We start from the raw sequence: 112295 nt of genomic DNA, 5'->3' as shown, positions 1-112295 counted from the left end.
GTCGACCATGTCGCGGTCGCCGAAGGCCTCGGCTGCAAGGCCATCCGCGTCACCGACCCGAAGGACACGCAGGCAGCGTTTGCGACCGCCCGCGAATTGATGGCCAAGCACCGCGTGCCTGTGGTGGTCGAGTTCATCCTCGAACGGGTCACCAACATCGCGATGGGCACGGAGATCGACAACATCGTCGAGTTCGAGGAGGTGCTGGACCTTCCGCTCGACGAAGTCGAGACCACGCGCGTGCTGCAGCCGGCGGAATAGGGGACGAAGCACCATGCCGAAATTTGCCGCCAATCTCACCATGCTCTTCAACGAGATGCCGTTCCTCGACCGCTTTGCGGCGGCGAAGGCGGCGGGCTTTGCCGGGGTCGAATATCTCTTCCCCTATGATTTCGACAAGGCGCAGCTGCGCGAGCAGCTCGAGGCGCATGGCTTGACGCAGGTGCTGCACAATCTCCCCGCCGGCAACTGGGCGGGGGGCGAGCGCGGCATTGCGATCCTGCCCGACCGCATCGCCGAATTCCGCGACGGCGTGTTCCGCGCGATTGATTATGCCAGGGCGCTCGATTGCGAGCAGCTCAACTGCCTCGTCGGCATCGCCCCTGTCGACGCCGATCCGCACGAGCTTCGGGAGACGCTGGTCGGGAATCTGCGTTTTGCAGCTTCGTCGCTGGCGCGAGAGAACATCAAGCTATTGGTCGAGCCCATCAACACGCTCGACATTCCCGGCTTCTTCCTCAACGGCACCGAGCAGGCGGTGCAGCTGATCTCCGAGGTGAGGTCGAACAACCTCTTCATCCAGTACGACATCTACCACATGCAGATCATGGAGGGCGATCTCGCCCGCACCATGCAGGAATATCTGCCTCAGATCGCCCACGTCCAGCTTGCCGACAATCCCGGCCGTCACGAGCCCGGCACCGGCGAGATCAACTATCCCTTCCTGTTCCGCCACCTCGACGCGATCGGCTATCGCGGCTGGATCGGCTGCGAATACAAGCCGCGCACCACGACGCTGGAGGGCCTGTCGTGGCATGCGGCACAGACGTTTGAGACCTGAGAATATTGCCACGTCGGCGGTGCGCTCCCTCTCCCGCTAGCGGGAGAGGTGCACCGAGTGCGCGGATGAGTTTTGCTACTCCAACTGTGAGAAATCAGACATGACCAACATCGGCTTCATCGGACTTGGCACCATGGGACGGCCGATGGCCGGCCATCTGCTGGCTGCGGGCCATCGGGTGTTTCTGCGTGACGTTGCTCCGATCGCGCCGGAGCTGATGTCCGCGGGCGGCATCGCCTGCACATCGGCCAGGGAGGTCGCGGAGCAGGCGGACGCGGTCATCATCATGGTGCCGGATACGCCGCATGTGGAGGCCGTGCTGTTCGGCAAGGAGGGTGTCGCTAGCGGCATCTCCAAGGGCAAGATCGTCGTCGACATGAGCTCGATCTCGCCGCTGGCGACGAAGGAGTTTGCAAAAAAGATCGAGGCGCTCGGCGCTGATTATCTCGATGCGCCGGTGTCGGGCGGGGAGGTCGGCGCCAAGGCGGCGAGCCTCACCATCATGGTCGGCGGGCCGGAGCGGGCTTTTGGCACCATGAAGCCGATCTTCGACAAGATGGGCAAGAACGTCACGCATGTCGGCGCCAACGGCGACGGGCAGACGACAAAGGTTGCCAACCAGATCATCGTCGCGCTCACCATCGAAGCCGTGAGCGAGGCCCTGTTGTTCGCATCCAAGGCCGGTGCGAATCCCGCGCTGGTGCGCAAGGCGCTGATGGGCGGCTTCGCGTCCTCGCGAATTCTGGAGGTGCATGGCGAGCGCATGGTGAAGCGCAATTTCGATCCTGGCTTCCGCATCGAGCTGCACCAGAAGGATCTCAATCTCGCGCTCGAAGGTGCGCGTGCACTCGGCCTGTCGCTGCCGAGCACGGCGGTGGCGCAGCAATTGTTCTCGTCCTGCACTGCACATGGCGGCAAGGCCTGGGATCACTCCGCCATGGTGCGGGCGCTGGAACTGATGGCGGGGCATGAGATCGCCAGGGCCTGAACTGTTACGCGGTAACACTGTCCAGTGATGCATCTTTCGTCGCAGGGGAACCGGAACAATGCTCCGGCCCCGCGGGTTGAAGGCGCAGGACAATCACTGGAGACAAAACACCATGAAAACCCGTCTTGCGATTACGTTGGCTGCAGCGTCGCTGCTGGCGTCGAGCGCAGCCTTTGCTCAGTCGACGACCGAACAGGGCGCCAGGGACGGCGCGCGTGCAGGTGGCGACATCGGCGGCCCGATCGGTGCAATGGTTGGCGGCACCGTGGGTGCAGCCGTCGGCGCCGGTCTCGAAATTCCGAATGCGGTCCTCGGCGGAATTCCTCGCAGCGACTCCGTCGTGGTCCAGGAGCGCGTCGTGGTCGGCGAGCCGCTGCCTCCGACCGTGGTGCTGCGGCCCGTGCCGAACTACACCGAATATCGCTATGCGGTCGTGAACGATCGCCGGGTGATCGTCGAGCCGCGCACACGCCGCGTGGTCAAGATCATCGACTGATCGACGCAATTCTTGTGCTGAGCAGGGCCCTGCGGAGCATCACTCCGCGGGGCCTTCGCTTGTCATGGCGGAGCTGGTGCGAAAGCGCGAGAGTAGCCGGTCTGCGGCGGCGGCGAGTGCAAAGCCGAGGCACGCGGTGGCAGCATCGACCAAAAAATCCACCAGGCGCGCGTGACGGCCGGGTGCCCAAAATTGCATCAGCTCGAGAACGCCGATCAGGACGACCGCGGCCGCTGCGCTCAGTAGGCGCCGGCGTGGATAGGCGAGGCCGAAGGCCAATCCCACCATGACGAAGGCAAGCGCATGTTCGCCGTCCTGACCGAGGTCGGAATGGGGGCGAAGGCCGGGAGGACCGAGGGTGGCGAACGTAACGGCAGCGGCGAGCAGCCAGGCAAAGGTACGAATGAACATCCGGGTCGCTTAGCACGAATTTGGTCGGGTTGTCGCGAGGCTCGTATCAGATCGCCGTGTAGTTAATGACAAAAATGTTAAAGCGGATCGCGCACGCCGAGGCCATGCATGAAGCGTTCCCGGATCTGCACGGGGTCGCGCCGGGTGGTGCCCACGCCGGGCTTGTCGTCGATCCTGACCGCGATCAGGCTCGGCTCGGAAGCGGCCATGGCGTCGTCGACCAGCCGCTCGAAATCTTCCTCGTCCGCGGCCCAGGCGCTGCTCGCAAGACCAGAGCCAATGGCAATGGCGACGATGTCGGCAACGTTCGCTGCCGGCGTCGGCTGCGCCCCGGTGATTTGGTAGATGCCGTTGTCCATCACGATCATCGTGAGGTTCTTCGGCTTCAAGGCTGCAATCGTCGAGAGCGCACCGAGCTGCATCAGGAGCGAGCCGTCGCCTTCCAGCGCGAAGACGCGGCGGTCGGGCTGCGCCAGCGCGACGCCGAGCGCGATCGGAAAGGCGAGTCCCATGCTGCCTAGCATGTAGAAGTTCTGCGGGCGGTGGCCGGCGGCCCACAGATCGAAATTGGTGTTGCCGATGCCGCCGATCACGGCTTCCTCGTGCTTCAGCTTCGCGATCAGCCGCGAGGTGACGTCGAAGCGGTTCATCACCTTGGTGTTGCCAGTGTTCATCGCCGGCCTCACTTGTCGAAGACTTTGCCGCCCGTCAGCAGCGGGTTGAGGATCAACGCCACCGGCGCCTGCGTGGTGACGGCCTGCTTGATCGAGCGGTCGGCGATGAATTCGAGCTCGTCGAGCCGGGTGATGGTGTGATGCTCCAGCGCCAGCGAATTCAGCACCGGTCGCATGGTGCGGCAGACCAGGGACTGGCCGTAGTTGAATTCGCCGAGCGTGCCGCGCTCAGAGACGAGCATGATCAGCGGAATCTGGTAGGGCACTGCGAGCGAGGCCAGCACGTTTGCGAGCGTCGCAAAGCCGGAGGTCTGCATCAGCACCGCGCCGCGCCGACCGCCCATCCAGGCGCCGGCGACGATGCCGACGGCCTCTTCCTCACGGGCGGTCGCGAAAGTGGTGAAGAAGGGATCGGCGTGCAGGTTCTTGATCAGCGGCGTCAGCACGCGGTCCGGCACGTAAGGGACCAGGTTGATCTCGTTCCGCTTCAAGGTTTGCAGGACGATGCCGTGCCAGCTTCCGTCGCTGCTCCCCTGCGGCTGCTGTTCCGCAATCGCCATCGCGCTCTCCCTGGGGCCGCGCATGCTTCTTGGTTCTGGCCGTCGCGGCGGTCTGCCGAACTTGACGCGGGCAGCGGGATTGTCAACATGTCCGCGCCGTCACCGTGATCTGCGCCAGCAGGCCTGCCGTGGCCGGCACCGCCATGGCATAAGCGGCGACAACCAGAACACGGGAGGGGCATAGGAGGGCGCGCATCGCGCTGACCTTGCGGATCTCCCGCGAATGAGCCGGAAGGGTCCTGATGTCCGTCAACAACAAGCGCGTCGTCTACTCCAATTATTTGGCCAATCCGATCTATATCGATATTCTGAAGGCCCGGCCCGACGTCCGGCTCGATCGCATCGAAAATGGAAGCCCTGAGGATGTTTATGGCCCGCTCCTCGGCGCTGCCCACGTCTACCAGGTCGGCGCCGCCCGCGATGAGCTCGCCCCGCATTTCCATGTCGATGCCGCCTTCCTGAAGCGGACGCCGAATTTGCTGCTGGTCTCCAGCAACGGTGCCGGCTTCGATCCCGTCGACGTCGAGGCCTGCACGGAGGCAGGCGTCGTAGTCGTCAACCAGTCCGGCGGCAACGCCCATTCGGTCGCCGAGCACGCGCTGGCGATGATGCTGACGCTGTCCAAGCGCATCATCCAGTCGGATCGCCGGCTGCGCCGCGAGCGCGACGTCAACCGCAACGATCTCGTCGGCAACGAGGTCGAGGGCAAGACCGTCGGCGTCATCGGCCTCGGCAATGTCGGCCGGCGCATCGCCGCCTTGTGCAAGGGCCTGCTCGGCATGACAGTGCTTGCCTACGATCCGTATTTGTCGGCTGAGGTGATGGCCGAGCGGGGCGGGGAGAAGGTCGAGCTCGACGAGCTGTTGCGCCGCGCCGATTTCGTCTCGATCTCATGCCCGCTCAACAAGGGCAGCCGCAACTTGATCAGCACACGCGAATTCGCGCTGATGCAGCCGCATGCCTATTTCATCACCACCGCACGCGGCTTCATTCACGACGAGGACGCGCTGCTGCAGGCGCTGCGCGACAAGCGCATCGCCGGTGCCGGCCTCGACGTCTGGTCCAAGGAGCCGCCGCCGCCGGAGCATCCGCTGCTCCAGTTCGACAACGTGCTGGCGAGCCCGCACACGGCAGGCGTCACCATCGAGGCGCGCCAGAACATGGGCCGGATCGCCGCCGAGCAGGTGCTGGATGTGCTCGACGGGAAGCGCCCGCCGCGCATCATCAATCCCGAAGCCTGGCCGCGCTATGCCGAGCGCTTCAAGCAGGCTTTTGGCGTGACGCCGGGGTAGGGCGCGCGAAGCCCATTCGCGCGCCGATCCTTGGTTATCAGGATGAAAACGGAGCGCGGTGGATTTTACTGATGGCGTGAATGAACGCGTATGACCTCTCCTGTAGATCAGGGAGCATGAGCATACTTTCGATTGCGACATCCGGACTTTCTGCGGCGAGTTTGCGCGTGAACGTGGCGGCGAGCAATATCGCCAACATCAGCACGACCGGCCCACTACCCGCGTCAGGCGGGTCGAGCGCATCGGCCGGTGCGGGCATTGCTCCAACGTTTCCTGCAGCCTACGTGCCCTTGCGGGTCGATCAGGTCTCCCAGTCGAGCGGTTCGACGCCGGGCGGTACGGTTGCGACCGTATCGACGGTATCGCCGAGCTATACCGCGCAATCCGACCCGAGCGCTCCCTTCGCAAACCAGGACGGCCTGGTGGCAGCGCCGAATGTCGATCTTGCTAGCGAATTCGCTCAGCTGGTGACCGCAAAATACAGCTTCGTTGCCAATGCGAAGGTCATTCAGGCCTACGCCGAGACGCAAGACACGCTCCTCGACATCAAGGCGTGAGGGCTGACGTCGGCCGTGTCTCGCCAGCCTGGGCCACTACCCCAGCTTTTGCGCCGAGCTGCTGGAACACGGCCTCGCAGGTCATGAGGTCGAGATGGCCGCCGCCCGCGTTCTTGAAGAACGTGATGTCGGACGGTGACGTTCGCCCCTGCACAAGGCCGCCGACGAGGTCGTAGAGGTCGCCGAGGACGTCCGTCTCGCTGATCGCGCCGCTCGCGATCGGCTGCAGGATGTCGCCGACGCCGTGGAAGGCGGATTCCCGCCGGTCCACGAAGACGCGGGAGCGCTTGGCCGCCTCGTCATCAGCCTCCCGGGTTTGCGGTGTGTAGCCGCCGACGAGGTCCAGATGCGTGCCCGGCCGCAGATTGCGGCCCTTGATCAGCGGCTGATGCGCGCGGGTGCAGGTGGTAATGACATCGGCCTCGCGCGTCGCGGCGTCGAGATCCGTGATTGCTTCCGCCTTGATGCCGGCCTTCGCCAAGCGCTGAGCGAGATCCACGCCCCGGTCCGGGCTGCGATTCCAGATCAGCACGCGCTCCAGTGACGGCCGCACGGTGCGATGACCCCGGATCAGCCATTCGGACATCTCGCCGGCCCCGACGCAGAGCAGCGTCTCGGGATTGGGCGGGGCGAGCAGTTTCGTGGCCAACGCGGAGTCGGCTGCGGTGCGCCAATGCGTGATCTCGGTCCCGTCCATCGCCGCCAGCGGCCGGCCGTTGGTGCCGTCGAACAGCACGCACACGGCCTGCACCGCCGGCATCCTGCCTTCGGCCAGATTGGCCGGAAAGCTGGTGAACATCTTGCTGGCCATGTATCGGCCGGAATCGACGGCGCTGCGGATGACGTATTGCCCCCTCTCGTCTCCAAGGAAGGCGTCCAGCACCTCCATCTTCGGCCGGCGATGCGCTTCTTCGAGGGCCGCAATCAGGATCGGAAAGGTCAGAGCCTTCGTGACTTCGGTATCGGAGACAAAGTGCAAGGCAAGTTCCTCATTGGCGACCGGCATTTGCCCATAAACCCGCGCGGCAGGTTCCGCAACGAATCTTCCGCCGGGACTGGACAAGCCTTGATCCGCGTCAAAATCTCCTTTCCCCGTCCGGCCTAAATGGGACTAGAGTGCCGGCGGGCAGGCAGGGAGGTCCCATGTCAACTTATGTCGTCAGGTTCATGAAGGACGTGCTCGGCGAATACGGCCGGCAATGCGAGGTCTGCCAAGGCACGCTCGAGATCGACGCCGCCGACGAGGACGAGGCCAGGGAACGGGCGAAAGCGAGGTTCTGCAAGGACCAGGCGTTGCATCACTGGTCACTGCATGCCGACCGCATCCATGTCAGACCCGCCGACTTCCCGTCGTAGCGACTAGCGCCCGGGTGCCGTGACGGGCGGGGGCGTCGTCGTCCCCGCGCCGAGCGAGCGTTGCACCATGACGGTGTCGGACCAGCGGCCGTGGCGGTAGGCAACGCCGCTGAGCAGGCCGGCGCGTGCGAAACCGAACCGCTCGTGCAGCGCCAGCGAGGGCGCGTTATCTGCATCGATATAGCCGATCATCTGGCGGAAGCCGGCCGCCGCGCAGGCGTCGATCAATTCCTGCAGCAACAGCCGTCCGACCCCGCGGCCGAGATGGGCGTGGTGGACGTAGATCGAGTGCTTGGCGGTGTAGCGATAGGCCGGCCTTTTGCGGAACAGCACGGCATAGGCATAGCCGACGACCTCGCCGCGCCAGGTCGCAACCAGATGCGGCAGGCGGGTCTGCTTCAGGTTCTTGCGCCGGTCGCGCAGATCGTCCGGCTCCGGCGCACCGGTTCCTTCGACATCGCGCGGCACGCCGCTGCGGACGTGATGGCGGTAGATCGCCAGCATCGCCTCGATGTCGCTTTCGCGTGATGGCCGAACCAGGACGGGTTCATCGCTCGCGCGCGCAGCTGCTTCGTTCATCGGCACCTACTCGGTCACGACATAAGTGTAGAGCCCGATGCGCCCATTCGCATCGACCTCCTTGTAGACGCCCTGGATCTCGACGTCGAAGCCCGGAAATGTGTTGAAGCAGGTCTCGAACATCTTGAGATAATCGATCATGGGCTTGGCTCGTTCCGTCAGCCGCTCGCCGGGCACGATGGTGGCGATGCCGGGCGGGTAGACCACGAACGGCGTGGTCGCGATTCGGCCCGCGATCGCCTCGATCGGGAGGTAGTCGACGTCGTTCTTGAACAGATAGCGCGCGGCATCGCGGGGCGACATCGCGATCTCGGGCATATGCTCGGGCATGAACTGCCGCGCCTGGAGCGCGCTGACATCGGCGGTGCGGAAGAAACGGTGCATCTCGCCGCAGAGGTCACGCAGCCGTGCACCGGCGTAGCGCGCCTGCCGCCTCTGATAGAATTCGGGGATGACGTCGGCGAGCAGCGCATTGTCGTCGTGCAGTCGCTTGAACGCGACGAGGCCGGAGATCAGCGTGCCCGCCTTGCTCGCCTCGACGCCGGGCGTGAGCAGGAAGAGCAGGGAGTTGAGGTCGTTCTTCTCGGGGACGATGCGGTTCTCGCGCAGATATTGCGCGACGACCGGCGCGGGAATGCCGTGCTCGGCATAAGCTCCCGTCGCACGATCGAACCCGGGCGTGAGCAGCGTCAGCTTGTTCGGATCGGTCATGGCAAAGCCTTCCGCGAGATCGGGAAAGCCGTGCCAGTTGGTATCCGGGGAGAGCTGCCACAGCGCGGGGTTGGTGGCGAGCTCGTCGGTCGAGAGGGTCTCCCAGGCGACGTTATGCGCCGCGCCGGGACGGCTGACATCGGCAATGGCGACGCGATCGGGAACGAAGGGCTCGAAGAACCAGCGGCGATCCGGGTTCTGCTCCTTCTCCTCGAACTCCTGGCGCATCGCGCGGATCTTCTTGCGCAGCTCGATGCCGAGCCGGATCGTGTCGTCCCACAGCACTTCGCCGGAGCGGCCCTTCATCATCTGTGCGCCGACGTCGAGCGAGGCGAACAGCGGGTAGAACGGCGAGGTCGAGGCGTGCTGCATGAAGCTCTCGTTGAAGCGGCGGTGCTCGACGCGACGCTTCTGGCCGCGGATATGGCGGTCCTTGATGTGGATCTGCGAGGCCTGCGAGAAGCTTGCCAGCTGCTTGTGGGTCGACTGCGTCGCGATGATGCCGGGGGCGTCGGGCGAGAGATTTACCAGCCCCATGGCGAAGCGGCCGGCATAAAGGGGGTGGAATTTCATGAAGCCGGCCCAAGCCTCGTCGAACAGGATGTAGTCGCAGAGATGGCCGATACGCTTGATGATCATCTCGGCGCTGTGGATCGAGCCGTCATATGTGCACTGCTCGACCACGGCGACACGGAACGGCCGCTCCTTGCGCCAAGCGTCGCGATCGTTCACCAGGGGATGGTTGCGGATCGCCTCGCGCAAGCTCTTCTCTTCGAGCCGGTCCCAGCGCATCGGGCCGATCAGTCCCCAGGCGTTGCGAACGGTCGGCACATAGACCGGGATGCCGCCATTGATCATCAGCGCGCCGTGATGGGCGGCCTTGTGGTTGTTGCGGTCGAACAGCACGAGATCGCCGTCGGTGACGAGGGCGCCCAGCGCGACCTTGTTGGAGGTCGAGGTGCCGTTGAGCACGAAATAGGTCTTTTCCGCACCGAAGATCGCCGCCGCTTCCTTCTGCGCCCTCAGCGCCGGGCCCTCATGGGTGAGGAGGTCGCCGAGGTCGAGCACGGAATTGTCAAGGTCGTCGCGGAACACGGATTCGCCGAGATGCTCGACGAACACGCGCCCGATCGGGCTGCGGTTGTAGAACACGCCGCCATTGTGGCCCGGGCAGGTCCAGAGCTGGTTGCCTTCCTCGGCATAGTCGACCAGCGCGCCGAAGAACGGCGTCTTCAGCGTCTCGGCATATTGCTTCAGACGGCTGATCAGGTTCTTGGCGATGAAGGTTGGCGTCTCCTCGGACAGGAAGACATAGCCGTCGATGAAATCGAGCACCTCGACCGGCAAATCCTCGAACCGCTTGCGACGGATCAGCAGGATGATCGGGAAGTCGAGGCCTCGGCGGCGCATCAGATTGATCAGCGCCGAGGTCTTGCCTTCCAGGCCCTTCTTGCCCCAGTCCACCACCATGCAGCCGATCGCGGCATCGGTCTGCACCGCCATCTCGGCATCCTCCAGCTTGCGGGCCCGGACCACCTCGAAGCCGGAGCGCTGGATCTCCTCGATGATCTGGTTGAAGCGGACGCCTTCGAGATCGTCGGCATCGAACACAGGGGCGGCGAACAGGAAGTTGAAGCGCTTGAAATAGTCCATGGCAGGTCCCGAATGTGCAGGAAGATACAGCTCTCTGCACATTCGATGACATCTGGATGACATGCCCGAGTGCTGCGGCAAGGTTAGCCTGACGCTTCACTCCAGCAGCTTGTCCAGTGTGATCGGGAAGCGCCGGATGCGCTTGCCGGTGGCATGATAGACGGCGTTCGCAATTGCGGCCGGGACGCCGACGATGCCGATCTCGCCGAGCCCCTTGATTCCCAACCGGTTGATGCGGTCGTCGGGCTCGTCGACGAAAATGACGTCAATGTCGTGGACGTCGGCGTTCACGGGAATGTGGTATTCGGCAATGTTCGCGTTCATGATGCGGCCGAAGCGGTGATCCATCACCGTTTCCTCGTGCAGCGCCATTCCAATACCCCAGACCACCCCGCCCATGATCTGGCTGCGGCCGGTCTTGGTGTTCAGGATGCGCCCGGCCGCGACCGCATTCACGATCCGGGTGACGCGGATAATTCCCAGCTCCTCGTCGATCTTCACCTCCGCGAAGACCGCCGAATGTGTGTTGCGGGCATGCGATTTATCCTCCGCGAATTGGTTGAGCTTCTCCTTTTCGATCCGCTCGAGCTTGCTGTGGCGCATGACATCCGCAATCGAGACAGCGGCCCCGCGACCGTCGCTGCTGGCGATCATGCCGTCAGTCAGGGTGACGTCGGCGGCGTCGAGGTCAGCGAGCGGTGTGCCCGGCATGGCCTTGGCAAGACGTGCGAGTTCCCAGCGAATTTCTTCGGCCGCTCCCAAGACCGCATGCGCGCTTGATGCCGCCATCCAGGAGCCGCCCTCGACGGGGGCTTGCGGCAAGGTCGAATCGGCGAGCCGGACGCTGATATTCTCGATCGGCAGCCCGAGAGCATCGGCCGCGACCTGCGCCACGAAGGTGTAGGTGCCGGTGCCGATATCGGACGCGGCGCAGGAGACCTCGGCATGGCCGTTGGCCGTCAGCACGATGCGGACGGCGACCGGCATCTGCAGCGCTTCCCACACCCCAGTCGCCATGCCCCAGCCGACGAGCTCCTTGCCGTCTCGCATGGAACGCGGCGCCGGATTACGCCGGCTCCAGCCGAACGCTTCGGCGCCGCGGGCGTAGCACTCGCGCAGCTGCTTGCTGGTGTAAGGCAGGCCTTGGCTCTGGTCGCGATCCGAGTAGCACCTCAGGCGCAGCTCGACCGGATCGAGCTTCAGCGCGACGGCCAATTCGTCCATGGCGCATTCGAGCGCGCAGACGCCCGTTGCCGCACCCGGCGCGCGCATGTCGCAGGGCGTCGAAACGTCGAGTTCGACCAGCTTATGCGAAAAGTTGCTGTGGGGACTCTTGTAAAGCTGCTCGGCCCAGCCCGTATCGTTGCGCGAAAAACCCTCATAACGTGAGGTCACGGCAACGGCTTCGTGGGTGATCGCATCGAGCGTGCCGTCCGGCTTTGCACCGAGCGCAACGCGCTCGATGGTCATGGGACGATAGCCGAGGCCATACATCTGTTGCCGCGTCAGCACGACGCGGACGGACTGCTTCAGTGCGAGCGCGGCAAGGGTTGCCAGCACCACCTGGTGCTGCGGCCGCAGGCCCGAGCCGAAGGCGCCGCCGACATAGGGCGAGATCACGCGGATGTCGTCCGGTTTCCTGCCGAAAACACTGCAGAGAAACTTCTGGACGTTCTGGACGCCCTGCGTCTTGTCGTAGACCGTGAGCCCGCCACTGCCGTTCCAGACGGCTGTCGTCGCGAAGAGCTCCATGGGGTTGTGGTGCTCGGTCGGAATGACGTAATCCGCCTCGTGGCGCACGGCCGCGCGCGTCAGGGCTGCTGCGGCATCACCACGCGGCTTGTGCGGTTGATCCACTTTTTCGGCCTTGCCGCGTTCGGATTCAAGATCGGTCGAAAACGCCTCCTGCTCATATTCGACGCGAACGCGGGTTGCGGCGAACTTGGCGATCTCCCAGTCCTCCGCGACGACCAGTGCGATCGGCTGGCCGTTGAACTTGACCCTCTCATCATAGAGCGGCCGGAACGGCGAGCCCTTCTCCGGCGCCACCTCATCCTTCCAGGCTTCGTCCTTGTCGGCGAGGGGCGGCCGATGTTCATGCGTGAGCACGTCGACCACGCCCTTCACCTTCAGCGCCTCGCTGGTGTCGAGACGAGCGATGCGCCCACGCGCGATGCTGGCCTCGACGACGAAGCCGTGAAGGAGACCGTCTGCTGCGAATTCGCCGGCATATTTGGCGGCCCCGGTGACCTTGGCGCGGCCGTCGACGCGCGACGTTGGTGTTCCGACATAGGCGTTCATCGGGTCCTCATGCGATCTTCTTGTGAGCTTGTGATTGCGGCGTGGCGCTTGCGGCCTGCATCAGCGCACGCACGACGGCTCGGCGCGCCAGGTCGATCTTGAACCCGTTGTGGGAGCGTGCCGTCGCTCCCTGCAGCAGCAGGTCGGCGGCGCGCCCGAAATGATCCGGTGTTGCCGCCTGACCGCGCAAAGCGGCTTCGGCCTCGAGGCTTCGCCAGGGCTTGTGGGCCACGCCACCGAGCGCAAGGCGCGCTTCGCTGATCGCGTTGCCCTCCAGGTCGACCGCGGCCGCGACCGAGACCAGAGCAAAGGCGTAGGACAGCCGGTCGCGGATCTTCAAATAGCTGTAGTTCCGGGCAAAGCCGTTCGGCGGCAGCTCGACGGCGATAATGATCTCGCCGCTGCCGAGATTGGTATCGAGATGAGGCTTGTCCTCGGGAAGCCGATGGAAATCCGTCAGCGCGATGGTGCGCTGCCCCGAGGGGCGTGCGATATGCACGAGCGCGCCGAGCGCGGCCAGCGCCACGCTCATGTCGGATGGATTGGTCGCGATGCAGGAGTTGCTGGTGCCGAGGATGGCATGGTTGCGGTTGAGGCCATCGAGGGCCGAGCAGCCCGTGCCGGGGCTTCGCTTGTTGCAGGGTGTCGTGGTGTCATAGAAGTAGGGGCAGCGCGTACGTTGCATCAGATTGCCGCCGACCGAGGCCATGTTGCGCAGCTGCGCGGAGGCGCCGGCCAGGATGGCGCTGGCAAGGAGGGGATAGCGCTGCTCGATCAACGGGTGGTAGGCGAGGTCCGAATTCGGCACCAAGGCGCCGATGCGCAGACCGCCGTCCGCCGTCTCCTCGACGTCGCGGAGCGGCAGGCGGGAGATGTCGATCAGCCGGGAGGGCCGTTCGACGTTCTCCTTCATCAGATCGATCAGGTTGGTGCCGCCGGCGATCAACTTCGCACCGGGATCGGCGGCGAGCAGGCGGATGGCGTCGGCAACATCGCTTGCGCGGGAATATTGGAAGTTGTTCATGACCGGCTCATTGCCTGCTCGATCGCAGCCACGATGTTGGGGTAGGCACCGCAGCGACAGAGGTTTCCGCTCATCAGCTCCCGGATCTCATCCGCGTCGCGCGCACGGCCTTCGGCCAACAGGCCCGCGGCAGAGCAAATCTGCCCCGGCGTGCAATAACCGCACTGAAAGGCATCGTGGTCGATGAAGGCCTGTTGCAGGGGATGCAGCGTGCCGTCCCTGGCCAAGCCTTCGATGGTCGTGATCTCGGCGCCATCCTTCATGACGGCCAGGGTCAGGCAGGAATTGACCCGTCTTCCGTCGATCAGCACGGTACAGGCACCGCATTGGCCGTGATCGCAGCCTTTTTTGGTGCCGGTCAGTTGCAGACGGTCACGCAGCGCATCCAGAAGCGTGGTCCATGGCATGACCTCGAGCGCGCGGCTTTCGCCATTGACGACGAGGTTGATCGGAATGCGTTCGGGGATCGTAAGGTCGGCCATGGTGTATTTCCCTGCGGAAAGGCCGAGCCGGGCAAATTGTGCAAATGACGCGAGACTGCGTTGCCGCCGCTGGCCGATAGCGCCCAACGGATGACGAGTTGCTTGGTTCCCAATCGGTTCTCCCGATTGGATTTACGAGATCAGCGCTTGGTCTCGCCGAACACCACGGTCGGCACCGCGCGGTTGACGATCTCGCGCAGCGCGAAGCTCGATTGCACCCGCGCGACGCGGGGCAGGCGGGACAGCTCGGTGCGATGGATGCGCTCGAAATCCTGGATGTCGCGGGCGAGCACGATCAGGATGTAGTCGTCCGTCCCCGACATCAGGAAGCAGCGCACGACAGAGGGGCATTTCGTCACCTCTGCCTCGAACGCCTTCAGTGCCTCGTCGCTCTGGCTCTCCAGCGCGATGCGAACCAGCACCGTGGTGGTGAGGCCGAACTGGGCCAGGTCGAGCGCGGCCTGGTAGGCCTGGATGTAGCCGTCATCCTCCAGCGCCTTCTGCCGCCGCGCCAGCGCCGTGCTCGACAAGCCGATCTTGTTGGCAAGCTCGGTGTGGCTGGCTCGCGCATTGGTCGTGAGTTCCGCGAGGATGGCAAGGTCTTTCCGGTCGAGGGCCAAGGTTTCGTTTCCAGCGTCAAAGGACCATTTCGCGCCGGAAACCGGCGCGGGCGCTGCCAAGGTAGCGGATATTTGCACGAAACCAAACCGACCCTCTCGCTACGATCAACAATGGAATCAAAGCATTGGCGAGGGAGATCAAGATGCGCGTCGGAGTCCCGAAGGAGATCAAGGTGCAGGAATATCGGGTCGGGCTCACCCCAGGTGCGGTCCGCGAATACGTTGCCGCCGGGCACCAGGTGACGGTCGAGAGCGGCGCCGGCAGCGGCATCGGTGCGTCCGACGAGGTGTACCGGCGGGCAGGGGCGTCCATTGCCGAGACCGCTCGCGAGATCTTTGCAAAGTCCGACATGATCGTGAAGGTGAAGGAGCCGCAGAAGAGCGAATGGGCTCAGCTTCGCGAAGGCCAGATCCTTTTTACTTACCTTCATCTTGCGCCGGATCCCGACCAGGCCAAGGGCCTGCTTGCTTCCGGCTGCACCGCAATCGCCTATGAAACCGTCACGGACGCGAGCGGTCACCTCCCGCTGCTCGCCCCGATGAGCGAAGTCGCCGGCCGCCTCGCCATCGAGGCCGCTGGCGCCGCGCTCAAGCGTTCCAGCGGCGGCCGCGGCCTGCTGCTCGGCGGCGTGCCCGGCGTGCAGCCGGCACGCGTCGTCGTGCTCGGCGGCGGCGTGGTCGGAACGCAGGCGGCACGCATGGCCGCCGGCTTAGGTGCCGAAGTCACCGTGATCGACCGCTCGATCCCGCGCCTGCGCGAACTAGACGATCTGTTTGTTGGACGCGTACGCACCCGTTTCTCCACCATCGAGGCGGTCGAGGACGAGGTGTTCGCCGCCGACGTCGTGATCGGTGCAGTGCTGGTGCCTGGCGCCAGCGCGCCGAAGCTCGTCACCCGTGCGATGCTGAAATCGATGCGGCCGGGAGCCGTGCTGGTCGACGTCGCGATCGACCAGGGCGGCTGCTTCGAGACCTCGCACCCGACCACGCACGCGGAGCCGACCTACGAGGTCGACGGCGTCGTTCACTATTGCGTCGCCAACATGCCGGGAGCCGTGCCGGTGACCTCGAGCCAAGCCCTGAACAACGCCACGCTGCCGTTCGGCCTGATGCTCGCCAACAAGGGATTTGCGGCCATCTTGGAGAATCCGCATCTGCGCAACGGGCTCAACGTGCATCGCGGCCGGGTGACGAACAAGGCGGTGGCGGAGAGTCTGGGGCTGGAGTTTGCGCCAGTAGAGAGCGGACTGGCGGCGTAGCGAGATGGGCCATCGTCGGTGCGGCGCCATCAACCGACTGGAAGATGGCGCTGCCGCCGTGCTCCCGAGCCCTCGGGGAATCCCGACGCGGTGAAGGCGTTGTGACCGGAGCGGCGGTGTCCAAATAGGCGGAAAGAAGAAAACTATTGCCGCGGTCCTGTCAGGAGGAAGGAGTTTCCCCTTCCGAGCGCAAAAACGCCAATCGCTTCCATTGCTGTTTGCAGCCGAAACGACGACATTTCCGTCAGAAATTGGTGGATCGGCAGCCATGGAACGCACTGGATTTGAGCCCTTCGGCGAGCAACTGGTGTCCGCAACGGACACACAGCCGAAGTCGCGCGCCTCGAAGCTCCTGCTGCGGGCCGGCACCACCCTGTTCTGGTCGCTGGTCGCGGGCATCGTGCTGGCCCGTGCAGCCTTCTTCGAGCCCGGCATCTATGACGGTTTCAGCCGCGTCGCCTCGCTGGCCAAGAACCTGATCTTCTGAGGCCGTTTATTCCGGTCCGAGGACAGAACTTCTCTCGGCCCTGATATGTCGAAAACATATTTCCCAATCGGGTCGTGGTGCGTATAAATCTTTCTCCTTCGGGAGAGATTTGTGTCGCAGAATCAAGCATCCAGCCCGGCCGATTCCAAGCCGGTCACCGCCGCGGGCCGTATTGCGGCGCTGATTCCGGGCATCCTCCTCTGCGTTCTCGTGGCCGGTGTGTCGGCCCTGCTCGAGCGGGCCGAACTGGGCATGTTCGAGCACCCCTATGTCGAGGCGCTGGTCATGGCGATCCTGCTCGGCATGGCGGTGCGCAGCTTCTGGAAGCCGGCCCCGCGGTGGCAGGCCGGCATCGCCTTCAGCGCCAAGCAACTGCTGGAAGTCGCGGTGATGCTGCTCGGGGCCTCCATCAGCTTTGCCGCGATCGCGGCTTCCGGCATTGCGCTGCTCGCCTCCATCGCCGCGGTCGTCGTGGTCGCGCTCTGCGTCTCCTTCGGCCTCAGCCGGCTACTCGGCCTGTCGACGCGGCTGTCGATCCTGATCGCCTGCGGCAACTCGATCTGCGGCAATTCCGCCATCGCCGCAGTGGCGCCCATCATCGGCGCCAGCAACGACGAGATTGCATCCTCGATCTCCTTTACGGCGATCCTTGGCGTGATGATGGTGCTGGGCCTGCCGCTGCTGATCCCGCTGCTGCAATTGTCCGCAACGCAGTACGGCATTCTCGCCGGGCTCACCGTTTACGCAGTGCCGCAGGTGCTCGCCGCGACGGTGCCGGCAGGTCTCGTCTCAACCCAGATCGGCACGCTGGTGAAGCTGATGCGTGTCCTGATGCTCGGCCCGGTCGTCGTCGGCCTGTCGCTGGTCGCTTCGCGCTGGCAGAGCGATGCCAAGAAAACCAGCGTCGGCTTCTTCCGCCTGGTCCCCTGGTTCATCCTCGGCTTCCTTGCGCTTGCGACCCTGCGCTCGCTGGAGATCGTGCCGGCGACGGTGGTTGGCCCCGTGACGACGATCACGAGCTTTCTCACGGTGGTCTCGATGGCCGCCCTCGGCCTTGGCGTCGACGTGCGCGTGCTCGCCAATGTCGGCGGCCGGGTGACGGCCGCCGTGACGCTGTCGCTGATGCTGCTGCTGGGGATCAGCATCGCGCTGGTGCACTGGTTCAAGTGATGGATGCGAAGCTGCCGTAGGGTGGGCAAAGGCGCGCCCTTCGCGCCGTGCCCACCAGTTCTTCGAGATACGGAGAATGGTGGGCACGCTTTCGCTTTGCCCACCCTACGAGACCGTCATTGCTGCGAGCGGTAAGCTAGATCACGTCCGCGAGCGAGTGGCCGTGCAGCTCGATGTTCAGCCCCTGCATGCCCAAGTCGTTGATCTCGCCGCCCATCGCCTTCAGGCTCTCTTCGCGGATCAGCGACATCAGCCCGCGGCGGAGCGCCAAGAATTCCGACGACATCATCATCGATTGCTGCCGCGGCCGCTCCAGCGGGATCGGGATCTCCGCCTTGATCGAGCCCGGCCGCGCGGTCATGCAATAGACGCGGTCGGACAGGAAGATGGCTTCGTCAATGTCGTGGGTGACAAACAGCACCGAGATCTTCAGCCGCTGCCACATATTGGTGAGGATCTGCTGCATGATGACGCGCGTCTGCGCGTCGAGCGCGCCGAAGGGCTCGTCCAGCAACAGCACTTTCGGTCCCGTCGCGAGCGCGCGGACGATGCCGACGCGCTGCTTCATGCCGCCGGAGAGCTTTTCCGGATAATGCTTTTCGAACGCTTCGAGTCCCGCAAGCCCCAACAGCGTGCGCGCGGCGCGTTCGCGCTGCGAGCGCGGCATGCCGCGCATCTTCAGGCCGAACTCGACGTTCTCGCGCACGGTTTTCCACGGAAAAAGAGAATATTGCTGAAACACCATGCCGCGTTCGGCGCTCGGACCGTTTACCCGCTCGCCGTCGACGGTAACTACACCGGTCGTCGGCTTGAGGAAGCCTGCGACCGCATTGAGCAGCGTCGACTTTCCGCAGCCGGACGGGCCGACGATCGACACGAACTCGCCGGGCCGCACATGGATCTGCGTGTCGGTGACAGCCTGCACCGCGCCCTCGATGGTCTCGTAGGCGAGGGAGAAGTTCTTGACTTCGATGTGGCCTTTTGGGCTGTTCGCTAGCACCTCGCTCATGTCGATCTCCACGGCATCACCAATTGCCCCGCGCCCCGGATCAGCAGGCTCGATCCGAGGCCGAGCACCCCGATCGCGATCATGCCGAGCGCGATGTCGGCATATTGGACCAGCGAATAAGCTTCCCAGGTGAAGTAACCGATGCCGTACTGACCGGAGATCATCTCGGCCGCGATCAGCGACACCCAGGCGACGCCCATGCCGACGGTGAGGCCGGTGAAGATGTGCGGCAGCGAGGCTGGGAAATAGACCTCCCGAAAGATCGAGCGTTCGCGCGCGCCGAGACATTGTGCGGCGCGTACCAGCACGGGGTCGACCAGCGACATGCCGTGCAGGGTGTTGACGAGAATCGGGAAGAACGAACCGAGGAAGGTGATGTAGACGATGCTCTGCTCGTTGGTCGGCCACAGCATGATCGCCATCGGCACCCAGGCGATTGCCGGGATCGGCCGCAGCACTTCGGCGACCGGGAAAATCACCTCATGCACCAGCTTGAAGCGCCCCATGATCAGGCCGAGCGGCACGCCGACGATCGCCGCGAGCGAGAATCCGATGAAGATGCGCCGGCAACTGAGCAGGATGTGCATCAGGAATTTGGGATCGTGAATCGCCTTTATGAAGCTGTCATAGACCGCGAGCGGCGAGGGCACGTTGGTGAAGCGCACGAAGAACACGACCCGATAGGTCGTGAGCAGATGCCAGACCAGCAGAAAGGCGAGCAGCGAAATCACGCCGATTGCCGCCGCGCGCAGACCTGCCCGATTGAGCCGGTACCAGCGCAACCCCAGTGTGGCGAAGGAAGGCGGCGTCGAAGGCCGGATGATGGCGGCGGGCGCGGAGCCCGCCTCAGCAAGTGCTGTTGCCGGCATGCTGTCCTCGGGCTGTCTGACGAGGGCGGGGCTGCTCACGTCTTGCCTCCGCCGACGGCGGCCTTCATCGCTTCATCGAAGCCGAGCACCTTGCCGCTGATCTTGGCAGCGTAGGCTTCGGCGTCCTTCTTCAGCAGGAACGGGGCGACCTCGCTATTGCCGACGGCGAAGAAGGCCTGATCGGCGAACAGCTTGATGCCGCGCGTGGTGTCGAAGACGTAGGCGACGTTGATCTTCTTGCCCTTGGCCTTGTAGTCGGCATAGGCGCCGAGCGTGCAGCTGGCGGACGAGAAGGGCATGATGCCGGCACCGTCGACCCAAACTTCGCCCGCCTTGCGCGGATCGGTGATGGGCTTCTTGCAGAAGCTGTCCTCGCCCGAGATCTCATAGTTGTTGGTGCTCGCGAGCTGGGCGTCGTAGTCGAGCTTCATTTCGGCATAGGCCTTGCGGATGTATTTGTCGTCGACCCATTTCTTCGGATCGAACTCCTTCATGCGGCCGAGATTCTGTAGCACCTTGACGTCGGTCGTGGCCGCATCGATCAGCGCTGGCTTGATCGTCGGATCGGTCGTCATATTGCCGCTGGGCCCTAAGAAGATGTAGACGACCTCCTTGTTGATGCCGGTCCATTCCTGGATCTTCTCGGCGGCCAGCTTGGGATCCGCACGCAGCCACTGATTGGCGGCGATTAGCGCCTTGAAATAGGCGACGACGACCTCGGGATATTTTTCGGCGAAGTCGGTGCGAACCACGATGCCGTGGAAGGTCGGCAAGTTCGTTTCGACGCCGTCGAAGATCTTCCGCGCGAAGCCGCGGAACGGCAACAGCTCGGCGAAGGGGACGAAATCGGCGTGCCCGTCGATCTTCTTCTCCTGCAGATTGGTCGAGCCGACCTCCGGGCTCTGGCTGACGAGCTGGAAGAAATCGGACGCATAGCCGCGATCCTGCATCGCTTTCAGCACCATGCCGTGCGCGGCGGAGCCGAAAGGCACGCTGACGAGCTTACCCTTGAGATCGGCGAGGTCGTAATAGGGTGAGTCCTTGTGGACGACGAGGCCGTTGCCCGAGCCGGACAGGCTGTAGGCGGCGATGCCGACGAGGCGGCTCTTGCTCTCCGGATTGCTCTCGAAGGTGAATCCGTTCACGATGAGCGGATAGTCGCCCATCATCCCGATCTGCAGCTTGTTCGCCATCATCGCGTTGGTGACGGGCGGACCGGAGGTGAAGTTCTGCCATTCGAGCTCGAACTTGATGTTGGCGTATTTGCCGTCCTTCGGCAGGTACTTCTCGAGCAGTTGCAATTGGCGGATGACGACGCCTGCGGTGACCGTGTTGGTCGTGGTATCCTGCGTTCCGATGCCGAGCTTGACGGTTTCCGCAGAAGCCGGCTGCGCGACGAGCAGCGCCAGCGACGTCACCGACATCGCGATCGAGAGCGTGGGAAGATGGCGGACCATTCTCATCCTCATTCGGTTGGATGTGCTGTGGGTGCCATGATTGGGGGAGGGCGCAAGCAGGGCAAATCCGGAGTGGCCGCCGCAGTCGATTAGTTGCCGGGAAAAGCTGATTGCATACTCCTTGGGCAGTCCTGCACTATAAAGCCGCTTGCCTGTGCATCGGCCATGGTCGCGGGCCCCCCTCAATCCGTCGCCTGGCCGCGCATCTCCTCGAGAATGTCGGTCCGGCAGACCACGATCTGCGACCGTTTGGTCAGCACGATTCCCTTCTCCTGCATCCGCTTCAGGCTGATCGTGACCCATTGCCTGGTGGCGCCGACCATGTGGGCGATGTCGGCGTGGGTGAAGGCCGCGGCGATCACCGTGCCGTCGGCATCCTCGACGCCGTAGAGCTCGACGAGATGCAGCAAGAGATGGGCGAGACGCTGCGTGATCGAGCGCGTCCCCAGCATCTGGGCCAGCGCCGAATAGCATTTGCCCTTGAACGTCAGGCCTTCGATCAGGCCAATCGCGAGGTTCGGGATCTCTGTAGCAAGGGACCGCAGTTCCTTTCCGGGCAGGTGCACGACGCTGCAATTACTGGAGGCAACGCCGGACCATTGATGCACGGTGCCTTCGAACACTTCGGGACCGCCGACGAAATTGCCAACATGCCAATAGGCCAGCGTGATTTCGCGTCCAAGTGGCGAGGTGTAGAACACGCGGATGCGGCCGCTCTCGATCAGCCAGATGCCGTCATGCTTGCCGCCCTGGCTGAACAGCGTCTGGCCGCGGTTCAGCACCTTGCGGCGGCCCTGCTTCAGCACCAACTCCCGCTCGCGCGGTGAGAGCTTGTCCATCAACGGTGGTGGACCGCCGATCCATTGCTGGTTCTCGGTGAGCAGTAGCGAGGAGCTGCCGGCAGGCCGTATCGCTGCGGGAACAGCCCCGCGCACCGCATTCGCCGCCTGCAACATCGCCTGCCTCCCGAACGTTCAAATCGTTCTAAAGAGGAGCAATGTCCGTGCCAGATGGGGGCAGACGCCTCGCGCGGGGAAACGACACCGAAGACCGGGTCACCGCCCCGCCAAGTTCAGCAGATACGACTTCGGATATATTCCCCGGTTGTGCCCATCCGAGAACGAGATGTTCAGCCCATAGCCGAGATCGCCGATGTCGGTGATCGCAATTCCCGGAAACGCTTTGGGGAAGCGGCCGTCGAAGCGGGCGCGGGTGCAATGGGCGCATTTGCAGGAGAGGCGGAGTGTTTCGGCAGAAACGCTGAGCGCGTCGTCCTGCGCCGTGCGGACCAGGAGCGAAGCGAGATCGGCGCTGGCTTCGTAGCCGGCTACGGTCGGTGCCACCAATGTCATTATCATGACGAACCTCTGACTTCATTCTACGTCGAGACGGGAACGCACGAATAGCAACTAATTGCCGGTGCGGGCGGGATCGCGAGCCTGTTCTTCGAGCAACCCACGCGAAATGTGAAACTAATCCACCGGGAATTTCACTTCAGAATTGCCGGACTCTCCTCTCTCCGAAACCTTGCGCGTCATCGATGACCAAGGAGAGACGATGAGTGCATTTCAGAAGGAAACGGTTCTGTCGGTCAGGCACTGGACCGATTCCCTGTTCAGCTTCACCGCGACGCGCGATCCCGGCTTCCGCTTCCAGAACGGCCAGTTCGCAATGATTGGTCTGGAGGTCGGGGGCAAGCCGTTGATGCGGGCCTACAGCATGGCCAGCGCCAATCACGAGGAGGCGCTCGAATTCTTCTCGATCAAGGTGCAGGACGGCCCGCTCACCTCTCGCCTTCAGAAGATAAGGGAAGGCGACATCATCCTGGTCGGTCGCAAGGCGACGGGCACGCTGATCACCGGCAACCTCATTCCGGGAAGACGCCTGCTGCTGCTTTCAACCGGAACGGGCCTGGCGCCCTTCGCCAGCCTGATCAAGGACCCCGACGTCTATGAGAATTGCGAGACCATCGTGCTCGCCCATGGCTGCCGCCAGGTCTCGGAACTCGCCTATGGCGAGCACCTCGTCGAGGACCTGCGCAATCACGAATTCTTCGGCCCCTTGATCCGCGACAAGCTCGTCTACTACCCGACCGTCACCCGCGAGCCGTTCCGGAATCGCGGCCGCATCACCGACCTGATCGCCTCGAACCAGCTCTTCGAGGATATCGGACAAGCGAGCCTCGACATCGAAACTGACCGCATCATGCTGTGCGGCAGCCCGGCGATGCTCGAGGAACTCCACGCGATGTTCGCGGCGCGCGGCTTTGTCGAGGGCAACCATAGCCAGCCCGGCCATTTCGTCATCGAAAAAGCCTTCGTCGAGCGCTGAGCTACAAATCGCGTCCCAGCGACAACTAATTGCTATCGCGGCGACGCCCCCTGAACAAATCTGACGCAAAGGCGCCGGGATCGGCGAACCAGGAGCAAGCGATGGCACTAGATCAGATCGTCGACGGACTTTCGGAAGTTTCCTGCGATGTGCTGGTGATCGGCGGCGGCACAGCCGGCCCGATGGCGGCACTGAAGGCGAAGCTGAAGAACCCGAAGGCCAATGTCGTCCTGCTCGAGAAGGCGAACGTCAAGCGCTCCGGCGCGATCTCGATGGGTATGGATGGGCTCAACAACGCCGTCATCCCCGGTTACGCGACGCCCGAGCAGTACACCAAGGAAATCACCATCGCCAATGACGGCATCGTCGACCAGAAGGCGGTCTATAAATACGCGCAGAACTGCTACAGCATCATCGAGGAGCTCGACAGTTTCGGCATCCGCTTCCTGAAGAACGAGAACGGCGACTATGCCGTCAAGAAGGTGCACCACATCGGCACTTACGTTCTGCCCATGCCGAACGGCGAGACCGTGAAGAAGGCGCTGTATCGCCAGCTCCGCCGCGCCCGCATCCTCATTTCCAACCGCTACATGGCGACGCGCCTGGTCAAATCGGGCGACGGCCGCATTGCCGGCGCCATCAGCGTCAATACGCGTACCGCCGAGATGCTGGTGATCAAGGCCAAGGCCGTGATCCTCTGCATGGGCGCCGCCGGTCGCCTCGGTCTGCCGACGTCCGGCTACATGTTCGGCACCTACGAGAACGCCGCCAATTCCGGCGACGGCTACGCCATGGCCTATCACGCCGGCGCAGCGCTCGCGAACCTCGAATGCTTCCAGATCAACCCGCTGATCAAGGACTATAACGGCCCGGCCTGCGCCTATGTCGCCGGCCCGTTCGGCGCATATACGGCAAACAACGAAGGCTCGCGCTTCATCGAATGCGACTACTGGTCCGGCCAGATGATGCTGGAGTTCTACAACGAGCTCCTCTCCGGCAAGGGTCCGGTGTTCCTCCAGCTCAAGCATCTCCACCCCGACACCATTTCCGAGATCGAATCCACGCTGCACAAGGTCGAGCGTCCGACGCGCGGCCTGTTCCAGCAGGGGCGCGGGGTCGACTACCGCAGTGAGTCCATCGAGATGCATATCTCCGAGATCGGCTTCTGCTCCGGCCACAGCGCGTCAGGCGTGTTCGTCGACGACAATGCCCGCACCACCGTACCCGGCCTCTATGCCGCCGGCGACATGGCGAGCGTCCCGCACAATTACATGCTCGGCGCCTTCACCAACGGCTCGGTCGCAGGCATCGACGCGATGGAGTTCGCCGACAACCATGATTTCGCGGAATTCGACGCGGCCGACGTCGCCATGGAACGCGAGCGCGTGATGGCGCCGACCAAGCGCGAGGACGGCATTCCGCCGAACCAGATCGAGTACAAGACCCGCCGTCTGGTCAACGACTATCTCCAGCCGCCGAAGGTCACGCGCAAATATGAGCTCGGCATGCGGCGGCTCGCCGAGGCGCGTGAGGATATGCAGGAGCGCATGATCGCGCGCAACGCGCACGAATTGCTGCGCGCGCTCGAAGTGCAGTCGATCATGGACTGTGCCGACATGGCCGCACACGCTTCGCTCTACCGCGAAGAGAGCCGCTGGGGTCTCTATCACTGGCGGACGGACTTCCCGGAGAAGGACAACGAGAACTGGTTCTGCCACACGCTGCTGTCCAAGCAGGACGGCAGGATGACCAGCGAGAAGCGCGCGGTCGAGCCCTATGTCGTGCCGATCGCGGACGACGAGAAGGACCTCTACGACAAGCAGCGCATTCGCGCCTCGGCCTGATCCACCAGAACATAGCCAACAGGAGACATCACATGCCTCTCGCGTCCTATCAGACATCGGTTCCGGTGGTGGTCGACGACACCAAATGCATCGCGGACAAGGGCTGCACGGTGTGCGTCGATGTCTGCCCGCTCGACGTGCTGCGCATCAGCGACATGACCAACAAGGCCTACATGGCCTATGACGAGTGCTGGTATTGCATGCCCTGCGAAGCGGATTGTCCGACCGGCGCCGTCACCGTCAACATTCCCTATCTGTTGAGGTGATCATGTCGAGCCCGTTCGAATCCTATGACGATCTCGAAGACGCCGACGAGCGGCTGCAGGCGGCCGATCCCGCCGAACGCCGCGTCGCCATCATTGCACTCGGTCATTCCGGCGATCCCGCCGCGGTCGCACATCTCGCCAAAATGGTCACCGATCCCGATGCCGGTGTGCGCCAGCAGGTCGCGATGGCGCTCGGCGAGTTCGACGGACCGGAGGCAGCAAGCGCGCTGGTGAAGCTGCTCGTCGATCCCGAGAGGATCGTCGCGGCGGCTGCGGCCGACAGCATGGCTGAATTCAAGGATCCCGCCTGCGCCGACGCGATTCTGCCGCTGGTCAGGCATACCCACGCTTTCGTCCGCATGGGCGCTCTGCGCGCGCTGAAGGAACTGCGCCGCAGGGATGCACTCAAGCCCGCGCTGGAAGCGCTCCAGGACCCTGACGCCGCCGTGCGTGTGCAGGCGATCGGCGTGATCGGCTTCCTCAAGCTGGAGGAATCCATTCCGGCGCTAACCGCGCTGATCAACGATCCCGATGCCCATGTGCGCCGCGCCGCCGTGAGCGCATTGGCCTTTTCGCAGATGAAGCCGGCGGCGGAGACCATCACCCGCGCGCTGAAGGATGCCGACTGGATGGTCCGCGAGATGGCAGCGGAGACGCTGGGTCTCAACGTGAATGGTGCAATCGCGGCTGATCAGCTCGTCGGCTGCCTCGCGGACGAGTTCTGGCAGGTGCGGCTGAAGGCGATCCGCAGCCTTGGCAAGATGAAGATCGAACGCGCGGTGCGGCCGATCGGCAATTGCGTCAATCACGACCAGGCGAATTTGCGCAAAGAGGCCGCCGCCGCGCTAGGTGAGATCGGCCACCCTGACGGCGAGGCATTCCTGGCCGTGATCGCCGACGATCCTGATCCTGATGTCCGCAAGAATGCGCGCTGGGCACTGCACCAGATTGCAGCGCGAAAGGCGCGGGCAGGGGCTTAATTGCACGACGCGTCGCCGCTCTGGACTTCCGGCGCCAGACGTTTATTGGTCTTCGCTAACGGGAACGGCCGCTGCGAATGCGGCCATTCCTTAGAACAGCGAGGACGCGGCCATGACGACATTGACTGTAAAGGACCTTCTCCCCGAGGACGGCACGAAGGGAACGCTGGTCGGCCGCGTCTGGCTGCCGCAGGTCAACGGTCCGGCCATCGTCGCCGTGCGCGGTGACGGCGTGTATGACGTCACAGCAAAATTTCCGACCATCAGCGCGCTCTGCGAGACGGACGATCCCGCCAAGGCGCTTGCCGCCACCAAGGGCGAGCGCATCGGTGATCTCGAGGCGATCGTCGCCAACACCCCGCCGGACGGGCGCGATCCCCAAAAGGCCTGGCTGCTCGCGCCCGTCGATCTCCAGACGCTGAAAGCCGCCGGCGTCACGTTCGCGATCTCGATGCTGGAACGCGTTATCGAAGAGCGCGCCAAGGGCAATCCGGCCTCGGCCGAAGCGATCCGGAAAGAAGTGACGCGCCTGATCGGCGACGATCTGTCAAAGCTCAAGCCGGGCTCGGATCAGGCGATGCACCTGAAGCAAGTGCTGATCGATCAGAATGCCTGGAGCCAATATCTTGAGGTCGGCATCGGTCCGGATGCCGAGGTTTTCACCAAGGCGCCCACCTTGTCGTCGGTCGGCACCGGCATGGATGCCGGCCTGCACCCGAAATCGACCTGGAACAATCCCGAGCCCGAGCTCGTGCTGTTCGTGTCGAGCCGCGGCAAGATCGTCGGGGGCGCGCTCGGCAACGACGTGAACCTGCGCGACTTCGAGGGCCGCTCGGCGCTGCTGTTGTCGAAGGCCAAGGACAACAACGCGTCCTGCTCGATCGGCCCGCTGCTGCGCCTGTTCGACGACACCTTCACGCTCGACGACGCGCGCAGGCTGGACATCAGCCTGAATGTCACGGGCGCGGACGGCTTCGTTCTCGACGGCCATTCCTCGATCAGCAAGATCAGCCGCGATCCGACCGATCTCGTCGCGCAGACCATCGGCAAGGTGCATCAATATCCTGACGGCTTCGTGCTGTTCCTCGGCACCATGTTCGCACCCGTGAAGGATCGCGATGCGCCGGGGCAGGGATTCACCCACAAGCGCGACGACATTGTCACTATCGCAGCGCCTCAGCTCGGCAAGCTCGTCAACCGCATGCGCACCAGCGACGAGTGCGAGCCCTGGACGTTCGGCATCGGCGCACTGATGAAGAACTTGGCGCAGCGGAAGCTGATCTAGCGCTGCTGCCCTTCGCCTCCCGCAAGCGGGGGCGCACCTTCGCCCCGCTGACAGCTGAGGCTCCATCGCGCCGCCTAATTTTTTCATCCCTCCGTTGCATGAAGGGAGCAAAATCGCGCTGAACGTGTCATAACTCAGCTCGCTCCACCTCGGCTGCGTTTGCTCCAAATAGTCAAATAATATGACTAGTCGGAACTCAACTTCCGTGAAATAGTGCCCGCCGCTGGCGCGAAGGCCGGCCTGTGGGTGCCATGCTACCAATCGGCGCCCCCGGATAAAACATCTTGGGAGACGCGCCTGATGCCCCCTAAAGCTCTCTGTGCGGCCAGCGCCATGGCCGCCTTGTTGCTCGCGACGCCGGCCAGCGCCCAGCTCACGATCGGCTTCTCGCAGATTGGATCGGAATCCGGCTGGCGCGCGGCCGAAACGTCCGTCTCAGCATGAAGTCGACCTCCTGCACCGCGCCAAAGCTCTTGCTGATCCCCCGCACCTCGGGCGTGCTTCTATTCGCCTTCATCGCCCTGCTGCAGGGGCTGGTCGCGCTTGCGCGCCGGCCGGCGGCGAAGCATGCGGGAGCGGCGTCATGACCTCGCGGATCGTCGTCATCCCGACCCGGCGGGCCCATTCCAACCATGCGGAGGTGGCGCGTTCGATCGGCGTCGACATCATCGCCGGCCGCTATGCGGAAGGCACGCGCCTGCCGGGGGATGCCGAGATGATCGCAATGTTCGGCGTGTCGCGGCCGGTGCTGCGCGAGAGCGTCAAGACGCTGGTCGCCAAGGGCCTGCTCACCACCAAGGCGCGGGTCGGCACCGTCGTGCGCGAGCGAGGTGCCTGGAACATGTTCGACGCAGACGTGCTGGCCTGGCACCTCGATGCCGGCATCGACAAGCGCTTCCTTGACGACCTCGCCGAGATCCGTCTCGCCGTGGAGCCGCGCGCGGCGATGCTGGCGGCAACACAGCGATCCGAGCAAGACATCAGCGAGCTGCGCCGCAGCATGGATCGGATGCGGCATGAAGCGTCCGACTCGGTCGGTTTTGCAGATGCAGATCTCGCGCTTCATGTTGCCGTGGCGCGTGCCTCGGGCAATCTGTTCATGCGCTCGATTGGGCATGTCATTGAAGCAGCGCTGCGCGCCTCTTTCCTGCTCAGCGCTCCGGTCGAGCCGGAGGATCGCGATACCGTGCTGCTCTGGCATCAGAAGATCGTCGATGCCATCGTCGCGGGCGATGCCCATGCCGCATCCGAGGCCATGGTCTATGTCATTCACAACGGCATGCGCCGCCATGACAGTACGGCGATCGAAACCGCCCCGGCCGAGCCGCCACCGTCGGCCGACACTGGAGAACAAGCGTGACAGACCTTCGCATCGCCATCGTCGGCTTCGGCAAGATCGCGCGGGACCAGCATGTGGCGGCGATCGCCGCCACACCGGGCGCAACGCTTGCCGCCGTGGCGAGCCGCAACGCCTCGCTGCAGGGGGTGCCGCATTTTGCGACCATCGAGGAATTGCTTCAGAGGGGGCCGCCGATCGACGCGGTCTCGCTCTGCACGCCGCCGCAGGTGCGACGGGCCCAGGCCGCGGCGGCGCTCGCCGCCGGCAAGCACGTCATGCTGGAGAAGCCGCCGGGCAACGGCGTTGCCGAGCTTGATCCGTTGATCGCGATGGCGGCGGGTGCGAAGCGGACATTGTTTGCGACCTGGCATTCGCGCTATGCGCCGGCGGTGGAGCCGGCCCGGCAATGGCTCACTGATCGGCACATCAAATCCGTTCACATCAGCTGGAAGGAAGACGTGCGTGTCTGGCATCCCGGGCAGGGCTGGATCTGGGAGCCCGGCGGCCTCGGCGTGTTCGATCCGGGCATCAATGCGCTGTCGATCCTGACCAGGATTCTGCCGAAGCCCGTGTTCGTCACCGCGGCCGAGCTGGCCTTTCCAGCCAATTGCCAGGCGCCGATCGCGGCGAACGTGAACCTGACGGATATCAGCGGCCTGCCCGTGACCGCCGAGTTCGACTTCCGCCAGACCGGACCGCAGAGCTGGGATATCCTCGTCGAAACCGATCAGGGCCGGCTGACGCTGTCCAGCGGTGGCGCGCGCATGGCCGTCGACGGCAAGGTGCTTGCCGAAGGGCCCGATGAGGAATATCGCGGGCTCTACCGACGCTTCGTCGCGCTCGCAGCAACCGGCGCAAGTGACGTCGATCTGACGCCGCTCCGTCTCGTCGCCGACGCCTTCCTGCTCGGCAAGCGCACGATCGCCGAACCGTTTGTGGATTGAGCATGGCCGCATCAACAATCACAAGAGACGTGTTCGGGACGCTGCCCGACGGCCACGAGGTCGAGCGCGTCGTGCTGCGCGGGGAGGGCGGCTTCGAGGCGCGCATCATCAGCTACGGCGCGGTGCTGCAGGCGTTGATCGCGCCGGATGCCAACGGCGGATATGACGACGTCGTGCTTGGCCATGATGCCTTCGCCGGCTATCTCGCCGAACGGAAGTTTCTGGGCGCCACCGTCGGCCGCTATGCCAACCGCATCGCCAAGGGACAGTTTTCGCTTCAAGGCGAGACGGTGCAGCTAGCGGTCAACAACGGTCCGAATGCGTTGCACGGCGGGCTCGAGGGTTTTGATCGCAAGCTCTGGGAGATCGCGGAGATCGACGAAGGCGCCGAGCCCGCGGTGACGCTCACCTATGTCAGCCCGCATGGCGAGGAGAGTTATCCCGGTAGGCTCGACGTTCGCGTGACCTATCGCATCACCGGGCCGACCGAGCTGTCGCTGCTGATGGAAGCGCGGACCGACCGGCCGACCGTCGTCAATTTGACCAACCACAGCTTCTTCAATCTCGAGGGTGCGACGTCGGAGACGTCCATTCTCGACCACCGCCTGATGGTCGCCGCCGAGCAGTTCCTCGCCATCGATGCCACCGCCATTCCGCTGCCGGAGCCGCCGCGCAGCGTGGCCGGCACGCCGTTCGATTTCCGCAAACCGTGGCCGGTGGGTGAGCGCATCCGCGAAGGTGACCCGCAATTGCGCAACGGCAGGGGCTACGACCACACCTACTGCCTCGGGCGCGACGGCAAGCTTGCGCTCGCGGCGCGGCTGGAGGCGCCGCGCTCCGGGCGCATCATGGAGCTGTTCACCGATCAGCCCGGACTTCAGGTCTATTCGGGCAATTATCTCGACGGTACGATGTCGGGCAAGGGCGGCAAGCTGATCCGGCAATCGGACGCCATCTGCCTGGAGCCGCACATCTGGCCCGACGCTCCGAACCGGCCGGACTTTCCGAGCCCGCGCCTCGATTCCGGCGAGGTCTATCGCCATCACACGGTCTATCGCTTCTCAGTGAGGTCGCCATGATGGAGCAGGTGCCGACGGCTGTCCTCTCGAACCATCCTTGCCATCTCGGCGAAGGTCCGACCTATGACGTGACCACGAATACGGCCTGGTGGTTCGACATCCGCGAAGGCAAGCTGTTCGAGGCGCAACTCGGCAGCGGCTCTGTCCGCACCCACGCGCTCGGTCGGATGGCGAGCGCGCTGGGGCGCATCGACGCCGAGCGGCAGCTGATCGTCGCCGAGGACGGCCTCTATATCCGCAAGCTCGCTGATGGTGCGATGACGCTGTTCTGTCCCCTCGAAGCGGACAATCCGGCGACGCGCTCGAACGATTGCCGCGTGCATCAATCCGGTACGTTCTGGATCGGCACCATGGGCAAGAAAGCCGAGCCGAAGGCGGGCGCGATCTACGCCCTTCATCGCGGCAAGATCTCGACGCTGTTTCCCGGCATCAGCATTCCCAATTCGATCTGCTTCTCGCCCGACGGCGCCACCGGCTACTTCACCGACACGCCGCGTGCGGTGCTCTATGCCGTGCCGCTCAACCCCGCGACCGGCCTGCCGCGCGGCGAGCCGGAGGTGCTGTTGCGCCACAGCGGCATCGGCGGTCTCGACGGTTCGGTATGCGACGCCGACGGGCAGATCTGGAATGCGTGCTGGGGCGCGAGCCGGATCGACGTCTACTCGCCGCAAGGCGAGCGCCTGCGTTCGCTTAGCGTGCCGGCGAAGCAGGCGAGCTGCCCCGCCTTCGTCGGCCCCGACCTGTCGCGCCTGCTCGTCACGTCGGCCTGGCAGGATATGGACACGGCGGCACGCGCTGCCGATCCGCAAGCCGGCTGCACCTTTCTGCTCGAAGCAGCCGCGCGCGGACGCGCGGAACCCGACGTCAAGCTCGCATAGGAGGCCCAAGCCGTACACGACCGTCGTTCTCGACACCACGAAGAAAGTCTGACACCCAAAGGGAGTGAAACATGCTGAAACTGAAGACAACATTTCTCGCGCTGGCGTTGGCCAGTGCCGCCACGATGGCCACAGGCGTCGCTGCCTTCGCCCAGAAGGCGACGGTCGGCATCGCCATGCCGACGAAGTCCTCGGCGCGCTGGATCGACGACGGCAACAACATGGTCAAGGTGCTGAAGGAGCGCGGCTACAACACCGACCTGCAATATGCCGAGGACGACATCCCGAACCAGCTCTCCCAGGTCGAGAACATGGTGACCAAGGGCGCCAAGGCGCTGGTGATCGCCGCGATCGACGGTACCACCTTGTCCGACGTGCTCAAGCAGGCGAAAGCAAAAGGCATCACCGTGATCGCCTATGACCGCCTGATCCGCGGCACGCCGAACGTCGACTATTACGCGACCTTCGACAACTTCCAGGTCGGCGTGCTCCAGGCGGAGTCGATCGTGCAAGGTCTCGGCCTGAAGGACGGCAAGGGCCCCTTCAACATCGAGCTGTTCGGCGGCTCGCCCGACGACAACAATGCCTACTTCTTCTACAACGGCGCCATGAGCGTGCTGAAGCCATATATCGACAGCGGCAAGCTCGTCGTCGTGTCCGGCCAGATGGGCATGGATAAGGTCGCGACCCTGCGCTGGGACGGCGCCACTGCGCAGGCCCGCATGGACAACCTGCTCAGCGCCTACTACGGCAACAAGAAGGTCAACGCCGTGCTGTCGCCCTATGACGGCCTCTCGATCGGCATCATCTCCTCGCTGAAGGGCGTCGGCTACGGGAGTGCCGGCCAGCCGATGCCCATCATCTCGGGCCAGGATGCCGAAGTGCCCTCGATCAAGGCCATGCTGCGCGGCGACCAGTACTCGACCATCTTCAAGGACACCCGCGACCTCGCCAAGGTGACCGCTGACATGGTCGACGCCGCGCTCGCCGGCAAGCAGGTCACCGTCAACGACACCAAGACCTACGAGAACGGTGTCAAGACCGTGCCGTCCTATCTGCTGAAGCCGGTTGTGGTCTACAAGGACAATTGGGAGAAGACCCTGGTCGACAGCGGCTACTATAAGAAGTCGCAGTTCCAGTAAGACTCTCTCTTTTTCCCCTCTCCCCGCTTGCGGGGAGAGGGTTAGGGTGAGGGGCCTCTTTCCATGCGGGCAGTGGTTGGTATGCACTCCGTCATTGCGAGCGCAGCGAAGCAATCCAGTCTGCCACGGCGGAAATTGTCTGGATTGCTTCGCTGCGCTCGCAATGACGATGTGGATGCAGCGATATCAGTCAACCTCTCCCCGCACGCGGGGAGAGACGAAGTAACGCAAGGGACACCAAAGCCATGACCGCCATGCTGGAGATGCGCAACGTCAGCAAGAGCTTTGCCGGCGTGCAGGCATTGCGCGACGTCAACTTCTCGGTTCGCGCCGGGCAGATCCATGCGCTCGTCGGCGAGAACGGCGCCGGCAAGTCGACAACGCAAGGGACACCAAAGCCATGACCGCCATGCTGGAGATGCGCAACGTCAGCAAGAGCTTTGCCGGCGTACAGGCATTGCGCGACGTCAACTTCTCGGTTCGCGCCGGGCAGATCCATGCGCTCGTCGGCGAGAACGGCGCCGGCAAGTCGACGCTGATGAAGGTGCTGAGCGGGGTCTATCCGCACGGCAGCTACGAGGGCACCATCGTCTTCGAGGGCGAGGAGCGCCGCTTCCGCGACATCAATGATTCCGAGGCGCTGGGCATCATCATCATCCATCAGGAGCTGGCGCTGATCCCGCTGATGTCGATTGCGGAGAACATCTTCCTGTCGCATCCGCCGTCGAAGTTGGGGGTGATCGACCGCGACGAGGTCTACCGGCGCACGCGCGAGCTGCTGGCGCAGGTCGGCCTGAAGGAATCGCCGGATACGCTGATCACCGATCTCGGCGTCGGCAAGCAGCAGCTGGTCGAGATCGCGAAGGCGCTGTCCAAGCGGGTGCGGATGCTGATCCTGGACGAGCCGACCGCGAGTCTCAACGAGGCCGACAGCGCCGCGCTGCTCGAACGGCTGATGACGTTCCGCGAGCAGGGCATCGGCTCGATCCTGATCTCGCACAAGCTGAACGAGGTTGCCAAGGTCGCCGACCACATCACCGTGCTGCGCGACGGCCGCACGGTGGACAGCATCGACTGCCACGCCGAGCAGATCCAGGAAGATCGCATCATCCGCAGCATGGTCAACCGCGACATGGCGCACCGCTTCCCGGAGCGCAACGTGAAGATCGGCGAGCCGGTGCTCGACGTCGAGAACTGGTCGGTCTATCACCCCATTCATCCCGAGCGGCAGGTGATCAAGAACGTCAGTTTCGGTGTCAAGCGCGGCGAGGTCGTGGGCATTGCCGGGCTGATGGGGGCTGGGCGCACCGAGTTCGCCATGAGCCTGTTCGGCCGCTCCTGGGGCACCAATATCAGCGGCACTATCCGGCTCGAAGGCCGGGAGATCGCGCTGCCGAGCGTCGCCGCCGCGATCGACGCCGGCCTTGCCTACGTCACCGAGGACCGCAAGCAGCTCGGCCTGATCCTCGCCGACGACGTCCGCAAGAACATCACGCTGGCGAGCCTCGACCAGGTCGCACCGGGCAGGGTGATCGACGATATCGCCGAGCTCAAGGTCGCCAGCGACTACCGCAACCGGATGCGCATCCGCTGCTCCGACGTCTACCAGGAGACCAGCCAGCTCTCCGGCGGCAACCAGCAAAAGGTCGTGCTGTCGAAATGGCTGATGACCGACCCCAAGGTCCTGATCCTGGACGAGCCGACCAGGGGTATCGACGTCGGTGCCAAATATGAGATTTACTGTATCATCAACGAGCTTGCGGAAGCCGGCCGCGGCGTCGTGGTGATCTCCTCGGAGATGCCCGAGCTGCTCGGCATCTGCGATCGCATCTGCGTCATGAACGACGGCGCCTTCGTCGGCGAGTTCAAGGGCTCAGAGGCGACACAGGAAAAGATCATGCGCGCCATCATGCGCAACGAACGAAGCATTGGGAACGCCGCGCCCGCGGCCGCGGAGATGGGAGGATTGCAGCCATGACCGACAAGACGGTTTCGCTGCCCGAGGAGCGCCGGCACGGCAGCTTCATCAAGAACAATTTGCGCAATTACGGCATGTTGATGTCGCTGGTTGCGATCATGCTGTTCTTCCAGGTCGTGACCGGCGGCACGTTGCTGCAGCCGCTCAACCTCACCAACCTGGTGCTGCAGAACAGCTACATCGTCATCATGGCGCTGGGCATGCTGCTGGTCATCGTCACTGGCCATATCGACCTTTCGGTCGGCTCGGTCGCAGGCTTCATCGGCGCCGTGGCGGCCTTGCTGATGGTGACCTACAAGGTCGATTATACGCTCGCCTTCATCGCTTGCCTCGCGCTCGGTGGCGCGATCGGTGCGGCGCAGGGCTATTGGGTGGCCTATTTCAAGATCCCCTCCTTCATCGTGACATTGGCGGGCATGCTGGTGTTCAAGGGCCTGGCGCTCGCGGTGTTGCAGGGCCAGTCGCTCGGGCCGTTCCCGGCCACCTTCCAGAAACTGTCCTCGGGTTTCATTCCGGAGCTGCTGCCTGAGGCCGGCACGCTGCATCCGACCTCGATGCTGATCGGCGCCGTTCTCGCGCTCGGGCTCGTCTATGCCAGTGCCAAGGGAAGGTCGCGCGAGCAGTCGCACGGCATCGAGGTCGAGCCCTATGCGTTCTTCCTCGGCAAAAGCATCTTGCTCGCCTGCGCCGTGCTCTATTTCACCTATCTGATCGCCTCGCATCGCGGCTTGCCGAACGTGCTGGTGATCATGACCGCGCTGATCGCGCTCTACGGCTTCGTCACCCGCCGCACCGTGATCGGCCGGCAGATCTACGCGGTCGGCGGCAACGCCAAGGCGGCGAGCCTGTCGGGCATCAAGACCGAGCGGCTGACCTTCCTCACCTTCGTCAACATGGGCGTGCTGGCCGCGCTCGCCGGCCTCGTCTTCGCCGCGCGGCTCAACACGGCGACTCCGAAGGCCGGCCTCGGCTTCGAGCTCGACGTCATTGCCGCCTGCTTCATCGGCGGCGCCTCGGCCTATGGCGGTGTCGGGCGAGTCGGCGGTGCCGTGGTCGGCGCCATGATCATGGGCGTGATGAACAACGGCATGTCCATCCTCGGCATCGGCATCGACTATCAGCAGGTCATCAAGGGCCTGGTGCTGCTGGGCGCGGTGTGCATCGACGTGTACAATCAGCGGCGGTAGCGCTTCGTAGCCCGGATGCAGCGCAGCGTAATCCGGGTCTCTGCGCTTGGTGAGATTTCCCGGATTGCGCTGCGCTGCATCCGGGCTACGGTCCTAAGCACTACGGCAGCGGTGATTGCGTCGTGAACAGCACGGTCGCGATCCCGATCGAGAGCCCCACCGCCGATACGGTTCCCACCGTCGACAGCACGCCCATGCGCCTGAGCGCGATGGCGAAGGCAATGATGATGGGTGTTGCGGTCATCAGCCCGATCTGTGCATCGCTCATGGGATCGTCCGGCGCTCCGTGAAGCTCTGAGCCGGTTCGTACCGCGAAACGGCTGGCTGAACGTTGTGTCGGCGCAAACAGGAGCCCTGCAGTCCTCCAGTTTGTCCGGCAACAAATTCGGAACCGGGTGGCCGAGCTAAGTCTGACCGGTGTCCTGATCCGGAAAGACGATGTCGACGGCCGAGTGCGAACAGCAGGAAACAGGCTGGGGAATCCTGCAGGATCTCCCCGGCGATCCCATGATCTGGGTGCTGATCTTCAGCGAACTCGTCGCCTTCGGCCTGCTCCTCGGCGCCTTCTCTGTCGCCCGCGCGATTCACCCCGCGATGTTCGCGGCCGGGCAGGCCACGCTCGATTCGCATCTCGCCGGCCTCAATACCGTCGTGCTGGTGACCAGCGGCTGGGCGGCGGCCCGGGCGACCAAGGCCGTGCGGAATGGACAACGGGCAACGACACGATACTGGCTTCTCGGCGCCATGGCGCTCGGCTGCCTTTTCATCGCGATCAAGCTCGCAGAGTACGCCGAAGAAACCGGGCGCGGGGTCGGGCTTGAGACCAATCCCTTCTTCACGCTCTACTTCCTGCTGACCGGCTTTCATCTCCTGCACGTTGGTCTCGGCATCATCATTCTCGCCGTGGTCTGCCGCCGAGCCGGGATATCAGGCGTCGAGACGGGAACGGCCTTCTGGCACATGGTCGATCTGGTCTGGATCGTGATGTTCCCGATCCTGTATCTGGTGAAATGACGATGCCAGATCGTGTCGACGTCACCTGGATCGCCTTGATCGGCCTTGCGCTTGCGACCGTCCTGCTGCCGCCGCTGATACCACGGGCGCTGCTCGGCAACGCTCTGCTGCTTGCCTTCGCCGCGCTCAAGGGGCATCGCATCGCGCTCGACTTCATGGATCTTCGCGCCGTCCCCGCACTCTGGCGCGGTCTCGTCGCGAGCTGGATCCTCATCGTGCTGCTGCTTGCCTGGCTCGCCTCCGCGCTCGTCGCCCTGATCTGACGCGCTCATTGCGCCCTGACAAAGAACGGGCCGGGCAAAGCGGCAATAAATCACACCATCGCAATTTCGCAGGAATCAACCGGAAAGGATTGGCAATGGCTGAACGCCTGACCAAGTCGGCCGCTCGAAACGTCTTCTACGGCGGCTCGGCCTTTTTCTTCGCCATCTTCATAGGGCTAACGGCGCACAGCCATTACTACATGGCCACGACATCGACCGACGCAGCCACGCTGACGTCTTCGGTTGCCCGCGGCAAGCACGTCTGGGAGAAGAATTCTTGCATCAACTGTCATACCCTGCTGGGCGAGGGCGCCTACTTTGCGCCTGAAGTCGGCAATGTCTGGGATCGCTGGGGTGGCAACGAGGATCCGGCCGCCGCGCGCGAGACATTGAAGGCCTGGATGCAGTCGCAGCCTTCGGGCGCACCGGGCCGCCGGCAGATGCCTCAATTCAACCTCACCGACCAGGAGCTCGATGATCTCGCCGACTTCCTGCAATGGACCAGCAAGATCAAGCGCCAAGAGTGGCCGCCGAACAAGGCGGGCTGAGCGCATCGCTTCCTGAAATCCCTCAAGACAGAGAGCCTGAGATGAAATATCAGACCCAGAAAGTCGCGATGCTGTATTTCTACGGCGCGCTGACCCTGTTCGTGGCGCAGGTCCTATTCGGTCTCGTCGCTGGAACGATCTACGTCCTGCCCAACACGCTGTCGACCCTGCTGCCGTTCAACGTCGTCAGGATGATCCACACCAACGCGCTGATCGTGTGGTCGTTGATCGGCTTCATGGGCGCGACCTACTTCCTGCTGCCCGAGGAAACCGAGACAGAGCTCTACAGCCCGCTGCTGGCCAAGATCCAGTTCTGGATGTTTTTCGGTGCTGCGGGTGTGGCTGTGGTCGGTTATCTCTTCCAATACCACGAGGGCCGCGAATTCCTCGAACAGCCCTTCATCATCAAGGTCGGCATCGTCGTCGTCTGCCTGATGTTCCTGTTCAACGTCACCATGACGGCGCTGAAGGGCCGTAAGACCACGATCACCAACATCCTGCTATTCGGGCTGTGGGGCGTTGCGATCTTCTTCCTGTTCGCCTTTTACAACCCGGTAAATCTCGCGGTCGACAAGATGTACTGGTGGTATGTTGTTCATCTCTGGGTCGAGGGCGTCTGGGAGCTGATCATGGCCTCCGTGCTCGCTTATCTCATGATCAAGCTCAACGGCATCGACCGCGAAGTGGTCGAGAAGTGGCTCTACGTCATCATCGGGCTGGCGCTGTTCTCCGGCATCCTCGGCACCGGCCATCATTTCTACTGGATCGGCGCGCCCGGTTACTGGCAGTGGATCGGCTCGCTGTTCTCCACGCTCGAGGTCGCGCCGTTCTTCACCATGGTGATCTTCACGGTGCAAATGACCTGGAAGGCCGGCCGCAAGCACCCGAACCGCGCTGCATTGTTGTGGTCGGTCGGCTGCTCGGTCATGGCGTTCCTCGGCGCCGGTGTCTGGGGTTTCCTGCACACCCTGTCCTCGGTCAACTACTACACCCACGGCACCCAGGTTACCGCCGCGCACGGCCATCTCGCCTTCTTCGGCGCCTATGTGATGCTGAACCTGTCCGTGATGGCCTATGCAATCCCACAGATCAGAGGGCGTGCGCCCTACAATCAATGGCTCTCCATGGCGAGCTTCTGGATCATGTGCACCGCCATGATGGTGATGACCTTCGCGCTGACCTTCGCCGGCGTGGTCCAGGTCCATCTCCAGCGCGTGCTCGGCCAGGGCTACATGGACGTGCAGGACCAGCTCGCGATGTTTTACTGGGTCCGGCTGGGGTCCGGCGTGTTCGTCGCGATCTCCGCGCTGATGTTCGTGTGGGCCGTGCTTGTGCCCGGTCGCGCCCGTCAGCCGGTCATCCCCGGCGCGTTGCAGCCGGCCGAGTGAGCGCGCAAAGGCGGCCGTGGCTCGCTGCGGCCGCCGTCACTATGTGAATTCCGGAGAAAGACCATGAATGCAGCACTTCTCGCCGTGGCGAAGCCCGAACCTCAGCCGCCCGCCTATATTGCCAGTGGCAACGAATGCGCGCTGTTCGAGCACGCTTGGCGCAATCAGCTGCCGGTGCTGCTGAAGGGGCCGACCGGCTGCGGCAAGACGCGCTTCGTCACGCATATGGCGGCGCGGCTGGGATTGCCGCTGCATACCGTCGCCTGCCACGACGATCTCACCGCGGCCGATCTCACCGGCCGCTATCTGCTCAGGGGCGGCGATACCGTGTGGAGCGACGGCCCGTTGACGCGGGCGTTGCGCGAGGGCGGCATCTGCTATCTCGACGAGGTCGTGGAGGCGCGCAAGGACGTAACGGTGGTGCTGCATCCCCTGACCGACGATCGCCGCATCCTGCCTCTGGAGCGTACCGGCGAGCAGCTTGCCGCGCCGAACAGCTTCATGCTCGTCGTCTCCTACAATCCAGGCTATCAGACGCTGCTCAAGGCGCTCAAGCCGTCGACGCGGCAGCGCTTTGTCGCGATCGAGTTCGGCTTCCTGCCGCCGGAGCAGGAGATTGCGGTGGTCGCCGCCGAGAGCGGACTATCGCCGGAGCGCGTGCGGCCGCTGGTCGGGCTGGCTGGCCGGCTGCGCGCGCTGAAGGGCCACGACCTGGAGGAGGGTGTCTCGACCCGGCTCGTCGTCTATTGCGCGACCCTGATTGCGGCCGGCATGCCGACGGCCGATGCCGTGCTCGCTGGCATGATCGAGCCGCTGACCGACGATGCCGATGTCAAGGCGGCGCTGCTGGACGTCGCGCGTGCCGTGATCGGCTGAGGCGGCTCCGATGCTCGATTTCCCCGAACTGGAAGAGACCGTCGGCCGCGCCTGGCACCGCATGGTCGGTGGCACCGCCAGCTATCCGGTTCATGACGAGCATGCGGTCTCGCTTGCGGAAATGAGAAACAGGCTCGCGGTGATGTTCCGCGCGCTGGGCGGTGAGGCGGGTGTGCAGATCGCCGGTGCCGGCGCGCGCAAGTCCGGGCATCGGCTCGGCTGGCGGCAACGCATCGGTCTCGGTGACGAGCGCCTGGAGCAGCCGGGCCGCGATGCCACCTCCATCTTCCTTCCTGAAAGCATCGCGATCTTTCCCGACAACGCGCTGAATGCAGCGCTCTATCGCTGGCTCGCGGCATGGTTCGCAGCCGCGCCGATCGAAACCATCACCGAATCCGATCCGCTGCGGCGGGATCTTCTGGTGTTGCGCCGGGCCAGCGAGACGGCGGTCTTCGTGCTCACGCAATTTCCCGGCCTCGTCGACGACTATGCGCAACTCGCCGCAGCAACTGCCGAAGCCAGGCCGCGTCGCCCCTTGCCGCGCATCGAGCAGGAGGTCGAGCAGATCGTGCTGGCGCTACTAGGAACCGGAAAGGCGCCTGCGGGCAAGCTGTGGCCGGCGATGATGGGAACGGAGCCGCTGCCGGTCAAGGCGCCGCCTGGCTATCGCTCGATGCTTCCGTGCCCGCTGTGGGGCGATTGCTGGACCCGCGAGCTGTCGCCTGCGCATGCGGGCGTGGATGAATGCGCCGATGGTGCGGAGGCCGCGAGCGAGGACAATCGCAAGCACTTTGCCGTGCGCGAGCGCGAGGACGGCGCCAATCGCCGCGATCCCTTCGTACTCAACCGCTTCGAGAAAATTCTCGCGATGGCCGAGATGGTCAATGTCGACCGCCCCACCGATGACAGTGAGGAGGAGGATGCGCAGAAGGCGGCGGACGATCTCGAGGAGATAACGCTCAGCCGCCGCAGCGGCAAGCCGGCGGGCCGGTTCAAGTTTGATCTCGACCTCCCGCCGGAGGCCCTCGATGCCTCGCGCTTGACTGCGGACCTGACCTATCCGGAATGGGATTATCGCAGCGGCTCCTATCTGCCGGCTCATTGCCGCGTACTGGCATCTGCCGCCCCCGAGAATGGGGAAAGCTGGACGCCCGACGAGACCATGCGCCGGCACATCCGCCAGGTGCGCCGCCGCTTCGAGGTCCTGCGGCCGCGCCATGAGTTGATGCGTGCCCAGGCCGACGGGCATGATCTGGATCTAGACGCGCTGGTGCGTGCGCGGTGCGATCTCCGCGCCGGCAGCAGCAGCGGTCTTGATCGCGTCCATTTGGCGATGCGCCCGCAAGGTCACGATCTCGCTGTCACGCTGCTGGTCGACGTCTCGCTCTCCACGGACGCCTGGGCCAATGGCTACCGCGTGCTCGACGTCGAGAAGGAGGCGCTGCTCGTGCTTGCCCACGGCCTATCAGCCTGCGGCGATCACCACAGCATCCTGACCTTCACCTCGCGCCGGCGCTCCTGGGTGCGGCTCGAGACGGTTAAGGCGTTCGGCGAGCCGATGAGTGACGTGGTCGAGCGCTGCATTGGCGCGCTCAAGCCCGGCTATTACACGCGGATCGGTGCGGCGGTACGGCATGCCGGCGCCGAGCTTGCACGCCAGCCGCAGCGCAAGAAGCTGCTGCTCGTCCTCACCGACGGCAAACCGAACGACGTCGACCACTATGAAGGGCGCTTTGCGGTCGAAGACACCAGAAAGTCCGTGCAGGAAGCGCGCCGGCTCGGGATCACGGTGTTCGGCGTAACGATCGACGCGGCGGCGCAATCCTATTTTCCGGCCCTGTTCGGGCGCAGCGGCTATGCGATCGTCGGCAACATCAAACGATTGCCCGCGGCACTGCCGGCGATCTACCGGCAGGTGGCACACTGATGCGGTTCATGCAACTGGGCGTTGGGCTATTGCTCAAGGCTTGGGTATATGATCGAATGGCCGGATGGAGCAGGGCCGGCCAAATCCCGATCTGATCATCTTCGACTGCGACGGCGTGCTCGTCGACAGCGAGCTCTTGAGCTGCCGCTGCCTGTCCGAGGTCCTGGCGGAATTCGGTCTCGTGCTCAGCGAGGAGCAGGCGCTCGAGCTGTTTCTCGGACGCAGCACCAAGGCCGTCGAGCAGCATTATCGCGATCTCGGGCACTCGCTGACGGACGCCTTCCCGCCCCGACTGAAGTCGCGTGTGCTGGAGAATTTTGCCGCCTCGCTCGCGCCGATTCCCGGGGTGGAGGCGGCGATCTCCGGACTGACCGTGCCATTCTGCGTTGCCTCGTCGAGCGATCTCGACCGCGTCTCGCTCTCGCTCGACGTCACCAGTCTTCGGGCATATTTCGGCGATCGGATCTACACCGCGCAGATGGTCAGGCACGGCAAGCCGGCGCCTGATCTCTTTCTTCATGCGGCCGAGAGCATGCGCACGCCGCCATCGCGCACGCTGGTGATCGAGGATAGCGTCAGCGGCGTGCAGGCGGGTAAGGCGGCCGGCATGACCGTCTGGGGATTTGTCGGCGGCGGCCATTATCGCAGCCGCGATGGCCGGGCTATATTATCGGCCGCCGGGGCCGATCGGGTCTTTACACATATGAGCGATCTCTGGGAGGTGTGAGCGCGCATGGCCGCCGAGAACGACAAGTCGAGACTCGACGACGCCGCGCGCGCCGGCTGGCTCTATTTCATTGCCGGTCACACACAGGACGAGATCGCAAAGATGCTTCAGGTGTCGCGGGCTTCGGCGCAGCGGCTGGTCTCGTTGTGCCTCGCCGAGCGGCTCATCACCTTCCGGCTCGAGCACCCCATCGCAGCCTGCATGGAGCTGGCGGCGCGCTTGAAGCAACGCTTCGACCTCGTTCATTGCGAGGTGGTGCCGGCCGATCCGGCCGCGCCGCAGGCGGTGGCTGGAATCGCCGAGCGCTGCGCCAATTTGCTCGATTCCACGCTGCGTTCGGAGACGCCCGTGATCGTCGCGCTCGGCACGGGCCGGGCGGTGCGTGCCGCCGTCGAGCGCGTCACGCCGATCGAGCGGCCCAATCACCAGATCGTCTCGCTGGTCGGCAACATCTCCGCCGACGGCTCGGCGAGCTTCTACGACACCGTCGGCCGGCTCGCCGACCGCACCGGCGCGCGGCACTATCCGATGCCGCTGCCGTTCCTGATGTCGTCGGAGGACGAGCGCAACAGGATGGTGCGCATCGAGCCGATCGCGAAGGTGAAGGCGGTCGCGGCAAGGGCTGACTTGCGCCTCGTCGGCATCGGCCAGATGGATCAGAAGGCGCAGGTGCACGTCGACGGCTTCGTCACCCGCGACGAATTGTTCGAGATGATGCGGCTGGGCGCCATCGGCGAGATCACCGGCTGGGCCTATGACGCCAAGGGCCGCCTGCTCAAGGCCGGCACCAACAAGCGCCTCACCAGCATTCCGCCGGAAGTGCCGGCGAAGACCACGACCATCGGTGCGGCGGTGGGCGCAGCCAAGGTGGCGGCGATTGCAGCCGCGCTGAGCGGCGGGCTGATCAACGGATTGATCACGGACGAGGCGACGGCAAGAGCGATTCTGGAGCGGTAAAGCGCTCACGCTTCGCGTGCCTACCACACTGGATGCTTCGCGTTCGCGGAGCACGACAGCCGTGGGTGAAGCAAAACCTCCCCATCCTTCCCGCACCGCAGCACTCACGAGTTGCTGGAATGCCCACGCGGCTGCTTGACAACGTGCCGCCCTTGCGCTGAACATACGCCCAACGCGTGGGCATATGCCCAAAACGCAGATTGAGGGGAGGTCACCGTGAAACATGTCCTGGGCGCCGTCTGCGGCGCGTCTTGCCTGCTGCTGGCCGTCCCGGCGACGGCCGAAACGACCCTGACGATCGCCACCGTCAACAATGGCGACATGATCCGCATGCAGGGGCTGACGGGTGAGTTCACCAAGAAGAACCCTGACATCACCGTGAAATGGGTGACGCTGGAGGAGAACGTGCTGCGCCAGCGCGTCACCACCGATATCGCCACCAAGGGTGGCCAGTTCGATGTCCTCACCATCGGCACGTACGAGGTGCCGATCTGGGCCAAGAAGGGCTGGCTGGTACCGCTCGCCAACCTCGGCGCCGATTACGACGTCGCCGACCTCCTGCCCAAGATCAAGGACGCGGTCTCCGCCGACGGCAAGCTCTACGCCGCGCCGTTCTACGGCGAGAGCTCGATGGTGATGTACCGCACTGATCTGTTCGAGAAGGCCGGCCTGAAGATGCCGGAAAAGCCGAGCTGGGATTTCGTGATCGATGCGGCCAAGAAGCTGACCGACAAGAGCGCCGGCACCTACGGCATCTGCCTGCGCGGCAAGGCAGGCTGGGGCGAGAACATGGCGTTCCTCTCGGCGATGGCCAATTCCTATGGCGCGCGCTGGTTCGACGAAAAGTGGCAGCCGCAGTTCAACACGCCGGAATGGAAGACGACACTCACGACCTACGTCAACCTGATGAAGGAAGCCGGGCCTCCCGGCGCCAGCTCCAACGGCTTCAACGAGAATCTGGCGCTGTTCAACGCCGGCAAATGCGCGATGTGGATCGACGCCACGGTCGCGGCGTCCTTCGTCACCAACCCTAAGGAGTCTAAGGTCGCCGACAAGGTCGGCTTCGCGCTCGCGCCCAACTCCGGGCTCGGCAAGAACGCCAACTGGCTGTGGGCCTGGAATCTCGCAATCCCTGCCGGCTCCAAGAAGACGGAAGCCGCCGAGAAGTTCATCGCCTGGGCCACCAGCAAGGACTACACCAAGCTGGTGGCCTCGAAGGAGGGCTGGGCCAACGTGCCGCCGGGCACGCGTACCTCGCTCTACCAGAACGATGAGTACCTGAAGGTCGCGCCGTTTGCGAAACTGACGCTGGCCTCGATCGACGCCGCCGATCCCAACAAGCCGACGGTGAAGCCCGTTCCCTACGTCGGCGTGCAATACGCCGCCATCCCTGAATTCCAGGGCATCGGCACGCAGGTGGGCCAGCAGTTCTCGGCGGCGCTTGCGGGATCGATGACGGTCGATGCGGCGCTCACGGCTGCGCAGTCCGCTACCGAGCGCGAGATGAAGCGCGCCGGCTACATCAAGTGAACCCGGGCTCTCCCTGAGCTCAAACTTGCGGCCATCCATCCTTGCTGGATGGCCGCCCTTCTTCCTCCGAGCGGAGCGCCAAGAATGGCAACCCGGCAGACGCAGCTTCTTGCGCGGTCGCTCCTGACCCCGGCCGTCGGACTGCTGTTCATCTGGATGATCGTCCCGCTGGCGCTGACGATCTACTTCTCGACGCTGCATTACAGCCTGCTCGATCCCGGCTCGGAATCGTTCGTCGGCCTTGAAAACTTCCGCTACTTCCTCACCGATCCTGCCTTCCTCGCCTCGCTTCAGAACACGCTGGTGCTGGTCGGCTCGGTGCTGGCGCTGACCATCCTGCTCGGCATTCCCCTGGCGCTGCTGATGGACCAACCCGTGATCGGCCGCAATATCGTGCGGTTGATGGTGATCGCCCCGTTCTTCGTGATGCCGACGGTGAGCGCGCTGGTCTGGAAGAACCTGTTGATGCATCCGGTGTCGGGATTGTTCGCCTGGCTCGCCTCGCTGTTCGGCCTGACGCCGATCGATTGGTTCAACGACGTGCCGCTGTTTGCGGTGATTTTGATCGTGACCTGGCAATGGCTGCCGTTCGCGACCCTGATCCTGCTCACCGCGCTGCAATCGCTCGACGAAGAGCAGAAGGAAGCCGCCGAGATGGACGGCGCCAGCGCCGTCTCGACCTTCATCTACATCACGCTGCCGCACCTCGCGCGTCCCATCACGGTGGTGATCCTGATCGAGACCATTTTCCTGCTGACGGTGTTCGCCGAGATCTTCGTCACCACCGGCGGCGGGCCGGGCCTGCAAACCACCAACATCGCCTTCCTGATCTATTCGCAGGCGCTGATCCAGTTCGATGTCGGCAGCGCCTCGGCGGGCGGGCTCGTCGCGGTGGTCATCGCCAACATCGTCGCCTTCTTCCTGGTCCGCATCGTCGGCCGCAACCTGGAGGCCTGACATGGCACGGATGGCGACGACGCGGCGGGTGATGATATCGACGGCGGCGGCCTGGCTGTTCGGCTTCCTGATCTTCTTTCCCATCCTGTGGATGGGGCTGGCGAGCTTCAAGACCGAGCTCGAGGCCTTCGCAATCCCGCCATCCTTCCTGTTCTTCCACTGGACCACGGAAAACTACGCCACCGTGCAGGAACGCAGCGATTATCTGCACCACGCGATGAACTCGATCATCATCGCCGGCGGCTCGACGCTCATTGCGCTGCTGATCGCCATTCCGGCGGCCTGGTCGATGGCGTTCTCGCCGACCAAGCGCACCAAGGACATCCTGCTCTGGATGCTCTCGACCAAGATGATGCCGCCGGTCGGCGTGTTGGTGCCGATCTACCTGATCTACAAGAGCCTCGGGCTGCTCGATTCCCGCATCGGCCTCGTCTTCATCCTCTGCCTCGGGAATCTGCCGATCGTCATCTGGATGCTCTTCACATATTTCAAGGAGATCCCGCGCGACATCTTAGAGGCCGCGCGCATGGACGGCGCCACGATCGGCCGCGAGCTCGTGTATGTGCTGACGCCGATGGCGATCCCGGGACTGGCGTCCACGCTGCTGCTCAATCTGATCCTGGCCTGGAACGAGGCGTTCTGGACGCTGAACCTGTCCACCTCGAGCGCTGCGCCGCTCACCACGTTCATCGCCTCCTATTCGAGCCCCGAAGGGCTGTTCTGGGCAAAACTGTCGGCGGCGTCCACGCTGGCGATCGCGCCCATTCTCGTCCTGGGTTGGTTCAGCCAGAAGCAGCTCGTGCGCGGGCTCACCTTTGGCGCGGTGAAATAGGGGGCTGCCGGATCATGGGTCAGATCACACTTCAGGGCGTGCAGAAATCCTTCGGCCCCGTGCACATCATCAAGGGCGCCGACCTCGAGATCGCCGATGGCTCCTTCGTGGTGTTCGTCGGTCCCTCCGGCTGCGGCAAGACCACGCTGCTGCGGCTGATCGCGGGGCTCGAGGACGTCAGCGGCGGCAAGATCCTGATCGACGGCAAGAACGTCGTCGATACGCCGCCCGCCAAGCGCGGGCTGTCGATGGTGTTCCAGTCCTACGCGCTCTATCCACATATGAGCGTGCGCGGCAATATCGGCTTCGGCCTCAAGATGGCGGGCTTGCCGAAGGACGAGATCAACCGCAAGGTCGAGGCGGCCGCCGCGACGCTGAATCTCACGCCCTACCTCGACCGCAAGCCGCGCGAGCTCTCCGGCGGCCAGCGCCAGCGCGTCGCGATCGGCCGCGCCATCGTCCGCGAGCCCAAGGCATTCCTGTTCGACGAGCCGCTCTCCAACCTCGACGCCGCGCTGCGCGTGCAGATGCGCATCGAGGTGACGCGACTTCAGAAGCAGCTCGGCACCACCGCGATCTACGTCACCCACGACCAGGTCGAGGCCATGACCATGGCCGACAAGATCGTCGTGCTCAACGGCGGCAAGATCGAGCAATATGGCTCGCCGCTGGAACTTTACGAGCGACCCGCCAATCTCTTCGTCGCCGGCTTCATCGGCTCGCCCAAGATGAATTTCGTCACCGGCGAGCCCGCTTTGCAGAAGGGGGCAGCGACGATCGGCGTCCGGCCGGAGCATCTGAAGATCGAGCGTGACGGCGGTGGCGGCTGGCAGGGCACCATTGCGGTGGCCGAGCATCTCGGCAGTGACACCTTCCTCTACGTCGACGCCGGTGCGCTCGGCATGCTGACGGCGCGCTACATCGGCGAATTGAGCCTGCATGCCGGCGACCGGGTCTCGCTGATGCCCGACCCTGCGCGCATTCACCGCTTCGACGAGAGCGGCAACGCTCTTCGGGGCTGACAAGAAACGGCAAGAAGACGGAAAGACGACCATGTATCTGGAAAAATTCAGGCTGAGCGGCAAGACCGCGTTCATCACCGGCGGCGCCCAGGGCATCGGCCTCGCCTGCGCGGAGGCACTGGCCGAGGCCGGCGCGAAGGTCATCATTGGCGACCGCGACGGCAAGGTCGCCGACGGCGCCAAAGCCAGCCTGAGGGCGAAGGGCTACGACATCGAGACCGCAATTATGGACGTCACCAACACCACACGCGTGGCGGAGGTGGCAAATGATCTCGTCGCCCGCCATGGCAAGGTCGACATCCTCGTCAACAATGCCGGCATCGCGCGGAGCGAGACGCCGGCCGAGACCGTTACCGACGAGCACTGGCTCAACGTCATCGACGTCAATCTCAACGGCACCTTCTGGTGCTGCCGCGAGTTCGGCAAGCACATGTTGAAGGCTGGAAGCGGCGCCATCGTCAATGTCGGCTCGATGAGCGGCTTCATCGTCAACAAGCCGCAGGAGCAGTGCTTCTATAACGCCTCCAAGGCCGCCGTGCACCATCTGACCAAGTCGCTGGCCGCCGAATGGGGCGCGCGCGGCATCCGCGTCAACGCGGTGGCGCCGACCTATATCGAGACGCCGCTCAACGCCTTTGTGAAGAGCAATCCGAAAATGTATGACGCCTGGATCGGTGGAACTCCGATGGCGCGCATGGGGCAGGTCGAGGAGATCGCCTCCGTCGTGCTGTTCCTCTCGTCCGAGGCCGCGAGCCTGATGACTGGCAGCATCGTGCTGGTGGATGGCGGCTACACTTGCTGGTAGGCTCACCGTCAAAACGGACGGACCGGGAGAGACCATGCCGCGAGCGTATATCGGCGTCGACGTGGGGACCACGAGCACGCGGGCAGGGGTGTTTGACGAGGCCGGCACGCTGCTCGCGACGGCCCGGCATCCGATCAGGATCTGGCACGAGGCCGGCGACATCGTCGAGCAGTCGTCGGAGGACATCTGGCAGGCCTGCGCCAAATCGGTGCGCGCGGCGATGGCGGAAGCAGCGATTACGCCGGGCAGCATCGGCGGCATCGGTTTCGACGCCACCTGTTCCCTCGTGGTGCTCGATCCGCAAGGCGAGCCGCTCACCGTCAGCACCTCCGGCGAGGCGCAGCGCAACGTCATCGTCTGGATGGACCATCGCGCCACGGCCGAAGCGCGGCTGATCAACGAGACCGAGGATGCCGTGCTGCGCTATGTCGGCGGCTCGATCTCGCCGGAGATGGAGATGCCGAAGCTGCTATGGCTGAAGCGGCATCTGCGCGCGAGTTTCGATGCCGCCGGTCACTTCTTCGACCTGGCCGATTATCTGACCTGGCGGGCGACCGGCGCGCTGCAGCGCTCGACCTGCACCGTCACCTGCAAGTGGAACTATCTCGCCCATGACGGCGGCGGCTGGAGCGCGCCGTTCTTCAAGCGCATCGGCCTGTCCGACTTCGTCGCCGAAAAATACGCGCGCATCGGCACCGAAATCGTTGCGCCCGGTACGCGCCTCGGCGTCGGGCTCACGCCGGCAGCAGCAGTCGAGCTCGGCCTTCCTCCGGGCACCCCGGTCGGCGCCTCCCTGATCGATGCCCATGCCGGCGGTATCGGTGCGATTGGCGGCCGTGACGGGGCAGCCGGCCCGAGCGATGTCGGCGATCGTCTCGCCTACATCATGGGAACGTCGGCCTGCATCATGGCGACGACGAAGGAGCCGTGCTTCGTGCCGGGCGTTTGGGGTCCCTATTATTCCGGCATGGTGCCGGATTTCTGGCTCAATGAAGGCGGGCAGTCCGCCGCGGGCGCTGCGATCGATCATCTCCTCAAGTCGCATCCCGGCCATGGCGAGGCGAGCGCGGCGGCACGCAGCGAAGGCCTCGATCTCATCGATTTCCTCGAGCGCCGCATCATCGCGCGCTCCGGCGGTGCCAGCCGCGCCGCGCTGCTGGCGCGCGACGTCCACGTGCTGCCGGAATTCATTGGCAACCGCTCGCCCTATGCCGATCCCGACACGCGCGCGGTGATCGCGGGCCTTGATCTCGACACCGACATCGCCGCGATGGAACGGCTGTTCGTCGCCGGCCTCTGCGGTCTTGCCTACGGGCTTGCGGAGGTCATCGAGGCTTTTGCCGCGCATGGGGTCCGCTCCAGCATCATGATCATGGGTGGCGGTGCCAGCCGCAGTCCTTTGGTGCGGCAGATCATGGCGGATACCACCGGTCTCACGGTCGCGTTGCCGCAGACGAAGGAGCCGGTGCTGCTGGGCGCCGCGATGTTAGGGGCGGTCGCCGGTGGCGCCTATGCCTCGATCGGTGAGACCATGGCCAAGATGTCGGCGCTGGGACGCAAGAGCGAGCCGACCGCGCCTGATATGGCCGCGTTTCACGCCCGCAAGCGCGAGGTCTACAAGCTGCTGCGCGAGCTCGATCGCGGCAGCCGTGCCGCGATGCGCAGCGTCGCGAGAGGTTGAAGGACATGCTGATTGCCTGCGGCGACGCGCTGATCGATTTCGTGCCGACGCGAAACGTCGAAGGGCGCGAAGCGGTGATGCCCGCGGTCGGCGGCTCCTGCCTCAACGTCGCGATCGGCATGGCGCGGCTGGGCGCGCCGACTGGTTTCGTCGGCGGCATCTCGACCGACCTGTTCGGGCGCATGATCGCCGATCATGCCTCCGCATCGAAGGTTGCACTCGATCTCGCCACCCGCAGCGACCACCAGACCACGCTCGCCTTTGTCCGCATTGTCGAGGGCGAGTCGCACTACGCCTTCTACGATGCCGAGACCGCGACGCGGAACTGGACTTACCGGCATGGGTCCATTCCGTTCGATACTGTCGAGGCCGTCCATGTCGGCTCGACCACGCTGGTCAACGACCAGGGTGCGGCCGAGATCAAGGCGCTGATCGCAGACGCGCGGGCGTCGTCCACGATCTCCTTCGATCCGAACTGCCGACCGAACCTCGTCAAGGACAAGCCAACCTATCTCGGCCGAATGGCCGAGTTCGCCGGAAGCGCCGATCTCATCAAGATGTCGGACGTCGATTTCGCCTATCTCTTCGGCGAGGAGCCGTATCAGCAGCGCGCGAGCACATTGCTGGGGCAGGGGACGAGCCTCGTCGTCATCACCCGCGGCAACAACGGTGCCATAGCCTGGCATGCGCAAGCAGGGCAGATCGAAGTGCAAGCACCGAAGGTCGAGGTGGCGGACACTATTGGCGCCGGCGACAGCTTTCAGGCGGCGCTGCTGTTGGCACTTTACAAGCAGGATCGCATCGCCCGGCCGAGATTGAAGGACATCGGCGCGGACGAGCTCCGCCGTGCGCTTTCCTTCGCCGCCAATTGTGCCGGCCTGACCTGCACCCGTCCGGGCGCCGATCCGCCTTGGAGCCACGAGATCAATTGGGACTGGTAGCCCACGTCACATCCGCGCGACGGCCTTCTCGGCACATTTGAGGAAGGTTCCGATCAACGGACTGTGGGAGTCCCGCCGCCAACAGACTGCGATGTCGAGGGAGTCAGTGACGTCACGCAGGGGTCTGAACACGACTCCGCGTGGCGCGCCGAGCTGTGCGCAGGCCGGCAGGATGGCGAGACCTTCGCCGGCCAGGACCAGGCTCATCGCCGAATGCACCGTCTCCACCCGGCTGGCGATCGGCATCACCACCTGGTGCCGACGCAATAAAGGGACGACCGCGGAGGAGGCGGGCCCATGGTCCGGATGCGGGAGTGCGATCAGCGGGCGGCCCTGCAGCCGGGCCATCGGCACCGAGCTCAAGCGGGCGAGTGGCGAGCGGATCGGCATGGCCAGCATGAAAGGCTGTGCACCGATCTTTGCCACCTGTATCTCGGGATGATTGATTGCGGGCATACACAGCGCGACTGTGACGCTGCGGTCGAGCACGCGGGCCTCGCGCGTCGAGGCGCTCAGCTCAACGAAGCTGAGATCGACGCCGGGAACGGCGCGGCGCAGTTCGGGGATGAGTCGCGGCAACATCGCATTCGCCAGCACGAACATGTAACCGACTGACAGCCGGCCGCGCCGTCCCGAAGCAACCGCGCGTGCGGCTTCGGCGCCGTCGGCTGCCAACGCCAGCGCTTCGCTGGCGCGCGCCAGCAATGCCTGGCCGGCCTCGGTCAGATCCATGCCACGGGTGCCGCGGCGGAACAGCGGCGCGCCGATCTCGGCCTCGAGCTTGCGGATCTGGACCGAGAGCGGCGGCTGCGCCATCCGGAGCTGCTCGGCCGCCTTGCCGATGCTGCGCGCCTCGGCGACGGCGACAAAATAGCGGAGCCGGCGAAGATCCATTGGCATACCGAGAGCGTATGGGTTGGCGATGAAAATGGTATTGGACGGCGAGTTAACAAAACTGTCATTCTCGCTGTCAATGTCTTCGGGCCAATGGCGGCCCGCTTCGGAGCGTGATGTGACGATGAACGGCGATCCCTGTCTGTTGTCCGCGACCGAGCTGCGCGGTCTCGTCGCGGCAAAGCGGATTTCGCCAGTCGAGCTCACCCGCGCTGTGCTTGCCCGCGCCGAGGCCCTCCAGCCCGAATTGAACTGCTTCGTCACGTTGTGCGGCGACGAGGCGATCGCAGCGGCGCGCGAAGCCGAGCGCAAGGTGATGGCGGGCGAACCGCTCGGCCTGCTGCACGGCATCCCCGTAACCGTCAAGGACATCGTCAATACCAAGGGGGTCAAGACCACCTTCGGCGCCGTTCCCTACAAGGATAATGTGCCGGCCGAGGATGCCGTCGCCGTCGCGCGGTTGCGCAGCGAAGGCGCGATCCTGATCGGCAAGACCACGACGCCGGAGTTCGGCAGCAAGTGCCTCACCGATTCACCTTTGTTCGGTCGGACCCGCAATGCGTGGGACGCCTGCCGATCCTCCGGCGGCTCTAGCGGCGGCGCGGCGGTCGCTGTGGCGAGCGGCATCGCGCCGCTCGCTATTGCGACCGACGGCGGCGGCTCGACACGAATTCCGGCCGCCTGCAACGGCGTGGTGGGCCTGAAGCAGAGCAACGGCGTGATCCCGCACAGCCAGGCGCTCGACGTGTTCGGCAACCAGACCTATGTCACGCCGACTACCCGCACCGTCGCGGACACCGCGCTGATGATGCAGGCGATGGCGGGCGAAGATCCTATCGATCCCTGGTCGATCGCCGTGCCCGTGCCCGACTTCATCGGCACCGCCGCCCCGCATGGTGATTTGCGCGGGCTGAGGATCCTATACTGCCTGACGCCGCCGGGCCGTCCGGTATCGGCCGAAGTCGCCGCCAATTTCAAGGTGAGCCTCGACCGGCTGGCCGGGTTAGGGGCCGAGCTCGAGGAATTCTCCGCCGAGGGGTTCGACATCGAGCCGATCTGGCGCGCCATCAACCACACCGTCTGGCGCACGCGCTTTGCCAAGCTTGCGGCCGAGCATCGGGACGAACTGAGCGAGGCCTTCCTCAAGCAGCTCGCGCTCGCCAGCGAAGTCAGCGGCATCGACTATCAGGAGGCGATGTTCGCGCGCACCGCGTTGTTCCGCCGCGTGCAATCGCTGCTTGCGCGCGGTCACCTGCTGGCGATGCCGACGCTGACGCGCACCGCGCTGCCGATCAAGCAGGACCTGTTCGGCAATATCGAGATCGACGGCAGGCATTACGACAGCGTCCGGCCGCATTGGTTCCCCTGGACAATGCCGTTCAACATGACCGGTCACCCCGCGATCAGCCTTCCCTCGGGCTTTGCCCGCGACGGGCTGCCGATCGGGCTCCAACTGGTCGGCCGTTTCCGGGCCGATGCGGAATTGCTGCGCGTGAGCGCTCTGTTCGAGGCGTCAAGCGACCTTCTGTCCCGCTGGCCGTCTTGAGGAGATGGAGATGCAGCAAAGAGCTTGCTTAAGGCGTCCGGACATGTTGATCGTGGCCTGGGTGAGCCCTAAAGCCGAGCGCGCATGAGCGTCTTTGTCCTCCGACGTCTGTTGACTCTGCTGGCGACGCTGGTCGGCGCATCGCTGATCATCTTCCTGGTGCTGGACGCGCTGCCCGGCAACGCAGCGCAGATGCTGATGGGCGCTGATGCTTCGCCCGACGCGGTGCGCGCGCTCACCGTCAAGCTCGGGCTCGACCAGCCGCTGGCGGTTCGCTATTTGCAGTGGATCAAGGGCCTCCTCGTCGGCGATCTCGGCAATTCCTACGTCTACGGCACCCCGGTCGGCAGCCTGATCGCCGAGCGGCTGGTGCTGACCATTCCGCTCGCGATCATGGCCATGACGATCACGGTGACGCTGGCGCTCTCGGCCGGTATCTACACCGCCGCCAACCACAACAAGCTCGGCGATGTCGGCGTGATGTCGTTGACCCAAGTGGGCATCGCGCTGCCGAATTTCTGGTTCGCGATTCTCCTGGTGCTGCTGTTCTCGGTGCGGCTGCAATGGCTTTCGGCCGGTGGCTTTGCCGGCTGGGAGGACGGCATCTGGCCGGGGATCAGGTCGCTGCTGTTGCCCGCGATCTCGCTCGCGGTGGTGCAGGCCGCGATCCTCGCGCGCGTCACGCGTTCGGCCGTGCTCGAAGTGCTGCGCGAGGATTTCGTCCGCACCGCCCGCGCAAAGGGCCTCGGCAAGCGCGAGGTGCTGTGGAGCCACGTGCTGCGGAATGCCATGATCCCCGTGATGACCGTGATGGGCCTGCAATTCGCCAATCTGCTCGCCGGCACCATCGTGATCGAGAACGTGTTCTACCTGCCGGGCCTCGGCCGCCTGATCTTCCAGTCGATCGCCAACCGCGACCTGATCGTGGTGCGCAATTGCGTGATGTTGCTCGCCGCGATGGTGGTGATCGTCAATTTCGTGGTCGATGTGCTCTATGCCTTCATCGATCCCCGCATCAAGGTGCACGACCTGTGAGCGCCCCCATCACCATCGACGCGCCCGTCGCAACGCGTCCGCTGCCGGCGCGCACGTTCTGGCGCCGCGCGCTGCGCCACCGCAGCTTCGTCCTCGGTGGCACGCTGAGCCTTCTGGTGCTGGCTTCGGCACTGTTGTCGCTGGTATGGACGCCGTGGTCGCCTTACGAAATCGACATCGCCGCAAAGCTCCGCCCGCCCTCGGCGGCGCATTGGCTCGGCACCGATTCCTTCGGCCGCGACATCGTCTCGCTGCTGCTTGCGGGCGCCCGATCCACCATCATGGTCGGTGTCATCGCCGTCAGCATCGGTCTCACCTTCGGCGTCACTCTGGGTCTGATCGCCTCGGCCCGGCGCGGCTGGACGGAGGAGATCATCATGCGCTTTTCCGATTTCACCTTCGCCTTTCCGGCCGTGCTGTCCGCGATCATGCTCGCCGCCGTCGTGGGGCCGGGCATGGTGACCTCGATCGTCGCGATCGGCATCTTCCAGATCCCGACCTTGACCCGGCTGACGCGCGGCTCGGCCAATGCGATCTGGGCGCGTGAATTCGTGCTGGCGGCACGGGCGGCGGGCAAGGGGCGCTTCCGCATCACCATCGAGCATGTGCTGCCGAACATCCTGTCGATCCTGATCGTGCAGGTCACCATCCAGTTCGCGCTCGCCATTCTCGCCGAGGCCGCGCTGTCCTATCTCGGCCTCGGCACGCAGCCGCCGCAGCCATCCTGGGGACGGATGCTGAACGATGCGCAGACGTTGCTGTTCCAGTCGCCGATGCTCGCGGTCTATCCGGGCGTTGCGATCGCAATCTCGGTGCTCGGCCTCAACCTGCTCGGTGACGGATTGCGCGACCTGCTCGATCCCCGGCTGGCGCGGGAGCGATGACGATGGCCGAGTGCTCCAACATGCCGCTAATCGTGGTCGACAATCTCGGCGTTCGCCTCAACACCAGCCGCGGGCCAGCGCAGGCCGTGCGCGGTGTTAGCTTTGCGCTGACGCGCGGCGAGACGCTCGGGCTCGTCGGCGAGTCCGGCTGCGGCAAGTCGGTCACGGCGTTGTCGTTGATGGGGTTGCTGCCGGACAGTGCCGTCGTGACCGGCAGCGTCAAGCTGGACGGCGACGAACTCGTCGGACTTCCGGATTCCGACTATTGCCGCCTGCGCGGCAACCGAATCAGCATGATCTTCCAGGAGCCGATGACAGCGCTCAATCCGATGCATACGATCGGCAACCAGGTCGCCGAGCCGCTGCGCCGTCACAAGAATTATTCGGCGGCGCAGGCTCGTCGGGAAGCAATCGCCTTGCTCGACCGCGTCGGGCTGCCCGACCCCGCGCGTCGTGTCGATGCCTATCCGCATCAGTTCTCCGGCGGCCAGCGCCAGCGCGTCACCATCGCGATGGCGCTCGCGTGCGAGCCGGACCTGTTGATCGCGGACGAGCCGACCACCGCGCTCGACGTCACCATCCAGGGCCAGATCCTCGACCTCATCGCCGATCTCGTCGAGGAGCGCGGCATGTCCATGATCCTGATCTCGCACGATCTCGGCGTCATTGCAGAGAACGTCCAGCGCATGATGGTGATGTATGGCGGCACCGTCGTCGAGAGCGGCCCGACCGACGAGGTGTTCCGTCGCATGGGCCATCCCTACACGCAGGGCCTGTTCCGTGCCCGGCCCAAGCTCGGCGCGCGTAAGGGGACGCGGCTGAGGACGATCTCCGGCACGGTGCCGGAGCTCGCCGATCTGCCGTCCGGCTGCACCTTCTCCGATCGCTGCCCGCTCGTGATCGACCAATGCCGCGTCGCGCTGCCGCCGATGGTGGACGTCGGGCCCGGCCATTTTGCGCGCTGCATAAGAACGGACGTGTCGATGGCCGAACGCGTCGGAGCGCTGACCGCATGAGCACCGCGCCGCTTCTCGACGTCAGGGATCTCGAACAGCGCTACACGCTGCCGCGCGAGAGCCTGTTCCGTCCGCCGGGGCAGGTGCGCGCGCTCAACGGCGTCAGTGTGCAGGTCCGGGCCGGCAAGAGCCTCGGCATCGTCGGCGAGTCCGGCTCCGGCAAGTCCACCTTCGCGCGCGTCGTGATGGCGCTGGAGCGGCCGACGGCAGGACAGGTCGCGCTGCTCGGGCGCGATCTCAACCGCTTGCCGGCCGACGAGCTGCGCCGCGCCCGGCGCGATTTCCAGATGGTGTTCCAGGATCCCTATGGATCGCTCGATCCGCGGCAGACCATCGCGCGGATCGTCGCCGAGCCGCTGACCGTGCTGGAAGGTGCCGACCGCACCACGTTCCGCGACCGCGTCGCCGCGGTGCTGCGCCAGGTCGGCTTGCGCGATGCGGACATGGAAAAATATCCGCACGAATTCTCCGGCGGCCAGCGCCAGCGCATCGCGATTGCGCGTGCGCTGATCACCCAGCCGAAGCTGATCGTTGCCGACGAGCCGGTCTCGGCGCTCGACGTCTCCGTGCAGGCCCAGGTGCTGAACCTGATGCAGGACCTCCAGGAGCAGTTCGGCCTGAGCTACATCCTGATCAGCCATGACCTCGCCGTGGTCGACTATCTCTGCGACGAGGTCGCGGTGATGTATCTCGGCCGCATCGTCGAGCAGGGGCGGCCAGAGGATTTGTTCGAGCGCTGCGCCCATCCCTATACGCGGGCGCTGCTGGAGGCGGTGCCGCGGGCTCGCGCCGGGGGTGGCCGCCGCCGGCGCGGGGCCCAGGCGATCGCCTCGCAATCGGCGGCGACGGCCGGATGCCCCTATGCATCGCGCTGCCCGCTTGCCGACCAGCATTGCCGCGAGGTTCCGCCTGCGTTACGCAAGGTGGGCGAGGGGCACCTTGCCGCCTGCCACAAGGCCGAGGCCGTGATGGCGTTGCCGCAGGCGGCCATGGAAGGTTAGTGTCCGGGGCAGGATTGGCGTTAAGCTGGAAACAGGATTGGCCGGGGAGTTTGCGCATGTTCAGGAAATTATCGATCGTCGCCTTTGCCGCTGCGCTCGTCGCGGCGCCTTTGCCGGTGCTGGCGCAGAGCAAGAAGGACAGCGTCGTCATGGGGATGACGCTTGAGCCGCCGGGGCTCGACCCCACCAACGCCGCCGCGGCCGCGATCGCCGAGGTCACGCTCTACAATATCTATGAGACGCTGACCAAGATCAACGAGGACGGCTCCACCTCACCGCTGCTCGCCGAGAGCTGGACCGCTTCGCCCGATCTGAAGACCTATACGTTCAAACTGCGCAAGGGCGTCAAATTTCACAATGGCGAAGCGTTCGATTCCGCGGCGGTGAAGTTCTCGTTCGAGCGCAACGCGGCGCCCACCAGCACCAACAAGGACAAGAGCCTGTACCAGGCCTTCGAGAAGGTCGAGACGCCCGACGCCGACACCGTCGTGATCACGGTGAAATATTCCGAGCCGAACCTGCCGTTCCTGCTCGGCCAGGCGGGCGGCTCGATCGTCGAGCCGAAGAGCGCTGGCACCAATGTCACGCAGCCGGTCGGCACCGGACCGTACCAGCTTGGCGCCTGGGCCAAGGGCTCTTCGATCACGCTGAACAAATGGGCCGACTACCGCAACGCCTCTGCGATCAAGCTGTCGAAGGTGACGATCCGCTTCATCTCCGATCCGGCGGCGCAGGCCGCGGCGTTGCTCTCGAACGACGTCGACGCATTCCCGCGCATCGCGACCCGCGTGGTTGCTCAGTTCAAGTCTGATCCGCGCTTCACGGTGCTGATCGGCGGCTCCAGGGCCAAGACCATCGTGGCCATCAACCATCGCAAGAAGCCGCTCGACGACGTCCGCGTTCGCCGCGCCATCCTCGCCGCGATCGACCGCAAGGCCTTGATCGACGGCGCGGTCGAGGGTTACGGCACGCCGATCGGCAGCTTCTACACGCCGGGATCGCTCGGCTATGTCGACACCACCGGCATCAACCCGTACGATCCCGAGAAGGCCAAGAAGCTGCTGACTGAAGCCGGCGTCACCACGCCGCTCGAACTGTCATTGAAGCTGCCGCCGCCACCCTATGCGCGGCAAGGCGGCGAGATCGTCGCCGCCCAGCTCGCCAAGGTCGGCATCATCGCCAAGATCGAGAACGTCGAATGGGCGCAATGGCTGTCGCAGGTGTTCGCCGGCAATGGCCCGCACAATTTCGATCTCACCATCGTCAGCCATGTCGAGCCGTTCGACCTCGTCAAGATCACGGAGCCGGACTACTACCTCGGTTACAACAACGAGAAGTTCAACGCGCTCTACAAGCAGATCGTCTCGACGCCGGACGAAGCCGGCCGCGCCAAGCTGCTTGGCGATGCCCAGCGCATGCTGGCGACCGATGCAGTCTCGGCTTACCTGTTCCAGCCGCAATGGCCCACCGTCATCAACAAGAAGCTGAAGGGCGTCTGGAAGGAAGTCCCGCAGTTCGAGAACGACTTCTCCGCTTGGTATTGGGAATAGGCGGCGTCCATTGCTGTGCCCTCTCCACGCGTTGGAGAGGGCAGCTCCAAACAAAACCTGAAAAACAACCCCATGCACAGTAGCCGGGGTCAGTCATTTCAATGGCTTGCACGTTGCGCCTGTGTGATCGACGCGATGCGCCCGAAAGTTGACCCGTCGGGCAAAACACTGGCATGATGGCATGCTCGAGTCTCGTGGTGGAGACGCGCGCCGTCGGTCGAGGCAGCCGTGCAGAAATCATCCCGCCGCAATGCCGGCATTGCCGCGGCGGCCGTCAGCGCCGAGGCGCCGATCTCCCCAAAGCTTGATCATGCAAGGCTCGATCATGCGTCGATGAGCGATATCGCTCATGCTTTGGCCGATGGGCATGTCACTGCCACGGCGCTGGTCAAAGGCTTTCTCGCGCGCATCGAAGCCTACGACCGTAATGGACCGCAGCTCAACGCGGTCCGCGCGCTCAATCCCAACGCGCTCACGATCGCGGGCAGGCTCGACGGCGTCAAGCCGTCGGCCAAGCGGCCGCTGGCCGGCATCCCGATCCTTGTGAAGGACAACATCGCGACCGGCGACGCTCAGCCGACCACGGCGGGCTCGCTGGCGCTGGAAGGCGCCCGCGCCCGGGACGATGCAACGCTCGTCAAGCTGCTGCGCGAGGCCGGCGCGGTGATCCTCGGCAAGGCGAATCTGACCGAGTTCTCCAACATGCTCGCGGTCGACATGCCTTCCGGCTATTCGTCGCTGGGCGGTCAGGTCAAGAATCCCTATGCGCCGGCGCTGGCCGACGATCACGGCATCCCCGTCGTGTCCCCGGGCGGCTCGAGCGCGGGTTCGGCGGTCGCGGTGGCGGCGGGCTTGTGTGCGGCCTCGATCGGCACGGAGACCTCGGGCTCGCTGCTCTTTCCCGCCAGCCAGAATGGCCTCGTCACCGTGAAGCCGACGGTCGGGCTCATCAGCCGTGCCGGCATCGTGCCGATCTCGCATAGTCAGGACACCGCGGGGCCGATGACGCGGACCGTGCGCGACGCGGCGCTGCTGCTCAATGTGCTCGCGGCCAAGGACCCGCTCGATCCGGCGACGCAAAAGCAGCGGCGGCCGGCCGATTACACCGCCGGTCTGACGCGCGATGCGATGAAAGGTGCGCGCATCGGCGTGCCGAGCGATCCCGCCGATCCGCTGAATGATCCCTTCTTCCGCAAGCTGCCCCTCAAAGGAGCGAAGGTGGTAGGGGAAGCGATCAAGGTGCTGGAGGATCTCGGCGCCGTGATCGTGCGCGCCAGCATTCCGACAGCCGGCTGGATGAGCGGACCGGGTACGATCATGGCCGTGCTCAACCGCAATCCGCTGAGCGCCAACAGGGGCAATGCGGTCCCGCAGCGGATCGTCTTCATCTACGAGCTGAAACGAGATCTCAACCTCTACCTGAGGGATTGGGCGACCAACACCACCATCAAGACCATGACCGACATCGTGACCTTCAACGAGGCCAATGCGGGCAAGGCGCTCCGCTTCGGCCAGGACAACTTCCTCGCAGCCGACCTCACCCGGGGCGACCTAAGCGAACGCGAGTACAAGGCGGCACTCGCCATGGACCTGCTCAGCGCCAGGACCCGCGGCATGGATGCCTACATGAACCAGCACAAGCTCGACGCCGTGCTGTTCCCGGGCAGCGAAGGCGCCGCAATCGCCGCCAGGGCGGGCTATCCCAGTGTCCTCGTGCCGTGCGGCTTCGTCGCCGGCGTCGACGGCAAGGACACGCCCGATTATCCGTTCGGCGTTACCTTCGCAGGCCGCGCCTGGAGCGAACACAAGCTGCTGCGTCTGGCCTACGCGTATGAGCAGGCCTCCGCCAAGCGCAAGCCGCCACCCGGCTTGCCGGCGCTTTAGAGTGCACTGTGCATGTGCCGGTTGGTGGTGGTGGCATGCGCTGACAAATCCGTTGTCTGTTCTCACCGATATGGCGGACGTGCCGTCCTGCCCTGGGGAGGGCGCTTTGTGACCCCGAAGGCGCCATCGACCAGACGTCTAATCGGCCCTTCAACTCACCTGTGTGCCCTTGTGTTATTGTATCCCTTCCGGGAACTCGATGGAGGGAAGGATGGACATTCGATCGAAATTGACGGCGCTGTGTGAAGCGTTCAACGCGCACGACTTGGATTCCATCATGGAGTTCTTTGCTGACGATTGTGTCTTGGAGATGCCGAGGGGAAGCAAGCCTTGGGGATCTCGCTTCGAGGGCAAACGCAACGTACGAGACGGGCTCGCGACGCGCTTTGAAGGCTTACCGGATGTTCACTACGGCGACGCCGAGCATTTTGTGGATACGATGGCAAACACGGGCATTTCAAAATGGACGCTAACGGGCACTACAGGTGAAGGAAAAAAGATCGAGGTCCGAGGATGTGACTTTTACACTTTTCGCGCGGACGAGGTGATCCGCAAGGACTCGTATTGGAAGATTGTTGAAGGATCTTCGTCAGCCTAACGACGCACATGTCCGAATGTGGCCCAGAGGTGCAGGTCCAGGCAGCGTCTCTGTTCTCGGCTCATCGCGGAAATCGGAAGTAACCTGCGTGCCGACAATTGGCGCTCGGACGGCAGAGCGCGCAGGCAGAACGCTTTCATACATTTCCTTTCCAGATCAGCCACCGGTAGACGCCGAACACGTTGATAAGTGTCACCACCACGTTTTGCACCATCAGCGCATATTCCGCTGTTAGATAGCCGACGACGATCCAGATCACCGATGCACCGCTCAGTACGACGAAGGCCCAGCCGGTAATGAGTGGCCGCGCCCGGGCAGCTAGGATCAGCCCGGCGCCGATCGTGCCGACTGTCGCCACCCAACGCAGGATTTCATCCATGACGCGTGTGCTCCCCGAAAGCCGACGTCGGAGCGTCGCTCCGCGATTTGCCTATACGGACGCAGTCACAGGCAGGCCGCCGGAGTGGAACTTTTCGTCTCGTGCGCCGACCACCATGCGACCCCCGCCCGAGCGACTTGGCCCCACAGTGGCGGCGGAAGGTCAGGCGCCAGTGTGGTGATCCCGTGCGGTATCAACTCCGCTACGCCGAAATCGGAAGCTCCTTTTTTCTCATCCCCGAACCGCGTTTCCATCAACCGGCGTGCGGCACATTGCCCCGGGCTGCCGAAATTAAATCTGAGCCAAGGACTTATCTGCGCAACGAGGTGATCGAATGAGCGCGACTTCCGCTGTTGGCCCATCGCTTCCATTAGGGCGTAGCGACGAGTTGTCCGGAAGCGGGGTAAACCGGAAGCGCCCCGGCTGCTGGGCAAATCGGCGGCTTTTGACCCGAAGCGGACCTCGCTAGATTTCTCTCAACTGCGAGCAAAGCTGCTAACTCAACGGAAGGTTTGCCGGGTGAATGATCCACCGGCCGGATCGGAGCAGCAGGATGATAGATCGCGTAGCACGCGACCAGCTTTCAGGAAACCTTAGACACCTGATTGCCGGCTCGATTACCAACGATCAGTTTGAACGAACTATGCCGGTGAACGACGGGGACCCAGCGATCTGGGCGATTACAGACATGTCGTGGCTCCTCTACAGCGATATGAAGGAGCATCGCTTGGTCCGACGTCACAGCCTCGATCCGGTCTGGAAACGCGAAGTGCTGCGCTGGATATTGTTTCTCGACGGCGACTTTGAGTACCGTTGGCCGAAGATTTCATTGCCCGGCCTCCACCCGATGCGACGTGCCCGCCCGATGTGGTTGAGTTGGCACAATACGATTTCTCACGATCGTGCCTCCGGCTTTCTTGCGGCTGGAGATTACAATGCTTGGCCGTTCATTTCCCGTTTTGAGTACAAGCATGCCTTGAGGCATCCGAGACGTCTGGCCGGAAGGCCAAGGTAAGGGCCTAGTTGTAGCGTAGAGACAGCATTCATGAGCGAGAATCTCGACACGGCCGAGCGATGTGCTCAGATTTCGAAGGCCGCGAATGATGAAACTATCCGGTCGATATTTGCCCGGATGTCTGAGCTGTATCGTGAGTTGCACGAGCAAGAGGAGAGGCTTGCGGACTGGAAGAGGCAGCAGGGTCCTACTTCAACATTTGATTTCATATTCAAGAAACCTCGCGATTAGCGCAAGCTTTTGACCCGAAGCGACTTCAACCGCCGATTAGCTGCTCTCACGAGGTCTGCTCTTTAAGCGATACAGAAGCACCTCGTGGAGTTCGATCTTCTGCTCTTGACGAAAAATTTGCAGGAAGAACGAAAACGCTTCAATGACGAGCCTGACGGCAAGTACAGTTCTGAAGGGTTGATGCGCGGTTCTTCTCAGTTGCGCCAGCTTGGCGAGCTTACCGCCGAGGCAGCCGTTTTTGTAGGATCGGTCGTACCACACGGCGGCTCTCAACTGGTTCAAGCGCCCGTCTTGGGACTGATAGTGCGTCGCGAGCCAAAACTGTGCGTTCCAATTACCCTTGACGGCGAGCTTGCGAAGTTCTCGTACCCCCTCCGGGACACCGCGAAGCTGAAGGAAGCGGGCTCGATGTAAGACACCGTTCTCCTGACCAGATGAGGCGGCACGATCAAACCAGTTCCATGCTGTCACGAGATCGGGGGCAACGGCATCGCCTCGGGCATACTCCCAGGCGAGGGCCAACTGAGCGTCCACGTCGCCGGACGATGCAGCAGCGATCCATTCAGGAATCTTGCTACGACGCTTGGCGAGATTGTCAGCGCGGGCCGTTAGTGAAAGTCGCATTCGTTCAAGGCAATATCCCTGCGATCCTCGGATTTTGTCACAAAGGAAATTAAGGAAACACCACTCTGCGGCAAACAATTGGAAGCGACGTTTGTCCGCTTCTGGCCCCTGAGCCGAACAATGCTGAGGCCATCAATGTTGGCTCTCAGAGCGGCGGCGGAGCCGTGCGTACCTCGACTGCTGCTTGTGGCCCCTTTCCAGACGCCGAACACTCAACGGAACGAGCCAGTTTCCGTGGTTGCCGAAGGGGCGAGATCGGCGTTTCGAAAGCGATCAGCGAGCGCAAAGACGTCCGCACGCTCGATGATCAGATCGCGGAACAGTCGCGCCCGGTGTGACATCCATTGCGGGTCGGGATAGACGATGTGCATGGGCAGCGGCGGCACGACGAAGTCGGGCAGCACATGGACGAGACGGCCGGCCGCGATGTGCTCGGCGGTGCACCAGTTCGGCAGCACGGCGACGCCTATCCCCTCCAATGCAGCCAGCGTCATCACGTCCGCATCGTCGCAGGTCATCGCCGGCGCGATGTCGACGACGTAACGGCCGGTTTCGGATTCGAACGTCCACTGGTTCTTCTGCGACAGGCGTGAGTAGGTGACGCAGGGCATGCGGCGCAGATGATCCGGCAACGAGGGTACCTGATGACGCGCAAGCAGCGCGGGCGCCGCCACCAGCAGGCGTTTAATGGTGCCCACCCGCCGCGCCATCAGCGAGCTCGAATTGAGGCTGCCGATCCGTATCGCAAGCTCGGTCCCGGTTTCGATGAGGTCGACGAACTGTTCCGTAAAACTGACGTCCAGCCGGACATCAGGATAGCGGCGGGTATATTCGGCGAAGATCTCACGGAAGAAGAAGCGGCCGAACGAGGTCGGCACCGTCATGCGCAACGTCCCTGACGGATTGCCGATCCGGCTTTGCGTCGGCGCGCCGGCGCTCTCGAGCAGCGCGACGATGTCCTTGGCGTATTTCAACACGCGGTCGGCTTCCGGGGTCGGCCGCAGCTTGCGCGTGGTGCGCACGAACAGTCGGCAGCGAAACTCGGCTTCCAGCAGCGCGATGCGCTTGCTGATCGCCGGTTGCCCCAAACCGAGGTCGTCGGCGGCCTGGGTGAAACTCCCTGCCTCCATCACCCGGATGAAGGTCTGCAGCGCCTCGATCCGGTCCATTCATTCCTCGCCGGAATTTATATTATTCTGACCATTCCATATACGGCATGGCTGGTCCGGTCTAGCCTTCCTGCGTTCAGGGGAGGACACGAATGAGCAAATCGATCGGCATTCTCGGGGCCGGCATCGGCGGCCTGCATCTGGCACTCTACCTGCAGAAGCAGGGCATCATGGCAACCGTGCTGACGGATCGCGCCCCGGAGCAGTATGCGGCGACACGGCTGATGAACACCGTCGCGCATCACAGCGTCACCATCGCGCGCGAGAACGAGCTCGGCGTGAACCACTGGGACGATCCCCGAGTGATCTATCACCACCACGATCATTTCTTCAATTTCCCGGATGGCGGGCTGCTGTTCCGCGGTGCATTTCAGCGGCCGAGCCGCGCGGTGGATTATCGGATCTACCTGCCGGCTCTGATGAAGGACTTCGAGGATCGTGGCGGCCTGATCGAGTATGCCAGCATTCAGGATGACGACATCCCCGCGCTGGTCTCGCGCTTCGACCTTCTCGTCGTCTCCACCGGCAAGGGCGCCCTCGGGCGCATGTTCGCTCACCGGCCCGAACTCTCTCCGTACACGCGGCCGCAGCGCCTGCTTTGCGTCGGCCTGTACGATGGCGTCGATCACGGCAGCCCCGATGGTGACGATCCACGCGGTGTCACCCTGTCCGTCTCGCCCGGCCATGGCGAGATGATCGTCATTCCCACGCTGAGCTTCGGCGGGATGAAAACGGCGCTGTTGATGGAAAACATTCCAGGCGGCGACATGGCCGACCTGGTCTCGCTCAGCTACGATGCCAACCCGGCAGCATTCCGCCAGACCCTTCTGGATAAGCTGGAAAAGCATCATCCGCACACCTACAACCGGATCGACACGCACCGCTTCGGGCTGGCCCAGCCTCTCGACCTGCTGCAAGGCGCGGTGGTGCCAACGGTGCGGCAGTCCTGGGTGGCTTTCGACGGCGACAGCTCGCCATTGCCTTGGGCGACGTTCACTCCGTCGTCGATCCCTTGATGGGCCAGGGCGCCAACATGGCCTCATATGCGGCCTTCGAGCTCGGCAAGGCGATCGTCGATGCGGTGGCATTCGATGCGCGCTTCGTCGAGGACGTCGACCGTGCGCGCGAGAACCGCGTGCTTGCCGCTGCCCGCTGGACCAACATGATGCTGCAGCCGCCATCGGAAGCCATGGGCCGGCTGATCTTCGCCATGTCGCAGGACCGGGAGCTTTGCGACGAGTTCACCGAGAACTTCAATTATCCGGAGCGCCAGTGGGATCGTCTGGCGAGCGACAAACGCATCCACGCCTGGATCGATAGAAGCGGCAGGATCGCCGCCTGACGACGAACCGCCGTACGGACTCAGTTCCGCTCCTGGGCGGATGCTGAACCATGTCTCAAAGGAACACCAATGCACTGCCTGACAGTTCTCTACCCGACGCCCGACGATCCATCGGCCTGCAGGGCCTATTACGTAGACAAGCACGTCCCCCTGGCCGCGACGCTCCCTGGTCTGGTGCGTCATCATTACGCTTTCCCCCAACGACTCGGACCGGGGGAGGCGCCTTTCTGCATCTTCCAGGCCTTCTTCCCCGATGCGGCTGCGATGGACGCGGCGCTCGGTTCGGAGATCGGCCGGAAGGTCGCAGCCGACGTGCCAAACTATTCGCCCAAGGGGGCGACACTCTGCCATTTCAAGATCGAAGGCGCGTAATGGGTCACGTTGCCGAACCGGCCGGTTTTCGGGCAGCCGCATCGCGGTTCGCGACGGGCATTACCGTCGTCGCGACCGTCGATGAGGATGGCGCGCCGCTCGGCATGACCGCCAACAGCTTCACGACCGTTTCGGCAAACCCGCCGACGGTGCTTGTCTCTCTCATGCACGGGCGGACGTGGCAGGCTGTGGCCAGGTCCGGCGTCTATTCGGTCAATGTCCTGCATGCGGAAGACGCCGCGATCTGCGCGCACTTTGCCGGAAGGCCCTTGCTGCGCGACGCTCCGCCGCTCGTCGCTCGCCAAGGATTTTTCGTGCTCCCGCAGGCGATCGCGCAGTTCGCCTGCGAGGTGGTCCAATCGATCGAAATCGCGGACCACACGCTCTTCATCGGCGAGGTGCGCTGGTGCCGGCACAATGAGGGAACGCCTCTCGCATTCTACGCCAGCCGTCTTCGAAGGGGCGTCGGGATGGAAATCTCTTCCGCGGATAACGTTGCCTATCCCGGTGACGGATGGTGGACTTGAGACCTCTGTTGTTGCGCCAGGAGCCAAAGCGTCAGTCTTCTTCAATCCGAATTCCAGCCTCGCTCACAGCGCTCAGAATGCGGTCGATGTCTTCGGGGCTCAGTACACGGCCTTCACAAATCTGATTCAACTGATCGAATGTGATCTTGCCGCTCCGTTCGCCAATTTCGATGGCTCGTCGTATGATGTCCGGCACTAGCATGTTCTCACCTTTTCGGTCGCCCTACTGGGTTATCGCATTTGAGGGCTTTCGCTGCGGCCATCCTTCGAGACGCCCGCTTTGGGCGGGCTCCTCAGGATGAGGATCGAATGCGTGGCGGCAGTTTCAACGGGCACTGATGCTGATGAGCCTCATCCTGAGGAGGCGCGTTAGCGCCGCCTCGAAGGACGAGGCGTGCGCACCGGTCGCCGCCACGATTCATATGCGGTAGCAGCTATACGTTCCGCCGACCAATGCAACCCAGCGCATTGCAGATGATCCGCGCGACCGCAATCGCTCCAAGATTCTGCACATCGCGCTCGGGAACGAATTCGACGATGTCCAGGCCCACTATTCTGGACTTTGCCGCGACACCCCGTATGAGGTCGATAACGTCGAAATAAGACAGTCCGCCCGGCTGTGGGACGAGCACGCCGGGGATGACCGATGGATCAAGACCGTCGCAATCGATGGTCATCAGGCACTCGCCGTCATCCTCGATCGCGTCGAGCACGCTTGCGATCCCGTGATGCTGGACATGTCTTGCCGTGAAGATCTTCGCGCCCCACGCCTTTGCATCGTCGAATTCGGCGCGACCGGAGCCGCCGATGCCGCGCAAGCCGACCTGCACGATGCGCTTGACCCAGGGCAATTCGCTGGCGCGCCGCATCGTGCTGGAGAAGGTATAGCCCGATCCGTTTCGCTGATCCCGCCAATCAAGGTGGGCGTCGATCTGCACGACTGTCAGTCCCTTGCAGTCCTGGAACGCCTCGAAGAAAGGAATGGGGACGGAATCATCACCGCCCAGGAGAATCGGAACGGCGCCGACCGAAAGGACGGCCTGCGTGGCTGCTCTGATGGCATCACGGTTGCTCTCCGGCGTCATTGGGTCGGTCGGGACGTTTCCACCGTCCAAGACCCTCATTTTGCTCGGATCGAGCAGCTCGGCGTCCTGATCGAAATCCCAGCGGGTGAGATCGCTCTCATAGTGACGCAGCGCGCGACGGATGACGTCGGGCGCTCTTGCGGCATGGCTGGTCTGACCTGCGAGGTACGGGGTGGCATCCGACGCGCCGAACAGGATCGCGTCAGCCGCCGGCGGTGGGGCGGTCAGGTCGCAGGCCTCAACACCCAGGAATGTCGTCATGTCGGGATGCACTACGCGTATCCATGGATCACCCGCGCGTCCGTCAACGTGCACCGCTCGACCGTGTTCCGGTCGGTATCTCGATGTCCCCTGGAATGCCGCTGTCACTTGGAGGGGGTCTTGAACGTCTGGAACTCTCATGCGTTAGTCGGCGGCGCCATCCGGCATGACGATGCGGCCACGGAGTTCGGTTCTTGCTCAGACTTTACAGGTGGCCGTCCGACGACTGGCACGGCATCGGCGCGGAAATGCCCACGGAGGTCATCTGGGCCGATCTTCTAAACGGTACCGACGAGGAAAAGCAGTTCGTCGAGCGGCTGCTCGGCATCCGCATTCCCTCGGAAGACTCGCTCAGCGAGATCGAGGCGTCGAGCCGCCTGATCTTCGACCACGGCACGCTCTATCTCAGTTCGCCCGCGGTCCGGGTCACCGAGGCCGACGAGGCCGAGATCACGCCGGTGGGCTTCGTCATCGGCCCGCATGTGCTGGTGACGGTGCGCTTTGCAGAGCTGCCGATCTTCGACGACATCGGCAAGCGCATCGGCTCCGATGACAGCCTGGAGAACGGCATGTGCGTGTTCGTCAGCCTGCTCGAGGCCATGATCGATCGCGGCGCCGATGTCCTGGAGCATCTCGGCGGCAAGGTCGATCAGCTTTCGCGGGGTGTCTTTAGGGGCGGGCTGGTGCGCACCCAGCGCCCGGTGCGCTCCAGCCGCAGGATGCGGGAGGCCCTGGAGACTGTCGGCGAGCTGGCCGACCGGCTCGCCAAGGCGCGCGATGTCCTGCTCGGGGTGGGCCGCGTTGCCGCGTTTGCCGGCGACGTCGGCAGCGAGTGGATCACGGCATCCTCGAAGAAGCGTCTGGAAGCCGTGTCCAAGGACGTCGTCTCGCTCAGCGATTACGAGACGCGATTGTCGGACAAGATCCAGCTGCTGCTCGATGCCGTGCTCGGCTTCATCAACATCCAGCAGAACGAGCTGTTCAAGATCCTGACGATCGTCTCAGTCGTCGGCGTGCCGCCAACCATCATGGTCGGCGTCTGGGGCATGAACTTCAAGCACATGCCCGAATTGGACTGGAGCTTCGGCTATCCGCTGGCCTGGCTCGCAATCATCGCCAGCGGCCTGTTGCCGCTGATCTGGTTCAAGCGGCGCGGCTGGTTCGAGTGATGGCAGCGGCGCATCGTTCAAACGATGCGCCGCTGCTCGATCATGCGGCCTTGGCGTCCGCCTTGCTGATCCAGTCGCGGGCGAGCGTCACGTCAGCTTGCGACAATTGATGGCCTGCCGGCAGCACCTTGTGGGTGACGCTCGCACCTGCCTGCGACAGCAGTGCGGCGAGCCGTGCCGAATTGCTCGCCGGCACGATTGGATCAGCCTGCCCGGAGAGCAGCAGCACCGGCTTGCCGCCGAGCGCAGCCTTGGGCGGATCCGACAACGGCACCATCGCGCGCAGCAGGATCGCGCCGGCCAGCACGTCCGGCTGCAGCAGCAACAGCGCGGCCGCGATGTTGGCGCCGTTGGAGAATCCGACTGCGATCGGCGCGGCGAGGCCGTAGCGTTGCCGCGCCTCTGTGACGAACTCGCCCAGCTCGTGCGCGCGACGGCGCACGTCCTCCTCGTCGAACACGCCTTCGGCGAGACGGCGGAAGAAGCGCGGCATGCCGTGCTCGAGCACGCGGCCGCGCGGCGAAAGCAGGGCAGAGCCGGGCGAGATCATCTGGCCGAGGCCGAGCAGGTCGTTCTCGTCGCCGCCGGTGCCGTGCAGCAGCAGCAGAGGTGGAGAGCCCGCGTCGCCTGCGGGCTCGAAACGATGGATGAATGCAGTCTCCGTCATGACGCGGTCTCTTCCAGATTCGGCAGAACGCCCTCGATCTGCTTGCGGTGCGGTTCGAGGAAAGCAGGCAGCTTCAGCTCGCGCCCGAGGCTCGCCACGGGCTCGTCGACCGCGAAGCCGGGGATGTCGGTCGCGATCTCGAACAGCACGCCGCCGGGCTCGCGGAAGTAGATCGAGCGGAAGTAGTTGCGGTCGCGCTGCTCGGTCGGGTGCAGGCCGTGATTGCTCACGAGCTTCGCGGCCATCTGGCCCTGCTCGGCATCGTCAGCCGCGCGGAAGGCGATGTGGTGCACCGACCCGCCGCCCTGATGCCCGCGCAGAAAGCCCTTCGCCTCGTAGACGTCGACGACGCTGCCTTCGACATCGCCTGGCGCCTTGAAACGGATCACCGAGCCCTCGCGTCCGGTCTCCTTGAAGCCGAAAACGTCGGTGAGGATGGCCGCCGTCTTCGCCGCGCTGTCGAGCAGCAGGGTGACGCCGTGGAAGCCGCGGATCGCATGCTCGGCCGGCACGTCGCCATTGCTCCAGCCCGGCTCGTTTTCGGCACCGGGAATGCCGACCAGCGCGAGCGCCATGCCATCAGGATCGGTGAACGGCAGGACGGACTCGCCGAAGCGCTTCTCCAGCGCCTCGTACCGAATGCCCTTCTCGATGAAGCGCTGCGTCCAGTAGCCGAGCGAGCGCTGCGGAACGCGGAAGGCGGTCTGATGGGTCTCGCCGACGCCGCGGCGGCCGGCCGAGACGCCGGCCCACGGAAAGAAGGTCAGGATGGTGCCGGGGCGGCCGGTCTCGTCGCCGTAATAGAAGTGGTAGGTGCCGGGATCGTCGAAATTGACCGTCTTCTTGACGAAGCGCAGGCCGAGATCCCGCGTGTAGAAGACGAAATTGCGGATGGGATCGCCGGCGATCGCGGTGACATGGTGCAGTCCAGACATTGTCGTCCTCCAGATTCGGGGAGCGGTCTTGCTCTGGCCGGAAATATCGTTCCGCTTTGGATTGGAGACAATCCATGCAAATATGACGGCTATGTCTACGATTTGGAAACAGTTGACGGGGCGATCCCTTGGATAAGCTCGGCAGCCTCCGGGCCTTCGTGAAGGTGGTGGAAAGCGGCAGCTTTGCCGAGGCCGGCCGGCAGCTGCGGCTGTCGCGCTCGGCGATCAGCAAATACATCGCCGACCTCGAGGAGAGCCTCGGGGTCCAGCTTCTGAACCGCACCACAAGGCACGCCAGCCCGACCGAGAACGGCCAGCGCTATTTCGAGCGCGCGGTCGTGATCCTCTCGGAGATCGAGGCGGCGGACCAGGCGGTGACGCAGGCGCAATCGGCGCCGCGGGGACTGCTCCGCGTCAACGCGCCGATGTCGTTCGGCACGATGCGCCTCGGGCCCGTGCTCGCCGATTTCATGGCGCGCTTCCCGGAGCTGCAGCTCCAGATCGTGCTCAGCGACGATCTGCTCGATCCCGTGCAGGACGGCTTTGACGTGACCTTGCGGATTGCGGAGCTGGAATCGTCCAGCCTGATCGCGCGCAAGATCATGCCGGTGGCGCGCATGATCTGTGCGTCGCCGGATTATCTCGCCCGGCACGGCACGCCAAAACATCCGCAGGATTTGCGCGAGCATGCTTCGCTGACCTACGGCTTCCTGCTGACGGGCAATCAATGGAAGCTCACCGGCCGCGACGGCGATCACTGGATCCAGCCGGCATGGTCGCTCTGCGTCAACAATGCCGAGGTGCTGCGCGACGTCGCAGTCAAGGGCAGGGGGCTCGCGCTGCTGCCGGAGTTCATTGCGGCCGATGCGTTGCGGAAAGGCGAGTTGCGGACAGTGCTGGATGATTATTCCGCGCCGCCGCTAGCGCTCTATGCGGTCTATCCGCCGACGCGGCATCTGTCGGTGAAGGTGCGGCTGTTCATCGATTTTCTGGTGGAGCGGTTCGGGCGGGAGGATGAGGAAGTTGGCGGGCGCAGACGTGCGGAGGCTGGGTCGTGAAGCCACGAATCTGCCGGGGCAACGGCTCGCAGCGCCAGTCTAGGGACTCTGCCGCTGAAATTGTGAGTGGCATGGGTTCTCCCATTGTCAGCGTTGTTGACAGTGATTCCTCGGAGTTACTCTTGCGCGAATGATAAGATGAAGTCCGGCAACCAGCAGAGGCCATGATGATTGTGCCTCTGCTGAGAGTCCCGCGCAGTGGCTGGATAAGATTATATCGCAACGGAGACTTGAACTTTCTTCCCGTGGCTTGAGACTCATATTCGCGTCCCGACTTCGCCTCAGGACAGAGAGAGTTCAGCCGCTGTCGGGCGTTGCCGAGGGCTCTCTTCCGTGCCACCGCGAAGAGCCTGGCTCGATGAGTCGCCCGCACTTCTCGACTTGGTTTCAACAAGCGCAGGAGGAAGCTATGCGGAAGTCTCTCACCTTTTTCCTTTCTGGTGTGGCATTGGCCGTCGCGGCGTCAACCGCCGTAGCCGGTGAGCGGGTGCTCGAGTTCAAGCTCGTCACCAAGCCGCTCGACCTCAAGGTCATAGAGGCCGCAAACGTTGAAGGACAGACGGTCGTGTCCGGGAAATTCTTCGGAGTGGCCGTCTTCAGCGATGGCCGTATCGGCGTGAAAGAGTTCATCAATAGTTCGGACCAGCTCAAAGGGTCTGGCCCCTTCTTCGGCTATAGCACTTACACGTTCGAGGAAGGCTCGATTACGGCGCGCTACACCGGATCGGCCAAAGACGGCAAATCGACGGGCGAATACACGATTCTGTCGGGCACTGGTGCCTACGCGAATGCAACGGGTACGGGAACCATCGAAAGCGCGCCGAACCCATTCAAGGGTGTCAACCTGCTCAACATAAAGCTGGTCGTTAAAACTTCGGGCTCGTGATAGCGAATGCTAACAGGTCCCGCACGAAGGTGGTTGATCTCTTGGGGGGCGCGCTGCCCCGGCCGGAAACACAGCGCCGGCCGGGCGACCTGCTGAAGAACCGGCTGGAGTCGTGGGATTGATCTTTCCGCTTGGCCAGCCGCTGGTGCCGCAGGAGAGAACGCTTGGGAGCTCCGACCTGCGCAAATCTAGCTGACAGATTGCTGTCCGGCAGGTTCAAGCAGATCATTCAGCGCTTGCATCGACGCCTGTCGAATCTCGGCGAGTTCGCGTGCGGCACTGTCGAGTTCGGCAGGTGACATCGCGGGTGCCGCCAGCTCGACGTCGCGGCTGCGCTCGAACAGGCGGACGAGGCCGAGCGCACTTGCCGCGCTGCCAAGTTGATGCGCGGATCGTGCGAGGTGCTTGTGATCGCCCGCCGCCGCGGCGTCGGCGATGTCGTGGATCAATCGTTCTCCCGTCTGCTGGAGCAGATGGTGGAGCTTGTCGATTTGCGCGGCGCCCAGCAGCTCCCGCTGGTCGTCGAGGAAAGGCCGATCGATCAGTTCGGTCGCCGGGCGTTGCGCGGCTGCCGGCTCGGCCACCAGATCATCCTCGATCGCCTCGCGCAGCGCGTTGACCAGGATCGGCTTGCTGACGACCTTGGCGATGCCGGCGCCGGCAAGCCGATCGCGGGCGCGGCCGGAGACGTCGGCGGTCACGGCGATGAGGCGCGGCATCTTGGCAAGTCCGAGCTCGCCGATCCGGAAGGCCGCCTCCACGCCGTCCATGTCGGGCATGTGCAGATCCATCAGGATGACGTCGAAGGCCTGATCGCGGGCGAGCTCGACGGCTGCGGCGCCGTTCCTGGCGATCGTCGTGTGGTGGCCGAGCCGGTGCAGGATCGCTGCGCCGACCTCGCAATTGACGGGGTCATCGTCGACCAGAAGCACGCGGAGCTGCCGCGACGGCGGCGCAAGCGCGCCTTGCGCCACGCTGCTTCCGGCAAGCCCGAGCGGCACTTCGAGCGTGAACGTGCTGCCCGCGCCGGGCGCGCTCTCGACCTTGAGCTCGCCGCGCATCAGGCGGGTGAGACGGCGCGCGATCGCAAGGCCGAGGCCGGTGCCGCCGAAGCGACGCGCGATGCTGTCGTCGGCCTGGACGAAATCCTCGAAAATCCGCTCGTGCAGCCCGGGCGCGATGCCGATGCCGGTGTCGCGCACGATGATGCACAGCAGGAGGTGATCGCCGCGCCGCTCGGTTGCCGCGCTCACGCCGATGCCGCCGCTCGGGGTGAACTTGATCGCGTTGCCGATCAGGTTGAGCAGGATGCGGTTGAGCCTGACGGGATCGCCATGCGCGGCGGTGTCGACCGTGTCATCGCAGGCGAGATCGAAGCTCAGGCCCTTGTCGAGGGCTTGCGGACGCATCAGGTCGCCGGCGGCTTCGATCAACTGGTCGAGACGGAAGTCGCGCGTCTCCAGCATTTCCGTGCTGGCCTCGAGACGCGCATATTCCAGCACCGCATCGACCAGCGCGATCAGCGTTTCGCCCGACGCCGCCGCGGTGGCAAGATGGCGGCGCTGGGCCTCGCTGAGGCTGCCGTCGTCCAAGAGTTGCAGCACGCCCATGACGCCGTTGAGCGGCGTGCGCAACTCATGGCTGACGACGGCGAGGAAGCGCGACTTGGTCTCATTGGCCGCGACCGCCGCGCGGCGCGCGCGCTCGGCGGCGTCGTGCTCGGCGAGCGCGTGGTCGCGGGCCTTCTCCAGCTCGGAGGTGCGCTCGATCACCTTGCGCTCGAGCGTGGCGTAGGATTCGCGCAAATGCGCCGCCATGCGGTTGAACTGCTCGCCGAGCGCCTCCAGCTCGTCGCCGGTCTTGATCGCGAGCCGCGAGTTGAGGTCGCCGCTGCCGATCCGCCTGGCTCCTTGGGTCAGCAGCTGGATCGGCACGGTCATGCGCCGGCTGAGAATGAGCGAGACCAGCACCGCGCAGGCGAGCAGGATCACGAGCAGGAAGGTCGAGCGGCCGATCGAGGCATAGATCGGCGCGTAGGCTTCGGTAAGCGGCAGCTCGACGAACACCAGCCAGCCGAGCGAGGGCACGGTCGCATAGGTCGACAGCACGCGCTGGCCGGAGAGATCCTCCTTGACGAGGCCGCCCGAAGGCGGCCCGATGCCGTCGAGCGCGGCGCGGACGTCGGCATGGCCGGAGAGATCGCTGCGCTGGAGCGCCCGCCATAAATCGGGATGCGCGATCAACACGCCCATGCGGTCGACGACATAGGCCTTGCCGGTGTTGCCGACCCTGATTCCCGTGACGAGGTCCCAGATGAAGCGCAGATTGACCTCGGCGACGATCACATCGGGAGCGCGCCCGGTGCCGCGCGTGGCGAGCGTCATGAAGGGCTCGGTGTCGCCGAAGAAATAGACGGGACCGTAATAGGCCCGGCTGTCATTGGCACCGCGGAAGGCGGCTGAAGCGGAGAGATCGGCGTTGCTGCCGACCTTGTCGGCGATCCGGCGCGATACGCGCAGCTGCTCGCGGCCTTCCGAATTGAGCTGGGCGATCTCCGCGATCGCAGGCGAGAGGCGCAGGAGGCGGATGGCGTTCAGCCGCTCGTCCTCGTGGGTCGACAGCTCCGGCGGCAGGCGCGCGAGCCACCTGATCTGGTTCTCGATCTGGCCGATGAACTGGCCGATCTGAATCGCTGCGGAGGCGGCCTGTTCGCGCTGGGTCGCCGCCAGCAGCTGCTTCTGCTCGCGATAGGAGAACCAGACGTCGAAGCTGGTGTTGATGGCGAGCGCGGCGAAGGCGAGGGCGACGATCGAGTAGAGATATTTCCTGAACAGCCGGCCGGAAGGCGTGCGCGAAGGTTCCTGGTCGCCGGGATCGTTCACTCGCGGATCTCGTCGGCGCGCGCGAGCAGCGTGAACGGGATCGTCAAGCCGAACGAGCGGGCGACCGTGCGGTTGATCAACAGCTCGTATTTGCGCGGCGATTGCACTGGAAGGTCGCCGGGCTTGGTGCCGCGCAGGATCAGGTCGACGTAATCGGCCGAGCGCACCTCGAGCGTTGGGCCGTAGCTCATCAGCCCGCCGGCATCGATGAAGTAATGGAACGGATAGATCGTGGGCACGCGGTATTTGGCGGCGGCCGCGACCACCGCCTTGCGGTTGACCACGAGGAAGCTGTCGACCAGCGCCACCATCGCCGCCTTGGGCAGTTCGGAAAAGCGCTTGACGGCGTCGTCGATCTCCGCGGGCGCGTTGACGGGCGCGGGGATCACGGAGACGCCGGATGCGGCAGCCTCCTGCTCGATCGATTCGAGGAAGAAGCGTCCGCCGCGCGGGGTGGTCGCGGGGTTGAACAGGATGCCGACCCGCGCGACGTCGGGCACGGCCTCGCGGATCAGCTGGAGCCACTTGCCGCCCATCTCGGCGCTGCTGTTGGTGAAGCCGGTGGCGTTGCCGCGGGGATGCGCGAGGCTTTCGACGAAGCCGTTGCCGACCGGATCGTTCGCGGTCGCAAACACGACCGGGATGGCCTTGGTGGCGGCAAGGACGGCGGCGGTCTCGATCGTCGACCCCGTCAGGATCACGTCCGGTTGGAGGTCGAGCAATTCCTGGACGGCCATCTTCAACCTGTCCGGCGCGCCGAAGGTGGAACGGAGCTCGAGGCGGAAGTTGACGCCTTCGACCCAGCCGCGCTGCCGCAAGCCGGCGACGAGGTTGCCCAGGCGAGAGCTTGCGCTGTCGATCATGCCGCGTCTGGTCAGCTCGTCGTCGAGCGGCAATGCGGTGAGTGAGGCGACGATCCGCATGCGATTGTCGGTTGCGCCGAGCGCGATCCATCCCGCGACCGACGCAGTCGCGAGGCGAATGAAGCCGCGGCGATTGACCGCCGAGGAAACGAAAGATCGCCCCGTCATGGACTAAGTTGCACGATCGCCTTGCTTTGCTCGATGCTTAGCGCGAAAGCGGGGGGCCCACAATCGGCGAAAGGCGCATGTGAATGTTCGTTCGCAGGCTTTCGATCCGGCGCCCGGCGCCCGGCGGCCTAGCGCCGCAGCGTGAACGCGTCCGCGCTGCGCCGTTGCTCCCATTTCGCCTGCTCCAGCTCGGGCCGGTCGCACTCGATCTCGGGATAGCCGATGCAGAGATAGGCGATGAACTTCCAGCTGTCAGGCACGTCGAGAACAGCGTGCATGCGCGCAGGGTTCAGTATCGACACCCAGCCGAGGCCGATGCCCTCGGCGCGGGCGGCGAGCCACATCGCGGTGATGGCGGCGACCACGGAATATTCCGTCGTTTCAGGCATGGTCGCGCGGCCGAGGCCGTGGCCGATGTCGCTGCCCTTGTCGGCGAACACGGCAAGATGGCCGGGCGCCTGCTCGAGGCCGGACAGTTTCAAGGTGGCATAGCGTGCGGCGCGGTCGCCGGAGTAGCAGCTCAGCGCGTCGGCATTGCACGTCCTGAAATCTTCGACCACGGCGCGGCGCGTTGCAGTATCATTGACGATCACGAAGCGCCAGGGCTGGCTGAGGCCGACCGAAGGCGAGAGGCAGGCGGTCTCGATCAGGCGATCGATCGCCCCCTCCGGCAGCGGATCGCTGCGGAAGCGGCGCACGTCGCGGCGCCACACGAACAGCTCGCGTAAGTGCTGGCGGAAGCTATCGTCGAACTCGACCATGAGGTCATCGCCCCATTTGGAAGGACGCCGCCACCAGCAGGATCAGGATCTCGCCCGTCTGCTCGAACGCGCCGAGGATGTCGCCGGTCTGCCCCCCGATTTGGCGGATGGCAAGCCGCGCCAGCAGCAGGCCGGCCAGTGACAGCAGGATCAGGCCGACCAGCGCCTTGCCCGGCCCCAACGTCAGGGCAAGCGCAAGCGTTCCAAGCGCGAAGGCTATGGCCACGCTGCGCCCGGGCGGCGCCCCGGCGCCGGCAGAGAGGCCATCAGGCCGCGCCGACGGGACTAGCGACATGAAGGCCGGCAGGCCGGCACGGGCAGCAACGTGCGCCGCGCACAGCGCGAGCATGACGGCCCATGGATTTGCGATCGTCGCAAGCGCGCTCCAGCGTAGGCCGAACGATAGGATCAGGGCGCAGACGCCATAGGTCCCGATCCGGCTGTCGCGCATGATCTCGAGCTTGCGCTCGCGCGTGCGGCCGCCGCCGAGGCCGTCCGCGGTGTCGGCAAGTCCGTCCTCGTGCAGCGCGCCGGTGATGAGGGCGGTCGTGGCTAGCACGAGGAGGGCGGCAAGGCTCGGCGTCAGTCCGAAGCGAATGGCGATCTTGTAAGTGAGGGCGCCGGCGAGGCCGACCAGCAGTCCCGCGACCGGCAGCGCCCACATTGCCCGCGCAACGGCGCCGTCGCCCGCAGGCTTCGAGAATGCCACCGGCAGGATCGTCACGAACGATGTCGCCATCTTAAGATCGGCGAGGATGTCCTTGAGGTGCTCGGCGCGCGGGATCATTTCAGCTTCAACGGCAGGCCGGCGACGACGAACTCGACCTCGTCGGCGACACCGGCAATGATCTGGTTCATGATTCCGGCGGCATCGCGGAAGCTGCGCGCCAGCGCGTTGTCGGGCACTATGCCGAGGCCGACCTCGTTGGTGACGAGCACGACGGGGCTGTTGAGGCGGGGCAGCGTGTCGGCGAGCTCTCTCACCTCTCGCTCCCAATCGCGCGCCGCATGCATCAGGTTGGAGAGCCACAGCGTCAGGCAGTCCACCAGCCTCGCGCCGCCACCTTCGGTCGAGAGCAGCGCGGGCACGAGATCGAGCGGCACCTCGCGCTCGATCCAATCGGCTCCGCGCCGCGCGCGATGTCTTGCGATGCGTTCCTGCATTTCGCCGTCGAGCGCCTCGGCCGTCGCGACGTAGACGGGCTGGCCGGCAAAGCTGCGCGCGCGCGCCTCCGCCCGGGTGCTCTTGCCCGATCGCGCCCCGCCGGTGATCAAGATGATGGCCATAAAGGTCTCCTGCCGCAGCACTAATCATCAAACGCGGCCAAAGACAAAGCCGAAATCAGGCAGCGAGGGGCTTGCGCTCGGCCGCCGTCTTGCGCAACAGGGGCGGGACAGGAGCTGGATGTGGACTTTGCGGGCGCGATGGTGGTGGCGATGGCGGTGGATGCCCTTCTGGGCTGGCCGGCGTGGCTGTTCGCGCGGATCGGGCATCCCGTCACCTGGCTGGGCGGGCTGATTGCCGGCATCGACACCGCCTTGAATCGCGCGTCCGATCCGCCGGCGTTGCGCCGAGCCGCGGGCGTCGCCGGCGCGCTTGCGGTGATCGCGCTCTCCGCGGCGCTCGGCTGGGCGCTGCAATCACTGCTTCCTTCGGGCTGGATCCAGATCGTGCTGATTGGCATCCTGGCCTGGCCATTGGTCGCGCTGCGCTCGCTGCACGATCATGTCGCTGCCGTGGCCACGCCCTTGCTGGCCGGCGACGTCGCCGCCGCGCGCGAAGCGGTCTCGCGCATCGTCGGCCGCGATCCCGCAAGCCTCGATCAAGCCGGCATCGCGCGCGCGGCGATCGAGAGCCTTGCCGAAAACGCCTCCGACGGCATCGTCGCGCCGGTGTTCTGGGGCGCACTGTTGGGCTTGCCCGGCATCCTCGGCTACAAGGCGATCAACACGCTGGACTCCATGATCGGCCATCGCAGCGAACGCCACGAAGCCTTCGGCTGGGCGGCAGCGCGCATCGACGACGTCGCCAATTTCGTCCCGGCGCGGCTGACCGGATTCCTGTTCGTGCTGCTGGCACCGCAGCGGTCGGAATCATTGGCCTGCATGACGCGCGATGCGCGCCGGCATCGCTCGCCCAATGCCGGTTGGCCGGAAGCGGCCATGGCCGGCGGACTCGGTGTGCGGCTCAGCGGTCCCCGCATCTATCACGGCAGCGCGACCGAAGAGCCCTGGCTGAACGAAGGCGCGCGCGATCCGCGCGCCGCCGACATCGTCGAGGCGCTGACGGTCTATCGCCGCGCCATGCTGCTGGTCGCAGGCCTGCTTGCGATCCTGGCTTTCGCGTGAAACAACGGGGCATGCGCGAGCACGGTGGAAATCTGGACCAGGCCCAGCGGCGTTTCGGCGGACGCGCAGAGGATTGGATCGATCTGTCGACCGGGATCAACCGGCTGCCGTATCCCGTGGGCGAGGTGAGCGCGCGCGCGTGGAGCGCGCTGCCATCACGCGCCGAGATCGAGGCATTGCATCAGGCGGCGCGGCACGGCTACCGCACGAGCGCACCGATCGTTGCGATGGGCGGTGCTCAGGCCGCCATTCAATTGCTGCCGCAACTCGCGGCGCCCGGGCGCGCGCGTATCCTCGCGCCGACCTACAATGAATATGCCGGCGTCCTGTCGGCCGCCGGCCGGGACGTCCAGGAGGTTGCCGAGCTCGATGCGCTGGCGGGTGCGGACCTCGCCATCGTCGTCAATCCCAACAATCCCGACGGGCGGTGCCATTCGCGCAAGGATCTGCTCGCGCTGTTGCCGCGCGTCGGCCGTCTCGTCGTAGACGAGAGCTTTGCGGACCCGATTCCGCAATTGTCGCTTGCACCCGACGCGGATCGACCGGGACTGTTGATCCTGCGGTCGTTCGGAAAGTTTTATGGCTTGGCCGGCCTGCGGCTCGGCTTCGCCATCGGTCATGCCGCCGACATCGACAAGCTTGCCGCCGTGTCGGGTCCATGGCCTGTTTCGGGCGCGGCGATCGAAATCGGCTGTCGTGCCTTGCGCGATCAGACTTGGGCCGAGGCGACGTCGGCGCGGCTCGCGCGCGACTGTGTTCGCCTCGATGCAATGGCGCATTCGCGAAGCTGGCGGCTCATCGGCGGCACACCGCTGTTTCGCTTGTACGAAACGGCCGACGCGGTGGCTGCGCAGGAGAGGCTCGCGCGCAGCCACATCTGGTCCCGCGTGTTCGCGCAACAGCCGACATGGCTGCGCCTCGGGCTCCCCGGCAGCGAAGCCGAATGGACGCGCCTTGCCGAGGCCCTAGCGCGCTAGCGCGAGCAGGCCTTCGACGTCGAGATGCTTTTCGATGTGATCGGCCAGCGCCTCGAGCGCGCTTTCGACGCTGGCGTGATAGGGCTCGTCGCCTGCGGGAATGTCGAGTTTGGCGAGGTAGGCCTTGCGGAAATCATCCGACGTGAACAGGCCGTGCAGATAGCTGCCCTGCACACGACCATCCCTTGAGATCGCGCCTTCCGGCTCGCCGTCGAGCTTTGCGAAGGGGCGGGCGCGATCCGGGCCGTCGGTGCGGCCGATGTGGATCTCGTAAGCCTGGATCGGCTGATCCGTCGCCGCGTGCACGGCCGCAACGCGCGTGAGGGTCTTTTGCGGGCTCATCACCGTCTCGATATCGAGAAGCCCGAGGCCCGGCGTGTCGCCCGCAGGCCCCTCGATGCCTTCGGGGTCGGCGACGCTGCGTCCCAGCATCTGATAGCCGCCGCAGAGGCCGAGCACATGGCCGCCCCTGCGGTAATGCGCGAACAGGTCGACGTCCCAGCCCTGCGCGCGCAGGAAGGCGAGGTCGCCGCGGGTGGATTTTGAGCCAGGGATGATCACGAGCCTGGCATCGCCGGGAATGGCTTCGCCCGGACGCACCATCACGAGATCGACACCCGGCTCGAGCTTGAGCGGATCGAGATCGTCGAAATTGGCGATGCGCGATAGCGCCAGGCAGGCGATCTTGCATTGGCCCGGCTTGCGCGCATCGCGCAGGCCGAGCGCGTCTTCGGCCGGCAGCTCGCCGGCGCGCGGAAACCAGGGCAGCACGCCGAGGCCGCGCCATGCGGTCTTTTGCTCGATCAGCCTGTAGCCGTCGTCGAACAGCGTGGGATCGCCGCGGAACTTGTTGATGACGAAGCCAGAGATCATCGCGGCATCGTCGGGGTCGATCACCGTCCTGATGCCGACCAGCTGGGCGATGACACCGCCACGGTCGATGTCGCCGACCAGCACGACCGGCACATTCGCCTTGCGGGCAAAGCCCATATTGGCGATGTCGGACTTGCGCAAATTCACCTCGGCCGGGCTGCCGGCGCCTTCGACCAGCACCAGATCGGCGCGCTCCTTCAGCCGTTCGAAACTCTCCAGCACCGCGCCCATCAGCGACGGTTTCATCGCCGCGTAGTCGCGCGCGCGTGCGGTCGCGATGCGCTTGCCGTGGACCACGACCTGCGCCCCGACATCGGTCTCGGGCTTGAGCAGCACCGGGTTCATGTCGGTGTGCGGCTCGACGCCGGCGGCGAGCGCCTGCAGCGCCTGGGCGCGGCCGATCTCGCCGCCGTCGACCGTGACCGCGGCATTGTTCGACATGTTCTGCGGCTTGAACGGCAGCACCCGCAGACCGTGGCGCGCGAAGGCGCGCGCGAGGCCGGCGACGATGAGCGACTTGCCCACGTCCGAGCCGGCTCCCTGGATCATCAGCGCGCGTGCCATGATGACTTCAGAACTCGACGCCGGCCTGCGCCTTGATGCCGGAGCGGAACGGATGCTTCACGAGCGTCATCTCGGTGACGAGATCGGCGATCTCGACCAACTCGTCCTTGGCGTTGCGACCGGTGAGCACGACATGCGTCATCGCAGGCTTTTGCGTCGTCAGGAATTCGACGACTTCGGCGATGTCGAGATAGTCGTAGCGCAGCGCGATGTTGATCTCGTCGAGCACGACCATGCGCAGCCGCTCGTCGAGGATCAGCTCCTTGGCTTTCTCCCAGCCGGCGCGCGCGGCAGCGATGTCGCGGGTGCGGTCTTGGGTCTCCCAGGTGAAGCCTTCGCCCATCGCATGGAACTGACAGAGTTCGCCGAAATGGTCGGTGAGCAGGCGCCGTTCGCCCGTATCCCAGGCACCCTTGATGAATTGCACCACCGCACAAGGGAAGCCATGCGCGACGCAGCGGACGATCATGCCGAAAGCCGAGGAGGATTTGCCCTTGCCGGCGCCGGTATGGACGATGATCAGGCCCTTTTCGCCGCTCTTGGTCGCCATGATCTTGTCGCGAGCGGCCTTCTTCTTCGCCATTTTGGCGGCGTGGCGGGCGTCGGTTTCCTCGGTCGTGTGGGTTTCCGGTTCAGGCGTCATCGGTCCCGGTCCTTCGGCTTGACAAGTGGCGGCCACCGGCAAATGGTGGCCTGGCGTTGGTTCCTGTCCTATGACAGGCGAAGAGGGAATGCGATAGGGTCCGAATCCGCAAAGATTTGGGTCCAAACTGCAGCCGCCCCCGCGACCGTGACCGGAGAGATGCCCGAAGCCACTGATTCCTTTTGGGATCGGGAAGGCGGGGATCGAAGGGCCAAAACCCTGCTCCGCAAGCCGGGAGACCTGCCAGCGCGGACGAGTTTTGGACCGGCGGACGGGGTGTTCCGCGACGGGGAAGCGGGCCTTCAGGAGAATGGTCCGTGCGCCTCATCGCCTCCCGCTGTTATCTGGAAGAGGCGATGACCGTCACACTTCATGTCTGCATCACCTGCCGCGCCGGCCAGACGCTTGGCGAGGGCGAGACGACGCCCGGCAAGCGCCTGCATGGCGCGATTCTCGAGGCCGGCGTGCCCGAGGGCGTCAGCGTGGTTCCCGTCGAATGCCTGTCGGCGTGCAGCCAGGGCTGCTCGGTCGCGCTCAGCGCGCCCGGCCGCTGGTCCTATGTCTATGGCCGCCTGTCCGATGCGAATGCGCAGGACGTGGTCGCAGGTGCTGCGGCCTACGCGGCGGCGCCCGACGGCATCGTGCCATGGCGCAGCCGTCCCGAAATCTTCCGCAAGCAGTCGCTTGCCCGTATTCCCCCTGTTACCGTCGTGCCGGAGGCCGCTGAATGAACTCGCTCGCAAAAGTCCCGGTTACGGTGGTCACGGGTTTCCTGGGCTCCGGCAAGACGACGCTGATCCAGCATCTGCTCAGCAATGCCGGCGGCAAGAAGCTCGCGGTGCTCGTCAACGAGTTCGGCAGCGAGGGCGTCGACGGCGAGATCCTGAAGTCCTGCGCCGATGCGAATTGCCCGGAGGAGAACATCGTCGAGCTCGCCAATGGCTGCATCTGCTGCACCGTCGCCGACGATTTCATTCCGACCATGGAGCGGTTGCTGGCGCGGCCGGTGCGGCCCGATCACATCCTGATCGAGACCTCGGGCCTGGCGCTGCCGAAGCCGCTGCTGAAGGCGTTCGACTGGCCGGAGATCCGCTCGCGCATCACGGTCGACGGCGTGATCGCGCTGGCCGATGCCGAGGCTGTCGCCGCCGGCCGCTTCGCGCCGGATCCGGCTGCGGTGGAAGCGCAGCGCGCGGCGGACGACAATCTCGATCACGAAACGCCGCTGTCGGAAGTGTTCGAGGACCAGATCGCCTGCGCCGACATCGTGCTGCTGACCAAGGCCGATCTTGCGGGCGCAGCCGGAATCGAAGCCGCAAAAGCGGCGATCACCGCCGAGATGCCGCGCCGCGTGCCGATGCTGCCGGTCACCGACGGTGCGATCGATGCGCGCGTCATTCTCGGCCTCGGCGCTGCCGCCGAGAATGATCTCGCCGCGCGGCCATCGCATCATGACGGCGAGGAGGAGCACGAGCACGATGATTTTGCCTCGGTCGTGATTGACCTTCCGGAGGTCGCCGACATCGACGCGCTGGTCGCATCGGTCCAGAAACTGGCGCGCGAGCAGAACGTGCTGCGGGCGAAGGGGTACATCGCGGTCGCTGGCAAGCCGATGCGCCTGTTGTTGCAGGCGGTCGGCGAGCGGGTGCGCCATCAGTTCGACAAGCCATGGGGCGCGGGTCTCAGACAGTCGAAGCTCGTCGTGATCGGCGAGCATGGCGATATCGACGAGGCCGCCATCAAGGCAGGACTTGGTCTTTCAGGATCTGGCATCTGATGCACGTCGTCTTCCGCGAGAGCCGCGGTCTCGAGGAGACCGCGACGCCAAGAGACATCGGCCAGGACCCGGCCGATCTCGTGGTGCTCTCGTATTCGGATTCCGATTTGGCCGCGTTTGCGGCCGGCTGGCGCCGCGGTCGGGGCAGCCTGCCGTCGCTGCGGCTGGCCAATCTCGCGGAGCTGCGTCATCCGCTGTCGGTCGACACCTATATCGAACGGACGCTGTCGCAGGCGCGGGGCATATTGGTGCGCCTGATCGGCGGGGAGTCCTATTGGGCATACGGGCTCGCGGCGCTCCAGCAACTCGCGCAAGAGCGCAACATCGTGCTCGCCGTGCTGCCGGCGGACGGCCGCGACGACGCGCGGCTGGATGCGTACTCGACCCTGCCGGTCTCGACGCTGCGGCGGCTCAAGGTGCTCTGCGACTCCGGTGGCCCGGTCGCCGCGCAAGCCGCGATCGCGCAGCTCGCGCTGGCCTCGGGCCTCTATGCCGGCCCGGTCATCGGCGAGATGACCGTGCCCGAGATGGGATTCTACGATCCCGCGCGCGGCGTCATTGCCGCGCCGGCGGGCGGCGAGGGCAAGCCGCGCGCACTCGTGACGTTCTATCGCTCCTATCTCACGGCCGCCGATACCGGGCCGGTCGACGCCTTGATTGCCGCGTTGCGCGAGAAGGGATTTGACGCCTACGGCGTGTTCGTCACCTCGCTGAAGGCGCCGGGCGTTGCCGACTGGCTGCGCGCGCATCTGGCGCAACATCCTGCGGCGGCGATCGTCAATGCGACGGCGTTCTCGGCCCTTGGCGATGACGGCACGACGCCGTTCGATGCCGCGTCCTGTCCGGTGTTCCAGGTCGCGCTCTCGACGGCGCGGCGCGAGGATTGGGCGGAATCACTGCGTGGCCTGTCGCCCGGCGATCTCGCGATGCATGTCGTGCTGCCGGAGGTCGACGGCCGCCTGTTCGCAGGCGTGGTGAGTTTCAAATCGGCCGGTCAGCGCGATCCCGATCTGCAATTCGCGCATCTAGCGCACAGGCCCGACGAAGAGCGCGTCAACGCCGTTGCCACGCGCGTCGCGGCTTGGCGTCGCCTCGCGGAGAAGCCCGCCGGCGAGAAGCGGCTGGCGATCGTGCTCTCGAATTATCCGGGCCGTCCGCATCAGATCGCGCACGCCGTTGGTCTCGACGCGTTGGCGTCGGTCGAGGCTTTGATTTCCGATGTCGCTGAGGTCGGCTTCGACGTTGCGCCGGTTGATGCGCTCGGCGAGACACTGTTGAAGCAGAGTTTGACTTGGGGCGTCGCCGATTATCGAGCGGGGCTGTCGCGCCTGCCGCAATCCTTGCAGGACGATCTCGCGCGCGCCTGGGGCGCGGTGGAAAACGACCCGAGCTGCCGCGATGGTGCGTTCCACTTCGCCGCCATCGCGTGCGGCCGGTCGGTCATCGCAGTCCAGCCCGAGCGCGGCGACGCGGCCTCGCGCGATGCCGATTATCACGATCTCGCCTGCACGCCGCGCCACGCCTATGTCGCATTCTATCTCTGGCTCAGGCAGCAAGGCTGCGATGCTGTCGTGCATATGGGCGCACATGGCACGCTGGAATGGCTGCCCGGCAAATCCGTGGCGCTGTCGCAAGCGTGCTGGCCGGAAGCGCTGATCGGCGATCTCCCCGTCATCTATCCCTTCATCGTCAACGATCCCGGCGAGGCCGCGCAGGCCAAGCGGCGCATCGGCGCGGTCACGATCGGCCATCTGCCGCCGCCGCTTGAGACATCCGCGGTGCCGGAGGGGCTTCGTCGGCTCGAACGGCTGCTCGACGAATATTCGACCGCTGACGGTCTCGATCCCGCCCGTCGCCAGCGCCTGATCGCGTCGATCCGCGACGAGGCGCGCGCGGCGGGCCTCGAAGACGATCTCGGCCTCGATGCAATGGCCGCACCGGCCGAAGCCATCCCGCGGATCGACCGCTTCGTCTGCGACCTCAAGGAGAGCCAGTTCGGCGATGGCCTGCACGTGTTCGGCCGCGGTGCCTGCGGCGAAGCGGAGCGCGATGCATTGCGTTCCGTGCTCGCCGGAAAACGCGTTGCCCCCGGGCCGTCGGGCTCCCCGTATCGCGGGCGTCAGGATGTGCTGCCGACCGGGCGCAATCTCTTCGCCGTCGACCCGCGTGCGGTGCCGACACCGTCGGCGCATGCGCAGGGGATAAAACTCGCCGAAGAGCTGCTGCGCCGTCACTTGCAGGATCACGGCGACTGGCCGAAGGGCCTCGTGGTGGATCTCTGGGGCTCGGCGACCATGCGCACCGCAGGCGAAGAGTTTGCGATGGCGCTGCATCTGGCGGGCCTTGCGCCGCGCTGGGATCACGCTTCCGGCCGCGTCACCGGTTACGACATCATCGCCCCGGCCGAGCTCGGCCGTCCGCGCATCGACGTCACCCTGCGGGTATCCGGCCTGTTCCGCGACGTCTTCGCGGGTCTCGGGCAATTGTTCGAAGCCGCCGCCGAGGCGCTCGCCGCGCGCGAGGACGAGGGCGATGAGAATCCCTATCGCCAGCGTGCGTCCCGCGTGTTCGCGCCGCGGCCCGGACAATACGGCGTCGGCCTCTCGGCTATCCCGGATGCCTTCACGCCGGACACGCGCGAGGCCGCAGGCGAAGCGTGGCTGTCGGCATCGTCCTGGGCGTTCTCTGCCGATGGCACGATGCAGCCGGATCGCGCAGGTATCGAACAGCGTCTCGCGTCCGCCGACGCTTTTGTCCACGTCCAGGACTTGCCCGAAACCGATCTGCTGCTCGCCGCCGATTATGCCGCGCATGAGGCAGGCATCGCCGCGGCTGCCGTGCACCTCGGGGCAGGCGTGCCGTCGCTCTATCACCTCGATGCGACGCGGCCCGGCGAGCCGCATGCGCGCACGCTGACGGAAGAGATCTCGCGCGTCGTTCGTGCCCGCGCGGCCAATCCGGCCTGGATCGCCGGCATGATGCGCCACGGTTTCCGCGGCGCCGCCGAGATCACCGCGACGCTGGAGCACATGGCCGCCTTTGCGTATCTCGCCGGCCCCGTGCCGCCGCATCTGTTCGACCTCTATTACGACGCGACACTCGGCAACGACGACGTCCGCGCCTTCATGGCGCGCGAAAATCCGTCCGCACTCGCCGCAATGGAAACCTGCTTCACGCGCCTGCACGAGGCCTCGCTCTGGCGAACACGTCGCAATTCGATTGCGGCAGCGCTGCGGGAGGCCTCATGAGCGCGACCACGGTCAAGGGTTGGTGTCCCGGCGCGCTGCGCCCGATGCAATCGGGCGACGGGCTCGTGGTGCGCGTGCGTCCGTTCGGGGGACGCCTTGAAGCACCACAAATCTCCGGGCTTGCGGAACTCGCCGAGCGCTTCGGCAATGGTCTGATCGACGTCACGAGCCGGGCCAATCTGCAGATCAGGGGCGTGAATGAGGACGGCCATCGGCCGTTGCTCGATGGTCTTGCGCGATTGGCACTGCTCGATCCCGACGCCGACATCGAAGCCAGGCGCAACATCCTGGTGACGCCGTTCTGGAGCAACGGCGACGAAACGCAGTCGCTCGCCGCGGAGCTCGAGGAGGCGCTTGCCGATTCTGGCCTGGCGCTTCCCACCAAGTTCGGCTTCGCCATCGATGACGGGCGGTCGCGTGTTCTCGCTGGCGATTCCGCCGACATCCGCATCGAGCGCGACCGCTCGGGCGGTCTCCTGGTGCGGGCCGATGGCGCCAAGCTCGGTCGTTCCGTTGAACGCGGACAGGCCGTGAGCGCGGCGCTGGCGCTCGCAAGCTGGTTCATCATCTCCGGCGGTGCAAACGGCGGGCGAGGGCGCATGGCAGCCCACATCGCATCCGGCGCCGTGTTGCCTCAATCCTTGCGCGGCGAGACCGAGCCTGCGCCGGTGATGGCCGCGGTGCGTCCCGGGCACTATCCGCAAGGCGCGATGGTTGGCGTTGCGTTCGGGCAGATGCTGCACGCGACGCTGCATCAATTCTCTGCTTGCGGCCATGCGCTGCGCATGACCCCGTGGCGGATGGTGCTGAGCGAAGGCAAGCGCGAGATGCCGAACGGGACGGGGCTCATCACCGAGCCGTTCGATCCGGCCCTACGCGTCATCGCCTGCAGCGGCGCGCCGCGCTGCCGCGAGGCCCATGCCGATACGCGCGCGCTGGCCGCGGCGCTGGCGCCGCGCATCCCCGCCGACGCGCGACTCCACGTCTCCGGCTGCGGCAAGGGCTGCGCCCATTCCGGCGCGGCTGCGGTTACCCTGATTGCGACGCGCGCCGGGTTCGATCTCGTCCGCGACGGCTCGACCCGCGACGCGCCGGTCCTGCGCGGGCTGAACGGCGCCGACATCGTCAGCGATCCCTCCATCCTGGTCGGAGGGAACTGATGCCGCACACCTACGAGACCGACGGCGCTGTGATCTACCGGCAATCCTTTGCCACCATCCGGGCCGAGGCCGATCTCGCGCGCTTCACGTCGGACGAGGAGCAGGTGGTGGTGCGGATGATCCATGCCGCCGGGATGGTTGGCCTCGAGGCGCATATCCGCTTCACCCCTGATATGGCGATTGCCGCGCGCGCGGCCTTGCAGAAGGGGGCGCCGATCCTGTGCGACGCGCGCATGGTGTCCGAAGGCATTACGCGGGCAAGACTGCCCGCGGCCAATGCCGTGATCTGCACGCTCGGCGATCCCGCCGTGCCCGCGCTGGCGCAGTCCATGCGCAACACGCGCTCGGCCGCGGCCCTGGAGCTGTGGCGGCCGCATCTTGATGGCGCGATCATCGCGATCGGCAATGCACCGACCGCGCTGTTTCATCTGCTCAACATGCTGGAGGATCGCGACTGCCCGCGGCCGGCTGCGATCATCGGCTGTCCGGTCGGCTTCGTCGGCGCGGCCGAATCCAAGGCCGCGCTGATGGCCGATCCGCCGGCACCGGCGCTCACCGTCGAAGGCCGCCTCGGCGGCTCCGCCATCACGGTTGCTGCCGTGAACGCGCTGGCAAGCCGGAGCGAATAGCCATGGGACGCATCATCTGCTGCGGTCTCGGCCCCGGCGATCCTGATCTGATGAGCGTGCGTGCCGATCGTACGGTGCGGGGCGCTAGCCACGTCGCCTATTTTCGCAAGAAGGGCAGGCCCGGTCAGGCGCGCCGCATCGTCGATGGCATGCTGGCTGCGGGCGTTACCGAATATCCCATGGAATATCCTGTTACGACGGAGATCGCTTTCGACAGCCCCGAATATGTCCAGCTGCTCGCCGGCTTCTACGACGAATGGGCCGAGCGCCTGGCGCGGCTTTCGCGCGCCGTCGACGTCGTCGTGCTCTGCGAGGGCGATCCTTACTTTTACGGATCGTTCATGCATCTGCACACGCGCCTGCAAAGCCGCGTCGAGATCGAGGTGATCGCCGGCATTCCCGGCATGGTCGGTTGCTGGAACGGCGTCGGCCGGCCGATCGCGCTCGGCGACGACGTGACGACGGTGCTGATGGGCACGCTGCCCGAGGCCGAGCTCGAACGCCGCATGCGCGATTCCGATGCACTGGTCGTCATGAAGACCGGCCGCAATCTCGCAAAAGTGCGCCGCGCGCTCAGCTCCGCCGGGCGGCTCGCCGATGCCTGGCTGGTTGAGCGTGGCACCATGCCAGGCGAGCGCGTGGTGCGGCTCGCCGAGATCGATGCGGCCGATTGTCCCTATTTCGCGATCGTGCTCGTGCACGGCAAGGGCCGGCATCTGGATGCCGCCGAATGACAGGCACACTGACCATCGCGGGCCTCGGGCCGGGCAGCGACGCGCTGGTGACGCCGGAAGTTTCCGCCGCGCTTGCGACGGCGACCGACATTCTGGGCTATGCGCCCTATGTCGCGCGCGTGCCGCCGCGGCCTGGGCTCACTCTGCATCCATCCGACAATCGCGAAGAGCTGCAACGCGCGAGCGAAGCCCTGCGGCTTGCCGCCGAAGGCGGTCAGGTCGTCGTCGTCTCTTCTGGCGATCCCGGCGTGTTCGCGATGGCATCCGCCGTGTTCGAGGCGCTCGAGCAGGCGCCGGAATTTCGTGAACTTTCGATCCGTGTGCTGCCCGGCGTCACCGCGATGCTGGCGGCCGCCGCGCGTGCCGGCGCGCCGCTCGGCCATGATTTCTGTGCGATCAATCTCTCCGACAATCTCAAGCCGTGGGCGGTGATCGAGAAGCGCCTGCGCCTCGCGGCGGAAGGCGATTTTGCCATCGCGATGTACAACCCGCGCTCGGCCAGCCGCCCGGAAGGATTCGGCCGTGCGCTGGCGCTGCTTCGCGAGGCCGGCTGCGGCGAGCGTCTCATGATCTTCGCGCGCGCGATCAGCGCGGCCGATGAAAAGATCGAGATCGTGACGCTGAACCAGGCGACGCCCGAGATGGCCGACATGCGCACGCTGGTGATCCTCGGCAACTCGCAGACGCGCCGCGTCGGCCGCTGGGTCTATGCGCCGAGGCGCGCAGAATGACCGAGCCATTGCATCACGTCAGTGACACTCTCGACCCTGTGGCGCTCGGGCAGCTCTGGTCGCGAGATCATGATTACGGGAAGGCCGAGCATGCGCGCCGCGTCGATCTTGGCGCGCGCGCCGTCGCCGCCGGAATTGCGGGCGACGATCCAGGCGATGCCGCGCGTGTGCAGCATCTCCAACTCGCCGTCGAGGGTGAAGGGGCCACGCGATACGATCACATCGGCCGCGAAGGGCAGCGACGCTTCGGGCGGATCGACGAAACGCAGCGTGTAGGCATGTTGCGGCTTGGCCGCGAACGGCGCGATGTGCTGACGGCCGATGGCGAGGAACACGTTTGTCGGCACCTCGGGCAGGGCCGCAACGGCGGCGTTGACGTCGGCGACCTCGATCCAGTTGTCGCCGGACACCCTGGTCCAGGGCGCGCGCTCCAGCGCGATCAGCGGCGCATTGGTGTCCGCGCAGGCCTCGACCGCATGACGGCTCATTTCGGCAGCGAACGGATGCGTCGCGTCGATGACATGCGTGATGCCTTCGCGGCGGATGTAGTCGGCCAGCCCGCTCACGCCGCCAAACCCGCCGATGCGCGTCGGCAGCGGCTGATCGGCGGGCGCGCGGGTGCGGCCGCCATAGGAATAGACGGCATCGATGCCGGCGCGCGCGATCTCCGCGGCGAGCAGGCTCGCATCGGCCGTTCCGCCCAGAATGAGGGCGCGAATCATGTCTGATCCCTGGCTGACCATCATCGGTATCGGCGAAGATGGCCTTGCCGGGCTGTCGGAGGCAAGCCGAAAGGCGCTTGCCAAGGCCGAAACCGTGTTCGGCGGCGAGCGCCATCTTGCGCTTGCCGAAATTGGCAGCCGCGGTCGTCCATGGCCGGTGCCGTTCGATGCGGATGTCGTGCTGAGCTGCCGCGATCGGCCGACGGTGGTGCTCGCCTCCGGCGACCCGTTCTGGCATGGCGCCGGCGCAAGCCTCGCCGAGAAGCTCGATAGCGGCGAATGGATCGCGCATCCCGCACCTTCGACCTTCTCGCTTGCGGCCGCGCAGCTGGGGTGGCGACTCGAGTCCACCGTCTGCCTCGGGCTTCACGCCGCACCGTTCGAACGTCTCGTTCCGTATCTGACGCGCGGTGCGCGCATCATTTGCCTGGTACGCGATGGCAAGGCCGGCAGCGATCTTGCGAAATGGCTGACGGAACGCGGCTGGGGCTCCTCGACATTCTGGATTCTCGCCGCGCTCGGCGGGCCGCGCGAAAGTGTCCAGGAGTATCGCGCCAAGGATTTTTCTGATGATCTCACTGGAAACCCAGTGGCAGTAGCCGTGGAGGCGAGGGGCGCACATGGCATTGCTCGCAGCTCGGGCCTGCCGGACGACGTCTTCGTTCACGACGGCCAGATCACCAAGCGGCCGGTGCGCGCGCTTGCGCTCTCGGCGCTGGCGCCGCGTGCCGGCGAGCGGCTGTGGGATATCGGCGCAGGTTCAGGCTCGATCTCCGTGGAGTGGGCGCTGTGTGGTGGGACGGCGAGTGCAGTCGAAGCGCGCGAGGATCGCGCCGCGAACATCCGCAAGAATGCAGCCGCCTTCGGTCTGGCACATCGGATCACAGTCGTCACGGGCAGGGCACCGGAAGCTCTTGCCGGGTTGGAAGCGGCGGATGCCGTCTTCATTGGCGGTGGTCTCGACGAAGTGTTATTTGATGCGATCTGGCCGCGGTTCTCGCCGGGTGCGCGGCTCGTGGCGCATGCTGTGACGCTGGAGACGGAAGCTCTGCTCGGCGAGCTGCATCGGCGTCACGGCGGCGAACTGATGCGGGCCGAAATTTCTCATGCCGCCCCGCTCGGCCGCTATCGGTCGTGGGAGGCAGCACGCCCCGTGGTGCAGTGGAGTGTGGTGCGATGAAGGTCGCCGGACTCGGCTTCAAGCGCGATGTGACGCTGGCTTCGCTGCGTGAAGCGCTGCTCGCTGCGGGCGGTGCGGAAGGGCTTGCGGCGATGGCAACCGTCAGCGATAAGGCCGACATCGAGGCGCTGAAGCAGCTCGCACGCGAATGCGGCGTGCCGATCAGGGCCGTTCCGGTCGCGACACTGGCCGGCATCGACACGCCCACGCAATCGAATCTCATCGCGGAGAAATTTGGCACCGGATCTGTAGCCGAGGCTGCTGCGCTCGCGGTCGCCGGTCCGCGCGCGCGGTTGATTGCAGCACGGGTTGTCTCGCAGGATCGCACCGCGACCGCGGCGATTGCCGAAGGAGACGGCCCATGACCGTGCATTTCATCGGCGCCGGGCCGGGCGCGCCCGATCTGCTGACGTTGCGCGGCCGCGACCTGATCGCGGCCAGTCCGGTTTGTCTCTATGCCGGCTCGCTGGTGCCGGAGGGCGTGTTGGCGCATTGCCCGCCCGGCGCACGTATCGTCAACACCGCGCCAATGTCGCTCGACGAGATCATCGCCGAGATCGCAGCCGCGCATGCGGCAGGCCTGGATGTCGCGCGGCTGCATTCCGGCGATCTCTCAATCTGGTCGGCGATGGGCGAGCAGCTCCGCCGTTTGCGTGCGCTCGGGATTCCCTACTCGGTGACACCCGGCGTTCCCTCGTTCTCGGCTGCCGCGGCCGCGCTGGAGGCTGAGCTGACGCTGCCCGGTCTTGCTCAGACGGTCGTGCTGACGCGCACGCCGGGCCGTGCCAGCGCGATGCCCGAGGGCGAGAAGCTCGCCGCGTTCGCTGCGACCGGCGCGGTGCTCGCGATCCACCTGTCGATCCATCTGCTCGACCAGGTCGTCGCCGAGCTGACGCCGCATTACGGCGCGGATTGCCCGGTCGCGATCGTCTGGCGCGCGAGCTGGCCGGAGCAGCGCATCGTGCGTGCGACGCTCGCAACGCTCGATGCGTTCGTGGGTGGCGAGATGAAGCGCACGGCGCTGATCCTGGTCGGCAAGACGCTTGGCGCTGCCGATTTTGACGAGAGCCGTCTCTATGCCGCCGATTACGACCGCCGCTACCGGCCCGTCGGTGCCGAGCCGCGCTTTCCGGAGGCGTCGTGATGCCGGCGAGCCTCGTCATCTCCGCGCCGGCCTCCGGCGTCGGCAAGACCACGCTGACGCTGGCGCTCGCCCGCGCCTGGCGCAATCGCGGCTTGAACGTGCAGTGCTTCAAGAGCGGCCCCGACTATATCGATCCCGCCTTCCACGCCGCAGCCACGGGACGCGCCTCGGTCAACGTTGACAGCTGGGCGATGGATCGCAGCACCATCGCGCATCTCGTCAGCCGTGGCGGCAATTCAGATGTCGTGCTCGCCGAGGGATCGATGGGCCTGTTCGACGGTGTCGCCGCGCGCGGCGTCTCCGGCACGGGAGCGACCGCTGATATCGCGGAGATGCTGGGCTGGCCGGTGGTTTTGGTGATCGATCCCTCCGGCCAGGCGCAGACTGCGGCAGCGATCGCCGCCGGCCTTCGCGATTACCGCGCCGGCGTGCGCCTTGCGGGCGTCGTGCTCAATCGCGTCGCCAGCCCGCGCCATGAGGATCTGGTGCGGCGCGCGCTGAAGGAGGCCGGCATCAAAGTGTTTGGCGCGCTGCCGCGCCATGCCGAGATCAGCCTGCCGAAGCGGCATCTCGGCCTCGTGCAGGCCGAGGAGCAGGCCGAGATCGGCGAGCTGATCGACGAGGCCGCGCGCTTTGTCGCCGAGCACGTCGATCTCGATGCGGTGCTCCACGCGGCAGGCAAATGGTCGCCGCAAGCTGTGGCGAACGGATTGAACGTGACGCCGCCCGGCCAGCGCATCGCGCTGGCGCGCGATGCGGCGTTCTCCTTCGTCTATCCGCATATGCTGGAAGCTTGGCGCGCCGCGGGCGCCGAGATCGTGCCGTTCTCGCCGCTGGCCGACGAAGCACCCGATGCGAGCGCCGACGTGTGCTGGCTGCCGGGCGGCTATCCCGAGCTGCATGCGGGAAAGATCGCGGGCAATGCGCGCTTTCGCAGCGGCTTGCGCGCTTTCGCCGAGACGCGGCCGGTGCATGGCGAATGCGGAGGCTATATGGTGCTGGGCGCAGGCCTGACCGACGCCGACGGTATCAGCCATGAGATGGCGGGGCTGCTTGGCCTCGAGACCAGCTTTGCCAAGCGCCGCATGCATCTCGGCTATCGTCTTGCTGAACTGGCTGCGCCGATGCCGGGGCATCAGCCTGGCGCGCGCCTGCGCGGCCACGAGTTCCACTATTCGACCATCCTCGCCCAGCCCGATACGCCGCTCGCGGTCGTGCACGATGCCACCGGCGCGGTCATTGCCGAAACCGGCTCGCGCCGTGGCCATGCCACCGGCACGTTCTTCCATCTGATCGCGGAGGACCGGTGAGCGGTTTTGTCTCTTTCGTTTCCGCCGGTCCGGGCGATCCCGAGCTCCTCACGGTGAAGGGCGCCACGCGGCTGCGCGAGGCCGACGTCGTGCTTTATGACGATCTTGCCTCCGGCGCGATCCTCGATCTCGCACGGCCCGGCGCCAATCTCGTCGCGGTGGGAAAGCGGGCCGGGCGTCCTTCGACCAAGCAGCACCACGTCAACCGTCTCCTGGTCGACTATGCCGCAACCGGCGCGCGCGTGGTGCGGCTCAAGTCAGGCGATGCCGGCATTTTCGGCCGGCTGGAGGAGGAGATCGAGACGCTGCGCGAGGCCGGCATCGGCTACGAGATCGTTCCCGGCGTCACCTCCGCCTGTGTCGCCGCCGCCCAGGCCGGCATTCCCCTGACCCGCCGGTATACCTCCCGCCGGGTGCAGTTCATCACCGGCGCTGACGTCACCGGCGAGCTGCCGCCCAATCTGAATTGGGCGGCACTGGCCGACCCCGAGGCCACGACCGTGGTCTATATGGGCCGGCGCACCTTTCCGGCGCTTGCCGCAAAATTGATCGCGCACGGCCTTGCGCCCAGCACCCCGGCGCTGTTCGCCGAATCTCTCGGGCGTCCCGACGAACGGCTGGTCCGCACCACGATTGCCGAGCTCGCCGAGCAGCTTGGGCGCGGCGGCGCCGCTTCCACCGCCGCCGTCATCCTGTTCGGCGCGCTGGCGGGAGAATATCCGGCATGACGGCTCCGGCATCGGTTCGCCCCTTGACGCCCGCGATGCGAAAGGGGCACACAAGAGCGGCATGGTGCTCGACGCGGCGCAAAGCGCCGGAGCATAATCGGGAATGGGGATGGGCGGACCCAGTTGCGGCGCCCAAAACCCCAGCCGCCCCCGCGACTGTAAGCGGTGAGGGCCTCCGAACCGCCACTGGACCGCAAGGTCCGGGAAGGCCGGAGAACCCAGTGAACCGCGAGCCAGGAGACCGGCCGTGCACGTATTGAGGCCAAGGCCGTCGGGTGTGACGGCGGAAAGGAATTGAGCCATGCATATCGAACCCGGGATCGTGACGGGCGCCAAGCTCGTGTTGAGTTACGCAACCGGCATCGCCGCAGGCGGCGTTGCCTTGAAGCTCGCGGTCGAAACCGTGCGCGAGCAGGGCGCCGGCTCGTTCGCGGCGCGGACACTGGCCACCACCGCTCTCGTCTTCGTCTTCTTCGAGATCCTGCCGCACTTTCCGGTTGGGGTATCAGAGGTGCACTTCATCCTCGGCTCGACCTTGTTCCTGCTCTTTGGTGCTGCGCCCGCCGCCTTCGGCCTTGCATTTGGCCTGCTGCTTCAGGGCATGCTGCTGGAGCCAGTCGATCTGCCGCAATACGGCATGAACGTCACCACGCTGCTGGTGCCGCTGTTCGCGATCCAGGCGATCGCCACGCGGATCATCCCTCGCAACACCGCCTATGTCGATTTGAAATACGGTCAGGCGCTGGCGCTTTCGACGACCTACCAGGCCGGCGTGATCGCATGGGTGGCGTTCTGGGCGCTCTATGGCTCCGGCTTTGCGATGAGCAATCTCGCCAGCGTCGGGACGTTCGCTGCCGCTTATGCGCTGGTGATCGTGATCGAACCGCTCGCCGATCTCGCGGTGCTGGCGCTGGCGAAGTCGCTGCGCGGCGTCACCGCGCCCGGCCTCGTCACCCCGCGCCTGCACAACGCGGCGTAAGAGATCAGCGATGGGCGGCCGGTGTGGCCGCCCATCGCGCTCGCGATGCTCACGCTCTCCCTGATCGGCATCGGTTGCGGCGATCCCGCGCAGCTTACGCGCGCCGCGACCCGCGCCATCAACGCCGCCGATCTCATCCTGATCCCGCGCAAGGGGACTGCGAAATCCGATCTCGCCGATCTCAGGCGAACGATCTGCGCCGGTGTGCTCACCAACAAAGCGACGCGCATTGCCGAGTTTGACCTTCCCGTGCGCGATGCGACCGAGTCGGACTACCGCAAGGGCGTCGACGATTGGCACGATGCGGTGGCCGCGACCTGGTCGCAGACGATCGCTGGGCATCTCGAAGATGACGGCAAGGTCGCGTTGCTGATCTGGGGCGATCCTTCGCTCTATGATTCTTCGCTGCGCATTGCGCGGCGGCTCGATCCATTGCCGACAATCGAAGTCGTGCCTGGGATCACCTCGATCCAGGCGCTGTGCGCGGCGCATGCGCTGCCGCTCAACGACATCGGCGAGCCGTTCCTGGTCACGACGGGGCGGCGCTTGCGCGAAGGCGGCTGGCCGCAGGGCGTCGATACCGTCGTCGTGATGCTCGATGGCGGCACGGCGTTCCAATCGCTGGATCCAGAAGGCCTGCAGATCTGGTGGGGTGCCTATCTCGGCATGCCCGATCAGATCATCATGTCCGGCGCGCTGGCCGAGGTCGGCCCGCGCATCGTCGCGTTGCGGCAAGAGGCGCGCGAGCGGCACGGCTGGATCATGGATAGCTACACCATCAAGCGCAGGCGTTGAGCAGCATGCTTCCCGAATGGGTTACCCAGAACTGCCCCGAGGTCTCCGCTGTTCATCGCGAGGCGGCCATTGCGCGGCAGGGGCAACTGACGAAGCCGACCGGCGCGCTCGGCCGGCTCGAGCAGCTCGCAATCGAGCTTGCGGGCCTGCAGGCCACCGAGCAGCCGCGCGCCGCGCGGGTGCCGATCATCATCTTCGCCGGCGACCACGGCATCGTCGCGCAGGGCGTGTCGGCCTATCCGCAAGCCGTCACCATCGCGATGATGGCGAATTTTGCTGCCGGTGGCGCCGCGATCTCGGTGCTGGCGCGCGAGCTGGGTTCGAGCCTCGAGGTGGTCGACGCCGGCACGCTGGCCGAGGCGCAGATCGCGGGAATCGTCACCGACAAGCCGCGCAGCGGCACCCGCGATTTCAGTGTCGAGGCCGCGCTCACGCCGGCGGAATTGGCCTTCGCCTTCGAGGCCGGGCAGCGCGCGGTGGTGCGCGCCGAGGCCGGCCGGCCTGATCTCTTGATCTTCGGCGAGATGGGGATCGGCAACACCACGACCTCAGCAGCGATTGCTGCGAGCCTGCTCGGTGTGAGTGCCGACGAGATCGCGGGCAGCGGCACCGGCGTCGATGCGTTGGGCCGCGCGCACAAGGTGCGGGTGATCGATGCGGCGATCGCGCATCACGGCGTTGCGGGGGCGTCACCCGAAAAAATCCTGTGCGCCGTAGGCGGCCTCGAGATTGCGGCGATCTCGGGCGCGATCATCGCGGCTGCGCAACGCCGCATCCCCGTGTTGATCGACGGCTTTATCGTCTCGGTGGCGGCGCTGGCAGCAGTGCGTCTCAACCCGTCCTGCCAGCCGTTCCTGTTGCCCTCGCATCAATCGGCGGAGCAGGGACATCGGCTGGTGTTGCGCGCGCTGAATGTGCAGCCGCTGATCAGCCTCGATCTCAGGCTCGGCGAGGGGTCGGGGGCGGCGATCGCGCTGCCGCTGGTCCGCTCGGCCTGCGCACTTCACAACGGCATGGCGACGTTCGCGCAGGCCAACGTGCCGGATCGACCGTCTTGATGCGGCTCAAGCCACGCGCTGGTTGACCGACACGACGCGCCAACCGCCCGCCAGCCGGTCGATCCGGGTCAGCGACAGCGGATCGACGACGAAGCGCAGCGCGGCTTCCGGTGTGAGATCGAGCGCGATGCAGAGCGCAGCGCGTATGGTGCCGGAATGGACGACCAGTGCTGCGGAGCCTGCGCCAATCTGGGCCAGGCCCAGGCGGACGCGGGCGACCTGATCCGCAAAGCTCTCGCCATTCGGCGGCCGTCCGTGCGCGGGATCGCGCCAGACCTGCGCGTAGGCCTCGCCACCGGTCGCGGCGAGCTCGTCATGCCGATGGCCGGTCCAGTCGCCGAAATCCTGCTCGCGAAACTCGCTGATCAGCTCCGGTTCGAGCCCCAGCGCGCGCGCCGTCTCGACCGTGCGCCGCGACGGGCTGGCATAGCCGGCGAGATCCGCGGGCAACAGCTGCCTTAGGGCCGCCAATGCAGCGTGATCGCCGAGGTCGGCCCGCGCATCGGCCGCATGGATCGTCCCGGGCACGCCCGCGACGGCCGCATGCCTGATCAACCAGAGGAAGGTCTCGCCTTCCATGCTCATCTCCAGGGAAAGTTGGTTGCTGTGGCCCCAACGCCGCAACTGGCACATTGACTCTGTCTTGGTGGTAATCCTAGATGCTCGCGACGGTTTTCCCGAGAGGGAATGAAAAGGGAATGCGGTGCGGGGAAAATTGTCCCCAATGCCGCGGCTGCCCCCGCAACTGTAAGCGGTGAATCCTTCGTCACGAGCCACTGGGTCCTCGGTCCCGGGAAGGCGACGAAGCGGTCACGACCCGCGAGCCAGGAGACCTGCCGTCAGCCGTGGTCACACGCGAAGATGTCGGTCGGGGAGTACAGACATTCGGCTTCATCGGACGGCTGCAAGGCCAAAGGTGAGACCTCGTTCGCTGTGACGTGCCACTGACGTCATACCGAGGTTTTGACCTGTGTCTTCCATCCGTATCGCACGACCGCGCCGCGTCCTGCTTGCCTCCGCCGCGTTCACGTCCTTTGCCGCTCTTGGTCTGCCGGCCGCTCTGGCGCAGCAGGCCCGAGAGTCGCTGCCACCCGTCGAGGTGTCGCCCGCCCAGGTACGCAAGCCGGCCAAACCGGCAGCAGGAACGGCGCAGGGCGCGCGCCGCGCGGCAGCGCGCAGGCCGGCGGCTGTATCCGCAGCGCCAAGACCCGTCACGCCGGATTCAACGCCGCAAACGCCGCTCAACTCCAACGCCGTTGCCGAAAGCGCCTCGCGGCTCGGCTTGACGGTGCGGCAGACGCCCGCGACCGTCGAGGTTGTCTCCGCCGAAACCATGCGCGAGCAGGGCTATCGCACCGTATCCGAGGTGGCGCAGGGCGCCGTCGGCGTCACCTCCGGCGACAACCCCGCCGAACCTTCGGCCTTCTCGATGCGCGGCTTCACCAACAGCCAGATCAACACGCTCTACAACGGCATCAAGATCGGTCCGCAGAACATGACCTCGCGGATCGTGGATACCGCCAATCTGGAGGCGGTGGAATTTCTCAAGGGCCCGGCCTCGCTGATTTCGGGCGAGGGCGCCGCGGGCGGTGCCATCAACTTCGTCACCAAGCAGCCCCACACCGGAGCTGTCCGTAACGAGGCCGATTTCTCCTGGGACTCGCTGAATTCGTTCCGTGCCCATTACGGCTCCGGCGGCAGCACCAATGTGCAAGGCCTGGACTATCGCTTCGACATCAGCCGTTCCGCCCTCAACGGCTTTGCCGATGACACCAATGTCAAGACGTTCGGCACGTCCGGCCAGCTCAACTACCGTGTTTCCGACAGCCTCAGGATCTGGGGTGCGGTCGAATATCGTGAAGACCGCTCGAAGGCCTATTGGGGCGCGCCGCTGGTGCCGGTCGCCTTCAGCGGCTCGCACGCGACGACGGGGATCGTCTCCGGCAATTACGTCTCGAATTACAACGGAACGAATCTCGGTGCCGTCACCATCGACGACCGCACCTTCAACACCAATTACAACGTTCTCGATAACCGCAACGTGGCGCAGGAAGTGTGGCTGCGTGGCGGCTTCGAGCTGAAGCTCGCGCCTGACCTCACGCTGAAAAGTCAGGCCTATGGCTATGGCGCGGAACGGACCTGGTTCAACAACGAGATCGAGGCGTTCAATTCCACCACGAACCTGGTCGATCGCGAGCGTTTCTATGTCGCCCACAGCCAGCGGCTGGTCGGCAACATCACCGACCTGATCTGGGATACAAATATTGCGGGCTTCGACAATCGGCTCGTGACGACGCTGTCGTCGAGCTATCTCGATTTCGTCAGGCCCGGTGCGGCAAACTTTCCCGGCGATTCCGTTTCGCTGGTCGACCCCAACCGCGGTTTCTACGGCCTGCTCACGACGCAGCAGCAGACCGCGCGCATCGACAACGAGGCGCTGTCATTCGAGGACAGGCTCAAGCTGACGCGCAGCTTCGCGCTGATCGGCGGTCTTCGTGTCGAGCACATCGGGCTCGACCGCAATTCAACCGACAAGAACGGGATCGTGAAGGCGGGCTTTCCATTCACGAAAGACTGGGCGCCGGTCACGGGGCGCATCGGCTACACCTGGGAGGCCGTTCCCGGCCTGACCTTCTTCAGCCAATACGCCACCGGCGCCGACGTCGCAGCCAACAACATCTTCCTGCTCTCGCCCACCCAGCCGCTCGATCTGACCACCGCGCGCACCTATGAGACCGGTGTCAAGCACGTGTTATGGGACAACCGGGCGGAATGGTCGTTCTCGGCCTACGACATCCTGCGCAAGAACGTCTATGCGGCCGCCGGCGGCATGCAGCTGAATATCGCTGGGCGGCAGGAGTCGAAGGGCGTCGAGCTTGCCGCCTCAATACGCCCGATCGAGCCGCTGCGGCTGTGGGGCAACATCGCCTATGTCGATGCGCGCTATGCCGACTACAATTTTGCCGGCGGCTCGTTCTCGGGCAACACGCCGCCAAACGTGCCGCGTATCGTCGCAAACGCCGGCGCGTCGTATCGCTTCTTCACACCGTGGCCGGTGGAGCTCGGCATCACCGGTCGTCATGTCGGCGACCGCTACAACACCGACGCCAACGTCGTGACGATGAAGGCTTACACCGTGGCCGACGTCTACGCCTTCGTCGACATCCCCAAGACGGCGTTCAATGCGGTCGACCAGGCCCGCCTGACCTTCCGTATCCGCAACATCACCGACAAGCGCTATGCGATCTGGGGCGATCCGTTCTATCCGGACCAGATCCTCCTGGGCGCGCCGCGCACCTACGAGATCTCGGCCGCGTTCAAATGGTGAGGCCCTGAGCGCATGATGGGCGCGATCGTCCTCACGCATCGCTGGCTCGGCATCGCGTTCTGCCTGCTGTTCGCGATGTGGTTCGCGACGGGAATCGTGATGCACTTCGTCCCGTTTCCGTCGCTGACGGAAGCGGAGCGATTTGCCGGACTTGTGCCGGTCGATCGCGACGGGACGAGGATCTCGGTCGCGGACGCCGTTGCGGCGAGCGGGATTGCCGATGCCACGCGTGTTCGGCTGATCCAGCGGAGCGATGGACCGGTCTACGTCGTCTCGGGCTCCGCAGGTTCGCGAGCGGTTCGCGCCTCCGATGGAGGAGACGCGTCGGTGACATCAGCCGATGTCGCGCTCACCATCGTGCAAGCTTATTCACGTCAGCGCGGGCTTGAGGCGGTGCGCGCTGCGATCGTCGCGCGGTCGGATTACGATCAATGGAGCGTGCCGAACGGTTTTGATCGCCATCGCCCCTTGTTTCGCGCCGCTCTCGGCGATGCCCCTGGAACGGAGGTCTACGTTTCGTCGCTGACCGGCGAAGTCGTCCTGGATACGACGCGCAGCGAGCGCGCGTGGAACTGGGCCGGCAGCGTGCTGCACTGGATCTATCCGACAATTCTGCGCAGCAGCTGGGCGCTGTGGGATGGCGTGGTCTGGACGCTGTCGCTGCTGGCCCTGATCGCGGCATTGCTTGGTGCGGTGCTCGGTATCGTGCGTGTGAAAATGCGGGGACGCCAGCTCTCGTCGCCCTATCGGGGCTGGCACGCCCTGCATCACATCATCGGTCTCGTCGCGACCGTGTTCGTGCTGAGCTGGATCTTCAGCGGCTGGCTGTCGATGGATCACGGCCGCCTGTTCTCGCGCGGGCAACTGACTCCGACAGAGGCCGGCGTGGTCGATGCCGCCCCGGATTGGCGAGACGCGTCGTCGCTCGATCCGCAGCCAATATCGCCGTTGGCCCGCGAGGTCGAATGGTTCGCCTTCAACGGCCATGTCTATCGGCGCGACCGGGTTGGTCTCGGCCGTCAGGCGTTGATCAGGGCAGGGGACGCGCCGCGCGATGGACCGGCGTCATACCTGGATAGGCAGGAGATCGGCGACCTGACGGCGCGCCTTGGCACCGGCTGTGCCGCACCGTTCCTGCTCGCCGGCAACGACGACTATCCGGCGCAATCCGCACTTCCGGGGGCCCTCGTCTACCGGACGACCTGCGGCGATCTCTGGTTCGATGTCGATGCCGCCGATGGCAAGGTGCTGCAAAGGCTGGACCCGTCGCGCCGCGCCTATCGCTGGCTTTACAGTGCGCTGCACACGCTTGATTTCCCGATTCTGCTGGCTCATGCGCGGCTGCGTGACGCTCTCATTGTCGGGCTCTGTACGCTCGGGCTGATGTTCTCCATCACAGGCATCGTCATCGGCTGGCGGCGCTTGCGAGCACGGCTGGCGAGCGCATAGCCAGTCGCGAAATCTCCGTACCCGGCGCGACCCGTTCGGCGCGCCGGGTTATCCACCAGCGGCCGGTGATGTCCTCGCTTACCGACCGTACAATAAAGAGAGGCTGAGCCGACCTGCGTGCATAGCTCTTGGTCAGTGCTGTCTCCCGCACCGCCGACCGATCGCCTGCAAATTAGACAAACGGCCTTGTGCGATCCGATTGCAGTGCAACGGGCGCTTCTATTTGCCTCGAAGAATCCAAGGGTGCGCTGCACATTTTGACTTCGCGGCCTTCTGCTCTCTGCGCGAGCAGCGCTGCACGGAAACGTGCAGCCGATGCTGCGCCGCGCAAGGCCGGTGGCTTGCTAGCGCTTTGGTTTGCGACAACTCTGACCCTATCCCGCGGCCATCGCTCTGTCGCACGCTCGCACGTGATGGCATGACAGGGAATGATGATGAACGTCACGCGTAGCTGATTGTGCAGATGAGCGATCCCGGCAATCATTGGGAGGTCGGCACCGATATCGGTGGCACCTTCACCGACATCATCGCGATCCGGCGCGATTCCGCGGAAGCGCGGATTGCGAAGGTGCCGTCGCGCCCCGACGCACCGGTGCAAGCGATGCTGGAGGCGATCGAGGCGGTCGGCCTGCGCAAGAGCGAGGTGAAGCGCTTCGTCCACGGCACCACGCGCGTGACCAACGCGATCGTCGAGAACCGGCTGCCGAAGGTGGCGCTGGTCGCGACCGAAGGCTTTGCCGACGTGCTCGAGATCGCGCGCTATCGCCGCCGAGACCTCTACCGGCTCGACATTCCGCCGAAATCGCCGCCTCTGGTGCCGCCTGAACGCTGCTTTGGGCTCGCCGAGCGCCTCGATCATGAGGGGCGGGTGCTGAAGGCGCTCGAGGAAGCGGAGGTCGAACGCCTGGTGGCGTGGCTGAAGGGGACCGGCGTGCAGAGCGTCGCAGTCGCGCTCCTTCACGCTTATGCCAATCCGGTGCATGAAAAGATGCTGGGCGAGCGGCTCAGGGGCGTCGTCGCCCACGTCTCGCTCTCGCACGAGGTCAATCCCGAGGCGCGCGAATATGAGCGAACCTCGGCAACCGTGTTCAACGCGGCCGCGATGCCGATCGCGGTGGAATATCTCAGCGAGCTGGAGCAGCGGCTGCCGATCGGGCCCGGCCTGCAGGTGTTTCACTCCGCCGGCGCCATGGTGCCGATTTCGGCGGTGAAGCAGCGTCCGCTGGTGATGGCGATGTCGGGCCCGGCGGCCGGCGTCTCGGCGTCGGTCAGCATTGCGCGCCAGCTCGGCTGCGCGCGGATGCTGACCTTCGACATGGGCGGCACCACGACGGATGTGTGCCTGATCGTCGACGGCCAGGCCGAGATGACCGACGGCCGCATGCTCGGCGACAAGCCGCTGCGCCAGCCGATGCTCGCGGTACATTCGATCGGCGCCGGCGGTGGATCGATCGTGCGCAACGGTCCCGGCGGGCTGACGGTCGGGCCGGAGAGCGCCGGCTCCGAGCCGGGCCCGGCCTGCTATGGCCGTGGCGGCACAGAGCCGACCATCACCGATGCCAATGCGGTGCTCGGCTATCTCAATCCTGAGACCAAGCTTGGCGACCGCATCGGCATCGACATCGCGGCCGCAAAGCGCGTCATCGCGCCGATTGCCCGCGCGCTCGGGTTGAGCCCGACGGAGACGGCGCTCGGCATCATCAAGATCGCGAACGCGACCATGGCCCGCGCGCTCCGCCGCGTCACGGTCGAGCGCGGCATCGACGGGCGCGATTGCACGCTGCTGGCCTTCGGCGGCGGCGGCCCGATGCATGCCGCGGGCCTTGCCGATCTCTACGGCATTGCGGAGGTGGTCGTGCCCAGTGCCTCGAGCGCATTCTCGGCGCTGGGCTGCCTCACCGCCGATTTCAGCTTCCTGCAGCAGCAGACCCTTCGCGCCGCCCTTGACGGCATCGATCTCGCGCGCGTCTCGGAACGGATCGAGGCCCTGATTACCGATGCCTCGGCGCCGCTTCTCGCCAACAATGTTGCGAAGGCCGAGATCCAGGTCGAGCTGGTGGCCTTGATGCGCTACGCGGCGCAGAACGACGCCATTCCCGTGCCGTTCACGCTGCCGCTCGACGTCGCCAGGCTGAAGCAGGACTTCCTGACGCGGCATCATGAGCTGTTCGGCTATGCGACCGGCGAGCCCTGCGTCATCGAATCGGTGCGGGTGCAGGCGCGTCGCCCGTCGACGACAATTGTCAGCCGGCCGGCGACTGCGGCGAGGGCAGTGTCTATGACCACGCGCAACTGCTCGTTCGATGGTTTCCCTGACATCGCAACCGCAATCGTCGATCGCGCCTCGCTCACCGAGACCATCAATGGTCCCGCCATCATCGAAGACGCCTGGTCGACCGTGGTGGTGCCGCCGGGCTGGCAGGCGAGGCCCGATACATCAGGCAATCTGTTCCTGACGCGGAGGGCGGCATGAAGCTCGATCCGTTCGTCGTCGAGGTCATCAGGCACGGGCTCTCCGCCGCGGCCGAGGAGATGAGCCTCGTCATGACGCGCTCGGCGCGCTCGCCGCTCTTGCGCGAGGCCGGCGACCTCTCCTCCGCGATCACCGACGGTCACGGCGGCCTGGTCGGGCAGGGCCGCGACATTCCGATTCATCTCGGCGCGATGGCCTACACCATCCCCGAACTGTTGAAGGTGATGCCGCGCGATGGCCTGAACGACGGCGACGTCGTGATCTACAATGTCGGCGCGCTCGGCGGCAATCATCTCAACGACGTCAAGGTCGTGCGTCCCGTCTTCTTCGACGGCGAGATCGTCGCCTTTGCAGTCAGCCTCGCGCATTGGCCCGACATCGGCGGCACCTGGCCCGGCAGCTATTTCGCCAAGGCGGTCGATACCTTCCAGGAGGCGATGCGGATTCCGCCGGTGCTGATCGCAACGGCAGCCGGCCTCAACACGCCGATCGTGCAGCTGCTCAAGGCCAATGTCCGCGATGCCGAATCCTGCGAGGGCGACCTTCTTGCCCAGATCGCGGCGACCAAGGCCGGCGAGAAGCGCATCGTCGAGCTCTGCCGCGAGCATGGCAAGGCGGTCTTCATGGCGGCGCAGTCGCGCCTGCACGACCTCTCCGAAATCGAGATGCGGGAAGCGCTGCGCGATCTGCCGGATGGCATCTATGAGGGCGAGGATTATCTCGACGACGGCAGCGCGAACAACGCGCCGGCGCGCATCCATGTCAAGATCACCATCCGCGGCGACGAAGCGACCTTCGACCTTTCCGGAAGTTGCGACCGCGTCTCCAATTTCTGCAACACGACGCCATTCATGGCGCGCTCGGCGGTCGCCTATGCCGCGCGCATCATGAGTGGGCGCGACATGCAGCAGAATGCCGGCGCGCTGCGGCCGCTGACCATCATCACGCGCCCGGGCTCGATCCTCGAGCCCGGCTGGACCGCCTCCGTTGCCGCCGGCAATCACGAGACCTCCATGCGCATCGTCGATGCGATTTTCCGTGCCATGCAGGACACCATTCCCGAGCGCCTGTCCGCGGGCGGTGCGACCACCGCGGGTGTGCTGTTCTTCGCCGAGCCGCGGCCGAACGGGTCGTGGAAGATGCTCTATGAAGTCCATGGCGGTGGCGAAGGCGCGCGGCACGATCGGGCCGGCACGTCCGCGACCCGCGTGCATCTGTCCAACACCTCGAACACGCCGGTCGAGGTGATCGAGGCGAATTACGCGATCCGGCTCGAGCAGCAGGCCATCCGCCGGAATTCCGGCGGCGCGGGCGCGCATCGCGGCGGTGACGGCTCGGTCCGCACCTACCGCATCCTCGCGCTCTCGATGCACCTGACCACCTGCGTCGAACGCATGGTGATGGCGCCGTGGGGCATGCAGGGCGGCTCTCCCGGCAAGGCCTGCCGCATCTCGCTGGTCCGGCAGGGCGCCAACGTCGCCATCGACGGCAAGTCGAACCTGGTGTTGCAGCAAGGCGATCTCGTCACGATCGAGATGTGCGGTGGCGGTGGCTACGGCGCCGTTCCGGCGGAGTGAGGCAGTGGCGATGAGCAGATTGTTGCGAACCGGGCTGAATGCGGGCGAGGCTGCGCCGATGGCCGTGGTCGGCGGCGAGGGCGTCTACTTTCACCTTGCGGACGGCCGCAAGCTGATCGACGGCAGCAACACCGGCGGCGGTCTCGGCCATCGCCATCCTGCAATGGTGGAGGCGATCCGCCGCGCGGCCGATACGCCCGTCGTCAACGAAGGCTGGACCTGGGTCGGCCGCGAGCAGGCCGCCGACGATCTGATGACCACCGCCTTCAAGGGCGAAGAGGACTGGGTCGGCGCGGTGCGCTTCTGCATCAGTGGTAGCGAGGCCAACGACATGGCGCTGTCGCTCTGCCAGGCGCTGACGCAGCGCTCGGCGCTGGCAACGCGCGAGCGCGCCTATCACGGCATCACTGGGCTGTCGCGCAGCATGACGGTGCAGCCGCAATGGCACGGTGGCCTTGCGGTGCACGCCGGCGGCTCGAAACTACCGGCACCCATGGCGCCGGTGCGGATCCTGCCGGCGCCGGATGGGGCGATCTATGGCGCGCCGGCCAACAACACCCCGCCCAGCGAATATCTCGCGGACGCCCCGCGCCTGCTCTCGGATACGGCCGCGACGATCATCGACTACACCCAAGGCGGCATCTATTACGACGGGGCCTATCAGGACGAGGTCGCGCGCTGCGCGCGGCAGGCCGGCTCTTACTGGATCGCGGACGAGGTCGTCACCGGCGCGGGCCGCGCGGGGCGCTGGTTCGTGTTCCAGGGCGCGCAGAGCCGGCCCGATATCGTGACGCTCGGAAAGTCGCTCGGCGGCGGCGCGGCGGCCGTGGCCGCTGTCGTGGTGTCCAAAGACATCGTCGAGCGGCTGAAGGGCACGAGCTGGCAGAACTACGGCACGCTGCGTGGCCATCCGATCAGCATGGCGGCCGTCAGCGCCTATCTGAAGGTCGTCAGTGAGGACAAGATTCTGGACCACGTGCAAAGTCTGGAGAAGCTGTTCACCCGCCGCCTCCTCGCAATCGCGCAAAAGCATCCGAGCGTGCAGCGCGTGGCTGGGCAGGGGCTGCACTGGACGGTGGAGCTGCACGGCCCGGACTGGCGGGCCTGGCACGCCGACACCACCGAGGTGCCGATCGCCTCGCGGGTCGCGGAGCGCGCGCTGGAAGCCGGCGCCGTGATCGGGACCAGCGGCGAGCAGACCTCGCTGTTCCTGGCACCACCGCTGGTGATTTCCGAGTGGGAGGCTAACCAGCTTCTGGACGCGCTCGACCACGGCCTCGAAATTGCCGATAAGGAGCACGGGTGATCGCGGACCACGCAGCACCTCGTCGTTCGCCGGCCTGGCCGGCGGATGGGCCGTGGCATCTCGCGATGCCGGAGGGGACGCTCTACGACGCGCTCGCGCGTGCTGCACGTGAACGACCAACGCATCCGGCGACAATGTTCTACGGGGCGAGCCTGAGCTACGCCGAGCTGCGCGACCGGGTCGATGCCATGGCCGGCTTTCTGCAAGGCGTTTGCGGAGTGAAGCGCGCCGACCGCGTCATGATCGCGCTGCAGAATTCGCCGCAATACGTCATCGCTTACTATGCTACGATGCGGGCGGATGCCGTGATCGTGCCGGTCAATCCCATGAACAAGACCGCCGAGATCGCGTATCTCGCCGCGGATAGCGGCGCCAGAGTTGCGATCATCGGCAGCGAGCTAAGCGATGTGTTTGCACCGCTGGTGGGGAAGGCGATTACGCATGCGATTGTCGCGCAGTACCGCGACGAAGTTCCAGCGACGCCCTACACGCTGCCATCATGCGTGACCGAGGCACCGTTGGAGCCGCCGTCATCGCCGGGCTGGTATTCGTGGTCGCCCGCGATAGTGCAGGGCCTGCAGCCGGGTGCGATGGAGGCGGGGCCGGACGATCTCATGATCCTGCCCTACACGTCCGGCACGACGGGTAAGCCGAAGGCGTGCATGCACACCCATCGCAGCGCGCTGTTCACCGCCGTGTTGCAAGCGCGCTGGTATGGGCTCAATGGCAGCGACGTGATGACCGGCTTCATGCCGCTGTTCCATGTCGCGGGCATGCAGGGCTCAATGAATGCCGCCATCGTCGCCGGCGCCACGCTGCTGCTGATGGCGCGTTGGGACAAGGATCTGCTGCCGGATTTGTTCGAGACCTATGGCGTCACGTTCTGGAACGCTGCGCCGACCATGATCGTGGATGTGCTCGCCAGCGCCAGCTTCCGCGACAAATGTTTTGCGAAGCTCAAGGTGCTGACCGGCGGCGGCGCGGCGATGCCGACCGCCGTCGCGGAACGGCTGAAGGGGCGGTTTGGGCTCGATTTCGTCGAGGGCTACGGCATGACCGAGACGATGTCTCCGACGCACCTCAATCCGATGGCGGCGCCGAAGCGGCAGTGCCTCGGCATCGCCGTGCACGAGACCGACGCCAGGGTGATCGATCCCGAGAGCCTGATCGAGCTCGACGACAATGTCGTCGGCGAGATCATCGTGCACGGGCCGCAGGTGCTGCAGGGTTACTGGAACAGGCCGGAGGCGGATGCCGAAGCCTTCATCGAACGCGACGGCAAGCGGTTCCTGCGCACGGGCGATCTCGGCTATCGCGATGCCGACGGCTATTTCTTCGCCGTCGACCGCCTCAAGCGCATGATCAATGTCAGCGGCTTCAAGGTGTGGCCGGCCGAGGTCGAGGCGGCGATGTACCAGAACCGCGCCATCCGGGAATGCTGCATCGTTTCAGCGCCGGACGGCTATCGCGGTGAGACCGTCAAGGCGCTAGTGGTGCTCGATGACGCCGCGCGCGCGACGACGTCGGAGGGCGACATCGTCGGCTGGGCGCGCAGCGCGATGGCGAGCTACAAGGCGCCGCGCGCCGTCGTCTTCGTCGAGTCCCTGCCGCGCACCGCCAGCAACAAGATCAACTGGCGGCTGTTGCAGGATGCCGAATGGGGGCGGACGGCATGAAAGCTGCTTGGCTGGAATATCGGCACGGAGCCGCGTTATGCTCGGCGCCGCGGAAGATCCTGCAAGCCGACGCTTCCCCCCAGACACCACCAGGAACTCGCTGATGCGCATCGTCAATGTCGCCGCCGCCCAGATGGGCCCGATTCAGAAAGCCGACAGCCGCGAGGCCGTGGTCAAGCGCATGATCGCGCTGATGGACGAAGCCAAGAGCAAGGGTGCCGACCTGATCGTCTATCCCGAGCTGGCGCTGACGACGTTCTTCCCGCGCTGGTACGTCGAGGACCGCGCCGAGTTCGACATCTGGTTCGAGCGCGAAATGCCGAACGCAGCGACCAGGCCGCTGTTCG

General features: G+C 65.2%; 111 protein-coding genes, 2 pseudogenes and 3 riboswitches (2 of these 116 running past the window's edge). Of the genes and pseudogenes, 80 read left to right on the top strand and 33 right to left on the bottom strand.

Features of this window, described 5'->3' with window-relative positions; translation table 11 throughout:
• The 4 genes from gcl to I6F16_RS05630 all read left to right on the top strand — a co-directional run.
• A protein-coding gene (gene gcl, locus I6F16_RS05645) for a glyoxylate carboligase (protein WP_036023343.1) crosses the window boundary here: on the top strand, positions 1–261 show its final stretch. 1524 nt of this gene lie to the left of the window's left edge; only the last 261 of its 1785 coding nucleotides appear in the window; its start codon lies off the left edge, out of view; it ends in the stop codon at positions 259–261.
• Between the two features lie 13 nt (positions 262–274).
• The gene (gene hyi, locus I6F16_RS05640; RefSeq protein ID WP_036005630.1) at positions 275–1060 is read left to right on the top strand and encodes a hydroxypyruvate isomerase; all 786 of its coding nucleotides are present in this window, start codon (positions 275–277) and stop codon (positions 1058–1060) included.
• A 100-nt stretch (positions 1061–1160) separates the two neighbouring features.
• A complete protein-coding gene (locus I6F16_RS05635) occupies positions 1161–2048 on the top strand; it encodes a 2-hydroxy-3-oxopropionate reductase (protein WP_225173492.1) in 888 nt (295 codons plus the stop codon).
• A gap of 112 nt (positions 2049–2160) precedes the next feature.
• The gene (locus I6F16_RS05630; RefSeq protein WP_036005622.1) at positions 2161–2544 is read left to right on the top strand and encodes a DUF1236 domain-containing protein; all 384 of its coding nucleotides are present in this window, start codon (positions 2161–2163) and stop codon (positions 2542–2544) included.
• 39 nt (positions 2545–2583) lie between these two features.
• Here the strand turns inward: I6F16_RS05630 and I6F16_RS05625 are convergent, their stop codons facing one another.
• From I6F16_RS05625 to I6F16_RS05615, 3 genes are all read right to left on the bottom strand, one after another.
• The gene (locus I6F16_RS05625) at positions 2584–2955 is read right to left on the bottom strand and encodes an antibiotic resistance protein VanZ (RefSeq protein ID WP_036005619.1); all 372 of its coding nucleotides are present in this window, start codon (positions 2953–2955) and stop codon (positions 2584–2586) included.
• A 77-nt stretch (positions 2956–3032) separates the two neighbouring features.
• The gene (locus I6F16_RS05620; RefSeq protein WP_225111779.1) at positions 3033–3629 is read right to left on the bottom strand and encodes a thiamine pyrophosphate-dependent enzyme; all 597 of its coding nucleotides are present in this window, start codon (positions 3627–3629) and stop codon (positions 3033–3035) included.
• An 8-nt stretch (positions 3630–3637) separates the two neighbouring features.
• Positions 3638–4189 (bottom strand): thiamine pyrophosphate-binding protein, encoded by a 552-nt coding sequence (locus I6F16_RS05615; RefSeq protein ID WP_225111780.1) that lies wholly within the window; start codon positions 4187–4189, stop codon positions 3638–3640.
• A 242-nt stretch (positions 4190–4431) separates the two neighbouring features.
• On the opposite strand from I6F16_RS05615, the gene I6F16_RS05610 reads away from it, so the two are divergent.
• Complete coding sequence (locus I6F16_RS05610; RefSeq protein WP_225111781.1) at positions 4432–5481, top strand: hydroxyacid dehydrogenase; 1050 nt, start codon at positions 4432–4434, stop codon at positions 5479–5481.
• 116 nt (positions 5482–5597) lie between these two features.
• A complete protein-coding gene (locus tag I6F16_RS05605) occupies positions 5598–6038 on the top strand; it encodes a flagellar basal body protein (RefSeq protein ID WP_036005608.1) in 441 nt (146 codons plus the stop codon).
• Here I6F16_RS05605 and I6F16_RS05600 read toward each other — a convergent pair.
• Positions 6028–7017, bottom strand: a complete 990-nt coding sequence (locus I6F16_RS05600; RefSeq protein WP_225111782.1) for a dehydrogenase — start codon at positions 7015–7017, stop codon at positions 6028–6030. The genes I6F16_RS05605 and I6F16_RS05600 overlap by 11 nt on opposite strands.
• Positions 7018–7181: 164 nt before the next feature.
• Between I6F16_RS05600 and I6F16_RS05595 the strand changes: the two genes are divergently transcribed.
• Entirely contained in the window at positions 7182–7394 is a 213-nt protein-coding gene (locus tag I6F16_RS05595) for a hypothetical protein (RefSeq protein ID WP_036005605.1), read from the top strand.
• 3 nt (positions 7395–7397) lie between these two features.
• On the opposite strand, the gene I6F16_RS05590 is transcribed toward I6F16_RS05595, so the two are convergent.
• The 6 genes from I6F16_RS05590 to I6F16_RS05565 form a co-directional block, all read right to left on the bottom strand.
• Complete coding sequence (locus I6F16_RS05590; protein ID WP_036023349.1) at positions 7398–7973, bottom strand: GNAT family N-acetyltransferase; 576 nt, start codon at positions 7971–7973, stop codon at positions 7398–7400.
• Between the two features lie 6 nt (positions 7974–7979).
• Positions 7980–10337, bottom strand: a complete 2358-nt coding sequence (locus I6F16_RS05585; RefSeq protein ID WP_036023350.1) for an Orn/Lys/Arg decarboxylase N-terminal domain-containing protein — start codon at positions 10335–10337, stop codon at positions 7980–7982.
• Between the two features lie 96 nt (positions 10338–10433).
• A complete protein-coding gene (locus I6F16_RS05580) occupies positions 10434–12638 on the bottom strand; it encodes a xanthine dehydrogenase family protein molybdopterin-binding subunit (RefSeq protein ID WP_225173491.1) in 2205 nt (734 codons plus the stop codon).
• 7 nt (positions 12639–12645) lie between these two features.
• Positions 12646–13662 (bottom strand): xanthine dehydrogenase family protein subunit M, encoded by a 1017-nt coding sequence (locus tag I6F16_RS05575; protein ID WP_225111784.1) that lies wholly within the window; start codon positions 13660–13662, stop codon positions 12646–12648.
• Positions 13659–14144, bottom strand: a complete 486-nt coding sequence (locus tag I6F16_RS05570; protein ID WP_225111785.1) for a (2Fe-2S)-binding protein — start codon at positions 14142–14144, stop codon at positions 13659–13661. The genes I6F16_RS05575 and I6F16_RS05570 overlap by 4 nt, the downstream gene beginning before the upstream one ends.
• Before the next feature lie 140 nt (positions 14145–14284).
• A complete protein-coding gene (locus I6F16_RS05565) occupies positions 14285–14764 on the bottom strand; it encodes an Lrp/AsnC family transcriptional regulator (RefSeq protein WP_025035213.1) in 480 nt (159 codons plus the stop codon).
• 143 nt (positions 14765–14907) lie between these two features.
• Between I6F16_RS05565 and ald the strand changes: the two genes are divergently transcribed.
• The 3 genes from ald (at position 14908) to I6F16_RS05550 (ending at position 17680) form a co-directional block, all read left to right on the top strand.
• Positions 14908–16023, top strand: a complete 1116-nt coding sequence (ald, locus tag I6F16_RS05560) for an alanine dehydrogenase (protein WP_036005590.1) — start codon at positions 14908–14910, stop codon at positions 16021–16023.
• A gap of 268 nt (positions 16024–16291) precedes the next feature.
• Complete coding sequence (locus I6F16_RS05555) at positions 16292–16510, top strand: hypothetical protein (protein WP_027546306.1); 219 nt, start codon at positions 16292–16294, stop codon at positions 16508–16510.
• Positions 16511–16621: 111 nt separating this feature from the next.
• A complete protein-coding gene (locus I6F16_RS05550; RefSeq protein ID WP_036023353.1) occupies positions 16622–17680 on the top strand; it encodes a putative sulfate exporter family transporter in 1059 nt (352 codons plus the stop codon).
• 136 nt (positions 17681–17816) lie between these two features.
• Here I6F16_RS05550 and I6F16_RS05545 read toward each other — a convergent pair whose 3' ends face one another.
• From I6F16_RS05545 to I6F16_RS05525, 5 genes are all read right to left on the bottom strand, one after another.
• Complete coding sequence (locus I6F16_RS05545) at positions 17817–18689, bottom strand: ABC transporter ATP-binding protein (protein WP_036005639.1); 873 nt, start codon at positions 18687–18689, stop codon at positions 17817–17819.
• Positions 18686–19558, bottom strand: a complete 873-nt coding sequence (locus I6F16_RS05540) for an ABC transporter permease (protein ID WP_050995895.1) — start codon at positions 19556–19558, stop codon at positions 18686–18688. Before I6F16_RS05540 ends, I6F16_RS05545 begins: the two co-directional genes overlap by 4 nt.
• 35 nt (positions 19559–19593) lie before the next feature.
• Positions 19594–21015, bottom strand: coding sequence for an ABC transporter substrate-binding protein (locus I6F16_RS05535; RefSeq protein ID WP_036023356.1), 1422 nt, complete (start codon positions 21013–21015; stop codon positions 19594–19596).
• Positions 21016–21197: 182 nt separating this feature from the next.
• Positions 21198–21971 carry a Crp/Fnr family transcriptional regulator gene (locus I6F16_RS05530; protein ID WP_036023359.1) on the bottom strand — a complete coding sequence of 258 codons (774 nt, stop codon included), beginning with the start codon at positions 21969–21971 and terminating at the stop codon, positions 21198–21200.
• Positions 21972–22070: 99 nt separating this feature from the next.
• Positions 22071–22367, bottom strand: a complete 297-nt coding sequence (locus I6F16_RS05525) for a gamma-butyrobetaine hydroxylase-like domain-containing protein (RefSeq protein WP_036023361.1) — start codon at positions 22365–22367, stop codon at positions 22071–22073.
• A gap of 205 nt (positions 22368–22572) precedes the next feature.
• Here I6F16_RS05525 and I6F16_RS05520 point away from each other — a divergent pair, with 205 nt between their 5' ends.
• The 15 genes and pseudogenes from I6F16_RS05520 (at position 22573) to mmsB (ending at position 36268) form a co-directional block, all read left to right on the top strand.
• Positions 22573–23346, top strand: coding sequence for a ferredoxin--NADP reductase (locus tag I6F16_RS05520; protein WP_036023387.1), 774 nt, complete (start codon positions 22573–22575; stop codon positions 23344–23346).
• Between the two features lie 101 nt (positions 23347–23447).
• Positions 23448–25190, top strand: a complete 1743-nt coding sequence (locus I6F16_RS05515; RefSeq protein WP_036023365.1) for a fumarate reductase/succinate dehydrogenase flavoprotein subunit — start codon at positions 23448–23450, stop codon at positions 25188–25190.
• A gap of 32 nt (positions 25191–25222) precedes the next feature.
• Positions 25223–25456, top strand: coding sequence for a ferredoxin family protein (locus I6F16_RS05510; protein WP_036023367.1), 234 nt, complete (start codon positions 25223–25225; stop codon positions 25454–25456).
• Positions 25457–25458: 2 nt separating this feature from the next.
• Positions 25459–26436, top strand: coding sequence for a HEAT repeat domain-containing protein (locus I6F16_RS05505; protein WP_225111786.1), 978 nt, complete (start codon positions 25459–25461; stop codon positions 26434–26436).
• 112 nt (positions 26437–26548) lie between these two features.
• Positions 26549–27721 (top strand): fumarylacetoacetate hydrolase family protein, encoded by a 1173-nt coding sequence (locus I6F16_RS05500; protein WP_225111787.1) that lies wholly within the window; start codon positions 26549–26551, stop codon positions 27719–27721.
• Positions 27722–28021: 300 nt separating this feature from the next.
• Positions 28022–28156 (top strand): annotated as a pseudogene (locus tag I6F16_RS05495) (sugar ABC transporter substrate-binding protein); the annotation flags it as partial.
• 5 nt (positions 28157–28161) lie between these two features.
• Positions 28162–28308 (top strand): hypothetical protein, encoded by a 147-nt coding sequence (locus tag I6F16_RS05490; protein ID WP_157784002.1) that lies wholly within the window; start codon positions 28162–28164, stop codon positions 28306–28308.
• Positions 28305–29081: a FadR/GntR family transcriptional regulator gene (locus I6F16_RS05485; RefSeq protein ID WP_036005559.1), complete on the top strand. Its 777-nt coding sequence runs from the start codon at positions 28305–28307 to the stop codon at positions 29079–29081. Before I6F16_RS05490 ends, I6F16_RS05485 begins: the two co-directional genes overlap by 4 nt.
• Positions 29078–30004, top strand: a complete 927-nt coding sequence (locus tag I6F16_RS05480) for a Gfo/Idh/MocA family oxidoreductase (RefSeq protein WP_225173490.1) — start codon at positions 29078–29080, stop codon at positions 30002–30004. Before I6F16_RS05485 ends, I6F16_RS05480 begins: the two co-directional genes overlap by 4 nt.
• Before the next feature lie 2 nt (positions 30005–30006).
• A complete protein-coding gene (locus tag I6F16_RS05475) occupies positions 30007–31083 on the top strand; it encodes an aldose epimerase family protein (RefSeq protein ID WP_225111789.1) in 1077 nt (358 codons plus the stop codon).
• Complete coding sequence (locus tag I6F16_RS05470; RefSeq protein ID WP_225111884.1) at positions 31083–31961, top strand: SMP-30/gluconolactonase/LRE family protein; 879 nt, start codon at positions 31083–31085, stop codon at positions 31959–31961. The genes I6F16_RS05475 and I6F16_RS05470 overlap by 1 nt, the downstream gene beginning before the upstream one ends.
• A gap of 71 nt (positions 31962–32032) precedes the next feature.
• A complete protein-coding gene (gene chvE / locus I6F16_RS05465; protein ID WP_036005529.1) occupies positions 32033–33103 on the top strand; it encodes a multiple monosaccharide ABC transporter substrate-binding protein in 1071 nt (356 codons plus the stop codon).
• A 245-nt stretch (positions 33104–33348) separates the two neighbouring features.
• Entirely contained in the window at positions 33349–33507 is a 159-nt protein-coding gene (locus I6F16_RS05460) for an ATP-binding cassette domain-containing protein (RefSeq protein ID WP_225111790.1), read from the top strand.
• The gene (gene mmsA, locus I6F16_RS05455) at positions 33504–35081 is read left to right on the top strand and encodes a multiple monosaccharide ABC transporter ATP-binding protein (RefSeq protein ID WP_225111791.1); all 1578 of its coding nucleotides are present in this window, start codon (positions 33504–33506) and stop codon (positions 35079–35081) included. Before I6F16_RS05460 ends, mmsA begins: the two co-directional genes overlap by 4 nt.
• Entirely contained in the window at positions 35078–36268 is a 1191-nt protein-coding gene (gene mmsB, locus I6F16_RS05450; RefSeq protein WP_036005525.1) for a multiple monosaccharide ABC transporter permease, read from the top strand. Before mmsA ends, mmsB begins: the two co-directional genes overlap by 4 nt.
• A gap of 100 nt (positions 36269–36368) precedes the next feature.
• Here mmsB and I6F16_RS05445 read toward each other — a convergent pair whose 3' ends face one another.
• Positions 36369–36536, bottom strand: coding sequence for a hypothetical protein (locus I6F16_RS05445; RefSeq protein ID WP_085974376.1), 168 nt, complete (start codon positions 36534–36536; stop codon positions 36369–36371).
• A gap of 170 nt (positions 36537–36706) precedes the next feature.
• On the opposite strand from I6F16_RS05445, the gene I6F16_RS05440 reads away from it, so the two are divergent.
• The 15 genes from I6F16_RS05440 to I6F16_RS05370 all read left to right on the top strand — a co-directional run bounded on the left by I6F16_RS05440 (position 36707) and on the right by I6F16_RS05370 (position 51736).
• A complete protein-coding gene (locus tag I6F16_RS05440; RefSeq protein WP_225111792.1) occupies positions 36707–37282 on the top strand; it encodes a cytochrome c oxidase subunit 3 family protein in 576 nt (191 codons plus the stop codon).
• Between the two features lie 2 nt (positions 37283–37284).
• Positions 37285–37545: a cytochrome C oxidase subunit IV family protein gene (locus tag I6F16_RS05435; RefSeq protein ID WP_109145859.1), complete on the top strand. Its 261-nt coding sequence runs from the start codon at positions 37285–37287 to the stop codon at positions 37543–37545.
• Between the two features lie 95 nt (positions 37546–37640).
• The gene (locus I6F16_RS05430; RefSeq protein WP_036005521.1) at positions 37641–38093 is read left to right on the top strand and encodes a cytochrome c; all 453 of its coding nucleotides are present in this window, start codon (positions 37641–37643) and stop codon (positions 38091–38093) included.
• 41 nt (positions 38094–38134) lie between these two features.
• Positions 38135–39481 carry a cbb3-type cytochrome c oxidase subunit I gene (locus tag I6F16_RS05425; RefSeq protein WP_036023400.1) on the top strand — a complete coding sequence of 449 codons (1347 nt, stop codon included), beginning with the start codon at positions 38135–38137 and terminating at the stop codon, positions 39479–39481.
• Between the two features lie 63 nt (positions 39482–39544).
• On the top strand, positions 39545–40357 hold the full coding sequence (locus I6F16_RS05420; protein WP_225111793.1) for a CbbQ/NirQ/NorQ/GpvN family protein: 813 nt from the start codon (positions 39545–39547) through the stop codon (positions 40355–40357).
• Between the two features lie 10 nt (positions 40358–40367).
• On the top strand, positions 40368–42284 hold the full coding sequence (locus I6F16_RS05415; protein WP_225111794.1) for a VWA domain-containing protein: 1917 nt from the start codon (positions 40368–40370) through the stop codon (positions 42282–42284).
• A 64-nt stretch (positions 42285–42348) separates the two neighbouring features.
• Positions 42349–43011 carry an HAD family hydrolase gene (locus tag I6F16_RS05410; protein ID WP_225111795.1) on the top strand — a complete coding sequence of 221 codons (663 nt, stop codon included), beginning with the start codon at positions 42349–42351 and terminating at the stop codon, positions 43009–43011.
• Between the two features lie 6 nt (positions 43012–43017).
• The gene (locus tag I6F16_RS05405; RefSeq protein WP_057030032.1) at positions 43018–43968 is read left to right on the top strand and encodes a sugar-binding domain-containing protein; all 951 of its coding nucleotides are present in this window, start codon (positions 43018–43020) and stop codon (positions 43966–43968) included.
• Positions 43969–44184: 216 nt separating this feature from the next.
• The gene (locus I6F16_RS05400) at positions 44185–45498 is read left to right on the top strand and encodes a sugar ABC transporter substrate-binding protein (protein WP_225111796.1); all 1314 of its coding nucleotides are present in this window, start codon (positions 44185–44187) and stop codon (positions 45496–45498) included.
• Positions 45499–45582: 84 nt separating this feature from the next.
• Positions 45583–46455: a sugar ABC transporter permease gene (locus I6F16_RS05395; RefSeq protein WP_057030030.1), complete on the top strand. Its 873-nt coding sequence runs from the start codon at positions 45583–45585 to the stop codon at positions 46453–46455.
• A 1-nt stretch (position 46456) separates the two neighbouring features.
• Positions 46457–47287, top strand: a complete 831-nt coding sequence (locus tag I6F16_RS05390) for a carbohydrate ABC transporter permease (RefSeq protein WP_036005504.1) — start codon at positions 46457–46459, stop codon at positions 47285–47287.
• A 14-nt stretch (positions 47288–47301) separates the two neighbouring features.
• Positions 47302–48309 (top strand): ABC transporter ATP-binding protein, encoded by a 1008-nt coding sequence (locus tag I6F16_RS05385; protein ID WP_036005503.1) that lies wholly within the window; start codon positions 47302–47304, stop codon positions 48307–48309.
• Between the two features lie 31 nt (positions 48310–48340).
• Positions 48341–49114, top strand: a complete 774-nt coding sequence (locus I6F16_RS05380) for an SDR family oxidoreductase (protein WP_225111797.1) — start codon at positions 48341–48343, stop codon at positions 49112–49114.
• 34 nt (positions 49115–49148) lie between these two features.
• A complete protein-coding gene (locus I6F16_RS05375; protein ID WP_225111798.1) occupies positions 49149–50795 on the top strand; it encodes an FGGY-family carbohydrate kinase in 1647 nt (548 codons plus the stop codon).
• 5 nt (positions 50796–50800) lie between these two features.
• Complete coding sequence (locus I6F16_RS05370) at positions 50801–51736, top strand: carbohydrate kinase (protein WP_225111799.1); 936 nt, start codon at positions 50801–50803, stop codon at positions 51734–51736.
• Between the two features lie 6 nt (positions 51737–51742).
• On the opposite strand, the gene I6F16_RS05365 is transcribed toward I6F16_RS05370, so the two are convergent.
• Positions 51743–52630 (bottom strand): LysR substrate-binding domain-containing protein, encoded by an 888-nt coding sequence (locus I6F16_RS05365; protein ID WP_036005494.1) that lies wholly within the window; start codon positions 52628–52630, stop codon positions 51743–51745.
• Between the two features lie 124 nt (positions 52631–52754).
• Here I6F16_RS05365 and I6F16_RS05360 point away from each other — a divergent pair, with 124 nt between their 5' ends.
• The 8 genes from I6F16_RS05360 to I6F16_RS05325 all read left to right on the top strand — a co-directional run bounded on the left by I6F16_RS05360 (position 52755) and on the right by I6F16_RS05325 (position 62144).
• On the top strand, positions 52755–54176 hold the full coding sequence (locus I6F16_RS05360) for an amidase family protein (RefSeq protein WP_225111800.1): 1422 nt from the start codon (positions 52755–52757) through the stop codon (positions 54174–54176).
• An 84-nt stretch (positions 54177–54260) separates the two neighbouring features.
• Entirely contained in the window at positions 54261–55211 is a 951-nt protein-coding gene (locus I6F16_RS05355) for an ABC transporter permease (RefSeq protein ID WP_036005490.1), read from the top strand.
• Positions 55208–56095 (top strand): ABC transporter permease, encoded by an 888-nt coding sequence (locus I6F16_RS05350; protein WP_036005488.1) that lies wholly within the window; start codon positions 55208–55210, stop codon positions 56093–56095. The genes I6F16_RS05355 and I6F16_RS05350 overlap by 4 nt, the downstream gene beginning before the upstream one ends.
• Positions 56096–56097: 2 nt before the next feature.
• On the top strand, positions 56098–57111 hold the full coding sequence (locus tag I6F16_RS05345; RefSeq protein ID WP_225111801.1) for an ABC transporter ATP-binding protein: 1014 nt from the start codon (positions 56098–56100) through the stop codon (positions 57109–57111).
• On the top strand, positions 57108–58112 hold the full coding sequence (locus I6F16_RS05340; protein WP_225111802.1) for an oligopeptide/dipeptide ABC transporter ATP-binding protein: 1005 nt from the start codon (positions 57108–57110) through the stop codon (positions 58110–58112). The genes I6F16_RS05345 and I6F16_RS05340 overlap by 4 nt, the downstream gene beginning before the upstream one ends.
• A gap of 56 nt (positions 58113–58168) precedes the next feature.
• Positions 58169–59662 carry an ABC transporter substrate-binding protein gene (locus I6F16_RS05335; protein ID WP_225111803.1) on the top strand — a complete coding sequence of 498 codons (1494 nt, stop codon included), beginning with the start codon at positions 58169–58171 and terminating at the stop codon, positions 59660–59662.
• Positions 59663–59890: 228 nt separating this feature from the next.
• Positions 59891–61546, top strand: coding sequence for an amidase family protein (locus I6F16_RS05330; RefSeq protein ID WP_225111804.1), 1656 nt, complete (start codon positions 59891–59893; stop codon positions 61544–61546).
• Between the two features lie 211 nt (positions 61547–61757).
• Positions 61758–62144 (top strand): nuclear transport factor 2 family protein, encoded by a 387-nt coding sequence (locus I6F16_RS05325; protein ID WP_036023492.1) that lies wholly within the window; start codon positions 61758–61760, stop codon positions 62142–62144.
• Between the two features lie 136 nt (positions 62145–62280).
• Here I6F16_RS05325 and I6F16_RS05320 read toward each other — a convergent pair whose 3' ends face one another.
• Complete coding sequence (locus I6F16_RS05320; RefSeq protein ID WP_051056887.1) at positions 62281–62523, bottom strand: hypothetical protein; 243 nt, start codon at positions 62521–62523, stop codon at positions 62281–62283.
• Between the two features lie 553 nt (positions 62524–63076).
• On the opposite strand from I6F16_RS05320, the gene I6F16_RS05315 reads away from it, so the two are divergent.
• Positions 63077–63538: a hypothetical protein gene (locus I6F16_RS05315; protein WP_225111805.1), complete on the top strand. Its 462-nt coding sequence runs from the start codon at positions 63077–63079 to the stop codon at positions 63536–63538.
• A gap of 30 nt (positions 63539–63568) precedes the next feature.
• A complete protein-coding gene (locus tag I6F16_RS05310; RefSeq protein ID WP_225172452.1) occupies positions 63569–63769 on the top strand; it encodes a hypothetical protein in 201 nt (66 codons plus the stop codon).
• 36 nt (positions 63770–63805) lie between these two features.
• Here I6F16_RS05310 and I6F16_RS05305 read toward each other — a convergent pair whose 3' ends face one another.
• On the bottom strand, positions 63806–64393 hold the full coding sequence (locus I6F16_RS05305; RefSeq protein ID WP_225111806.1) for a hypothetical protein: 588 nt from the start codon (positions 64391–64393) through the stop codon (positions 63806–63808).
• A 212-nt stretch (positions 64394–64605) separates the two neighbouring features.
• Positions 64606–65562, bottom strand: a complete 957-nt coding sequence (locus I6F16_RS05300) for a LysR family transcriptional regulator (RefSeq protein ID WP_225173488.1) — start codon at positions 65560–65562, stop codon at positions 64606–64608.
• A 92-nt stretch (positions 65563–65654) separates the two neighbouring features.
• Between I6F16_RS05300 and styA the strand changes: the two are divergent.
• From styA to I6F16_RS05280, 3 genes and pseudogenes are all read left to right on the top strand, one after another.
• Positions 65655–66904: pseudogene (gene styA, locus I6F16_RS05295) on the top strand (styrene monooxygenase subunit StyA).
• Positions 66905–66973: 69 nt separating this feature from the next.
• Positions 66974–67276 carry an EthD family reductase gene (locus I6F16_RS05285; RefSeq protein ID WP_225111810.1) on the top strand — a complete coding sequence of 101 codons (303 nt, stop codon included), beginning with the start codon at positions 66974–66976 and terminating at the stop codon, positions 67274–67276.
• The gene (locus I6F16_RS05280) at positions 67276–67803 is read left to right on the top strand and encodes a flavin reductase family protein (RefSeq protein WP_225111811.1); all 528 of its coding nucleotides are present in this window, start codon (positions 67276–67278) and stop codon (positions 67801–67803) included. Before I6F16_RS05285 ends, I6F16_RS05280 begins: the two co-directional genes overlap by 1 nt.
• 31 nt (positions 67804–67834) lie before the next feature.
• Here I6F16_RS05280 and I6F16_RS05275 read toward each other — a convergent pair whose 3' ends face one another.
• The gene (locus I6F16_RS05275; protein WP_036005446.1) at positions 67835–68005 is read right to left on the bottom strand and encodes an RNA polymerase sigma factor region1.1 domain-containing protein; all 171 of its coding nucleotides are present in this window, start codon (positions 68003–68005) and stop codon (positions 67835–67837) included.
• A gap of 232 nt (positions 68006–68237) precedes the next feature.
• Positions 68238–69149, bottom strand: a complete 912-nt coding sequence (locus tag I6F16_RS05270; protein ID WP_225111812.1) for an arginase family protein — start codon at positions 69147–69149, stop codon at positions 68238–68240.
• Positions 69150–69343: 194 nt separating this feature from the next.
• Between I6F16_RS05270 and I6F16_RS05265 the strand changes: the two genes are divergently transcribed.
• On the top strand, positions 69344–70318 hold the full coding sequence (locus I6F16_RS05265; RefSeq protein WP_036005440.1) for a magnesium transporter CorA family protein: 975 nt from the start codon (positions 69344–69346) through the stop codon (positions 70316–70318).
• 40 nt (positions 70319–70358) lie between these two features.
• Here I6F16_RS05265 and I6F16_RS05260 read toward each other — a convergent pair whose 3' ends face one another.
• Both I6F16_RS05260 and I6F16_RS05255 read right to left on the bottom strand, forming a co-directional pair.
• Positions 70359–70985 carry an alpha/beta hydrolase gene (locus tag I6F16_RS05260; protein WP_036005438.1) on the bottom strand — a complete coding sequence of 209 codons (627 nt, stop codon included), beginning with the start codon at positions 70983–70985 and terminating at the stop codon, positions 70359–70361.
• Positions 70982–71920: a ring-cleaving dioxygenase gene (locus tag I6F16_RS05255; RefSeq protein ID WP_225173487.1), complete on the bottom strand. Its 939-nt coding sequence runs from the start codon at positions 71918–71920 to the stop codon at positions 70982–70984. Before I6F16_RS05255 ends, I6F16_RS05260 begins: the two co-directional genes overlap by 4 nt.
• Before the next feature lie 128 nt (positions 71921–72048).
• Here I6F16_RS05255 and I6F16_RS05250 point away from each other — a divergent pair, with 128 nt between their 5' ends.
• Both I6F16_RS05250 and I6F16_RS05245 read left to right on the top strand, forming a co-directional pair.
• Positions 72049–72978: a LysR family transcriptional regulator gene (locus tag I6F16_RS05250; RefSeq protein WP_225111814.1), complete on the top strand. Its 930-nt coding sequence runs from the start codon at positions 72049–72051 to the stop codon at positions 72976–72978.
• A 409-nt stretch (positions 72979–73387) separates the two neighbouring features.
• A complete protein-coding gene (locus I6F16_RS05245; protein WP_225111815.1) occupies positions 73388–73864 on the top strand; it encodes a hypothetical protein in 477 nt (158 codons plus the stop codon).
• Between the two features lie 188 nt (positions 73865–74052).
• Here the strand turns inward: I6F16_RS05245 and I6F16_RS05240 are convergent, their stop codons facing one another.
• The 5 genes from I6F16_RS05240 to cobU form a co-directional block, all read right to left on the bottom strand.
• Positions 74053–76746 carry a hybrid sensor histidine kinase/response regulator gene (locus I6F16_RS05240; RefSeq protein WP_225111816.1) on the bottom strand — a complete coding sequence of 898 codons (2694 nt, stop codon included), beginning with the start codon at positions 76744–76746 and terminating at the stop codon, positions 74053–74055.
• A complete protein-coding gene (locus I6F16_RS05235) occupies positions 76743–77777 on the bottom strand; it encodes an ABC transporter substrate-binding protein (protein ID WP_036023477.1) in 1035 nt (344 codons plus the stop codon). Before I6F16_RS05235 ends, I6F16_RS05240 begins: the two co-directional genes overlap by 4 nt.
• A gap of 128 nt (positions 77778–77905) precedes the next feature.
• Entirely contained in the window at positions 77906–78538 is a 633-nt protein-coding gene (bluB, locus tag I6F16_RS05230) for a 5,6-dimethylbenzimidazole synthase (protein WP_036034966.1), read from the bottom strand.
• A gap of 4 nt (positions 78539–78542) precedes the next feature.
• A complete protein-coding gene (cobS, locus tag I6F16_RS05225; RefSeq protein ID WP_036023483.1) occupies positions 78543–79325 on the bottom strand; it encodes an adenosylcobinamide-GDP ribazoletransferase in 783 nt (260 codons plus the stop codon).
• Positions 79322–79825, bottom strand: a complete 504-nt coding sequence (cobU, locus tag I6F16_RS05220; protein ID WP_036023498.1) for a bifunctional adenosylcobinamide kinase/adenosylcobinamide-phosphate guanylyltransferase — start codon at positions 79823–79825, stop codon at positions 79322–79324. The genes cobS and cobU overlap by 4 nt, the downstream gene beginning before the upstream one ends.
• A gap of 120 nt (positions 79826–79945) precedes the next feature.
• Between cobU and cbiB the strand changes: the two genes are divergently transcribed.
• Together cbiB and cobD are read left to right on the top strand one after the other, a co-directional pair.
• On the top strand, positions 79946–80887 hold the full coding sequence (gene cbiB, locus I6F16_RS05215) for an adenosylcobinamide-phosphate synthase CbiB (protein ID WP_036023485.1): 942 nt from the start codon (positions 79946–79948) through the stop codon (positions 80885–80887).
• Between the two features lie 11 nt (positions 80888–80898).
• Positions 80899–81864, top strand: coding sequence for a threonine-phosphate decarboxylase CobD (gene cobD / locus I6F16_RS05210; protein ID WP_074448202.1), 966 nt, complete (start codon positions 80899–80901; stop codon positions 81862–81864).
• On the opposite strand, the gene I6F16_RS05205 is transcribed toward cobD, so the two are convergent.
• Together I6F16_RS05205 and cobO are read right to left on the bottom strand one after the other, a co-directional pair.
• Positions 81853–83301, bottom strand: a complete 1449-nt coding sequence (locus I6F16_RS05205) for a cobyric acid synthase (protein ID WP_225111817.1) — start codon at positions 83299–83301, stop codon at positions 81853–81855. The two genes, cobD and I6F16_RS05205, sit on opposite strands and share 12 nt — an antisense overlap.
• Before the next feature lie 7 nt (positions 83302–83308).
• A complete protein-coding gene (gene cobO, locus I6F16_RS05200; RefSeq protein ID WP_036005397.1) occupies positions 83309–83944 on the bottom strand; it encodes a cob(I)yrinic acid a,c-diamide adenosyltransferase in 636 nt (211 codons plus the stop codon).
• A gap of 40 nt (positions 83945–83984) precedes the next feature.
• Positions 83985–84207: riboswitch (cobalamin riboswitch) on the top strand.
• Positions 84208–84300: 93 nt separating this feature from the next.
• Here cobO and I6F16_RS05195 point away from each other — a divergent pair.
• From I6F16_RS05195 to cobJ, 7 genes are read left to right on the top strand one after another with little or no spacing between them, the layout of a single operon-like run.
• A complete protein-coding gene (locus tag I6F16_RS05195; protein ID WP_036005458.1) occupies positions 84301–84675 on the top strand; it encodes a DUF1636 domain-containing protein in 375 nt (124 codons plus the stop codon).
• Complete coding sequence (gene cobW / locus I6F16_RS05190) at positions 84672–85721, top strand: cobalamin biosynthesis protein CobW (RefSeq protein ID WP_225153720.1); 1050 nt, start codon at positions 84672–84674, stop codon at positions 85719–85721. The genes I6F16_RS05195 and cobW overlap by 4 nt, the downstream gene beginning before the upstream one ends.
• Positions 85721–88969, top strand: a complete 3249-nt coding sequence (gene cobN / locus I6F16_RS05185) for a cobaltochelatase subunit CobN (RefSeq protein ID WP_225173486.1) — start codon at positions 85721–85723, stop codon at positions 88967–88969. The genes cobW and cobN overlap by 1 nt, the downstream gene beginning before the upstream one ends.
• Positions 88966–90129: a precorrin-3B synthase gene (gene cobG, locus I6F16_RS05180; protein WP_225173485.1), complete on the top strand. Its 1164-nt coding sequence runs from the start codon at positions 88966–88968 to the stop codon at positions 90127–90129. The genes cobN and cobG overlap by 4 nt, the downstream gene beginning before the upstream one ends.
• Positions 90129–90758, top strand: coding sequence for a precorrin-8X methylmutase (locus I6F16_RS05175; RefSeq protein WP_036005374.1), 630 nt, complete (start codon positions 90129–90131; stop codon positions 90756–90758). Before cobG ends, I6F16_RS05175 begins: the two co-directional genes overlap by 1 nt.
• A gap of 2 nt (positions 90759–90760) precedes the next feature.
• On the top strand, positions 90761–91492 hold the full coding sequence (locus I6F16_RS05170; protein WP_225173484.1) for a precorrin-2 C(20)-methyltransferase: 732 nt from the start codon (positions 90761–90763) through the stop codon (positions 91490–91492).
• A complete protein-coding gene (cobJ, locus tag I6F16_RS05165) occupies positions 91489–92223 on the top strand; it encodes a precorrin-3B C(17)-methyltransferase (protein ID WP_225145927.1) in 735 nt (244 codons plus the stop codon). Before I6F16_RS05170 ends, cobJ begins: the two co-directional genes overlap by 4 nt.
• On the opposite strand, the gene I6F16_RS05160 is transcribed toward cobJ, so the two are convergent.
• A complete protein-coding gene (locus tag I6F16_RS05160; RefSeq protein ID WP_225173483.1) occupies positions 92199–92945 on the bottom strand; it encodes a cobalt-precorrin-6A reductase in 747 nt (248 codons plus the stop codon). The genes cobJ and I6F16_RS05160 overlap by 25 nt on opposite strands.
• Here I6F16_RS05160 and cbiE point away from each other — a divergent pair.
• The 8 genes from cbiE (at position 92944) to cobT (ending at position 100139) form a co-directional block, all read left to right on the top strand.
• Positions 92944–94125, top strand: coding sequence for a precorrin-6y C5,15-methyltransferase (decarboxylating) subunit CbiE (gene cbiE, locus I6F16_RS05155; RefSeq protein WP_225173482.1), 1182 nt, complete (start codon positions 92944–92946; stop codon positions 94123–94125). The genes I6F16_RS05160 and cbiE overlap by 2 nt on opposite strands.
• Positions 94122–94490, top strand: coding sequence for a cobalamin biosynthesis protein (locus I6F16_RS05150; protein WP_225173481.1), 369 nt, complete (start codon positions 94122–94124; stop codon positions 94488–94490). The genes cbiE and I6F16_RS05150 overlap by 4 nt, the downstream gene beginning before the upstream one ends.
• The gene (gene cobM / locus I6F16_RS05145) at positions 94487–95269 is read left to right on the top strand and encodes a precorrin-4 C(11)-methyltransferase (protein ID WP_225173480.1); all 783 of its coding nucleotides are present in this window, start codon (positions 94487–94489) and stop codon (positions 95267–95269) included. Before I6F16_RS05150 ends, cobM begins: the two co-directional genes overlap by 4 nt.
• Entirely contained in the window at positions 95269–96579 is a 1311-nt protein-coding gene (locus I6F16_RS05140) for a cobyrinate a,c-diamide synthase (RefSeq protein ID WP_225173479.1), read from the top strand. The genes cobM and I6F16_RS05140 overlap by 1 nt, the downstream gene beginning before the upstream one ends.
• A complete protein-coding gene (cobA, locus tag I6F16_RS05135) occupies positions 96576–97307 on the top strand; it encodes a uroporphyrinogen-III C-methyltransferase (RefSeq protein ID WP_036005341.1) in 732 nt (243 codons plus the stop codon). The genes I6F16_RS05140 and cobA overlap by 4 nt, the downstream gene beginning before the upstream one ends.
• Before the next feature lie 45 nt (positions 97308–97352).
• Positions 97353–97572: riboswitch (cobalamin riboswitch) on the top strand.
• Positions 97573–97608: 36 nt separating this feature from the next.
• Entirely contained in the window at positions 97609–98286 is a 678-nt protein-coding gene (locus I6F16_RS05130) for an energy-coupling factor ABC transporter permease (protein WP_225111828.1), read from the top strand.
• Positions 98287–98331: 45 nt separating this feature from the next.
• A complete protein-coding gene (gene cobF / locus I6F16_RS05125) occupies positions 98332–99081 on the top strand; it encodes a precorrin-6A synthase (deacetylating) (protein ID WP_225173478.1) in 750 nt (249 codons plus the stop codon).
• A 5-nt stretch (positions 99082–99086) separates the two neighbouring features.
• The gene (gene cobT, locus I6F16_RS05120; RefSeq protein WP_225111829.1) at positions 99087–100139 is read left to right on the top strand and encodes a nicotinate-nucleotide--dimethylbenzimidazole phosphoribosyltransferase; all 1053 of its coding nucleotides are present in this window, start codon (positions 99087–99089) and stop codon (positions 100137–100139) included.
• A gap of 6 nt (positions 100140–100145) precedes the next feature.
• Here the strand turns inward: cobT and I6F16_RS05115 are convergent, their stop codons facing one another.
• Positions 100146–100718 (bottom strand): histidine phosphatase family protein, encoded by a 573-nt coding sequence (locus I6F16_RS05115; protein ID WP_225111830.1) that lies wholly within the window; start codon positions 100716–100718, stop codon positions 100146–100148.
• Between the two features lie 73 nt (positions 100719–100791).
• Positions 100792–100995, top strand: a riboswitch (cobalamin riboswitch).
• Positions 100996–101109: 114 nt separating this feature from the next.
• Here I6F16_RS05115 and I6F16_RS05110 point away from each other — a divergent pair.
• From I6F16_RS05110 to I6F16_RS05080, 7 genes are all read left to right on the top strand, one after another.
• Positions 101110–103467 (top strand): TonB-dependent receptor, encoded by a 2358-nt coding sequence (locus I6F16_RS05110; RefSeq protein ID WP_225111831.1) that lies wholly within the window; start codon positions 101110–101112, stop codon positions 103465–103467.
• Between the two features lie 12 nt (positions 103468–103479).
• Entirely contained in the window at positions 103480–104916 is a 1437-nt protein-coding gene (locus I6F16_RS05105) for a PepSY domain-containing protein (protein ID WP_036005324.1), read from the top strand.
• A gap of 463 nt (positions 104917–105379) precedes the next feature.
• Positions 105380–107389 carry a hydantoinase/oxoprolinase family protein gene (locus tag I6F16_RS05100; protein ID WP_225111833.1) on the top strand — a complete coding sequence of 670 codons (2010 nt, stop codon included), beginning with the start codon at positions 105380–105382 and terminating at the stop codon, positions 107387–107389.
• A complete protein-coding gene (locus tag I6F16_RS05095; protein WP_036005310.1) occupies positions 107386–108966 on the top strand; it encodes a hydantoinase B/oxoprolinase family protein in 1581 nt (526 codons plus the stop codon). Before I6F16_RS05100 ends, I6F16_RS05095 begins: the two co-directional genes overlap by 4 nt.
• 10 nt (positions 108967–108976) lie before the next feature.
• The gene (locus I6F16_RS05090; RefSeq protein WP_225111834.1) at positions 108977–110272 is read left to right on the top strand and encodes an aminotransferase class III-fold pyridoxal phosphate-dependent enzyme; all 1296 of its coding nucleotides are present in this window, start codon (positions 108977–108979) and stop codon (positions 110270–110272) included.
• Positions 110269–111948: a long-chain-fatty-acid--CoA ligase gene (locus I6F16_RS05085; RefSeq protein ID WP_225173477.1), complete on the top strand. Its 1680-nt coding sequence runs from the start codon at positions 110269–110271 to the stop codon at positions 111946–111948. Before I6F16_RS05090 ends, I6F16_RS05085 begins: the two co-directional genes overlap by 4 nt.
• A 103-nt stretch (positions 111949–112051) precedes the next feature.
• Positions 112052–112295: the beginning of an N-carbamoyl-D-amino-acid hydrolase gene (locus I6F16_RS05080; protein ID WP_036005305.1), read on the top strand. Its footprint extends 689 nt past the window's final position; the window shows 244 of its 933 coding nt (coding positions 1–244); its start codon is at positions 112052–112054; the stop codon falls past the right edge of the window.

Source organism: Bradyrhizobium sp. IC4060, assembly GCF_020193715.1.
Classification (GTDB): Bacteria; Pseudomonadota; Alphaproteobacteria; order Rhizobiales; family Xanthobacteraceae; genus Bradyrhizobium; species Bradyrhizobium yuanmingense.
The sequence above is the reverse complement of the archived record's forward strand: the minus strand, read 5'-3'. Positions and strand labels throughout refer to the sequence as shown.

Excerpts from the sequence above, each read along its gene's own strand:
- I6F16_RS05625 (WP_036005619.1), bottom strand. The coding sequence starts at position 2,955 with ATGTTCATTCGTACCTTTGCCTGGCTGCTCGCCGCTGCCGTTACGTTC.
- I6F16_RS05440 (WP_225111792.1), top strand. The coding sequence starts at position 36,707 with ATGTCGACGGCCGAGTGCGAACAGCAGGAAACAGGCTGGGGAATCCTG.
- I6F16_RS05475 (WP_225111789.1), top strand. The coding sequence starts at position 30,007 with ATGGCCGCATCAACAATCACAAGAGACGTGTTCGGGACGCTGCCCGAC.
- bluB (WP_036034966.1), bottom strand. The coding sequence starts at position 78,538 with ATGGTCGAGTTCGACGATAGCTTCCGCCAGCACTTACGCGAGCTGTTC.
- I6F16_RS05525 (WP_036023361.1), bottom strand. The coding sequence starts at position 22,367 with ATGACATTGGTGGCACCGACCGTAGCCGGCTACGAAGCCAGCGCCGAT.
- I6F16_RS05305 (WP_225111806.1), bottom strand. The coding sequence starts at position 64,393 with ATGCGACTTTCACTAACGGCCCGCGCTGACAATCTCGCCAAGCGTCGT.
- I6F16_RS05510 (WP_036023367.1), top strand. The coding sequence starts at position 25,223 with ATGCCTCTCGCGTCCTATCAGACATCGGTTCCGGTGGTGGTCGACGAC.
- I6F16_RS05205 (WP_225111817.1), bottom strand. The coding sequence starts at position 83,301 with ATGGCACGCGCGCTGATGATCCAGGGAGCCGGCTCGGACGTGGGCAAG.
- cobM (WP_225173480.1), top strand. The coding sequence starts at position 94,487 with ATGACCGTGCATTTCATCGGCGCCGGGCCGGGCGCGCCCGATCTGCTG.
- I6F16_RS05095 (WP_036005310.1), top strand. The coding sequence starts at position 107,386 with ATGAAGCTCGATCCGTTCGTCGTCGAGGTCATCAGGCACGGGCTCTCC.
- cobF (WP_225173478.1), top strand. The coding sequence starts at position 98,332 with ATGCTCACGCTCTCCCTGATCGGCATCGGTTGCGGCGATCCCGCGCAG.
- I6F16_RS05320 (WP_051056887.1), bottom strand. The coding sequence starts at position 62,523 with ATGGATGAAATCCTGCGTTGGGTGGCGACAGTCGGCACGATCGGCGCC.
- ald (WP_036005590.1), top strand. The coding sequence starts at position 14,908 with ATGCGCGTCGGAGTCCCGAAGGAGATCAAGGTGCAGGAATATCGGGTC.
- cobU (WP_036023498.1), bottom strand. The coding sequence starts at position 79,825 with ATGGCCATCATCTTGATCACCGGCGGGGCGCGATCGGGCAAGAGCACC.
- I6F16_RS05105 (WP_036005324.1), top strand. The coding sequence starts at position 103,480 with ATGATGGGCGCGATCGTCCTCACGCATCGCTGGCTCGGCATCGCGTTC.
- cobW (WP_225153720.1), top strand. The coding sequence starts at position 84,672 with ATGAACTCGCTCGCAAAAGTCCCGGTTACGGTGGTCACGGGTTTCCTG.
- I6F16_RS05335 (WP_225111803.1), top strand. The coding sequence starts at position 58,169 with ATGTTCAGGAAATTATCGATCGTCGCCTTTGCCGCTGCGCTCGTCGCG.
- cobS (WP_036023483.1), bottom strand. The coding sequence starts at position 79,325 with ATGATCCCGCGCGCCGAGCACCTCAAGGACATCCTCGCCGATCTTAAG.
- I6F16_RS05490 (WP_157784002.1), top strand. The coding sequence starts at position 28,162 with ATGAAGTCGACCTCCTGCACCGCGCCAAAGCTCTTGCTGATCCCCCGC.
- I6F16_RS05280 (WP_225111811.1), top strand. The coding sequence starts at position 67,276 with ATGGGTCACGTTGCCGAACCGGCCGGTTTTCGGGCAGCCGCATCGCGG.
- I6F16_RS05395 (WP_057030030.1), top strand. The coding sequence starts at position 45,583 with ATGGCAACCCGGCAGACGCAGCTTCTTGCGCGGTCGCTCCTGACCCCG.
- I6F16_RS05570 (WP_225111785.1), bottom strand. The coding sequence starts at position 14,144 with ATGGCCGACCTTACGATCCCCGAACGCATTCCGATCAACCTCGTCGTC.
- cobD (WP_074448202.1), top strand. The coding sequence starts at position 80,899 with ATGCGCGAGCACGGTGGAAATCTGGACCAGGCCCAGCGGCGTTTCGGC.
- cobN (WP_225173486.1), top strand. The coding sequence starts at position 85,721 with ATGCACGTCGTCTTCCGCGAGAGCCGCGGTCTCGAGGAGACCGCGACG.
- I6F16_RS05540 (WP_050995895.1), bottom strand. The coding sequence starts at position 19,558 with ATGCCGGCAACAGCACTTGCTGAGGCGGGCTCCGCGCCCGCCGCCATC.
- I6F16_RS05285 (WP_225111810.1), top strand. The coding sequence starts at position 66,974 with ATGCACTGCCTGACAGTTCTCTACCCGACGCCCGACGATCCATCGGCC.
- I6F16_RS05575 (WP_225111784.1), bottom strand. The coding sequence starts at position 13,662 with ATGAACAACTTCCAATATTCCCGCGCAAGCGATGTTGCCGACGCCATC.
- I6F16_RS05130 (WP_225111828.1), top strand. The coding sequence starts at position 97,609 with ATGCATATCGAACCCGGGATCGTGACGGGCGCCAAGCTCGTGTTGAGT.
- I6F16_RS05195 (WP_036005458.1), top strand. The coding sequence starts at position 84,301 with ATGACCGTCACACTTCATGTCTGCATCACCTGCCGCGCCGGCCAGACG.
- I6F16_RS05590 (WP_036023349.1), bottom strand. The coding sequence starts at position 7,973 with ATGAACGAAGCAGCTGCGCGCGCGAGCGATGAACCCGTCCTGGTTCGG.
- I6F16_RS05300 (WP_225173488.1), bottom strand. The coding sequence starts at position 65,562 with ATGGACCGGATCGAGGCGCTGCAGACCTTCATCCGGGTGATGGAGGCA.
- I6F16_RS05315 (WP_225111805.1), top strand. The coding sequence starts at position 63,077 with ATGATAGATCGCGTAGCACGCGACCAGCTTTCAGGAAACCTTAGACAC.
- I6F16_RS05100 (WP_225111833.1), top strand. The coding sequence starts at position 105,380 with ATGAGCGATCCCGGCAATCATTGGGAGGTCGGCACCGATATCGGTGGC.
- I6F16_RS05620 (WP_225111779.1), bottom strand. The coding sequence starts at position 3,629 with ATGAACACTGGCAACACCAAGGTGATGAACCGCTTCGACGTCACCTCG.
- cobJ (WP_225145927.1), top strand. The coding sequence starts at position 91,489 with ATGACAGGCACACTGACCATCGCGGGCCTCGGGCCGGGCAGCGACGCG.
- mmsB (WP_036005525.1), top strand. The coding sequence starts at position 35,078 with ATGACCGACAAGACGGTTTCGCTGCCCGAGGAGCGCCGGCACGGCAGC.
- I6F16_RS05170 (WP_225173484.1), top strand. The coding sequence starts at position 90,761 with ATGGGACGCATCATCTGCTGCGGTCTCGGCCCCGGCGATCCTGATCTG.
- I6F16_RS05255 (WP_225173487.1), bottom strand. The coding sequence starts at position 71,920 with ATGTCTGGACTGCACCATGTCACCGCGATCGCCGGCGATCCCATCCGC.
- I6F16_RS05150 (WP_225173481.1), top strand. The coding sequence starts at position 94,122 with ATGAAGGTCGCCGGACTCGGCTTCAAGCGCGATGTGACGCTGGCTTCG.
- I6F16_RS05325 (WP_036023492.1), top strand. The coding sequence starts at position 61,758 with ATGGACATTCGATCGAAATTGACGGCGCTGTGTGAAGCGTTCAACGCG.
- I6F16_RS05615 (WP_225111780.1), bottom strand. The coding sequence starts at position 4,189 with ATGGCGATTGCGGAACAGCAGCCGCAGGGGAGCAGCGACGGAAGCTGG.
- I6F16_RS05485 (WP_036005559.1), top strand. The coding sequence starts at position 28,305 with ATGACCTCGCGGATCGTCGTCATCCCGACCCGGCGGGCCCATTCCAAC.
- I6F16_RS05175 (WP_036005374.1), top strand. The coding sequence starts at position 90,129 with ATGCCGCACACCTACGAGACCGACGGCGCTGTGATCTACCGGCAATCC.
- I6F16_RS05360 (WP_225111800.1), top strand. The coding sequence starts at position 52,755 with ATGAACGGCGATCCCTGTCTGTTGTCCGCGACCGAGCTGCGCGGTCTC.
- I6F16_RS05380 (WP_225111797.1), top strand. The coding sequence starts at position 48,341 with ATGTATCTGGAAAAATTCAGGCTGAGCGGCAAGACCGCGTTCATCACC.
- I6F16_RS05245 (WP_225111815.1), top strand. The coding sequence starts at position 73,388 with ATGCGGAAGTCTCTCACCTTTTTCCTTTCTGGTGTGGCATTGGCCGTC.
- I6F16_RS05310 (WP_225172452.1), top strand. The coding sequence starts at position 63,569 with ATGAGCGAGAATCTCGACACGGCCGAGCGATGTGCTCAGATTTCGAAG.
- I6F16_RS05580 (WP_225173491.1), bottom strand. The coding sequence starts at position 12,638 with ATGAACGCCTATGTCGGAACACCAACGTCGCGCGTCGACGGCCGCGCC.
- I6F16_RS05445 (WP_085974376.1), bottom strand. The coding sequence starts at position 36,536 with ATGAGCGATGCACAGATCGGGCTGATGACCGCAACACCCATCATCATT.
- mmsA (WP_225111791.1), top strand. The coding sequence starts at position 33,504 with ATGACCGCCATGCTGGAGATGCGCAACGTCAGCAAGAGCTTTGCCGGC.
- I6F16_RS05260 (WP_036005438.1), bottom strand. The coding sequence starts at position 70,985 with ATGACGGAGACTGCATTCATCCATCGTTTCGAGCCCGCAGGCGACGCG.
- I6F16_RS05275 (WP_036005446.1), bottom strand. The coding sequence starts at position 68,005 with ATGCTAGTGCCGGACATCATACGACGAGCCATCGAAATTGGCGAACGG.
- I6F16_RS05635 (WP_225173492.1), top strand. The coding sequence starts at position 1,161 with ATGACCAACATCGGCTTCATCGGACTTGGCACCATGGGACGGCCGATG.
- I6F16_RS05505 (WP_225111786.1), top strand. The coding sequence starts at position 25,459 with ATGTCGAGCCCGTTCGAATCCTATGACGATCTCGAAGACGCCGACGAG.
- I6F16_RS05375 (WP_225111798.1), top strand. The coding sequence starts at position 49,149 with ATGCCGCGAGCGTATATCGGCGTCGACGTGGGGACCACGAGCACGCGG.
- I6F16_RS05435 (WP_109145859.1), top strand. The coding sequence starts at position 37,285 with ATGCCAGATCGTGTCGACGTCACCTGGATCGCCTTGATCGGCCTTGCG.
- cbiE (WP_225173482.1), top strand. The coding sequence starts at position 92,944 with ATGTCTGATCCCTGGCTGACCATCATCGGTATCGGCGAAGATGGCCTT.
- I6F16_RS05470 (WP_225111884.1), top strand. The coding sequence starts at position 31,083 with ATGGAGCAGGTGCCGACGGCTGTCCTCTCGAACCATCCTTGCCATCTC.
- I6F16_RS05385 (WP_036005503.1), top strand. The coding sequence starts at position 47,302 with ATGGGTCAGATCACACTTCAGGGCGTGCAGAAATCCTTCGGCCCCGTG.
- I6F16_RS05515 (WP_036023365.1), top strand. The coding sequence starts at position 23,448 with ATGGCACTAGATCAGATCGTCGACGGACTTTCGGAAGTTTCCTGCGAT.
- I6F16_RS05585 (WP_036023350.1), bottom strand. The coding sequence starts at position 10,337 with ATGGACTATTTCAAGCGCTTCAACTTCCTGTTCGCCGCCCCTGTGTTC.
- I6F16_RS05545 (WP_036005639.1), bottom strand. The coding sequence starts at position 18,689 with ATGAGCGAGGTGCTAGCGAACAGCCCAAAAGGCCACATCGAAGTCAAG.
- I6F16_RS05420 (WP_225111793.1), top strand. The coding sequence starts at position 39,545 with ATGAATGCAGCACTTCTCGCCGTGGCGAAGCCCGAACCTCAGCCGCCC.
- I6F16_RS05595 (WP_036005605.1), top strand. The coding sequence starts at position 7,182 with ATGTCAACTTATGTCGTCAGGTTCATGAAGGACGTGCTCGGCGAATAC.
- I6F16_RS05630 (WP_036005622.1), top strand. The coding sequence starts at position 2,161 with ATGAAAACCCGTCTTGCGATTACGTTGGCTGCAGCGTCGCTGCTGGCG.
- I6F16_RS05605 (WP_036005608.1), top strand. The coding sequence starts at position 5,598 with ATGAGCATACTTTCGATTGCGACATCCGGACTTTCTGCGGCGAGTTTG.
- I6F16_RS05415 (WP_225111794.1), top strand. The coding sequence starts at position 40,368 with ATGCTCGATTTCCCCGAACTGGAAGAGACCGTCGGCCGCGCCTGGCAC.
- I6F16_RS05535 (WP_036023356.1), bottom strand. The coding sequence starts at position 21,015 with ATGGTCCGCCATCTTCCCACGCTCTCGATCGCGATGTCGGTGACGTCG.
- I6F16_RS05425 (WP_036023400.1), top strand. The coding sequence starts at position 38,135 with ATGAAATATCAGACCCAGAAAGTCGCGATGCTGTATTTCTACGGCGCG.
- I6F16_RS05460 (WP_225111790.1), top strand. The coding sequence starts at position 33,349 with ATGACCGCCATGCTGGAGATGCGCAACGTCAGCAAGAGCTTTGCCGGC.
- I6F16_RS05345 (WP_225111801.1), top strand. The coding sequence starts at position 56,098 with ATGGCCGAGTGCTCCAACATGCCGCTAATCGTGGTCGACAATCTCGGC.
- I6F16_RS05160 (WP_225173483.1), bottom strand. The coding sequence starts at position 92,945 with ATGATTCGCGCCCTCATTCTGGGCGGAACGGCCGATGCGAGCCTGCTC.
- I6F16_RS05520 (WP_036023387.1), top strand. The coding sequence starts at position 22,573 with ATGAGTGCATTTCAGAAGGAAACGGTTCTGTCGGTCAGGCACTGGACC.
- I6F16_RS05555 (WP_027546306.1), top strand. The coding sequence starts at position 16,292 with ATGGAACGCACTGGATTTGAGCCCTTCGGCGAGCAACTGGTGTCCGCA.
- I6F16_RS05500 (WP_225111787.1), top strand. The coding sequence starts at position 26,549 with ATGACGACATTGACTGTAAAGGACCTTCTCCCCGAGGACGGCACGAAG.
- I6F16_RS05610 (WP_225111781.1), top strand. The coding sequence starts at position 4,432 with ATGTCCGTCAACAACAAGCGCGTCGTCTACTCCAATTATTTGGCCAAT.
- I6F16_RS05235 (WP_036023477.1), bottom strand. The coding sequence starts at position 77,777 with ATGACGGGGCGATCTTTCGTTTCCTCGGCGGTCAATCGCCGCGGCTTC.
- I6F16_RS05390 (WP_036005504.1), top strand. The coding sequence starts at position 46,457 with ATGGCACGGATGGCGACGACGCGGCGGGTGATGATATCGACGGCGGCG.
- cobT (WP_225111829.1), top strand. The coding sequence starts at position 99,087 with ATGCTTCCCGAATGGGTTACCCAGAACTGCCCCGAGGTCTCCGCTGTT.
- cobO (WP_036005397.1), bottom strand. The coding sequence starts at position 83,944 with ATGACGCCTGAACCGGAAACCCACACGACCGAGGAAACCGACGCCCGC.
- I6F16_RS05370 (WP_225111799.1), top strand. The coding sequence starts at position 50,801 with ATGCTGATTGCCTGCGGCGACGCGCTGATCGATTTCGTGCCGACGCGA.
- I6F16_RS05355 (WP_036005490.1), top strand. The coding sequence starts at position 54,261 with ATGAGCGTCTTTGTCCTCCGACGTCTGTTGACTCTGCTGGCGACGCTG.
- hyi (WP_036005630.1), top strand. The coding sequence starts at position 275 with ATGCCGAAATTTGCCGCCAATCTCACCATGCTCTTCAACGAGATGCCG.
- I6F16_RS05115 (WP_225111830.1), bottom strand. The coding sequence starts at position 100,718 with ATGGAAGGCGAGACCTTCCTCTGGTTGATCAGGCATGCGGCCGTCGCG.
- I6F16_RS05140 (WP_225173479.1), top strand. The coding sequence starts at position 95,269 with ATGCCGGCGAGCCTCGTCATCTCCGCGCCGGCCTCCGGCGTCGGCAAG.
- I6F16_RS05405 (WP_057030032.1), top strand. The coding sequence starts at position 43,018 with ATGGCCGCCGAGAACGACAAGTCGAGACTCGACGACGCCGCGCGCGCC.
- I6F16_RS05430 (WP_036005521.1), top strand. The coding sequence starts at position 37,641 with ATGGCTGAACGCCTGACCAAGTCGGCCGCTCGAAACGTCTTCTACGGC.
- I6F16_RS05270 (WP_225111812.1), bottom strand. The coding sequence starts at position 69,149 with ATGACGACATTCCTGGGTGTTGAGGCCTGCGACCTGACCGCCCCACCG.
- I6F16_RS05530 (WP_036023359.1), bottom strand. The coding sequence starts at position 21,971 with ATGTTGCAGGCGGCGAATGCGGTGCGCGGGGCTGTTCCCGCAGCGATA.
- I6F16_RS05410 (WP_225111795.1), top strand. The coding sequence starts at position 42,349 with ATGGAGCAGGGCCGGCCAAATCCCGATCTGATCATCTTCGACTGCGAC.
- I6F16_RS05090 (WP_225111834.1), top strand. The coding sequence starts at position 108,977 with ATGAGCAGATTGTTGCGAACCGGGCTGAATGCGGGCGAGGCTGCGCCG.
- cobG (WP_225173485.1), top strand. The coding sequence starts at position 88,966 with ATGAGCGCGACCACGGTCAAGGGTTGGTGTCCCGGCGCGCTGCGCCCG.
- I6F16_RS05365 (WP_036005494.1), bottom strand. The coding sequence starts at position 52,630 with ATGGATCTTCGCCGGCTCCGCTATTTTGTCGCCGTCGCCGAGGCGCGC.
- chvE (WP_036005529.1), top strand. The coding sequence starts at position 32,033 with ATGCTGAAACTGAAGACAACATTTCTCGCGCTGGCGTTGGCCAGTGCC.
- I6F16_RS05340 (WP_225111802.1), top strand. The coding sequence starts at position 57,108 with ATGAGCACCGCGCCGCTTCTCGACGTCAGGGATCTCGAACAGCGCTAC.